The following is a 113,168-nucleotide window of genomic DNA, read 5'->3' as shown; positions in this document are numbered from 1 at the left end:
TCGCCTTCGTCGGGGCGCTCGTCCTGTTCGGCATCCTGCAGTTCGGGATCGTCGGCATCCACGACCAGGACCTCCGGTGGGCGTTCGTGCTGCGGTTGGCCCTGCTCTTCTTCGCGGTCCCCACCTTCGCCGCGTTCGCCGCGCCCGTCTCGTTGCTCCGCTCGGGAGGCCCGGCTCGTCTCGCGCAGGCAGCCTCCGCAGCGCTCGCATCGCGTCCGGCACGGGTCCTCGGCAACGCGGTCGTGTCGCCGCTGATCGCCCTCGCGCTGTTCTGCGTGCTGCTCACCCCGTTCTCGGCGACGATCCGCGAGTCCCCGGTCTGGGCGACGGCGATCACGGTGTTCATGCCGATGCTCGGGTTCGCCCTGCTGACCCCGCTGTCCGAGCCGGGGATCCTCCGCTCGTCGACGTTCGTCACGATGGAGTTCCTGCTCGCGTTCGTCGAGCTCATGGCGGACGCGATCCCGGGCATCGTGCTCCGGATCACGAACCACGTGCTCGACGGGTCGGTCACGGCGGCGGTCGGGCAGCCGTGGTTCCCGTCGCCACTGCGCGACCAGCACCTCGCCGGGGACCTGCTGTGGTTCATCGCCGAGGTCGCGGACGTGCCGGTGCTCATCTCGCTGTTCATCCGGTGGCAGCGGTCCGATCGCCGCGAGGCCCGCACCGTCGACGCCCTCACCGACGAGGAGATGGCGGAGCTCACCCGGGCGCACCTGCAGCGCCGCGGGTGACGCGGTGTCGGTGTCGGTGTCCGTCGTGTGCACACGCAGTGGATGCACGCGCAGAGAACGACGTTCCACGAGTCGATCACGGCGCGTCTTGTCGCGAAGTCGCCCCGCACGCGACGGAGCCCCGCGCCGCACGAGTGCGACACGGGGCTCCGGGGCTCCGGGCTGGCTCGGACTAGGCGTCGGCGTGCCGCCCGTGGTGGTCGGTCGCGGCGAGCTCGGCCTCGGCGGTCTCCGGCGCGGGTGCCGCGGCGTGGACACCGTGACGCTGCTCGGCCCCCACCACGCTGCCGTCGGACGCAGACGCGGGCGACCCGTCGGACGTGCCGCCGGTCTGCTGCCACGCCACGGTCTGCTTCGGCTTCGCCAGGAACAGCGCGGCGACGATCCCGATGCCGAGCACCACGGCGGGCAGGACGAGCGACTGCCCCATGGCGGTGGCGAACGGCTGCTGCAGGAAGGCCGGGAGCGCCCCGACCTGCTGCTCCGCACCGCCGGCGCTCGTGCCGCCGGTGGACGCCGGGAAGTTGGCCGTGATCCGCGCCTCGATCAGCGCCGCGATGCCGGCCGAGCCGAGGACGGCGCCGATCTGCCGCGTGGTGTTGTAGACGCCCGAGCCGGCGCCGGCGAGCTTCGGCGGCAGGTTGCGCGTCGCGGAGACCGAGAGCGGCCCCCACATGCAGGCGTTCGCGAGGCCGAGGAGCGTCGACGGCAGGAGCACCCAGCCCCAGTCGGCACCCGAGGCCAGGAGCGCCCCGAACCAGAACAGCGCGCCGGAGAAGCAGGCGAGGCCGAACGCCGCGACCCAACGGAGGCTCCACCGGTTGAGGTTCTTGCCGACGAGCGGGGCGAGGCCGGCCGAGAGCACGGCCTGCGGGACGAGGAGCAGCGCCGCCTGGGTCGGGCTGAACGTCAGCACGTCCTGCGCCCAGAGCATGATCGGCAGGGCGAACGACGAGATGGCGACGCCGACCGCGGTGATGGCGATGTTCGCGAGCGTGAAGTTCCGGTCCTTGAAGAGGCCGAGCGGCAGGAGCGGCTCACCCTTCTGCACGCCCTGCCACACCACGAAGGCGATGAGCACGACGATACCGGCGATGATGAGCGACCAGACCGAGATCGGGCCGGTGATGGTCCCCCAGTCGTAGGTCTCGCCTTCCTGGATGCCGAAGACGAGCAGGAACATGCCGACGGCGCTCAGGACGATGCCGAGGGTGTCGAAGCGGTGCCCGTGCCGGTCGAACGACGGGACGAAGCGCTGCGCGAGCACGAACGCGACCACACCGACCGGGACGTTGACGAAGAAGATCCACTCCCAGCCGAAGCCGTCGACGAGCAGGCCGCCCACGATCGGACCGACGAGCGAGGCGACACCGGCGACGGCACCCCAGAGGCCCATCGCCGCGCCGCGGTTCTGCGGCGGGAAGATGCGCGTGATCACGGCCATCGTCTGCGGCGTCATCATCGCCGCACCGAGCCCCTGGACCACACGGGCCACGATGAGCACCTCGATCGAGCCGGCGAGCCCGCACCAGAGGCTCGAGAGCGTGAACACCACGAGCCCGATCTGGTACATGACCTTCGGGCCGAAGCGGTCACCGAGCCGGCCGGTGATGAGGAGCGGCACGGCGTAGGCGAGCAGGTAGGCGCTCGTCACCCAGATGACGGAGTTGATGCTGGCGTCGAGCTTCGCGGCGATGGTCGGCGTCGCGACGGACACGATCGTCGAGTCGACGAGGATCATGAAGAAGCCGACGACGAGGGCCCAGAGGGCCGGCCACGGCTTCTTCTCGGTGGTGGTCGAGACGGAGGTCATCGAGTGGGTTCCTTGCTGTTCGTGGTGGTGCCTGTGTCGGTGGGGACGGCCGGGCCGTCCCAGGGGATGTCGCCGCTCGCGATCCGGTCGGCCGCGGCGTCGAGCCACTCGATCTGCGCGGTGAGCATGGCACGGACGTACGACACGTCCAGCCAGAAGCGGTCCGCGAGACGCTTGGCCTGGAGGCCCGTGGCGGCTTCGTCGTACTGCTCGCGTTCCGCCCGGAGTGCGCGGGCGCGGGCGCGCAGAGCGGTCGCCGCGTCCTCGGCGCTCAGGTTGTCGACGTGCGAGACCGCGAGTTGGAACTCCGGGTACTCGTCGGCGGGCTCGGCGATCATCCGGCGGAGGCCGTCCTCGAGCGCGGTGCGCCCGTGGTCGGTGATCGCGTAGGTGGTGCGTTCCGGTCGGTTGCCCTCGCGCGCGGTGCCGAGCGCCTCGGCGTAGCCGAGGTCCACCAGGCGACCGATCTGGTGGTAGAGCGTGCCGGGTCGGACCTTGACGTTCTGGTCCTCGCGACGCTGCAGCATCGTCTGGAACATCTCGTAGGGATGCATGGGTGACTCCGCGAGGAGCCCGAGCGCGGCGAACGCGAGGGGTGTGAGCGACGCCATCCGTGCCTCCTGGACTGGTCCGTACCGATTATTCCAAGTGGAATGTACGCCTTCGAACAACCGAGTGCAAGCGCGTCCGACGCGCCGCGCGCGCCCCGTAGACTGTTCGCGTCCCACCCATCCCCGAAGTGCTGGAGTGAACACGTGCCAACGATCGTCGTCGAGGTCATGCCGAAGGCCGAGATCCTCGACCCCCAGGGCAAGGCGGTGGGCAACGCCCTCGCCCGTCTCGGCAAGGCAGACCTGACCAACGTCCGCATCGGCAAGCGCTTCGAGGTGGCCGTCGACGGCCCGGTCGACGACCAGAAGCTGGCCGAGGTCCGCGAGATCGCCGCCGACGTCTTCTCCAACGCCGTCATCGAGGACGTCGTGTCCGTGACGGTCGAAGGCGAGTGACACCGGTGCGCATCGGCGTCATCACGTTCCCGGGCTCGCTCGACGACCGCGACGCCCAGCGCGCGGTCCGCCTCGCCGGCGCCGACCCCGTCGCGCTCTGGCACGGCGACCACGACCTGCAGGGCGTCGACGCGATCGTCCTCCCCGGCGGGTTCTCCTACGGCGACTACCTGCGTGCCGGTGCGATCGCGGCGAAGGCCCCGATCATGGCCGAGGTCATCGACGCCGCCGGCAAGGGGATGCCCGTGCTCGGCATCTGCAACGGCTTCCAGATGCTCGCCGAAGCGCGACTCGTCCCGGGCGCGCACACCCGCAACGCGCACCAGCAGTTCATCCGGCGCGACCAGAAGCTCCGCGTCGAGACCACCGCCACGGCGTGGACGAGCGGCTTCACGGCCCAGCAGGAGATCACCATCCCGCTGAAGAACGCCGACGGCCGCTTCGTCGCGGACGCCGACGAGATCAAGCGCATCGAGGACAACGGCCAGGTCGTGTTCCGCTACGTCGGCGTGAACCCGAACGGGTCGATCGACGACATCGCGGGCGTCTCCAACGAGCGCGGCAACGTCGTCGGCCTGATGCCGCACCCCGAGCACGCGACGGAGCCCGGGTTCGGCCCGGACACCCCCGCGGCGATGGCCTCCGGCACGGACGGCCTCACCTTCTTCACCTCCGTGATCGAGTCGACGCTCGTCAAGTGACGACCACGCCGACGAACACGACTCCAGTGACAGGGAACGACACCACCGTGACGACACACGTCCGCCCGAAGCCCGACACCGTCCAGGACGCCGCAGCCACGCCCGACAAGGAGCAGCCGTACGAGGCGCTCGGGCTGAAGGCCGACGAGTACGCGAAGATCCGCGAGATCCTCGGCCGCCGCCCCACCTCGGGCGAGCTGGCGATGTACTCCGTGATGTGGTCCGAGCACTGCTCGTACAAGTCCTCGAAGAACTACCTCCGGCAGTTCGGCAAGAAGGTCACGCCGGAGATGACGAAGAACCTCATGGTGGGCATGGGCGAGAACGCCGGTGTCATCGACGTCGGCAACGGCTGGGCGGTGACCTTCAAGGTCGAGTCGCACAACCACCCGTCCTACGTCGAGCCGTACCAGGGCGCCGCGACCGGTGTCGGCGGCATCGTCCGCGACATCATCTCGATGGGTGCCCGCCCGGTCGCCGTGATGGACCAGCTCCGCTTCGGCGCGATCGACCACGAGGACACGCAGCGCGTCGTCCACGGTGTGGTCGGCGGCATCTCGTTCTACGGCAACTGCCTCGGTCTGCCGAACATCGGCGGCGAGACCTACTTCGACCCGGTGTACCAGGGCAACCCGCTGGTGAACGCCCTCGCGGTCGGGGTCCTCCGCCACGAGGACCTGCACCTCGCGAACGCCTCGGGTGCCGGCAACAAGGTCGTGCTCTTCGGTGCCCGCACCGGTGGCGACGGCATCGGCGGCGCGTCGATCCTGGCGTCCGACACCTTCACCGAGGGCGGTCCGACCAAGCGTCCCGCCGTCCAGGTCGGCGACCCCTTCGCCGAGAAGGTGCTCATCGAGTGCTGCCTCGAGCTGTTCCAGAAGGAACTCGTCGAGGGCATCCAGGACCTCGGTGCCGCCGGCATCTCGTGCGCCACGAGCGAGCTCGCGTCGAACGGCGACGGCGGCATGCACATCTCGCTCGACGACGTCCTGCTGCGCGACCCCACGCTCACCGCCGAGGAGATCCTCATGTCGGAGAGCCAGGAGCGCATGATGGCGGTCGTCCGCCCCGAGAAGCTCGACGAGTTCCTCAGCGTCGTCGGCAAGTGGGAGGTCGAGACCAGCGTCCTCGGCGAGGTCACCGGCACCGGCCGGCTCGTCATCGACTGGCAGGGCCAGGAGATCGTGAACGTCGACCCGCGCACGGTCGCCGTCGACGGCCCGGTCTACGACCGCCCTGTGGCCTACCCGACCTGGATCGACGCGCTGCAGGCCGACTCGGCTGCATCGCTCGACCGCCCGGCCGACGGCCCCGCCCTCAAGGCGCAGTTCCTGCAGCTGCTCGGCTCCCCGAACCTGGCGTCGAAGAACTGGGTGACGAACCAGTACGACACCTACGTGCTCGGCAACACGGCGCTCTCCTTCCCCGACGACGGCGGCATGATCCGCGTCGACGAGGAGACCGGGCTCGGCGTCACGATCGCCACCGACGCGAACGGCCGCTACTGCCAGCTCGACCCGAAGCAGGGCGCCCGGCTGGCCCTCGCCGAGGCGTACCGGAACGTCGCCGTCACCGGTGCCGTCCCGGCCGCCGTGACCGACTGCCTGAACTTCGGCTCCCCCGAGAACCCCGAGGTCATGTGGCAGTTCTCCGAAGCGGTCGAGGGCCTCGCCGACGGCTGCATGGAACTCGGGATCCCGGTCACGGGCGGCAACGTGTCGTTCTACAACCAGACCGGCACGACCCCGATCCACCCGACCCCGGTCGTCGGTGTCCTCGGCGTGATCGAGGACGTCGCGCTGCGCGTGCCCTCCGGCTGGCAGGACGACGGCCACAACATCTACCTGCTCGGCACCACGTCGCTCGAGCTCGACGGGTCGGCCTGGGCCGGCACCGTGCACGGGCACCTCGGTGGCCGTCCGCCGGCGGTCGACCTCGAGCGTGAGAAGGCCCTCGCGGACCTCCTGCACGCCGCGGCGAACGAGCAGCTGCTCACGAGCGCCCACGACCTGGCGGACGGCGGCCTCGGCCAGACACTCGCCGAGTCGGTGCTCCGGTTCGGGCTCGGCGCCCGCGTCGTGCTCGACGAGCTCGAGGCCCGCGACGGCGTCGACACCGCCACCGCACTGTTCTCCGAGTCGACCGGCCGCGTCATCGTGACCGTCCGGCGCGAGGACGACGTCCGCTTCCAGGGCCTCTGCGACGGCCGCGGCTTCCCGGTGCTCCGCATCGGTGTCACGGACGCCACGAGCGGGTCGCTCGAGGTCCAGGGTGCGTTCGAGGCGACGATCGACGAGCTGCGCGGCACCCACGGCGCCACGCTCCCGAGCCGCTTCGGGGACGTCATCGTCGAGGACGTGACCGAGGGCTACGTCGGTCGGGGTCCGCTCGACGACCACGGCTCGTTCTCGCCGCGGACCGACTCCTGAACGGGTCGGACCGGAGCGCCACGACGACGGGCACCGACTGATGCCCGTCGTCACCCTGCCGTTCCGTGGACTCGTCGATCGCTTCGGCCCCGTGCCGGAGGGCATCGAGCTCGACGTGTGGGACGTCGAGGCACCGTACGGACGCCCCGACGACGTGGCCATCGCGTTCCTGCCGTTCTACTTCGGTGGGCGGCACCGGTGGCAGTACGTGCACGACCTGCCGAACCTGCGGCTCCTGCAGCTGCCGAGCGCCGGGTACGAGCACGCGGTCCCGCACGTCCCCGGCCACGCGCAGCTCGCGAACGGCCGCGGCATCCACGACGACGAGACCGCCGAACTCGCGGTGGGGCTCGCGCTGACGTCGCTGCGCGAGCTCGGGGCGTTCCAGGCCGACCGTGCGAACGGCGTCTGGGACGCCCGGACCACCCGGTCCCTCGCCGACCGTCGCGTGACCGTGGTCGGCTACGGCGCGATCGGGTCCGCCATCGCGACCCGCTTCGAGGCGTTCCGCACCGAGGTCACCGTGGTGGCGCGGACCGCGCGTGAGCAGGACGGCCGGCAGGTCCACGCGTTCGGCGAGCTCCCGGAGCTCGCCGCGACCACCGACGTCCTGGTGCTCATCGCCCCGCTGACGGACGAGACCGAACGGCTGGTGGACGCCGACCTGCTCGCCGCGCTGCCCGACGGCGCCCTCGTGGTGAACGTCGCCCGCGGCAAGGTCGTCGACACCGATGCCCTCGTCGCCGAGCTGCGGTCCGGACGGCTCTCGGCAGCGCTCGACGTCACCGATCCCGAACCCCTGCCCGACGGGCACCCGCTCTGGACGACGCCGAACACGGTCCTGACGCCGCACGTCGGCGGCAACACGGACCTCAGCGTGCCGCGGTCGATCGAGCTGATGCGCCGTCAGGTGGCCGCGTTGGCCGAGGGCCGACCGTTCGAGAACGTCATCGAGTCCTGACCACCCGGCCGGCCGGTCAGTCGGTCAGCAGCGCCATCCCGAGGCTCGGTGCCACGTCGTCGAAGCCGAGCGATCGGTAGAGCCGCTGCCCGGGCGGGTCGCCGACGAGGGTGACGTACGCGCCACGGGGCGCCCGGGAGCGGATGTCCGCGACGAGCCAGGCGACCACCGCACGACCGATCCCCCGGCGTTGGTGCGCCGGGTCGGTCGCGATGTCGGCGATGTGGAAGTACCAGCCGCCGTCGCCGATCGTCCGGCCCATCGCGACGGGCCGCCCGTCGGGATCGAGGACGTGGCAGGCGGACCAGCTGCCGGCGATCGCTCCGGCGCCCTGGTCGGCGTTCTTCGGCGTCAGGCCGGAGTCACGGCGCAGCCGGAGGTAGTCGTCGAGGGGAGGCGGGCCGGGGACGAGGGTGTAGGACGCGTCCATGGGGTCGGACTCAGACCGGCACGACGACCGGGACGACGCACGCCGGCGTGCCGACCGCGATCTGCGCGACGGCCTCGCCCGGGACACCGTCCTCGCCGAGGGGCAGGACCGCGATGGCGTCGGACATCTGGTTCGCCACGAGGAGGAACCCGGGCACCCGTGCGAAGTGCCGGGGCCACACTCCACCGGAGGACGCCGATCCCACGAGCGACAGCCCGCCGTCGGATGCGTCGAGCACCACCACGAGGTCGCGCCCGCGCACCGCGACGTACACGCGCCCGGCGTCGTCGACCTCGATGTGGCTGAGGAGCGACTCGCCGACCTCGCCGGTGAAGGTCGCCGCGGAGGCCACCGACACGAACGACCCCGAGCCGTCGCGGCGGAGGCGGTGGACCCGGCCGTCGAGCTCACCGGCCACGATGAGGTCGCCCTCGTACCAGGCGAGGTGCCGCGGTCCGACACCAGGGGTGACGTGGTGGACGCGGACCTGCTCGATGCTCGGGGCGTCCGTGATCCGGAACTCGTGCAGGGCGTCGCCGCCGAGGTCCGCCACGAGCACGGTGCCGTCCGGCGTCGCGGTCGACTGGTGGGCGTGCGGGCCCTCTTGCCGGTCCTCGACGGGGCCGGTGGCGTCGGGGAGGACCTCGGTGACGAGCGCCGACGCGGGCACCGTCACCTGGTCGTCGCTGCCGTGCGCGCCGATCAGCCCGTCGCTGCCGAGGACCGACGCGGCGTGCGACTCCGCTGCGGCGAGCGAGACCGCCGTGACGGTACCGGAGACGTAGTTGGTGACGACGAGCGCACCGGACGGGTCGACGCGCACGTGGCACGGGGCGTCGCCGCCGGCCGGAGCGTCCCAGAGGTGCTCGAGCGACGAGCCTCCCAGGCGGAAGGCCGAGACACCGCCGTCGGCCGTCTCAGACACGGCGTAGACCCGGTCACCGGAGACGGCCAGGAACGACGGGTCGTCGATGACCGCGACTGTGCGAGCCGTCGGCGCGCCGCCGTCCGCACCCCCGACCGGTCCGCCGGGCACGATCGAGATGCCCGTCGCGTTCCCGCCGCCGGTGGCCGTGTACGAGCCGACGAGCAGCGTCGGGAGCGCGTCGCTCACTCGTCGCCGCCGGCGATCTGCTCGTGGTGGTGGATGACCTCGGCGACGATGAAGTTCAGGAACTTCTCCGCGAAGGCGGGGTCGAGGTGCGACTCGGCGGCGAGGGACCGGAGTCGTGCGACCTGGATCTGCTCGCGGCCCGGGTCGGCCGCCGGCATCCCCGCTGCTGCCTTGAGGTAACCGACCCGCTGGGTGTACTTGAAGCGCTCGGCGAGCATGTGGATGACCGCGGCGTCGATGTTGTCGATGCTCTGGCGGATGCTGGCCAGTTCGGCGACGGCCGCCGGGTCGTACTGGGGCGTGGTGTCGTCGTCGCTCATGCCCCGAGCCTAACGGCCGCGACCGCTCGGCAGGTGTCGGTTACGTGGGCGGCCGGCGACCGGAACCTGAGCGGGAACTGAGCACGCCTTCGGAACTGCGAGAATGGGGACCATGTCGGTCCTGCTCGTGATCTCGTGCGTGTTCGCGGTCCTCGCGGGCCTCGTGCACGTGTACATCTTCTTCCTCGAGTCCGTCGCGTGGACGAGTCCCCGTGTGCGGAAGATCTTCGGCCTGTCGTCCGAGACCGAGGTCCAGGCCACCCGCTCGATGGCGTTCAACCAGGGCTTCTACAACCTGTTCCTCGCGATCGGCGCGATCCTCGGTGTGGTGCTCGCCGTCACGGGCAACGGGGCCACCGGGTGGACGCTCGTGGTGTTCTCGACGGCGTCGATGCTCGGTGCCGCCGTGGTCCTGCTCGGGACGGGTCGCCGGTACCTCAACTCCGCGTTCGTGCAGGGGTCGTTCCCGCTGATCGCTCTGCTCTTCGCGTTCCTCGGTTCGACGTTCGGCGCCTGACCGCAGCGTCGCGACGGGCCGGACGCCGGCTCGGGACGCGACCGCAGGACGACGGGAGGCGCGGTGCCAGCTGGCACCGCGCCTCCCGTCGTTCCGCGTCGGCGTCAGCCGAGCTTCGCCTGGAACTCGTCCGGCAGCTTCTCGAGCGCCCACTCGATCGCGGCGGTGGTCCCCATCGAGAACGCCGACGACACGTCCGGGTCGTCGAACACGATGGCGTGCCCGGCCTCGACCGACGGCACCTTCTGGAAGAGCGGGTCGGACTCGGCCTTGGACGCCTCGACGTAGATCGGCAGGATCAGCGTGAGATCGGCGTCCAGCAGGTCGAGGTTCTCGTCCGACAGGTGCACCGAGAACGCCTTGCCGGCCTGCTCGTCGATCGCCTTCGGGATCGTGAAGCCGAGGTTCCGCATGAACGTCGAGCGGCTGTCCGTCGAGGCGTAGGCCCCGAAGCCCTCGGACGTGTAGGCGCCGACGACCGCCGACTTGCCCGTGAAGTCCGGGTGCGCCTTGCGGGCGGCGGCGTAGGCGTCGTCGAGGCCGGCGAGGAGCTTCTTGCCCGCGGCCTCCTTGCCGAGCGCCTTCGCGATCATCGTGGTCTGCTGCTCGGTCGAGGCGAGGTAGTTCTCGCCGCCCTTCGGGATCGCCACCGTCGGTGCGATCGCGGAGAGCTTCGCGTAGCGGTCCTTGTCACCCGACGACTTCACGTCGAGGATCACGTCGGGCTTGAGCTTGAGGATGTCCTCGTAGCTCGGCTCGAGCGTCTGGATGATCTTCGGCGACTTCGTGTACGCGCCCTTGAGCCACGGCCCGACGCCGTCGCCACCGAACGCGAGCCAGTCGCTCGCGCCGACGGGCTGCACGCCGAGTTCGAGCGCGGTCTCGGCGTCGCCCCAGCCGAGGGCGACGACGCGCTTCGGCTGCGAGTCGATCTTCGTGGTGCCGAGGGCGGTGGTGATGGACACCGGGAACTGGCCGTCGGCGGACGTGGTCGCGGCGTCGTCGGACGACGAACCGGAGCCGGAGGCGCACCCGGCGAGGACGAGGGACGCTGCGACGACGGCGCCGGCAGCGGCGAGCGCTCGGCGGAAGCGGGAGGGAGTTCGGATCACAAAGGTAAGCCTAACCTAAGCGCTCGGCGCGGAACACGCCTGGATAGGCTGACGGGGACATGTACTCCGACCCCTCCCGGACCCGCCTCGCGGTGCTCGGCTCCCCCATCGCCCACTCCCTCTCCCCCACGCTGCACGCAGCGGCCTACGACGTGCTCGGGGTGCCGTTCACGTACGGGAGGCACGAGGTCGCGTCCGGCGGACTGGACGCGTTCGTCGCGGGGCTGGGTCCCGACTGGCGCGGCCTGAGCCTGACCATGCCGCTCAAGCGCGAGGTCCTGCCGATGCTCGACCGGACGACCCCGCTCGTCGACGAGCTCGGCGTCGCGAACACCATCGCGTTCCGCACGGTCGGCGACACCGTCCTGCGGTCCGGCGCGAACACCGACGTCGAGGGGATCGTGCGCCCGGTCGAGGCGCTCGGACACCTCCCCGGCGAGGCGACCGTCCTCGGCGGCGGTGCGACCGCGGCGAGCGCCCTCACCGCGGCCGTGCGGCTCGGGGCGTCGCTCGTGCGGGTGTTCCTCCGCGACACCGCGAAGGCCGGACACCTCGTCGACCTGGCCGTGCGGCTCGGGGTCTCGCTCGAGGTGCTCCCGCTGACCGAGCTGCCGGGGAGCCGTCACGGGTTCGTCGTCTCGACGCTGCCCGGGGGTGCGGCGGACACGCTCGACCTCGTGCCGTCAGGGCCGGACGCGGTGCTCTTCGACGTGGCCTACGAGCCCTGGCCGACCGCCGTCGCCACCCGGTGGGCGGACGCCGGCGGGCGCGTGCTGAACGGGCTCGACATGCTCGCCGAGCAGGCCCTCGGGCAGATCCGGTTCTTCCTGAGCGGTGACCAGGACGAGCTCCTGCCGGCCGAGGCCGACGTGCGGAGGGCGATGCGCGCCTCCGTGGGCCTGCCGGAGACCATCGGGGCCTGAGCCTCGGTCAGCGCCGAGCTCGTGCCTCGGCGTCGAGCAACGCGACCGAGACGTCCCAGAGCCGCTCGGCGGCGGCCGGGTCGAGCGCCCACGGGAGCACCCCGTGCAGCCCGTCGGCGATGCGGTCGACGACGGCTGCCTCGTGGCAGTCCTCGAAGTACCGGCCGCTCACGCCGTCGAGCTCCGGAGCGGTGGCGAGGAGCACCGACGTCGCCGCGCCCTGCTCCGGGGACTTGACGACGTCCGCCGCGGAGACCTTCGTCGCCGCGAGCACCTTCGGGTCCCAGTGCTTCTGCAGCCCCGTCCAGATCCCTCCGGGCATGCACGCGTTCGCCGTGATCCCGTCGGCGGCCCATCGTCGACCGACCTCGACGGCGAAGAGCACGTTGGCGGTCTTGGACTGGGCGTAGGCGAGCCCGGGCTCGTACGGGCGACGCCGGAAGAACAGGTCGTCGAACACGACCGGCGAGCTGCCGTGCCCGCTCGACGACAGCGAGACGATCCGCGCACCGGACGCCGCGGCGAGCGCTTCGTGCAGCCCGAGGGCCAGCGCGAAGTGCCCGAGGTGGTTCGTGGCGAACTGCGTCTCCCACCCGGCCGAGGTGTACGACTCCGGGCTGTCCATCACCCCGGCGTTGGCGACCAGGACCTCGAGGGGGCCGGACCACGACGCCGCGAACGCTTCCACGGAGGCCGGGCGGTCGAGGTGGAGCTCGGCGACGTCGGGCGCGGTGCGTCCGGTGGTGCGGGCGATGTCCGCCGCGACCCGCTGTCCGGCCTCGACGTCGCGGACCGCCAGGGTCACGGTCGCACCGGCCCCGGCGAGCGCTCGGGCCGTCTCGACGCCGATGCCCGAGGCGGCCCCGGTCACGACGGCGGTCCGTCCCCGGAGGTCGAGCCCCGCCACGACCTCGGCGGCGGTGGTGTGGGCGCCGAAGGCGGCGAGGTCACGGTCCGGCACGGTGTGCTCCTGTCTGGGGACGGAGGCGCTCAGGACACCGTGCCGTCCACGTAGGACCACCGGCCGTGCTCGCGCACGAAGTCGCTCGTCTCCTCGAGTGTGCCCCGCTCGTCGTCGGTGCGCCACCACGCGCGGAAGGCGACGGTGCCGCGGGAGTCGAACGGGCCGCCGGACTCCGTCGACAGGACGTCCAGCCGCGTCCAGCGCTGGGCCGGGTCGAGCTCGAGACTCGCCGGGCGGGTGCGCGGGTGCCACGTCTGCAGCAGGTACTCGGGCAGGCCGAGGGCGAACGCGCTGAACCGCGACCGCATGAGCCGCTCGGCGGTCGGGGCCGCGGCGCCCGCGTGCAGCGGGCCGCAGCACTCGCCGTAGGGGTTGCCGCTCAGGCAGGGGCAGCGCGACTCGTCGGTGACCACGGGCGGCACGCTAGTCGACGATCGACAGCGCGACCGTGATGTTGCCGCGGGTGGCGTTCGAGTAGGGGCAGATCTCGTGCGCGCGCTCGGCGAGACGCTGGCGCTGCTCGGGTCGGGCGGCCGGCGCGTAGACGTCGAGCTCGACCGCGAGGCCGAAGCCCCCGTTGCCGGTGCCGCCGATGCCGACCTCGGCCGAGACCTCGGCGCCGGTCGTGTCGACGTCGAGCTCCCGGCCCGCGGCGTGGAGCGCCCCGAGGAAGCACGCGGCGTACCCGGCGGCGAAGAGCTGCTCGGGGTTCGTGCCCTCGCCGCTGCCGCCCATCTCCTTCGGCGGACGGGTGTCGAGGTCGAGGCGGTCGTCCTCGCTGCGCACGTGTCCGTCGCGGCCGCCTCCGGTGGCGTGGGCGGCGGCGGTGTAGACGATGTCGAGACTCATGGCACGAGCGCATCGTGCGTTCCTGGACGACCGCTGGAGCGGGGCGCAACGACGGGCGGCGGCGATCGGTCGATGAGGACGCGTCGGGCGTGTCCGGCCCCATCGCTGTCAGCTTCATGGAGTAGACGGAACCTCGTGTTCAGACTCGGGTGGCAGGTGCTGCGGGGGCGGATCGCCACGGTGGTCGATCCCGCACGCGCCCGTCGTGCCGTGTGGATCGCCGCCGCGTGCTCCGTGGTCGTGCTGGTCGGCTCCGTCGTGCTGCAGCTCGCGTTCGGCTGGGCCGGTACGGGTCCCGTCCGACCGGTCGTGGTCATCACGCTCGTGTCCCTGGGCCTCGGATCGATCGTGTTCTCCGCCTTCCGGACCGACCGTCCGCTCGACCCGGCAGCGACCATCAACGGGCGACAGGTCCGGCCGGACTGGCAGATGAGCGTGCGGTGGTCGGTGCAGCCCTACCTGGGCAGACGGCAACGGCCGGTGGCGCCCGAGGACCGCGCGGCCGTGCTGACCGACGTCGGACTCCTGCAGCGCGGGCTGGTCCGGCGGCTGACGCGGCTCACCCCGCTCCTCAGCGGGGTCGCACTGCTCGGGATCGCGGCCTTCGCGCGCAGCGACGTGCGGCCGATCGCGCTGCTGTGGGCAGCGGTGTACGTCTGCACGCTGCCCGACCTCGTGGTGCGGCTCGGCCGCTCGGAGCGCGCGCGGCTCGCAGCCCTCGCGGTCGACCCGCCGGCCGGAGACGCCGATACGGGGAAGCACGGGGTCGACGGTTCGAAGGTGCGGCTGCCCGGTGACTGAGGCCCGCGAGCAGGTACCCCGGACCGTCTTCCGCACCGGGTGGCAGGTGTACCGCGAGCGGCTCCCCGAGCTCGTCGACCGGCGACACCACCGCCGTGCCGTCCGCGTCGGGATCGTCGTCGCGGTCGTCGCGTTCGCCGGGCTGCTGCTCCTGGGGGCGTTCGTCGAGCGCCTCGACGGAGCCGTCCCGGTCGCTGCCGGGGTCGTCGTGGCGCTCCTGGTCGCCGCGGGCATCGGGTGCGTCGGTGCCGCCCTCACGCCGATCGGCCCCCGGGGATGGTCGCTCCCACCCGTGCCCGGCATCGGGTGGCGCACACAGGAGGCGATCGCCCGGTACTTCCGCCGCAACCCGCCGCCGGTCGCGCCGGAGCACCGCGACGCCGTGCTGCAGGGCATGCCGGCGACCCGCGACCTGCTCGTCCGCGCGGCCTACCGCTCGCTGTTCCTCACGGGCGGGTGGATCGGCATCGTCCTCGGCACCCTGGTGTTCGACGTGGCCTCGTCGGTGGGCAGCGACACCGTGATCCTGTTCCCGGGCGTCTGGCTCTTCTCGATCGTGATCACGAGCGGCACGGGGGTCATCGGCATCCGGACGCTCGGGCGCCAGGAGCAACTCCGCGTCGAGGCCGAGGCGTTGCCGCCCGTCCCGCCCGCGCCGCGCCGCGGACGCCCCGACAGCCCGAGCGGCAGCAAGCTGGCGCTCCCGGGCGAGTGAGCGCGTGAGCGCGTGTCGGTGGCACCGGGCACACTGGGCGCATGTGTGGAAGGTTCGTCGTCTCCGACACCACGGCCGATCTGCTGCCGGAACTGATCGGTGAGCTCGCCGACCGGACCGAGCACGTCGACGAGGACACCGGCGTGGTCGGCACCGGGCTGGTCCCGAGCTGGAACGTCGCACCGACCGACCCGGTCTTCGCGGTCCGGCAGCGGCACGGGCAGCGCGAACTCCCGCAGATCAGCTGGGGGTTCGTGCCGAGCTGGGCGAAGGACTTCCAGAAGCAGCGTCCGAAGCCGATCAACGCCCGCATCGAGACCGTCGCGACGAGCGGCATGTTCAAGCGGGCGTTCGCGACGAACCGCTGCATCGTCCCCGCCCAGGGCTACTACGAGTGGGTCGTGCGCGAGGACGGCAAGGAACCGCACTTCGTCCACGAACCCGGCGGCGCCCTCGCGATGGCCGGTGTCGTGAGCGCCTGGCCCGACCCCACGAAGCCCGACAGCGACCCGGACAAGTGGCGGCTGTCCCTGGCGATCATCACGCGGGACGCCCACGTGGCCCCGGGCGAGGTGCACGACCGCATGCCGGCGTTCCTCACCCCGGACGGCTACGACGCCTGGTTGGACACCGAGCAGGGCGGCCTCGGACAGGACGACCTGCTCGCCCTGCTCGATCACGAGTCGCTGACGGTCGCGGCGGGCCTCGAGCAGTACGAGGTCTCGCGTGCGGTGAACAGCGTCAAGAACGACGGGCGACAGCTCATCGAGCGGGTCGCGTAGCCACCCCGCTCAGCAGACGTCGGACCCCGGCGTGGTCATCCCCACGGTCACGTCCGACAGGTCCTGGGTCCGCAGGGTCCCCAGTGGCCCGGCCGTCGTCACCCGGAGCCCGGTCAGGTGTCCGCCGTGCGCCAGGCTCTTCGAGCGCATCTCGGCGACGACCCGGACGTCGTGGTGCGGCGCGATCACCGTACCGTCGGCGTCGAGGACCTGCGCGCCGTCGACGACGCTCGCGGTGTCGCCCATCAGTGCGCCCGTGCCGGATCCCCGGACCTTCTCCGCGAGGACGACGCGCACCGAGCGGAGCCCGGAGTTCCACGTCGCACGGACGCCCCGGAGCGTGACGGGCCGGTCGGACGGGTTCCGCAGGACGAACCCGGCGGACATCCGGGTCTCGTCACGTCCGGCCTCGTCGTCCGACCACCCGCCGCAGACGCCGCTCGCGCCCAGCGCGCGCAGCGGCGCGGGCGACGAGGTGACGACCACGAGCCCGGCGAGCAGGACGAGTGCCGCGACGACGCACGTCGCCAGCACCGCGCGTGCAGACGGGCCCGCTCGGTGCGGGATGGTCGCGTGCTCGTCCGACGTCATGGTCCCCCCGGTCCGGGCCGAGCGTCGACCCACGTCGAGAGCATGACAGACAGGAGGCCCGGATCGCGTCAGCCGATCGGCTGACGTGGTCCGGGCCCGCAGTCCAGAGCGTCAGGCGCCGTCGCGACGCACGTCCGGCAGGAGCACGTGGAGCCGCTCGGCGAGCCGCAGCTGGGCTTCCTCGAGCGACCGGAAGTCGCCGACGTACTGCCCGAAGGTGTCCGACACGAAGTAGTGCGCACCCTGGCGGTCGACGGTCCCGCCGTAGTAGCCGCCGTAGTTCGCCGCCCAGAGCCCCGTGTCGGGCCGCGACCAGAGGATGCGCGGGTGGACCGGCTCGTCGACGTCGGTGTCGACGACGAGGTCGACGTGGGCGTCCATGCCGGTGATCGCGACCATGGTGGCGGTGTCGACGGTCACCTCGGTGTGCTGGTGGTGGTCGACGGGCGTGCTCATGGTCGTGCTCCTCTTGGTGCGTGCTGCTGTGGTGCGGCGTTCCGTGGTGCGGGTGGTGCGGGGTGGTGCGGGGTGGTGCAGTGCTCCGGGGAGCGACGTGCTAGTCGACCGGGCGGATCACGGACGGCAGCATCACGTGCAGCTGGTCCGCGAGCTTCGCCTGTGCCTGCTCGAGCGACGCGAAGTCGCCGACGACGAGGCCGAACGTGTCCGAGGCGACGTAGCGGTCGTCCCGCTTGTCCACCGATCCGCCGAAGTACCCGCCGTAGTTGGCGACCCACTCGCCGTCGTCCTCCTGCGTCCAGGTGAGCTTGGCGCGGGCAGGGCGGGCGTGCGGTTCGGCCTGGGCTTCGAGGATGGCGATCGTGTCGACGGTCTCGGTGTCGAGCGTGACCTCGGCTCGGGTGTCGGTGCTGACGGTGGTGCTCATGTCGCTCTCCTTCGCGATCCGGGGTACATCGGCTGACATGAGAACGCTACGAGACCGACCCCTCCACCCGCCAGCGACGCCCGCCGATTCACGGGATCCGTCAATGCGCCCCATCGGCGAAGCCCGGGTTTCCGGGGTCGGGCGTCGCACTTCCGGGGTACAGGGGACAGATCGGGGTACTCGTTCTCCGGCCAATCCGATGGAGGACCGTCAGGCGCTCGTTCGGCCAGCAGCCCGGCGGTACGTCCCCGGTGTCATCCCGGCCAGCGGCGTGAACTGCTCGATGAACTGGCTCGTCGTCGCCCAGCCGCAGGCCGCCGCGACGTCGGTGACGCTGTGTCCTCCCGCGAGCAGCACGAGCGCACGGTGCACCCGGAGCTGCAGGCGCCACTGCCGGTACCCCGTGCCCGTCTCCTGCCGGAACAGCCGGGTCAGCGTCCGTTCCCCGAGCCCCGCCCAGGCCGCGAGCTCGGCGAGCGACAGCGGGGTCGACAGGTCGCGCTCGACCCGTCGCACCACCCGGCGCAGCCGGGGGTCGCGCGGCTCCGGCAGGTGCAGCGGCTGCTCCGGCGCGGACGCGACCTCGTCGACGACGACCGCACGGAGGTGGGACCTGGCCGTCTCGGAGCGCGGCGCCGGTGTCGTGAGGGCGAGCAGCGCCTCCCGTGCGAGCGGTGAGACGGACAGGACGGCGGGGCCGGACGGGAGGCGCGCGGCGGCCTCCGCGGACAGGTACACGATCCGCATGTCGGTCACCCCGTGGGCCCGGTGCCGGTGCTCGGCACCGGCCGGCACCCACGCGACCCGGTTCGACGGCGCGATCCACGCACCGTCGGCGGTGATGAGCGACAGCACGCCCGTCGCCGCGTGCACGAGGTGACCGAGCGGGTGCGCGTGGGGCGGGACCGTCTCGGCGTGCTCGAAGCGGTACGCCGCCTCGGTGCGGTCGTCGACGATCCGCTCGTGGGCGTGGCTGGAAACCGACATCGAGCGGCAGCATACGTGTTCCGGGCCGGTCCCGCCGGGTGGTGGGATCGGAGCATGACCACCGCTTCCACCACCGTGCCTGACACGAGACCCCGCCGGCGACTCCTGGCCGCCTGGTACGTCGGCGCCGGACTCCTGCTCGTCGCACTGAACCTGCGGATGGGCGTGGCGTCGGTGGGTCCGGTCCTCGGTGCCGTCGAACGCTCCCTGCACCTCGGGCCCTCGGCCGCGAGCCTGCTCACCACCATCCCGGTGTTCGCGTTCGGGGCGTTCGCGTTCCTGACGCCGCTGCTGACCCGGCGGATCGGGCTGCACCGGCTGCTCGGCCTGACGATGGCCGTGCTCGCGGTCGGCATCGCGCTGCGGATCGAGCCCCACGGCTGGGCGCTCTACGGCGGCACCGTGCTGGCCGGCGCCGCGATCGCGGTGGCGAACGTCCTCATGCCCGCGGCGATCAAGAGCGACTTCGCGCACCGTGTCGGGCTGATGATGGGGCTGTACTCGACGGCGCTGTTCCTCAGTGCCGCGATCGCCTCGGCGGCCGTCGTCCCGCTCGCGACGGCGTTCGGGTCGTGGCGACCGGCACTGGCGTTCTGGGCGGTGCCGGCGGTCGTCGCGTTCCTCGTCTGGTTGCCGCGGGCGCTGCGGAACCCGGGGCACACCGGGCGCTCGCGGACGGTGGACGACGCTCCGGTCCAGGCCGCCGACGAGCCGACGTTCGCCCGCCTGTTCCGCGACCCCGTGGCGATCGCGGTGACCGGGTTCATGGGGCTGCAGAGCCTGTCGTACTACGCGTTCCTCACCTGGGTGCCGACGGTGCTGCAGGACGCCGGGGTGACCGCGCACGAGGCCGGTCTGATGCTCGCGTACTCGAGCCTGCCCGGGATCGTCACCGGGGTGACCGGGCCCGCGATCGCGCGGCGACTGCGACCGACGTGGGTGCCGGTCGTCGTCGTGGTGGTGCTCTGCGCGGTGGGGTTCGTCGGGCTGCTCGTGGCTCCGGCCGCCGGGGCGTGGTTGTGGATGACGTTGCTCGGGCTCGGGCAGGGCGGCGCGATCAGCCTCTCGTTGAGCTACATCGTGTGGCGGTCACCCGACGCCCGGCACACCGCGCACGTGTCGACGATGGCGCAGGGGACGGGGTACCTGCTCGCGGGGCTCGGACCGCTCGGGATCGGGTTGCTGCACACGGCGACCGGGGGTTGGACGGTGCCGGTCGTGGTGCTGCTGGCGCTGCTGGGGGTGCAGCTCGTGGCGGGCGTCGCCGCGAGTCGCGAGCGGCAGGTGCTGGCGCGGCGCTGAGCGGCGGGCGGCCGCGCGGCGCGCCGCCGCGTGCACGCAGTGTGCGCCGACCCGCAGTGTGCCCGCGGGTTAGCGCACGGCGCGCAGTGTGCCCGCGCGTCAGCGCACGGTGCGCAGGTGCCCGCGCGTCAGCGCACGGCGCGCAACGCGTCCGCGACCACCACGAGCGCCGCGGCGATCTCGTCCGCCACCCGCTCGTGCGTCGCCGTCGACCGGCGGTACGGGTCGTCGACGTCGTCGTCCGCCGGGTCCGCGAGCGGCGGCACGGTCCCCCGCAGTCGGGCGACGAGTGCGACGAGCTCCTCGGGCGTGGACACGCCGGCGAGCTCGGCCGGTTCGAGCCCGTCGAGCACCCGGGCGAACTGCTTGACCGTGAACGCGCGCTTCGCCGTCCGGGGCGCGAGCGAGACCACGGCCGCACGGTGCGAGCGCTCGGCGGTGAGCACGAGGTCCGCCGACCCCGCGATCGAAGCGGTGAGGTACCGCGCACGGTGTCCGTCGGGCGAGCCGCCGAGCCGCACGGACTGCGCTGCAGCGGCATCGTCCATCGGGGCGCCGTCCTGCGCGATGGTGCCGGCGGACTCGACCACGAACGCGGGTGCGTCCGGGCCGAGTCGCGCCGTGAGGACCTGTGCGCCGAGCGGCGAACGGCAGATGTTGCCGCTGCAGACGAACAGGACGCGCATCGTCAGGCTGCGGTGTCGCCGAGCAGGTCGTGCCGCACGACGATGGCGTCACGCCCGGGGCCGACACCGATCGCGGAGATCCGCGCCCCGGACATCGCCTCGACCGCGAGCACGTAGTCCTGCGCGTTCTTCGGCAGGTCCTCGAACGAGCGGGCACCCGTGATGTCCTCGGTCCAGCCGGGGAACTCCTCGTAGACGGGCTTGGCGTGGTGGAAGTCCGACTGGTTGACCGGGACCTCGTCCACGCGGACGCCGTCGACCTCGTACGCCACGCAGACGGGGATCGTCGACAGCCCGGTGAGGACGTCGAGCTTCGTGAGCACGAAGTCCGTCACACCGTTGACGCGCGCCGTGTAGCGGGCGATCGGGGCGTCGTACCAGCCGCAGCGCCGCGGGCGACCCGTGGTGGTGCCGAACTCGAAGCCGTTGGCCCGGAGGAACTCCCCCGACTCGTCGAACAGCTCGGTCGGGAACGGACCGGCGCCGACGCGGGTCGTGTACGCCTTGACGATGCCGATGATGCGCTCGAGCTTGCCCGGGCCGATGCCCGAACCGGTCGCCGCGCCACCCGCCGTCGCCGACGAGGAGGTCACGAACGGGTAGGTGCCGTGGTCGACGTCGAGCATGGTGGCCTGGCCGGCCTCGAACAGGACGGTCTCCCCGCGCTCGAGCGCGCGGTGGATCTCGAGCCCGGTGTCGGCGACCATCGGACGCAGGCGGTCCGCGAAGGACAGCAGCGACTCGACGACCTCGTCGGCGTCGATCGCGCGACGGTTGAAGACCTTCACCAGCAGGTGGTTCTTCTGGTCGAGGGCCGCTTCGACCTTCTGGCGCAGGATGTTCTCGTCGAAGATGTCCTGGATGCGGATGCCGACGCGGTTGATCTTGTCGGCGTAGGTCGGGCCGATGCCGCGACCGGTGGTGCCGATCTGGCGCTTGCCGAGGAACCGCTCGGTCACCTTGTCGATCGTGCGGTGGTAGTGCGTGATGACGTGGGCGTTCGCCGACACGAGCAGCTTCGAGGTGTCGACGCCGCGGGCCTTCAGCGCGTCGAGCTCTTGGAAGAGGACCTCGAGGTCGACGACCACGCCGTTGCCGATGACGGGCGTGACGCCCGGCGTGAGGATGCCGGAGGGCAGCAGGTGCAGGGCGTACTTCTCGCCGCCGACGACGACCGTGTGCCCGGCGTTGTTGCCGCCGTTGAACTTCACGACGTAGTCGATGCGGGACCCGAGGAGGTCGGTGGCCTTCCCCTTGCCCTCGTCGCCCCACTGGGCTCCGATGATCACTGCAGCGGGCATCTGGTTCTCCTCACGTTGGCGGAGGACCTCACACGACCAGTCGGGCCGGTGGTCCACCCGAGTCTATCGGACGGCCACCGGCACGCTACCTGCCGGTCGCCCGGTCGGAGCGCTCGCGCACACCGGCGACGAGCGGCCACCCCACCGCCAGGACGGCGAGCAGGAGCAGTGCGACGAGCAGGACCCGGGCGTCCGCGCCGAAGCCCGAGGCGAGGAGCGCCCACACCGGGACGACGAGACAGACGCCCAGCCAGACCGCCGCGAGCAGCGCCAGCGCCGCCCGGTGCACCCGCAGGGCGATCGCGGCGACGACGGCGGCGAAGAGCCCCGACACGGCCCAGGTGCCGCCGGTGGCGACCGCCGTCCGGGCGTCGCTGGAACAAGACGCCGGGGCCGGGTACACGGCCGGGCACGCGACGGCTGCTCCCTCGGTGAGCCAGAGGGCTGCGAGCGCGCACACCACGACGACACACGCCCTCGCGACCGTCCGCCCCATCACCCGATGATGCCGGAGGTGCGGTCCGGACGCCACCCCGGGACGGACTGGAGGCGCGGTGCCAGCCGGCACCGCGCCTCCAGTCCCCGAGCGGGTCGCGCTCGCGCGCTCAGCTGCGGAAGAAGTCCTGGTACGACGGGTCGCCCACCGGGGCCGAGTGGCCCGGCTCGGCAAGGCGTTCCTCGATCATCGACTGGATGACGTCCGGCGGGGTGAGCCCACGGCGACGCCACTCCATCGGGTTGGCCCGGAGCTGCTTCAGGGTGGTCTGCGTCTGCATGCTGCAACCCTCCCACCGGATAACTAGTTTGTCTAACTACATGTCCTCTTGACGCACTGCGGGCCCCGCCGCTGGGGTGCGACGGGGCCCGCAGTGGTGGTGTCGGTGCCTAGCGGCGAGCGACCTTGGCGGTCGACTTCGAGGTCGACGTGCCGTCCTGGTAGCCCTTCGCCGTCGCGACGACCTTCACCGAGAAGGTGTGGCCGGCGTCGGACGTGCCGAGCTTGTAGGACGAGCTCGTCGCGCTCTTCACCGCCTTGCCGTCACGGAGCCACTGGTACGAGTACGTGACGCCCGAGCCGTTCCACGTGCCGTGGTTCGCCTTGAGCTTCGTGCCGACCGTCGGCTTGCCGCTGATGGAGACCGCACTGCCCTTGACGAGCGTCAGTGCCGGGGCCACCCAGGTCGCCGCGGCGCTCTGGGCCTGGCTGCCGACCGCGTTGCCGAGGTGCAGCAGCAGGATCCGGGCGCTGGCCACACCGGCGCCGCGGGTGACCTGGAGCGTGCCCTTGTCGGCGAACAGCGTGCCGCCCTGACCACCCTGCGCGAACGTGAGCGTCGGCTTGGCGAGGTTGAACTTCGCCGTCGAGGTCACGTCGACCACCGAGGACCCGCTGGTGGCCGCACCCGGCGCGTACGCCGACTCGGTCTCCACCCGGTACGAGATGGTCTTGCCCGCGGCACCGATCGCCGAGGCCGTCACCGGCAGCACCTTGACGGCGCTGTCGAACGTGTTGACGTCCTGGCCGGGGGCACCGCCGTTGAGCGGGAAGGCGTCGACCACGGCGTCGTCGTCGGACGTCGCGTTGAGGTCGATCGTCGTGACGAGCGTCGCGTCGACCACGGACGACTTCGCGTCGTAGACGAGGTAGTCGTCCTTGCCATCGCCGTTCGTGTCGATGAACACCTCGACGTTGGTCACGGCGCCCGGGTTGGCGTCGGGACCGGCCGTCTGCACACCGAACGCGAGGGTGTCCGACGCCTTGTCGTAGCTGACGCCGTAGGCACGGACGTCGGCGGCCTTGAGCGACTGCGACGCCGAACCCGTCGGGAACGACTCCACGCCGTCCGTCCCGCCGAGCACGAACGGTGCGACCGCGGCGTGGTAGCCCGAGGTCAGGCCGCCCTGGTCGACCGTGCGGCCGCTCAGCGCGAGGTTCGCGGTCTTCTGGGACCCGGTGAAGGACACACCCGATCCGCGCACCGCACTGACCGGCTTCGGCGCGACGTACGTGCCGAGGCGCAGCGGGTCGAGCGTCTTGTCGGTCGGGGTGAAGGTCACGAGACCCGTCGCGGCGGTGACGAACTCCCGCTGGTAGCCCTGCTGCACCGACTCCTGGGTGGGGTCGATGACGCGGCGGAGCTGCGTCGGGTCGGCGACCGTGAAGGTCAGGTCCACGACGGCACCGCGACCGGGGCCGACGGTGACGCGCTTCGTGCTGAGCGAGAACGCGACACCCGGCTGGGACACCTGCGGCTGGTAGGCCACGTCGTAGGTGTGGGCCGTGGAGTCGGTGTTCTCGATGAGGAGCGACCGGGTCTCGCTGGTCTTGCCCGAGACCTCGACGACACCGAACGAGGCGGTCACGAGCTGACCGTTCTCCACGCTCTTCACGGTGGTGTCGGCGGTGACGGCCTGCAGGGCGTCGACGCGACCGGTGCCCTGGCGCAGCAGGGTCGCCGTGCCGGAGCCGTCCTTGACGTCGTGCGTGGCCGTGTTCATGAGCGCGGCCTTGACGTCCGGGGCCGACCAGGTCGGGTGCGACTCGAACGTCAGCGCGGCGATGCCCGCCACGTCCGGCGTCGCCATCGACGTGCCGCTCATCGACATGCGGTCGTCACCGGTGCCGTTGGCCGCGGAGATCACGTTGACCCCGGGGCCGGCGATGTCCGGCTTGACGATGTCACCGAACGAACCGTGGACACCGCGGCTGGTGAACGACGCGAGCGTGTTCACGGCCTCGGGGTCGGTGGCGAGTTCGAAGCCCTTGAGCTCGTCGGCGAACTTCACGTGCAGGGTCCCGGCCTTGGCAGAGGCCAGGAGGCTCGTCACGCTGTCCTTGGTCAGCTCGGCACCCGGGATGGTCGCGTTCCCCGCGATGCCCGAGCTGAAGGTGTTGATCGTGCCCGCGAGGAGCACGCCGACGCCGCCGGCGGCCTGGACATTGTTGAACCGGACCCCGGACCCGCACTCGAGCGCGGCGTCGGTCCACTTGAGCCAGACGACCTTGCCTGCGACGGCCGCGGCGTCCGCACCCGTGAAGGGCGTGCAGCCGTCGACGTTCGTGGTCGGGACGACGACGTCGCCCTCGACCGGCAGCGTGCCCTGGAAGTTCTGGGAGTACTGCGCGCGGTAGGTCTTCGCGACGGCGGACGGGGCGGTCACCTGGACACCGTCGTAGAGCGACTGGCCGGTGGCGCTGGCGGCGACCGTCAGGGCACCCTCGGCGTTCCCGGGCGAGCCACCGATGTCGGTGAAGTCGTCGGCGTTGCCCGAAGCGATCACGGGCAGGACACCGCGGGCGGTGAGCGCGTCGATCTTCGCGTTGTCGGGGTCGTCCGGTGCGCCGTAGTCGGAACCGAGCGACAGGTTGAGGACGTTGATGTCCTTGCCCTCGGTCAGCGACTGGCCGACCCAGTCGAGCGCGGCACCGGTGAGGTCGGTCGAGCCGCCGCCGTCGCCGAACACCTTGAGGGCGTAGAGGCCGGCCTCGGGCGCGGTGCCCGGACCGATCCACATGTCCTGCACCTGCTGCGTGGTGAGCTTGGTGTAGTCGCCGTCGAAGGTCTGCTTGTCGGCGTCGAGGCCGTAGCCGGCGATCGTGCCGGACACGTGCGTGCCGTGGTCGCCGCCCTTGCCGTCGATCGGGTTGTCGTCCGGCGCGGGCACCGGCTGATAGGTGTCGGGGTCGGTCGGGTCCGCGTTGTAGGTCGGCCCGGCGAAGTCGTACCCGCCGAGGAACTTCTGCGGGTCGTACGAGCCCTGAGCAGGCGCACTCGTCGAGGCGAGGGCAGCGTCGTAGGCGGCCGTGGTGCCGGGGCCACCGAAGTCCGCCTGGGTGTAGTCGAGGCCGGTGTCCAGCACGGCGACGTTGACGCCCTTGCCGGTGTGGCCGGTCTGCTGCCACGCGTTGAGTGCCCGCGTGTACACGTCGCTCGCCGCGTTCTTCGGGCTGACGCCGTCCGCGCCCGGCTTCGCGAGGCTCGGGTCGACGCCGGACGGGGCCGCCGAGGCATCCTTGTTGACCGTCGGCTCGACGACCTTCTTCGGCGTGAGGGGGATGATGCTCGCGACGTCGGAGCGCGCCGCGACCTTCCGGAGCGCCTCGACGTCGGCGACGACGGCGATGCCCGGGACGGTGTACTCGGTCGAGTAGAGCTCGGTGGCGTCCGCGTCGGACTGCTTGACGGCAGCGCGGACCGCGTCGACGGTCGAGCCGATCGCCTTGACGCGCTGCTTCGCGGCCGAGGACTGCGTCTTCGACTTCGTCAGGTCGCCGCCCTTGGCCTTCGCGTCGACCTCGAGGGCGCCCTGGCCGGTCGTGCGCACGAACGCCGCGATCGTCTTCTGTGGCTTCGCGTCACGCAGCGGCTGCGCGATCTTCAGGTCGGCGGGCGAGAGGCCGGACGGGGCCGCGGAGGCCGCCCCACCGACGGCGAGCCCACCGCACGCGAGGGCCGCGGCGGCGATGCCGGCGGTCAGGACGCGTGCGATGCGATGGGGGTTCGGGTTCGGGTTGTCGTTCGGTGTTGCACGGTTCAAAAGGCGCACTCCTGGCTCCGTCCGTGTTCTTCATGGAATTGCTGTGAAGTTATGCGCTTGCTCTCAGGGAGCGCAGTCGGCACTTTGGGGGACCACCCTCGGTCGGGGGTGCCGGAACTGATAACTTGCACACGTGTGTGCACGTTATTACGATGGGGTGCGTGACCACTCCTGACCAGCCCGCACGCGCTCCCCGCCGGGACGCGACGGAGAACCGGGCTGCCCTGATCGAGGCGGCGAAGACCGCGCTCCAGGCGGACCCGGACGTCTCGCTCGAGACGATCGCGTCCGCCGCGGGACTCTCCCGGCGTGCGGTCTACGGACACTTCCCCTCCCGTGACGACCTCGTGCGCGAGGTCGTCACCGCCGGGGCCGCCCGTGTCGCCGGTGCGATGCCGACCGCGGCGGACCTCGGCGCACTCCCACCGGCCGCTCGGCTCGCCGCCATCGCGGTGACGCTGTGGTCCGAGGTGTCCCACGTCCGATCGATGGCCCGGGTCGCGATCCGCAGCCCGTTCAGCGAGTCCGTGGCCGCGGTGTTCGCACCCCTGCGCGCCCAGGTCCGCGACGCGTGCGCCCTCGGGATCGCCGACGGCACCATGCGCGACGACGTCGACCCCGCGACGCTCGGCCGGCTCGTCGAGGGCGCCTGCATCGCCGTGCTCGACGAAGCCACGCGCTCCGGCACCTCCGACGACGACGGACGCCGCATGGTCGTCCTCTCGGCGCTCGGGATGGCCGGCATCGACTGGCGCACCGCTTCGCTCTCCGAGCCGGCCGCCTCCACCACCACGAAGGTCTCCACAGAGAAGGACCGCGCATGACGCTCGAACTCGACCACGTCGGCATCGGCGACGAGCCCGGTGCCGCGCTGCCCGTCGTCTCCGCCGTCGCCGCCCCCGGCCGCCCCGGTGTCGTCGCCGTCGAGACGGAGCAGGCACCCGTGCTCGCCTCGCTCGTCGCCGGCGGGCGCATGCGGCCCGAGACCGGTCGCGTGCTGCTCGACGGGCACGACGACGCCGCGGCGGTCCGGAGGACGTTCGCCCTCGTGGACACGCCGGGCATCGCCGAGCCCTTCCCCGTGATGAGCCTCAAGCGCATCGTGCGCGAGGAGCTCGCCTTCGCCGGACAGCGGCCCTCCCGTGAGCACGTCGACACCGTGCTCGACGAGCTCGGGCTGCGGGACTACGCCGACACGCACGTGCAGCGGGTCCCGACCGACGTGCGGGTCCGGCTCCTCGTCGAACTCGCCCTGCTGCGGGACGGGGTGACCGGGCTCGTCATCACCTCGCCCGAACGGCACGGCGGCGCCGTGGAGGGGTGGTTCGCGGTCGTCCGCGACGTCGCCCGCCGCGGCGTGACCGTCGTGCTCGTGACCTCCAAGGCCGCAGCCGCGACCGTCGAACACCTGCTCGACACCATCCAGACCGAGGACCCCGAGGACGTGGCCCGACCTGACGGAGACGACCCGCGCCTCCAGTCCGACACCGACCACCTGCCCACGGAGGCGACCGCGTGACCACCACCTCGCTCGTCCGCGCCGAACTGGCGCGACTCACCGCGACCCCGCTCGCACGACTCGCGTTCATCGCGCTCATGGTCGTGCCGCTGCTGTACGGCGGCGCCTACCTCTGGGCGAACCGCGACCCGTACGCGAAGCTCGACCAGGTCCCCGCCGCCATCGTCGACCAGGATGCCGGGGCGACGCTCGACGGCGACCACGTCGACTACGGCAAGGACGTCACGAAGGAGGCCATCGACGGCGCCGACTTCAAGTGGACGAAGACGACCGCGGCCGACGCGCGCTCCGGCGTCCGGAACGGCACGTACGACTTCGTCGTGACGATCCCGCACGACTTCTCGGAGTCCCTCGTCTCCGCACAGTCCGACGACCCGAAGCGTGCCGAGCTCGTGATGACGACGGCGGACACGAACTCGTACCTCGCCTCGACCATCGCGGAGCAGGCGGGCAAGACGATGCGCACCGCAGTCGCCGAGCGGGTCGGCAAGCAGGCTGCGAAGACCCTGCTCGTGGGCCTCGCCGACGTGCGCGACAGCCTGGGCGACGCGGTCGACGGCGCGGGGCAGCTCGCCTCCGGTGCGAAGTCCGCTGCGTCGGGCGCGGCCACGCTCGCGGACGGCACCGGCAAGCTCGCGTCCGGGGCGGCGACGCTCGCGGACGGGACCGCCGCGTTGCCGTCGCAGACCGCTGCACTCGACCAGGGCGCCCAGCAGGTCGCCTCCGGGGCGGCGACGCTGTCCTCGGGGCTGCAGACGGCGAAGCAGCAGACCGCGTCGCTGCCCGCGCAGACCGCGCAGCTGAACGAGGGTGCCCAGAAGGTCGCCGCCGGCAACAAGGCACTGGCCGACCAGACCGATCCGGCGCTCGACGCGCTGAACGGCCTCTCCCCCGACACCGTGACGGCGGCGATCACGAAGGCCGCCGCGGACCGTGGCGTGGAACTGACGCCGGAGGTGCAGGCGGTCATCACCTCCACCGTCGAGGCGCAGCTCGGTGACGAGAAGACGAAGGCTGATCTCGCGAAGGCCAAGGCCGCGCTCGAAGGCGTCGACCAGCTGCGCGACGGGTCCGCCCAGGTCGCGGCCGGCACCTCCGCCCTGGCGACGGCGGCCCCCACCCTGGCCGGCGGGGTCTCCTCCGCTGCGGACGGTGCCGCGCAGTTGGCGTCGGGCTCGTCGCAGGTGGCTTCAGGTACCTCGCAGCTCGCGTCGGCCGCGCCCACGCTGTCGTCCGGTGCGGCTTCGTTGGCGTCCGGAGCGGCCTCGGCCGACGACGGCGCGAAGTCGTTGGCGTCCGGGCTGACCAAGCTGCAGAGCGGCTCGTCCGAGCTCGCCTCGAAGCTCGACGAGGGCCGCACGAAGATCCCGGCGTCGAACGCCTCGCAGCGTGAGGACCAGGCGTCGGTGATCTCGGACCCGGTCAAGGTCGGGGACGACAACGTCGCGGCGGCGGACAACTACGGGGCCGGTCTCGCGCCGTTCTTCATCTCCCTCGCGGCCTGGATCGGCATGTACGCGCTGTTCCTCATCCTCAAGCCGATCTCGAAGCGGGCGATCACCGCGGTGCGGAAGCCCCTCGCGGTGGTGTTCGGCGGATGGCTGACGCCGGCGCTGCTCGGACTCGTGCAGATGGTGGCGCTGTTCTTCATCGTCCGGTTCGCCCTCGACCTCAACGTCGTGCACGCCGGTGCGACGATCGGGGTCATGGTGCTGGCATCGGCGACGTTCGCGGCGATCATCATGGCGCTGAACGTGCTGCTCGGCTCGGTGGGGCAGTTCCTCGGCCTGGTGCTCATGCTCGTGCAGCTCGTCACCGCCGGCGGGACGTTCCCGTGGCAGACGCTGCCGGGGCCGTTGGCGGCACTGCACTTCGCGCTGCCGATGACGTACTCGGTCGACGCGATCCGGCAGACGATGTACGGCGGGGACCTCGGTGCGGCGTGGTCGGACGCGGGCGTGCTCGCGTGCTGGCTGCTCGGAGCGCTCCTGGTGTCGTTCGTCGTGACGGCGCGGCAGACCCGGTCGCGGACGCTGCGCGACCTGCGCCCGAGCCTGATCGGGTAGCGCGGCGGGCGCGCGCCGCCGCGCCGCTTCGTGAGCAGAAATGGTCGGGTGACTTCAGGGAACCCGACCATTTCTGCTCACGAAGTGCTCCGCCCGAGCGGCAGCTCGACCATGTCGCCACCGAGGTAGCGGAGGTCCTCGGCGGGCAGGGCCGCACGGGCGTCAGGGTCCAGCACGCCCGAGGCATCGTCGACCGGCACGAAGCCGATCCGCTCCCCCGCGGTGAGGTCGGCCGGGGACCCGGTGTTCCGGGACAGCGCCCACACGACGTGGTGCCCCGGGTCCCGGAGCGCGACCGTCGCCAGCACCAACCGCACCAGGTCGTCCGGCGAGCTCCACATCAGGAGCGCGCGACCGGACGACGGCTGCTCGCCGAACGCCCCGATGCGTGCCGAGACGATCGACATCCCGAACCGGTCGGCGAAGAGACTGCCGAGGAGTTCCATCCCGGCCTTCGTCACGCCGTAGTACGTGTCCGGACGGGGCAGCCGGTCCCCGGGCACGCTCCCCGGTTCGTCGAGCGGCTCGGGCACTCGGCCGACGGCGTGGATCGAGCTCGCCTGGACGACCCGGAGGACCCCGGCCGCGGTCGCTCGCTCGAGCACGTTCTTCGTCCCGGTGAGGTTCGCCGCGACGAGGTCGTCCCATGCGGCCTCGGTCGGGATGCCCGCCAGGTGGACGACGGTGTCGACGCCGATCAGCGCGTCGTCGAGGGCATCGGCGTCGTGCACCGACCCGGGCACGAAGCGCTCACCGCCGGTGGGTGGGTCGTCCGGGGTGCGCTCGTCGAGCAGCACGAGGTCGTGACCGGCCGCGAGGAGTCGGGGCCGGAGTGCAGCGCCGATGCGTCCTGCGGCCCCGGTGATGAGCAGCGTCGCCATTGCCCGGACGCTACCCCCGGCGTGTGAGCACCGACCGCAGGTGTCCGATGGCCTCGGCGAGGTACCGGGTGAGGTCCGAGCGCGACCACCGGACGACGACCCAGCCGAGGCGCTCGGCCTCACGGTAGCGACGGAGGTCGCTGGCCCACTGCGCGGCATCCGTGCGGTGGTGGTCGCCCTCGTACTCGATCAGGACGCGGTGCCGCGGGTAGGCCATGTCGACCCGACCGACGAAGGACCCTGCCTCGTCTCGGATCTCGACCTGCAGTTCCGGTTCGGGAAGGCCCGCGCGGACGATCGCGAGCCGCGCCCGCGTCTCCTGGGGCGAGCCGGCACCGACCCGGACCAGCTCGATCGCCGTCCGCAGCTTCCGGACGCCTGCTCGGGCTCCGGCCCGGACGAGTGCGGTCCGGAGGTCGTCGATCGTCGTGCGACACCGTGGCTCGGTCACGATCGCGTCGCCGAGCACGACGAGCTCGTCGGTCGTCAGCATCGCGCCGCAGTCGACCCACAGCGCTGCGGGAGTGCTCGCGGGCATGCCCCACCGCTCGGCGACGTCCGCTCGGTCGGGCGTGATCCGGTGTCCGACCACGCCCGTGCGACGCGGTTGGGCGGTCGGGATCGGACTCGTGACGTGCACCGGCGCCTCGTCGTCGACCGGGACGGGCAGCCCCCAGAGCACGGCGGCGGAGACGTGGCTGACGAACTGTCCGGGCAGCAGGACCGGCCGGAGGGCTCGGATCCGGTGCACGGCGTCGGGTGGGCGATCGCGGGCCCACCGGATCGAACGAGTGGGCCGGACGAGGTCGCTCCGACGGAGTCGCTGTCGGGAGACTCCTGCGCGGTCCGCGGCGTGGACGTCGAACGCGCGGTTGCGGAGCGCGGGCGGAAGCGGGCGTGGTCGCATGCGGTCACCCTCGCGCCCCGCGCTCCCGCACCGCCCGCGTACCGAAGCGCTCGTGCAGAACCCGCACCGCGCCTCCCGTGTGGAGGAGTGACCACGCGCAGATCGTGAGCAGACGATGTCGGGTCGGCACCACGCGCCCGACCATTTCTGCTCACGAAGCGGCCGGCGCCGCACGCGCGCGGCCCCCGCTACCATCGACGGGAGAGCCACGGAGGTCGATGCAGATCATGGGAGCCGGCAAACCCGCGACCATCTACGACGTCGCCGCGCGCGCCGGGGTCTCGAAGTCCCTCGTGTCGCTCGTCCTGCAGCGCTCCCCGCGGGTGAGCCAGCAGCGGCGTGACGCGGTGCTCAAGGCGATCCAGGAGCTCGACTACCGCCCCTCGACGGCCGCGGTGTCGCTCGCGGGTACGCGCTCCCGGACGATCGGCGTCGTCCTCGACGACTTCCGGAACCAGTGGTTCGTCGACCTGCTGACCGGCCTGCGCGAGTCGCTGCAGGACCAGGGCCACCGACTCGTCGTCGCGGACCGCTTCCTCAACACCGGGCTCGACGCCTCGCCGGTCGAGGGCTTCCTGTCCATGCGCGTCGAGGGGATCGTCATCGCCGGCGAGCCCGACACCGACCTCGCGATCCCCGCCTCGACCCCGCTCGTCATCGCCGGCGGCCGCGTCGCGGTCCCCCGCGCGGACACCGTGGCGAACGACGACCGCGCGGGCGGGGCGATGGCCGCGGAGCACCTGCTCGCCCTCGGCCACACGCGCCTCGGGTTCGTCGGCGCCTCGTCAGCCGCGTCCGACGAACGACGCACGGGGTTCAGCGCCGGTGTCGACGGCCGCGCCGAGGTCGCGACGGTCGTGCTCCCGGGCGAACCCACCGAGGAGGCCGGGTCGCGCGCCCTGGCGCAGCTCCTCGACGCACACCCCGAGGTGACGGCCGTCTTCGCCGCGAACGACGTGATGGCGCTCGGTGCACTGTCCGAGCTCGCCGAGCGTGGGCTGCGCGTCCCCGAGGACGTGTCGGTCATGGGCTACGACGACACCCCGCTCGCGGCGACGCGGTACGTGGGGCTCACGAGCATCGACGACCGCAGTGTCGAGATCGGGCGCGGCGCCGGCGAGCGGCTCCTCGCGCGGATCGCCGACCCGACGTCGGCGGCGACCGAGGTCCTGGTCGAGCCCCGGTTGGTCGCGCGGCGCACCACGGCGGCGCGCTGACGCAGACGCGGCAGCGGACTGGAGGCGCGGCTCACCCCCGCCCCGCCGGCTGCGGCCGACAGGTGCAGGGTTCAGAGCGCGGAGCCGTCGGCCCCGCTGGTGCAGTCGGTGGCGGCGTGCTGGACGACCCAGCTGTGCATGACGATCGCCGCGGCCGCCGAGGCGTTGATGCTCCGCGTCGACCCGAACTGCGTGATCTCGAGGTGTCCGTCCGCCCCGGCGACGGCCTCGTCGGTCAGCCCGGGGCCCTCCTGCCCGAACAGGAACACGCACCGTTCCGGGATCGGCGCCGTCTCGATGCGGGACGCCCCGGGGGTGTTGTCGATCGCGATCACCGGGCGGCCCTCGTCGCGCATGGCCTCGAGGAAGGCGGCGACGTCGGGGTGGTACCGGACGTGCTGGTACCGGTCGGTGACCATCGCGCCGCGCTTGTTCCACCGACGGCGCCCGACGATGTGCACGGTGCCGGCGAGGAACGCGTTGGCGCTCCGCACGATCGACCCGATGTTGAGGTCGTGCTGCCAGTTCTCGATCGCCACGTCGAACGCGTGGCGGTGGGTGTCGAGCTCGGCGACGATGGCGTCCATCGACCAGTAGCGGAACCGGTCGACGACGTTGCGGGTGTCCCCGGTCGCCAGGAGCTCCGGGTCGAGCCGCGGGTCGTCCGGCCAGGGCTCGGGGTGCGGCCCGACCCCGTTCGTCGTCCGCTCGTGGGACGGTTCGGGGACAGCGCTCACGCCCCCAAGCGTACGGCGGGGTCGCCGGTCACCGGATCCGGGACTCGATCCCCGCGATGAGGACGTCGAGCCCCAGCGCGAACCGGTCCTCGTACGAGTGCGAACCGAGGATCTCCGCCACGAGCTCGTGCCGCTCCGGACGACCGGCCGCGGCCGAGCCCCGGCCGACCTGCACGCCGGTGTGCCCGACCACGAAGTCGTACACGACGAAGAACGCGTACATCGCCTCGGCGTCGGGCAGGCCGGCCGACCGGAGCGCACCGACGACCTTCGCCACGACCGCGTCGGACTCCGTCGAGACCAGGGCCCCGCGGCGGCTGTGCGACTCGAGCACGAGGGGGTGGGTCAGCATGAGGTCGCGGAAGGTCGTGGCGAACGTCCGGACGACCGCATGCCACTCGTCCGGCCAGACGAACGTCGCCGTGAACTCGTCGACCGTGCGGCGGACGAGCTCGGCGTGCAGGTCGTCGAGGCCGCCGATCGTCCGGTGCACGGTCATCGGCGCGACGCCGAGCCGGACGCCGAGCGCGCGGAAGGACAGCCGGTCGAGGCCGTCCTCGTTCGCGATGGCCGTCGCGGCGTCGATCACCTGCTCGCGGCTGAGGACGTTGGGGCGGCCACGGCGCCGTCGCGGAGTCGCCTCGGCCTGCTCCGGCGCCGTGACGGGCCGGGGTGCGACGGGCGGGGTTCCGGGTTCGACGAGCACGGGGCGTCCTCCTTCTTCCAGTACGTGTCCCGAAAAGCCTAGGGCAAAGCCGAGCGGCGTTCGGTGTCTCGACCATCTCGGGTCCGCGACCGGCGCGCAAGAGCCGATCCGTGCCTCCCGGCCTTCTCCGAGCCGACGCCGAGCCGGGCCGTCACGGGCGCGCACTAGGGTGAGGGGCATGGCAACCCGCGACGAGGTCGAGTGCTGGCTGACCGACATGGACGGCGTGCTCGTGCACGAGAACCAGGCGCTCCCCGGGGCGCCGGAGCTGATCCAGCAGTGGCTCGACGAGGGCACGGAGTTCCTCGTCCTGACCAACAACTCGATCTTCACCCCGCGTGACCTCAGCGCCCGGCTCCGCTGGTCCGGCATCCACGTCCCCGAGGAGCGCATCTGGACGAGCGCCCTCGCCACCGCCGACTTCTGCAAGTCCCAGATGCCCGGCGGCTCCGCGTTCGTCATCGGCGAGGCCGGCATGACCACGGCCCTGCACGAGGCTGGCTTCATCATGACCGAGACCGCCCCCGACTACGTCGTCGTCGGTGAGACCCGCAACTACTCGTTCGAGGCGATCACCAAGGCCGTGCGCCTCATCCGCGACGGTGCCCGCTTCATCGTCACGAACCCCGACGCGACGGGCCCGTCGGCCGAGGGGGTCCTCCCGGCGACCGGCGCCATCGCCGCGATGATCGAGAAGGCCACCGGCAAGCAGCCGTACGTGGTCGGCAAGCCGAACCCGATGATGTTCCGCTCGGCGATGAACCGGATCGGCGCCCACTCCGAGAACACCGGCATGATCGGCGACCGGATGGACACCGACGTACAGGCCGGCATCGAAGCAGGACTCCACACCGTCCTCGTCATGACCGGCATCAGCGACCAGGCCGAGATCGACCGCTACCCCTTCCGCCCGAGCGAGGTCATCTCCGGCGTCCACGAGCTCGTCCGCACCGAACCCTTCGAGGTGGAGCTGTAGCGATGCGCTGGGACCCGTCGCGGTACGCCGCCTTCGCGGACGACCGCGCGCGGCCCTTCCACGACCTCGTCGCGCAGATCGCGTGGCCGGCGGGTGCGGGCCAGGAGGCGCCCCGTCGCGTCGTCGACCTCGGCTGCGGCCCCGGGACCCTCACCGCCACGTTGGCAGCGCGGTGGCCCTCCGCGTCGGTGGTCGGGATCGACAGCTCGGCGCAGATGCTGGCGTCGGCGCCGACCGGCCCCGGGTTGTCGTTCGAGCTGGGCTCGATCGAGGACTGGACACCCGGCCCCACGGACGACGTCGTCGTGACGAACGCGGCGCTCCAGTGGGTGCCGTCGCACGTGTCACTGCTGCCGCGGTGGCTCGACGCGATGCCGTCCGGGTCGTGGTTCGCGATGCAGGTGCCGGGCAACTTCGGGTCGCCGTCGCACGCGCTCATGCGGTCCGTCGCCGCCTCCGGGCCGTGGGCGCCGGCGTTGGCCGGTGTCCTCCGCGAGGACCCGGTGCTCGACCCGGCGGGCTACCTCGGCATCATGCTCGACGCCGGGTTCGAGGCCCGCGCGTGGGAGACCACCTACGCCCAGCTCCTGCCGGGCGTCGACCCGGTGCTCGACTGGGTGCGCGGGACCGGGCTCCGTCCGGCACTGCAGGCGCTCGACGCGGCGGACCCGTCCGGCGCGTCGACCGCGGCGTACGAGGCGGAGTACGCGGCGGCGCTGCGGTCGGCGTACCCGGCGGGGGCGCACGGCACGGTGTACCCGTTCCGGCGGGTCTTCGCCGTCGGCCGCAAGCCCTGATCCCCACCCCGTGATCGCCGCTGCCCATCGGGCGTGGCAACGCGTTGCCACCTGGTTGCTCGACCGTGTCGCCGCCACCAGACTCGGAACTCCTGAAACATCAGATTGGAGTTCCACGATGAAGCGAATCCTCTCGGTCGCCGCGGTCGGCACCCTGGCGCTCGGCCTCTCGGTCGCTGCACTGCCCACCGCCGCGTCTGCTTCGGCGCCCGGTCCTCGGGACCCGTCAGCCCCCGGCTGTTCGACGACGACGATGGTCGCCGACCACCTGAAGGGCTGGGTCCACTGGACGATCGAGTGCACCGAGGCCCGCACAGTCGTCGTCGACGCGACGGCGTTCTCGGGCACGCCCGACGACCACGTGATCGTGGACGAGCAGCAGGCCTCGCGGTTCGTCGCCGCGGGCGAGACGTGGACGGACTTCGTCAGGCTGCCGACGGCGGGCGTCGACCAGTTCCGCGCACAGGCGGTCACGTTCGTCACCGCGGATCCGTTCGAACGTCCGGCGATCATCGGCGGCGCCACCGGCTGATCGCCGCCGCTCGGCGCCCTACTCGACCGTGACGAGGGTGCCGAGCGGCAGGGCGTCCACCGCCGCCACCGCCTCGGCGTCGAGCCGCACGCAGCCGTGCGACACCGCACCCGAGGTCGTCGCGTTCCAGTGCAGCCCGATCAGCCCGCCGTCGTGCCCGCCGTACGGCTCGTCGGCCGCGCTCGAGTGCAGCGAGGTCAGCTGGATCGGGTGGTCGCCGGTCCCTTGCGCGGGGTCGACGTACCGCTGCTCGAGGTAGCCGGTGACCCCGGTCGGCGTCGGGGTGTCCGCCGTGCCGACCCCGGCGCGGAACCGCTGCACGGCCCCGCCGTCCGACGAGACGATCGACACGGACTGGTCCGTCGTCGAGATGACGACGCGGGAGGTCGGGGTCGACACCTCCCGGAGCGACGCCACCGGTACCCACGCCGAGGTCTGCGCCGCCGCCGATCCCCCGGCGGCCGAGGGCAGCTGCTGGCGCGCCGGGGTGAGGACACGCTCCCAGTCCCCGTCGCGCTCGACGCCGACGACCGTGGTGGGCTGCCGGAGGAAGTCGGAGGCGGCGAACCGCGCGACCGGTGTGGTCCGCGCCGCGCCGAACAGGGGTGCGTCGGCCCGGAGCTGGAACACGGTGTCCGAGGTGATGGTCCGGTCGAACGGCATGAGCCCGCCGATGACCGCCGAGTACTGCGCCTCCGGCAGTGCGGCGAGCGCGGCGGCCCCGACGTGCGGCACGGCCGGGGCGACGTGGGACCGCGTCGCCGACGCCGACGGAACGGGTGCCGAGGCGACCGAGGTGGACCCGAGCAACGGGACGGCGACCGCCCCGGCGAGGACGACCGCGGCAGCGATGCCGGTCGCGGTCCAGAGGGTGCGAGTGCGCATGGGGGGTGCTCCAGGGGTGACGGGAACGGGAAGGCGGCCGGCGCCGCCGCACGGGGCGGACGCCGGCCGGCCCGCGATCAGCCGGAGACGACCGGCAGGTGGATGCCCGTCCCCGGGTCGACGACGGTGCCGGTGCCGCCGGTCCCGGCTCCCGTGCCACCGGTGCCCGTGCCCGAACCGGCAGCGGCCGGGGTCACCGTGATCGCGAGCGGTGCGACGAGCGCCGAGGCGCCGGAGGCGTCGACCACGTCGATCGTGTGCGCTCCCGTGGCCGTGCCGGCCGGGATGGTGACGCTGCCGGACACCGTGCCGTCCGCCGCGACGGTGAGCGTGCCCACCGTGACCGGGGTGGAGTGCAGGACGACCCGGACCGAGGCCCCCGGGGTGAACCCGGTGCCGGCCAGCGCGAGCGACCCTCCGGCAGCGACCGAGGTGCCCTTCGGCGCCGTGAGGACGCCGGTCACGACGCGAGCGGTGCCGCCGGTCGAGAGGACCTTCGCGGTGCCGTCGGCCGACACCGCGACCGTGGCGCTCGTGGCGGCGGCGAGGTCGAGGCGCTCCCACGAGCCCGCGGCCGAGCCGGACTGGTCGAGCGGGTAGCCCGACGCGATCTCGGTCTGGGCGAGCACGGCGGTGCGCTGCGCGTCGGTCAGGGTCGGGAACGCGGTGAGGAGCAGGTTCGACGCACCGGTCGGCACCGAGGGGGCGAGCCCGGTGGTGCCGGTCGCCGCGAAGCCGTAGGTCATCCGCTCGCGGTAGACCGCCGCGGCCGAGGCGCGGTCGGTGACGACCTGGGCGGTGCCACCGGGGATCGCGGCCCCGCCGTACGGGTCGTCCGAGTACGCCGTCGAGTGGGCGATGCAGTTCGCGAGCGTGTCGCCGCACTGCTGCTCGAGGTACGAGACGAGTTCCTTCCGCGCCGGCTCGAGGACCTCGGTGCGGTACTGGGTGTCCGACCAGCGGGCCGCGAGTGCCGCTTCGCCGTCGATGCGCCCGCCCATGATGTCGAGCGGGTAGTGGACGCCGAGCACGATGCGGTCGTTGCCGGCCTCGGAAGCGCGGGCGAGAAGCTCCGGTGCCAGCTCCGGCACGAGCGTGGCGAGGGTGATGCCCGCCTGGTACGCCGTGGTGGTGTGGCCGCTCGGGTACGAGCCGCCCGTGCAGATGCCGGCGGTGCCGTACCCGGGGTCGAGCACGACGTCGTTCGGCGAGAACTCGTGCGACGTGTCCGTGGCGACCGGCACCCGCGTGATGTCGAGCGTCCCGTCCGCCGACGCCCAGGCCTTGCCGGCACGGTTCGCTGCGAGCGACGACGCGTTCACCTTCGCCGGGGCGCAGCCGGTCTGGTCGTCGGTCGCGGGCAGCGTCGCGGTGCTGCTCGCCGGCAGGTAGGGCCGCGGGTAGCTGTAGTGCGCCTTCGTGTCACCCGTGCTGACGTACGCGCCGCTCGTGCCGTTCGAGGAGTTCACCACCGCCGAGGTCAGCGGCAGCTTCCCGGCGTTCCGACCCTCGACGTAGATCTTCTCGAGTGCCGGACCGAGCCCCTGCGACACCGTCATCGACTGGTCGAAGGCGGTGTTCGTGGCGTTCTGGTACTCGGAGTCCTGCAGCGCCTTGAGCTGCTGCGCCTTCGTGGCGTGCTGGTTGATCCACGAGGTCAGCCGGTCGTTCTCCGCCAGCGTCCCGGCATCGAGCACGGTGCCGTGCAGGTCGTTCGTCCCGCTCGACTTCCAGTACTGGTCGTACCCGCTCAGCAGGGAGACGAGGTCGGGCTTGGCGGTGTCGCTCGGGTACCCCGCCGCGGTGGCGACGAGGGGCGAGCCGACGACGAGGGCGGTCGCGACGGCGGCGACGGTCGCCCCGCGGAGTGCTGATCTGTGCATGCGCCGAACGCTAAGGACGGGTGGTTGCCGAGCGGGGAACGGTGCACCAAGCCGAGGTGAACCGGACCGCAGCCTGTGCGCACTCGCAGCCCCGCGCCTCCCGTCCGTCCGTCGTCACCACACGGCGGACGGGAGGCGCGGCTCGTCGCCCAGCACCGCGTACGCCCCCATGGCGGGCACCGTCCGCCACCGGCGCCGCAGGCGGCGCGGCCGGTCGTCCCGCCACGCGATCACCCCGCCGGCGACGACCCCGAACGCGAGGACCGCGAAGGACAGCAGCCCGATCACGCCGACGACGGCGAGCTTCGACGGGTCCTGCACGTCCGTCGTCGCCGAGAGGCCGATCGACCCGAAGTCCCAGAACGCGTGCAGCAGCACCGGCAGGAGCAGGTTCCCGGTCAGCCGACGCGCGACGTAGAGCGTCGAACCGAACGACGCCGCGAACACGACCTGCACGAGCGTCACCCCGAGACCGGCCCCGGCGAGGGCGTTGAGCAGGTGCAGCACCCCGAACAGCGCGCACGACGCGATCCACACGCCGAACTCGGGCAGGCGCCGCCGGAGCCCCACGAGCAGGACGCCGCGGGTCATCAGCTCCTCGAAGACCCCGACGAGCAGCACCCCCACGGCGAGCAGCAGGAAGTAGCGGACCGGCAGCGCCGACCAGTCCACGAGCGGCAGCCGCACGATGCACACGACCACGATGAGGATCGGCGCCACCATCGTCCACCGCAGGCGCGTGCGCGTCGGGTCGACGGTCGCGATGCGCCACCAGCCGAGCCCGGTCACGACGAGGCAGAGTGCGACGGCGGCGATGCCCTCCGGGACGACGAGCGACCGGACGACGCTGTCCACCGTCTGTCCGAGGGTCGGGTAGTCGTCGCTCGGCCGGGCCCGCCAGGCGCTCACGGCCGCGAACACCACCAGCGGCGCGAGGCCGACGAGCAGCGACGGCGGAACGGGCCAGCGGCGGCGGCGGGAGGGGTCGGCGGCGGTCACCTGCCGTTTGTACCATTGGGGCATGCGCTTGCCCTCCCTGTCCACGATGGCGGAGGACTACGTGAAGCTCGTCTGGAAGGCGAGTGAGCGCGGCGGGACGGGCCTGGCCACCCGCGACATCGCCGCGGCGCTCAAGGTCTCCGCGTCGACGGTCTCGGGCAACCTCCGGAAGCTCGACCGCGACGGCCTCATCGAGCACACCCCGTACTACGGCGTCGTGCTCACCCCGCTCGGCCAGCAGGTCGCCGTGGCGATGGTCCGGCGGCACCGGCTGATCGAGACGTTCCTCGTGCAGCGGCTGGGGTACTCGTGGGACGAGGTCCACACCGAGGCCGAGGCGCTCGAGCACGCGGTGTCGGAGACCTTCCTCGACCGGGTCGACGCCGACCTCGGGCACCCGACGCACGACCCGCACGGCGACCCGATCCCCCGCGCGGACGGCACCGTGCCGGACTCCCCCGGGACCCTGCTCGGGGCCATCGAGCCCGGGGCGTGCGGCACCGTCGACCGGGTGTCCGACGACGACCCCTCGCTGCTGCGGTACTTCGACGAGCTCGGGGTCGGGCTCGGGACGCACCTGCGCGTGGAGCAGGTGCGGGACTACGCGGGCGTCATCGCGGTGTCCCGGCGGTCGTCGGACGGGTCGGAGTCCCTCGTGGACCTGCCCGCGGCGGCGGCCTCCGCGATCTGGCTCGCCCCCGACGCCGATTGACGCCCCGCGCCGGCCGCGCCGCTCGCGGCTGCGCCGCTCGCGGCTGCGCCGCACCGCGGTCGCACGACATGCCGCTCACGTCCGCCGAGATCGCACGAAGCGCCGCCCGCACGCCCGCCATCCGGCAGAAAACGCGACCTCACGAGGTCCAGAACGCACCCACCGGACCGACGGGAGGCGCGGTGCCAGCCCGCACCGCGCCTCCCGTCGGCGCCACGCCGCGGTCGCACGACATGCCGCTCACGTCCGCCGAGATCGCACGAAGCGCCGCCCGCACGCCCGCCATCCGGCAGAACACGCGACCTCGGCGCCGCGCGCCCCCGCCGCACGCGCCCACGCGCGCCGCGCGTCAGCCGCGCAACACGGGGGACGACGCCCGGCGGAACGGCGCCGTCACCGTCGGCAGGATCTCCCGCCGGTTGATCCAGAACACCACGGCCGCCGCCACGAGGTGCACGATGCTGAGCACCCACCGCCCGTTCGTGTCCGTCACGAAGAACTGCACCGCGAACAGCGCCGCGAGCCCGATCGCCGACCACCGGTGGAACCGCAGCGCGATGATGATCGCCACGCCGAGCACGGTCTGCGACGCGGTCAGCATGAACTCCTCGACCTGCCGACCGTCGAGCGGCAGCCCGCCCGAGGTGCCACCGCCGAGCACGTGCGCGATCGGCAGCGACCCGACGAGCAGCGACCACTGGTTGACCTTCGATGCGATGAGCGTGCCGATCGCCGCCCCGCCCATCCCCCGCAGCGCGAAGAGCGCGGCGACGATGAACTCCGGCGCCTCCGTGGCGAGCGGCGCGAGCCACTGCACGAGGAAGTAGCTGTCGATCCCGAGCGCGCTGCCGGACTGCACGAGCGCGTCCGCGAACGGCTCCGCCGAGGACAGGATCACGGCCGCGGCGACGACGAACAGCGCCACGATCGTCCAGCGACGCCCACGCTGCGGCATCGAGGCGATGTTGCCCGCCATGCCGACCATCTCCTCCTCGTCGTCGTCGCCGTCCTCGACCTTCGACGCCCGCCAGAGGTACCAGACGAACGCGGCGAGCAGCACGAACCCGAACCACATCGGGATCGAGCCCATCAGCGGGATGAGGAACGCGACGAGGGCCAGGAGCGCCAGGAACCCGATGTCGAGTCGCGAGGACCGCTCGAGCTCGAGCACCCGGGTGGCCGAGGCGGGGAGCGACCCGGTCCGGACGAACCGGCGCGCCACGAGCAGCGAGATGATCACCACGAGGGGCCACCCGAACCCGAGCAGCAGCCGGTTCGAGCCGGTCATGTTGGCCGCGGCGAACTGCTCGTACGAGGGGTCGTACCCGGAGCGGAACGCGTAGTACAGGTCGACCGCGTACTCGGGGAGCACGGCGATCAGGGCGAGGATCGCGATCGCGAGGGCGCCGGCGATGTCCTTCTGCGCGGCCTCGGCGGCCCAGGCGAGCAGGAACGAGGCGGCGACGACGGCACCGCCGAAGACGAGCAGGTCGACGACGGGGTTCGGCGCGAACCCGCCGATCCGGAAGACGACGGCGGGCAGGGCGATGGCGATGCAGATCGCGATGCGGCCCCAGGCGCTGGCGCCCATCCGGGACGCCACGACGCCGGGCGTCGGAGCAGGAGACAGGGTGTCGGTCATGGTGGTCCTCGTGGTCGAGCCATGACGCTGCACACGGGAGCGGCTTCGGCCATGGCGGAACGGCCGAAGGTCTCGCTCGCCTCGAGGGCCACGTGCACCGGGCCGATCGTCGTGATGGCCAGTGTGTCGATGCACGCGCTGGGAGCTACTCCCCTTCGCCACCCACCTTGGCGCGCTCCGATCCGCTCACGCAAGCCGATCCGGCCTGTTCGGCATCCCGAATCCCGGTGTTCCCCGACCCGCCCCGGAACGGCCTGGAGGCGCGGGGCGGCGGCGAATCGCGCCTCCCGTCCGTCGTCGGGTCGCGCCCACCGCGTTTCGTGCGCAGGAATGGTCGGGTCGCCTCCGCCGACTCGACCGTTTCTGCTCACGAAACGACGCGGCGCGGGACGCGCGGGGCGCGCGGCGCGACGCGACGCCCCGCGCGCGCTACCCCTTCGCGGAGCGGGTGCGGCCGAGGGCGACCTCGCGGCGGGCGCGCTCGACGGCGAGGGCACTCGCGGCGTCCGGGTCACGGAGGAGGCGGTCGACCTCGGCCACGTGCGCACGGACGTCGTCCGCACCGCGCGCCGAGGCGTCGTCGAGGACCGGTCGCACCGCGTCCTCGCCGAGTGCGACCAGGGCGCGGGACAGACTGAGCCGGGTCTCCTGGTCGCCACGGCCGAGGTGCTCCGCAAGCGTCCGGGCGAGGGCGTCCCGCTCGGCGTCGGGGACGAGTGCGGCAGCGGTTCGCCACGCCGCTCGGAGGACCCCGACGTCGGAGTCCCGCAGCAGGGGCCGCACCGACGGCCAGACCGCGGGGTCGCCGATCTTCGAGAGGATGTGCAGCGCCTGGCTCCGGGCCTGCGGCAGCGGTCGGTCGAGCTCGGGCAGCACCCGACGGACGACCGCGTCGGCGGGGAGCCGGATGAGCGCCCACGTGAGCATGTCGCGGACGAAGAAGTCCGGCTCGACGGCGCACTGCTCCACCAGCACGTCGAGGTCCGCCGGGTCCGGGTGCGTCCCCGCTGCCATGACGGCGCGGAGGCGGACGGACGAGCGCGGGTCGGCGAGTGCGGTGGTGAGCGCGGACATGGCCCCATGCAAGCGCACCGTCCTGCGTGACGTCCGGAGACCGCCCGCCAAGGGTCGAGGCATAGCGTGGGCGGGTTCGTTCGACACGACCACGAAAGGATCCCCATGCCCCGCATCGGTACCAGTGACCTCACGGTGTTCCCCCTCGCCCTCGGCGGCAACGTCTTCGGTTGGACGGCCGACGAGCAGACCTCCCACCAGGTGCTCGACGCCTACACCGCGGCCGGCGGCGACTTCGTCGACACCGCGGACGTCTACTCCGCCTGGGCGCCCGGGAACTCCGGCGGTGAGTCCGAGCAGGTCATCGGCTCGTGGTTCGCGACGTCCGGCAAGCGCGACGACGTCGTCATCGCCACGAAGGTCTCCCAGCACCCGCAGTTCCAGGGCCTTTCCGCCGCGAACGTCGCCGCGGCCGCACGCGCGAGCCTCGAGCGGCTCGGCACCGACCGGATCGACCTGTACTACGCGCACTTCGACGACGAGTCGACCCCGCTCGAGGAGACCGTGCGCGCGTTCGACCAGCTCGTGCGCGACGGCCTCGTCCGGTACACGGCCATCTCGAACTACTCGAAGGAGCGTGCGGCGGAGTGGATCCGCATCGCGCGGGAGAACGACCTCGCCCTGCCCGTCGCGATCCAGCCGCACTACAACCTGGTCACCCGCGAGCCGTACGAGTCGGACATCGCTCCCCTGGCCGCCACCGAGCACCTCGGGGTCGTGCCGTACTTCTCGCTCGCGGCGGGCTTCCTCACCGGGAAGTACCGCACGAAGGAGGACTTCGCCGGCAAGGACCGCGAGGGCCAGGTCTCCGGCTACTTCAACGAGGCGGGGCTCGCGGTGGTCGACGCGCTCGCCACGATCGCCCAGGACCGCGGCACCGAGGTCGCGACGGTCGCCCTCGCGTGGCTGCAGGCGCAGCCGGACGTCGTCGCGCCGATCGCCAGCGCACGCAACACCGAGCAGCTGCCGGCACTGCTGGCGTCGGCGGAGCTGGAGCTCAGCGCCGACGAGCTGCGGACCCTCTCCGACGTGTCGGGGAAGGTCTCGGCCGCGGCCTGACACCGGCGCGGCCGACCCGGGACGACATCATCGACGTCGTACGACCTCGGTGATGTCGTTCCGGGTCCGCCCGCCCCAACCGGCTAGGCGCTCGGCGCGACCGACCCCGTCATCGTGTCGCCCGACGACCGGGTGACGAAGCACGAGATGAACGTGTCCCCCTGGTCCCACGTCTCCTGGTCGGGCGCGTAGGACCCTTGCACCTGCACGTCGCCGTACGCCGCCGCGGCCGAGGCGTTCAACGCCGCCGAGGTCTGGCACTGCTCGGCCGCCTGGGCCGCGAGCGCGTCCGGCCCGGGCCACTGGTTCGCCGAGACGGGCAACCGCGCGGTGAGCTGGGCGACGTGCGGCGTCTGGCAGTCGACGACCGTGTAGGTCTGGGCCCATGCGTTCGTGAACGGCGACAGGCACTCCCCGCCGGCGAGGTCGGTCCACGCGTGCTCGCCCGGGGCCGCCGGCGTCGTCGCGAACTGCAGCGTCTGCAGGGTGTCCGACGCCGCGGGGGTCGACGCCGCCGCCGACGGGGTCGTCTTCGGGGTCGCCGCCGACGACGCCGAGGCCGCCGAGGTCGACGTCGGCGCTGGCGTGCGCTCCTCGATCGAGTTGCCGAGGATCCACCGCGTCAGCGCGAACACGGCGACGAGCAGCACGACGATGAGCGCGACCGAACCCCAGATGAGCAGCCGCTTCCCGCGCTGTCCCTCGTTCCGGAGCTTGGCGAAGCCCTCGTTGATGAAGTTGTCGCGGTCGCCCCCGCCCGCGGAGGCCGACGGCACCGGCGCCACGGGTGGCACGGGCGTGCGCTCGGGTGCGGGTGCGTGCGCCGGCGTGGCACCGACGGCCGGCATCATGCGCGTTCCGGTGTCGTGCGGGTCGTACCCGGTCCCACCGAGCTGCCCGACCGCCTCGGTCCCGAAGAGGTCCTTGATCGCACTCGTGTCGCTGGTCTCGCGACCGTCCCACTCGGACTGGTCGAGGTCGTCCGGCGCGGCGGCCGGGAGCGGTGCCGGCTCGTCGCGCTGCGGCTCCGGCTCGTGACCGCGGATGCCCATCACGGCGTCGAGGTCCTGCCCGACCGCCGGAGGCAGGTGCGCGGGGTACGCGCTCGGCTCCGCCTCGGAGGCGGCCGGTTCGACCAGCGGCGGGGCAGCCGTGGGCGGCACGGTGCCGTCCGGCTCGGCCCACCACGGGCCGCCGGCGACGGGCAGCGCCGTGGTCGGTTCGTCGGCCTGGAGGCGCGGCTCGTCCTCCGGCGCCGCCGTCGCGTCGTCGAGGTGCCCGGGCTCCACCGCCGCGGTCGGCTCGACGACGGGCGTCCCGCCGACCGGGGTCGGCGGCGCACCCGCGACGACGTCGTCGTCCGGGTCGTCCGAGTCGTCCGGGTCGTCCGAGTCGTCGGCCAGGCTCCACGAGCCGCCGGCGAGCGCCGTCGTGTCGAACGCGTTCGTGGTCAGGGTCGCCGGTACCTCGCCGGCCTCGTCGTCGCGGATCGCCCAGTCGAACGGGCGCTCCTGCCCGCCGGTGCCCTCGCCCTCGGCGATGCGGAGCAGCTCCGTGAAGCTCGGCGGTTCGTCGGTGGCCGGCAGGACGTTCTCCACGCCGACCGGCTGCGGCACGACGGGGAACGCGGGCGCAGCGGGCGCGTCGGCCGGCTGCGAGCCCGTGGCCCGACCGAGCCAGTCGACGTCCTCGCGTCCGGCGCCGAACGGGTCGGTGCGGCGCCGCTCCTCGTCGATCGCACGGTTCTCGGCCGCACGCTGGTCGCGGTGGGACTGGGCGGTCGGCAGGCTGATCGACGACGGGTGCGGTGCGGTCGACGACGGCGGGACCGGGGCCGCTGCGGGGATCCGGTCGGAGAGGGTGGCCCGCTCGGCCTCGGCGTCGGCCTGGGGGTTCTCGGACGGTGCCTCGAGCTGCTCGGGCATCGAGATCGCCTGCGTGGAGTCGTCCTCGGCGGACGACGCGGACGACGCGGACGACGCGGGCGAGGCGGGCGACCCGGACGACGCGGGGGTCACGGGCTCGTCGGACACCACCGGCTCGAACGGGTCCGGCAGGGGCGCGCCGGTCTCGCGCGCGGTCTTCTCTGCCTCGCGCCGCTCACGGCGCGAGGGCCAGTCGTCCGCGCCCCGCGGCGCACCGAAGATGTCGGCGGCACTGCGGAGACCGTGGAACGGAGCGTCCGGGGCGGAGTCGCGCCGTGCCTCCAGTCCGTCGTCCCCGTCTGCGGGACCGGCGGTCTGGTCGGGCTCGTGCGCGTCGTCCGGACGCTCCTCGGTCACGCGCTCAGCCCCAGATCAGCCAGCCCGATCGCCGCGAAGTACGGGTACCCGGCAGCCTCGATCTTCTCCTTCGCGCCGGTGTCGCGGTCGACGACGACGGCCACGGCGGCGATGATCGCGCCCTCGCGCTCGAGTGCCTCGGCGGCCTTGAGCGGCGAGCCGCCCGTCGTCGAGGTGTCCTCGAGCACGATCACGCGCTTGCCGGCGAGGTCCGGCCCCTCGACCTGCTTGCCGCGGCCGTGGTCCTTCGGCTCCTTGCGCACGACGAACGCGTCGTAGGCGAGTCCGCGGGCGGCGGCCTGGTGCAGCACGGCGCTCGCGATGGGGTCGGCGCCCATGGTCAGTCCGCCCACGGCGGCGACGCCCGGCACCTGGCCGATGAGGTCGGTCATCACCTGACCGATGAGCGGGGCGACACGGTGGTCCAGGCTCACCTTGCGGAGGTCGATGTAGTACGTCGCCTTCTTCCCGCTGGTGAGGGTGAAGTCTCCGTGGAACACCGCTTCGTCCGTGATGAACTGGATGAGCTGGTCGCGCGCGTCGGTCACAGCCCACAAGGGTAGCCGGTCGTCCCCGCAGCGCGCTGCCCCGTGTGGGTGGGGTGCGCTGCGAGCCACGCTCGGTACGCTCCGGTCATGTCCTCCGACGCGCGCCCGGTCAGCGAGGTCGTGCGTCCGACGGGCGGCTCGCGGTGGCGCGCGCGACGGCTCGCGGTCGGCCAGGAGGCGCTGGGCGCCCTGGTCGCCCTGGCCCTGGCCGTCATCGCCCTGCGCCACGTCGTCGCGACCTCCAGGGTCGCCCTGCTCTGGTACGACGGGGACTCGGTGCTGCTGCCGCTCGTCGAACGGTCGATGCAGCTCGGGCAGCCGTTCGAGTGGGCGATGTCCCCGGCGCTGTTCTTCTTCCCGGAGCTGCCGGTCTACCTCCTCTGCTCCCTCGTGACGGCCACGCCGCAGCAGGCGCTCGCGCTGAACGGCGTCCTCGTGCTGCTCGCCGTGTACGCGCTCGTCCGGGCCGCGGCGAACGAGCTCATGCCGGCGGCCCGGCGGTCGGCCCGGATCGCGGTGTCCGCGGTCGCCCTCGGGTTCGTGACGCTCCTGGTGCTCACCGAGTCGTCGGCCACCGCGACCTCGTTGGAGCTCGCGTCCCTGCTCCTCACGACGACGTACTACTACGGCGCGGTGCTGGCGATGCTCGGCACCGCGGTGCTCGTGCTCCGTGCGGTGCGGCTCGGGCGGGCGTCCGTCACGGTCCTCGTCGTGCTCGGCCTCGTCGCCGCGTGCACGACGGCGTCGAACCCGCTGTACGTCCCGTGGTCGGCCGCCCCGGTCGTCGTGACCCTCGTGCTCCTGGCACTCGCCCGCCGGCTCCCGTGGCGTCCGGTCGGGCTGCTCGCCGCGACGCTCACCCTCGGGTCCGTCGTCGGGTACCTGCTGCGGATCCCGCTGCGGCCGTTCGTGTCCCTCGACCCGTCGACCTACGTCCAGCCGTCGCGGGCCGGCGAGACGCTCGGGTTCTTCGCCGCGCTCACCGACGACCGCGCGGGGTCGGCGGCGGGCGACGCGGGGCTGCTCCTGCTGCTCGTGGGGGTGCTCCTGTCGGTCGGCGGCACCGTCTGGGCGTGGCGGGTCCGGACCTCGCGGACCGTCCTCGCCGCCGCAGCGCTCCCGCTCGTCACCGTCGTGGCGGTGTCGGTCGGGGTCGTCGTCGCGGGTTCGGAGACCCCGCGCTACCTCGAGCCGATCGTCACGGCGCCGCTGCTCGCCCTGGTCGCTGTCGCCGAGCTCGCCCGCACCGCCGTCCGCCGGACCCAGGTGCACCGGCCGCGACGCGGCATCCGGGCCGTGCTCGCCCTCGCGGCCGCCGGGGTGCTGCTCGCCGGGATCGCCACCGCACCGAGCACCGCCCGCGCGGTCGCACAGGCCCGCTACGACCCGGCGGCCTGCCTCGACCGCTGGGCCGACGGGCGGGACGTCGTCGGGGTCGGGCAGTTCTGGACGGTCCGCCCGCTCGCCACGTACGCGTCCACGAACGTGCAGCTGCTGCAGGTGCGGGACACGTTCGCGACCTACCCCTGGCTCGTCGACCTGGGGGCCTACCGCGACGCCGCGCCGACCTTCGTGGTGATCGGGTCCGGCGACGTCTGGACGACCGCCGTCGAGGACTCGCTCGGCCCGCCCGCGACGATCACCCACTGCACCGGGTTCGACGTGTACGACTACGCCGGGACGTCGGGCGCCGCCGTCCTGCAGCGGGACGTCGTCGACAGTGCCGATGCCGTCCGGCGGGAACGCGGCTTCTGAACGACCGCCCTGCGAAGTTGTCCACAGCCGCGCGGCGACGGCCGATCGTGCCTGAACGGATGTATAGGCTCGTGCCCGTGACTCGTCCCACCAGCCACTCCCGTCCCCGTGCCGCCGTCCGACTCCGTCTCGCCGCCACCGGCCTCGCGCTCGCGGGCCTCGTCGGCACGGTGGTGTTCGACGCGCCGGTGGCGAGCGCGGCGACCTACCCCTCGTGGGACGAGGTCATGGCCGCGCGCGGGCAGGAGTCCGACAAGCAGGACCAGATCACCGAGATCCGCGGCATCATCTCCGGGCTGTCGAGCAAGGTGAAGGCGGCCGAGGCCGAGGCCGAGCGCCTCGGCACCGAGTTCTTCGATGCGCAGAGCGAAGCGCAGGACGCCGCCGAGAAGGAACAGCGGCTCCGCGCCGACGCCGACGACCACGCCGAGGTCGCCGAGCAGAGCGCCGCCCAAGCGGGGCAGTTCGCCGCCCAGATGGCCCGGTCCGGGGGCGCCGACGTCACCGCGTCCGTGATCTCCGGCGGCCAGGACGCCAGCGACCTCCTCTACAACCTCGGTGCGCTCAGCAAGCTCTCCGAGCAGGCCGAACGCGTCGAGGCCGCAGCCACCGCCGACGCCGCCGTCGCCCGGTCCCTCACCGCCCAGGCCGACCGTGCGTCCGAGGCGCTCGACGACCTCGCTGCCGAGGCCGAGCGCCGCATGCAGGCCTCCCAGGCCGCGGCGGACAAGGTGCAGGCCGCCTACGACGAACAGCAGACCAACAAGGCCCGGCTCGACGCCCAGCTCGCGACGCTGACCTCCGGCCGGGTCCGGACCGAGGCCGAGTTCGCCAAGGGCGAGGCCGTGCGCAAGGCGGCGGAGGAGAAGGCCGCGCGCGAGGCGTACCTCCGGGCCATCGCCGCCCAGAACGCCGCGAACGCGGCCAACGCCGGCAGCGGCGGCGGGGGTGGCGGTACCGGCAGCAGCGGCTCGGGTTCCAGCGGTTCGCCGGGGTCCGGCTCGGGGACCGGGTGGGTCCGTCCGGCCAGCGGGTACGTGATCAGCCCCTACGGGTACCGCGTGCACCCGATCTACGGCACCGTGATCAAGCACGACGGCGCCGACCTCGCGAGCGGGTGCTCGACGCCCATCGTCGCGGCGGCGGCCGGCACGGTCGACTACGCCGGCTGGTACGGCGGGTACGGCAACTACGTGCGGATCAGCCACGGCGGCGGGGTCCAGACGGCCTACGGGCACATCGTGAACGGCGGGTTCCGGGTCAGCCCCGGCCAGCAGGTGTCGGCCGGGCAGCTGATCGCGCTCGTCGGCTCCACCGGCAACTCGACCGGCTGCCACACGCACTTCGAGGTCCACGTGAACGGCGCCACCGTCGACCCGGTGCCGTTCATGCAGGCACGGGGCGTGGCCTTCTAGCCGTCCCGTCCGGCATCCGGTCCGGCGCTCGTCCCGTGGGCGGTCTCAGTGCCGGACGCGGTCTCGATGCCGGACGCGGTCTCGATGCCGTCGTCGTCCAGGTTCCACAGCGCCCGGTACCAGGCCGTCCGCTCCTCGTCGACGGGCAGCCCGTACGCCTCGTGGAAGAGTCCGTCCCACCCGGGGCCGTAGTTCCACCCGAGCGCCATCGTCGCCACGCCCAGGTCCGCCCAGCGGTCGGCGATGCCGAGGGCGTCGAGGTCGACGTGCCCGGCGAACCGACCGTCCGCGCCGATCAGGGTGTTCGGCGTGCACGGGTCGCCGTGGCACACCACCACGCGGTCCACGGGCGGCTCCGGACCGAGCGCCTCGGGGTCGGCGCCGGCAGCGCGGGCCCGTCCGGCCCGCTGCACGGTGGACCACTCGAACGGGCAGTCGAGCACGGGCAGGGTGTCGTGCAGCGCCCGCAGTCCCTCACCGGCCGCGATCACGGCCGTGCGCGGTTCGTCGTGCCACCGGGGGTCGACCGCGCTCCACCCCGGCAGCGCGCGGGTGCGGAGCCAGGCCCCCTCGTCGTCGACCCCGTGGTCGAGGAGTTCCGGGACGCGCGCGTACCGGGAGGCCCAGGTCAGGCGTGCGGCCTCGCCGACGGTCCAGGGAGCGTAGGCGTGCGGGAGCACCTTGACGTACTCCTCGGCCAGGCCGTCCGCTCCGATGCGGAACGTCCGGCCACCGATCTCGTTGACCCACACGGCCTGCACCGGACGACCCCGTGCGACGCCACGGACGACCGCGGGCACCGCGACGGCACCCCGCGCGCGGGACAGTCCGTCGATCGAGCGCGGCATGCCGACCTCAGTGCACCCGGTCCGTGCGGCCGGAGCCCGCGCCACCCCGGGCGATCTCGAGCAGGACCGGCAGACGGTCCCCGAGCAGGGCGTCCAGGTCGGCGACGATGTCCTCCACCCCGGTCGTGATGTCGCGCGGCGAGGCTCCGCGACGGGGTCGGACGCGGATCCGGATCGCCCGGCCGCCCCGGACCCGGAACACGTCGACCGCGAGCGAGCCCACCTGCGGCATGGCACCGATCGCCGACGACAGCGCGTGCTGCACCGCGGCGGCGTCGATCCGGACCGAGCCAGCGACCCCGCCAGCGGACCCGTCGTCCTCGACCACGGTGCCGACCCGACCGCCACCGAGCGTCGACAGCACCACGATCGCCAGGACCCCGAGCACCACCGCGCCGCCGAGGACCCAGGTCCACGCCGTCACCGAGGTCTCGCGCGGGACATCCGCGCCGAGGGCGTCGAGCACGCCGGCACGCTCGTGCCACGCCGTGGCCGCCCACGGCAGCGTCTGGACGAGGATCGCCCCGACGCCGAGCACGAGCAGCGCGAGTCCGACCAGCACGAGCGCCGTCCGTCCGACGACGCGGTTCGTCGCGTTCATCCGTCCACCCGTCCGGTCGGCTGCACGCGGACCCGCGCGGTGACGCCGGGTTGCGCGTCGATCGCGGCGAACTCCGCGGTCACGGCGTCGGTCGCGGCGACCGCGGGGACGTCGGCACCCGCGGGCGGGCGGAGCACGACGTCGACCGTCCGACGGCCGACGGTGCCGACGGCCGCGTCAGGCCCGAGCCGGGTGGCCGACCGCGCGGCCCGCGCGGCGGCCGACGCGAGCACCTCGTCGTCGACGACCACGGCGAGCCGCGACGACGACATCGCGTGCCGGGGCCGACGCTGCGGCAGGAGGCCCTGCGCGAGGAACACGAGACCGACCAGCGCGACGATCGCCGCGATGCCGACCACGACGGTCGCGTCGAGTCCGCGGGGCGCCCGGGCGGCGGCGTCCACGACCGCGCGGGGGTCGACACCGAGCGCACGCTGGTCGAGGAACACGAGTGCGGCGGCGAACACGGCGGCCGCGGCGAGCACGAGGGTGACGAGCATCGCCACGACGACCGCTCCCGACCGCGAGGCGTTCGTCTCGCGGCGGACGATCCGGCGGTACACCCGGTCGTGGGTCGGGCCGGGCGGCAGGGAACGCTCGGTCACCGGACCCTCCTCGGGGTGTCGACGACGGACGACGAGAACGTCACGGTCACCCGTTCGACCTGTCGGCCGGTGATGGTGCGAAGCCGCTCGGCGATCGTGCCGCGGGCGCGGTGCGCCGAGGTGGTGACGGGTTCGTCGGGGACCGCGTGGCTCCCCAGCACGGGGACGGCGAGCGGGGCGGTGATCTCGACCGCCAGCCCACCGCGGCCGTCGTCGGCGACCCGGGCACGTGCCTCCTGGAACGGCACCCGGAGCGCTTCGGCAGCGACCGCCTGCGCGGTGTGCACGAGGGCTGCCGAACCGATCCGGTCGGAGCCGGGGACCCGTCCGCCGCTGCCGGGGCCGGCGACGGCGGGCGTGCTCACGACGAGCTCCGGCGTCCGCGCAGCACGTCGAGGAGTCGGCGCACGTCGACGTCGCCGGTGACGATGCGGGCGACGATCCCGCCCACGAGCATGCAGACGGCCACCACGACGAACGCCCAGGCGCCGAGCGTCACGGCGACGATCGCGAGCAGTGCGCCGACGCCCATGCCGACGACGGTGGCGTTCACCGGACGCGGCCCTCGGCGTCGTCGGCGACACCGTTGAGGGCGGGGATGTTCACGTCGTTGATGGCGATGTTGACCTCGGTGACCTCGAGCCCGACGAGCTCGGTGACCGCGGTCGTGACGGCCGCGCGCACCGCGGTGGCGACGTCCATCATCGGCGTCGGGTAGTCCACGACGATCGTCAGGTCGACCGCGACCTGCGTCTCGCCGACCTCGACGCGGACGCCCTGGCCGAGCGCGCTCGAGCCGATCGCGTCACGGATCGCGCCGAACGCCCGGGCCGCGTTGCCGCCGAGCGCGAAGACGCCGGGGACGTCCCGGGCGGCGATGCCGGCGACCTTCGCGACGACCGTGTCGTCGATGATCGTCCGGCCCTTGGTGGTGACCTGCGTCGTCGTGGTGCCGGTCGTCGCGGTCCCGTCGACGCGGTTCGTCGTCGATGCCATGAGTGCCTCCGATGCAGTCTCGTCCTGGTGTCCAGCGAACACCATCGTGCCGTGCTCCGCCCGGGAGCACGGCCCGGCGCGCGGAGCCCCGCCGGGCCGGCGCACGGTAGGTTCGGACCCATGCGCGTGGCGACCTGGAACGTGAACTCCGTCCGCACCCGAGTGGGTCGGATCGTCGACTGGCTGGTGCGCGAGGACGTCGACGTCCTCGGCATGCAGGAGATCAAGTGCAAGCCGGAGCAGTTCCCGGTCGAGGCGTTCGAGGCCGCCGGGTACCAGGTCGAGGCGCACGGCCTGAACCAGTGGAACGGGGTGGCCTTCGCCAGCCGACTCCCGCTCGAGGACGTCACCCGCGACTTCCCCGGCCAGCCCGGGTTCCTCAAGGGGCACGAGGGCCCTGACCTCCCGGTGGAGGCCCGCGCCCTCGGTGTCACGGTCGACGGCGTCCGCCTGTGGAGCCTCTACGTGCCGAACGGGCGCGAGGTCGGCGACCCGCACTACACGTACAAGCTCGACTGGCTCGGGCAGTTGGCCGACCGCACCTCGGAGTGGCTCACCGCGCACCCCGAGCAGCCGCTCGCGCTGATGGGCGACTGGAACGTGGCGCCGCTCGACTCCGACGTGTGGGACGTCTCGGTCTTCGAGGGGCACACGCACGTCACCGAACCCGAGCGCGCGGCCTTCCGGGAGTTCGAGGCGCGTGGCCTGCAGGACGTCGTCCGCCCGATCGTGCCGGACGGCTACACCTACTGGGACTACAAGTCCCTGCGCTTCCCCCGCAACGAGGGCATGCGCATCGACTTCATCATGGGCTCGCAGGCGTTCTCGGACGTCGTGACGGACGCCCGCATCCACCGCGACGAGCGGAAGGGCGACGCGCCGAGCGACCACGTCCCGGTGTCGGTCGACCTCGACCTCGAGACCTCGCTCGACGACGACCGGCCGATGATCTTCTGACGCCTTCTGTTACTCCCCGCGTCCGCCCTCGTTGAGCGGGGCGGACCCAGCGACGTACGTTGCCTGCACCGAACCCCTTCGAGAGCAGGTGAAGCCAATGTCCCGCACGACCCCGTCGACGATCCTTCCGATCCAGCGCGTCATGGCCGACGCCACGCCCCGCGCCTGGAGGGACGGCATCGTCGTCGAGACACGCCCCGCCGACGTGGTGGTCGCGTTCCTCGACGGCGGCGTGACGCAGCTGCGGGTGGCGGACGCCGACACGCTCGTGTCGGTCGGCGACCCGGTCGCCCACCACCCGGCCGCGGAGATCCTCAGCGCCGGCGGTCGGAAGACCACCGCGCGCACCGCGTGACGCGTCAGGCGGTCATCGAGGCCATCATCGCCTCGCACTTCGCGACCATCTCGTCGCACGCCATCGCGCAGTAGCGGCACGACTCGTCCATGTCCGCGTGGCTGCGGCACTCGGCGGCACACGCCGTGCCCATCGCGACGCAGGCCGTGAGCATCGCGCGCATGCTGTCGGCGTCCATGCCCATCGGACGCATCATCATCCGCATGCCGGTGTCGGCCATCATCGCCGTGTTCGAGCACATCGCGGCACAGGTGGCCATGTCGGCACCCATCTGCATGTCACTCGCGGAGCACATCGTCGCGGCCATCGACGCGGCGTTCATCGCCATCATCGTGTCCTGCATGAGTTCAGCGTCCATCGCCACGGGCATCTCGCTCGTGGACATGGTCTTCATCATCGCCATGGTGTCCATCGGGGACCTCCTCTTCCGTTCGGTGGCGCCCACGGTACGCGCCGCCCCGATGCGGCACGCGGCTACGGGTGCAGGAGCGCGGCGACCGCGACCAGCACCGGCACGGAACCGATCGTCGAGATGAGCACCACGTCCCGCGCGACCGGCACCGCCGCCCCGTACCGCTGCGCGTAGTTGAAGACGTTCTGCGCCGCCGGCAGCGCCCCGAGGGTCGTGAGCACGAAGACGTCCTGGTCCCCCAGCCCGAACACGAACCGGGCGAACACGAACGCCACGGCCGGCATCACGACGAGCTTGATCGCCGACGCCACGATGACGTCCGTCCGGATCGCCGGGTCGCGGAGCGGGGTCGCACCGTGCAGGCTCATCCCGAACGACAGCAGGACCACGGGCACGGCGGCCGCGCCGACCAGCGAGAACGGCTCGAGCACGGGCGTCGGCAGGTCGATGCCCGTCGCCGAGAAGACCAGGCCCACGAGCGAGGCGATGATGATCGGGTTCCGGAACGGCCCCGAGACCCGGCGCCACCAGCTCCCGCCCGCCGAGGTCGCGGTGTCCAGGATCGTCAGCGCGATCGGCGCGAGCACGATGAGCTGCAGCAGGATGACCGGCACGACCGCGGTGGCCTGGCCGAGGACGTACACGGCGACCGGCAACCCGATGTTGTTCGCGTTGACGTAGCTCGCGGCGAGCGCCCCGACCGTCGTGGTCGCGAGCGGCCGGCGCAGGACGACCCGGAAGACCACGCCGGCGCCGATGGCCACCACGACCGCGCTGAGCAGGGACACCCACAGCATCGGCGACAGCAGGACGTGGATGTCCGCCGTGGCGATCGTGTGGAAGAGCAGGCAGGGCATGAGCACGAAGAACGCGAGCCGGCTCATCACGAACTGGGCGTGCTGGCCGAGCAGTCCGATGCGTCCGACGACGTACCCGGCGGCGATGATCGCGCCGATGATCGCGAACCCGGTCAACACGCCACCCATCGGCTCCATCCTTGCACCATGTGACGTTGCTCAGGCCGGAAATGCGAACGCATCGAATACCGTTGTGCCCACCATGACCTCGACGAACTCCAGCACGCTCACGCGTTCGACCGACTCCAGCCAGCCCCTCGTCCCCCTGCTCGAGGAGCGGTGGAGCCCCCGTTCCTACGACGAGACCGCGACGATCGACGACGCGGCGTACGACGCGGTCCTCCAAGCCGCTCGCTGGGCCCCGTCGGCCATGAACTTCCAGCCGCGCCGCTTCATCGCCGGCCGCCGTGGCACGGAGACGTTCCGGAAGATCAACGAGAACCTGCTCGGCTTCAACGCCGCCTGGGCCTTCCGCGCCAGCGCCCTGGTCGTCGGCGTGCTCGAGACCGTGACCGAGGACGGCGACGAGCGTCCCTTCGCCCAGTACGACCTCGGCCAGTCCCTCGCGGCCCTGACCGTCCAGGCGCACGCCGAGGGCCTGCACGTGCACCAGATGGCGGGCATCGACGCCGAGGGCCTCCGTGCCGCGTTCGACCTGCCGGAGCGGTTCCTGCCCTACACGGTCACCGCGATCGGCACCGTGGCCGACCCGTCGCAGCTCGACGACAAGGCCGCCGAGCGCGAGGTCGCCCCGCGGACCCGTCTCCCCCTCGACGAGGTCGTCCTCGTCAAGGAGTAGTCCTGCACCACCGCACGCGGCCGCATCCCCATCGGGGTGCGGCCGCTGCCGTGTGCGGCGGGGCGTAGCATGTACTGACATGCAGCACGACGCGAACACCCCCGGCCCCGAGATGAACTTCTACACCCGCAAGTGGGTCCGTCCGGAGGACCTCAACGCCAACGGCACCCTGTTCGGCGGCAGCCTCCTCCGCTGGATCGACGAGGAAGCCGCCGTCTACGCGATCATCCAGCTCGGCAACGGCAAGGTCGTCACGAAGTACATGTCCGAGATCGTGTTCGTGTCGTCCGCGCGCGAGGGCGACATCGTCGAGATCGGTCTCGTCGCCACCCGCTTCGGCCGCACCTCGCTGACGATGCGGGCCGAGGCACGGAACCTCTTCACGCACCGCAGCATCCTCACCATCGACGAGGTCGTGTTCGTCAACCTCGACGAGGACGGGTCCCCGGCGCCGCACGGCTACACCGACATCACGTACGACCGCGACCGGGTGCCCGCCACGCACCGCGCGTGACACCGCAGACATCGCGCAGCGCCGTCCGGGCAGGGCATCGCACCCGGCATGTGATCGGGGGCCTCTGGCAGGATCGGGGCATGACCACGCCCCGCCTCGTCGCCTTCGACCTGGACGACACCCTCGCCCCCTCGAAGTCCGCGCTCGACCCCCGGATGCTCGAGACCTTCGCGTCCCTGCTCGAGGTCGTGCCGGTCGCGGTGATCTCCGGCGGCAACTTCCAGCAGTTCGAGCAGCAGCTCGTTGCACCCCTGCGGCGTCGCGACGGGCTCGTGCTCGACGACCTGCACCTCCTGCCGACCTGCGGCACCGCCTACTACCGGTGGACCGGCGACGACTGGGCGCTCCAGTACGCCGAGGACCTCACCGACGAGCAGAAGGCGCGCGCCCTGGCCGCGGTCGAAGCCGAGGCAAAGGCCGCCGGCTTCTGGGAGTCCGAGACGTGGGGCCCCATCCTCGAGGACCGCGGGTCCCAGATCACGTTCTCCGCGCTCGGCCAGTCCGCTCCGGTGGACGTGAAGAAGCAGTGGGACCCGACGGGCGCGAAGAAGGACGAGCTCCGTCGGCGCGTCCAGGCCGAGCTGCCCGACCTCGAGGTCCGTTCCGGTGGCTCGACGAGCGTCGACATCACCCGCAAGGGCATCGACAAGGCGTACGGCATGCAGCGCCTGGCCGAGATCACGAGCGTCGCGCTCGACGACATGCTGTTCGTCGGCGACCGCCTCGACCCCGAGGGCAACGACTACCCGGTGAAGGCCCTCGGCGTCCCCTGCCACGCGGTCGAGGGCTGGGAGGACACCGACGCGTTCCTCACGGAGCTGATCCCCACCCTGCGCTGACGCGCCGACGGACGGGAGGCGCGGCGAACCACTCAGGGGATGCTGCGGACCGCCTCGACGAACGCCCGGATCTTCGCCTCGTCCTTCACGCCGCGCTCGGACTCGACACCGCTCGACACGTCCACGCCGTCCGGGTCGAGCGACTCGATCGCCGCGACCACGTTGGCCGGCGTCAGCCCGCCCGCGAGGATCCACGCTTCGTCGACCTTCCCCGTGATCGAGGCGGGGTCGATGAGCCGCCCACTGCCCGGCACCGCGGCGTCGAGCAGGAGCAGGTCGTGGTCGTAGGACGCGCGCTGTTCCGGCGTCTCGGCCAGGTAGTCCTCGGCCGCGACCGCCCGGATCGTGAAGAACCCGGCGTCGCGGGCGCGCGCGAAGTCCGTGGCCGACTCGCCGCCGTGCAGCTGCAGCGTGGTGAGCCCCACGGCCGAGGCGATGCCGACGACCTCGTCGATCTCCTGGTCACGGAAGACCCCGACCGCGTCGATGCCGTCCGGCACCCGCTCGACGAGCTCCTTCGCGAGGTCCGCCGTCACGGTCCGGGGGCTGCCGGCGGCGAAGACGAACCCGACCGCGTCCGCACCCGCGTCGATGGCGGCGTCCACGGTCGCAGGGGTCGACAGTCCGCAGATCTTGATCCATCGCTGGTCGGTCATGCCGTCCATCCTGCCAGGGACCCCGGAGGTGCGGAGCGGCCGCCGGCACGGGGTGCGCGGCGGCCGTGCGACCGGCCTAGTGCAGGGTGCCGGCGACGTAGGACGCCCCGCAGGCGACCAGGACGCCGAAGGCCGCGAACGACCCGACGAGCACGTTGCGCCGCCGCCAGCGCCGCACGGTGACGAACGTCCCACGCTTGGCGTGCCGGTGCGCGGCGCGGTGCAGGCGGTGGTCGCGCTTGTGCTTCACACGCTGCGGTCCCAGCGGCACCGGACCGGTGATCTGGGCCGAACCACCGCGGAGGGCGTTCGCGATCGCCACCGCGGTCGGGCGGCGGTCGGGGTTGCGCGCGGTCATCTTCGCGAGGAGGTCCCGCCACTCCGGCGCGATGCCGTCCGGGATCTCGGGGTCGTGGCGGAGCCGTGCGAGTGCCGCCTCGATGAGGGTGCCGGAGTACTCCTGCTTGCCGGTGAGGGCCTCGAGCAGCACCAGTCCGAGCGAGTAGACGTCGGTGGCGAAGCCGATCGGTTCCCCGGCGACCTGCTCGGGGCTGAGGTACGCGGCCGTGCCGATGATGGTGCCGTCGTTCGTCAGGCGCGAGCCGTCGACGAAGTGGGCGACGCCGAAGTCGGTGAGCTTCACGGTGCGCGCGAAGCCCGACGAGCCCTCGTCGCTGATGAGGATGTTCGCCGGCTTGACGTCGCGGTGGACGATGCCGCGCGAGTGCACGTACGCCAGCGCGTCGGCCAGCTGGGCGCCGAGGTCGGCCACCTCGTAGTTGTGCAGGGCGCCCCCGGCGAGCCGGCGCAGGAGCGTCGTGTCCGCGATCAGCTCCATCACGATGTACCGGTGCGGACCGTCCTCGAAGTCGTGGGTGCCGGCGTCGTACAGCGGGATGAGCCCCGGGTGCGACAGCATGCTGAGCAGCCGGATCTCGCGCTCTTGGCGGACCCGGTCGGCCGTGGTCATCGACTCGGGCGTGGCGAAGAGCTTCACGGCGACGGCACGGTAGGTGTGCTCGTCACGTGCTTCGTAGACGGATCCCATGCCGCCCGTGCCGATGAGCTTCACGAGGCGGTAGCGGCCCGACAGGACCGTTTCCGACCGTGTGTCGTTCAGCAGGGTCATGGCTGATGTCGTTCCGTCCGGAGCCGGTGTTCCGTGGCAGTTGCCAACGTGGTGACTCACCCACTACGGTACGCGGCCGCCCCGTGATCCGCGCGGACGTTATGACATCGTGATCGGCCCACTTCCCTGTGTTCATGCGGATGCATCGGGGTACAGTCCGACGTCCGAACAGGTGAGCGATCACGCAAGGAGGACACCATGGCGCTGTCGAAGGGCGACACCGTGCACTGGAACACGTCGCAGGGGAAGACGACCGGCACGCTCGTGCAGAAGCGGGTCTCGGACTTCGAGTTCGACGGCCAGTCGTTCAAGCCGAGCGACGACGACCCGTACTGGATCGTCGAGTCGGAGAAGTCCGGCAAGCGCGCCGCCCACAAGGAGTCGGCGCTGACGAAGGCGTGAGCGCTCAGTCGCCGGCGGGCTCGGCGCGACGACGGCCTCGGGCAGCCACTGCGCCGTGCTCGGCGCGCTGGTTCCGCTCGGCCCGGATGCGTCGGACCCGTCGGACGACGAACGTCACCACGACGACGGCGATCGCCACGTAGAGGACCCGGTCGATCCACTCGGTGTACTGCTCGACCTTGTCGTACTGGGTCCCGAAGGCCGCTCCGAGCAGCACCAGGGCGCTGTTCCAGATCCCGCTCGCGATGATCGTGAACACCGAGAACGTCCCGAGGTGCATCCGGTCCGCTCCGGCCGGCAGCGAGATGAGGCTGCGGACGATCGGCACGAACCGGCCGAAGAAGACCGCGCTCTTGCCGTGCCGGTGGAACCAGTCCGCCGCCGTGCGGAAGTCGTCCTCGTCGACGAGGGGCAGCTTGCCGAGCCAGCGCGTCGTCCGCTCGAAGCCGATGACGGCGCCGAGCCAGTACAGCACCAGTGCGCCGAGGTAGGAGCCGAGGGTCGCGAGCAGCAGGACGAGCACGAGGTTCATCCGGCCGGCACCCGCCAGGAACCCGGCCAACGGCAGGATCACCTCGGACGGGATCGGCGGGAAGACCGTCTCGACGAAGAGCATCAACGCGACGCCCCACTCCCCCAGGGCGTCGATGAGCTGCAGCACGAGGCCGGAGAGCCCGCCCATCTCGGGGTCCGCGGCGGAGTCGCCGGCGGCGACGGTCATGGTGTGGGCAGGCGCAGCCACGGCAGTCGTCATCCCCCGATGGTGCCTGAGTGCCCTGTCAGGACCCGGCACGCAGCCTGGACGTCAGCCGAGTCCCATGTGCGTCGTCCGGACGTGGGTCAGGGAACGGGCGAGGGCGCCGCGGGCCACGGCGTCGCGGCCGACCGTCGACGGGACGATCTCGACGGGGTGCCGGAGCTGCGGCGTGACGATCTCGGTCAGGGCCTCGCAGAACACCGGGGCCGCCGGCAGGACCTCGCCCCCGACGACGACCACCTCGGGGTCGATCGTCGCGATGAGCTGCACGACCCCGGGCGCGACGTCCGCGGCGAGCGCCCGCACGGCCGCGGCGGCGTCCGGGTCGCCTTGCCCGGCCGACGCCATGACGGACTCGACGTCCGTACCGGGGGCGATCCGCGCCTCCAGTCGGGCGGGTGCGCCGGGCCAGCCGGTCGATGCCAGGCCGCCCATCTCGCCGGCCGCCCCGCGCGCACCGCGTGCGAGGGAGCCGTCGACCAGGTAGGCCGCGCCGATCTGGCGACCCATCACCAGGTACAGGCCGTCCTGCACGCCGCGGAAGCGTCCCCACATCGCCTCGGCGGTGGCGGCGAGCTTGGCGTCGTTGTCGAAGAACGTGGTGGCCGTGGGGAACAGGTCGCCGATCCGGCCGGGGACCCGTCGCTCGACCCACTGCGGGACCGCGACGGTGTAGTCGATCTCGCCGGAACGGTCCACGACGGCCGGGACCCCGAAGGTGGCGGCGAGGAGCCGTGACGGGTCGGTGCCCTCGACCAGACGACGGACGACGTCCTGCACGCTCTCCCACGCCTGCTCGGCGGAGGCGAGGTCGGTGTAGACCTCCTCGACCCGGGCGAGCTGCCGACCGCGGAGGTCCGAGCGGAGCCCCACGATGCCGTGCAGCCCGAGGTCGACCCCGAGCACCGACCCGGCCCCGGCGTCCGCGCGGAACCGCTTCGCGCGGCGACCCGCCTTGTTCGGCGTGGCGATCGCCTCGGCCTCGGTGACCCACCCCTCGTCGACGAGGTCGGCCAGCGCCGCCTCGACCGTGGGGCGTGACAGGCCCACGGTCTGCCCGAGCTCGGTGACGGTGTGCGAGCCGTCGTCACGGAAGAGCTCCGCGAGGAGCGCACGCGAGTTGATGAGTCGGAGCATCCCCGGTGTGCTGCCGACGACACCGTTCGGAAGCGTTGACACGGTCTCGTCCACGGCCATAGCCTCCATATTACGAAAGATCATTGAGGAATGGTGGACTCCGACATGCTCATCCCACGGCCGCGCCGCACCGAACCGGGTGCCGGCGCCTTCGCGATCACCCCGTCGACCCGCATCGCCGCAGACGCCGCGAGCGAGTCGGTCCGACTGTACCTGCAGCAGACCCTGCGGGGGTCGACCGGGCTGCCGGTGCGCGACGCCGACGACGCGGCCGGGGTCGACACCGCGCACACGGGCGTGATCGCACTCCGTGTCACCGACGACGACACGCTCCCCGCCGGACCGGCCGGTGACCGCTCCGAGTCGTTCCGGCTGCGGGCCACGGCCGACCGGGTCGAGATCACCGGCGGGGGCCCGGCGGGCGTCTTCTACGGCGTCCAGGCGCTCCTGCAGTCGCTGCCGGCTGACGTCTACCGCAAGGGCCGCGTCGGCACCGGCCCGTGGACGGTCCCGGCGGTCACCGTCGAGGACGCCCCCGCGTTCGCCTGGCGCGGCGTCATGCTCGACGTCGCCCGGCACTTCCGCACCAAGCACGAGGTCATGCGGGTGATCGACCAGCTCGCCGCGCACCGGCTCAACCGACTGCACTTCCACCTCACCGAGGACCAGGGGTGGCGCATCGAGATCCGGAAGTACCCGCGGCTGACCGAGGTCGGCTCGTGGCGGAAGGAGTCGCAGGTCGGGGCGCACGTGCCGGACGCCGACGGGGTGCTGCACCCGGCGGCGTTCGACGGTCGTCCGCACGGCGGCTACTACACGCAGGACGACATCCGCGAGATCGTCGCCTACGCGGCCGACCGGTTCGTCACCGTCGTCCCCGAGATCGAGACGCCCGGGCACGTCCGCGCCGCCCTCGCCGCCTACCCGTCGCTCGGCGTCTCGGGCGAGCCGATCGACGTCTGGACGGAGTGGGGCATCGCCGAGGACGTCCTCAACGCCGAGGAGTCCACGATCGCCTTCTTCCAGGACGTCCTCGACGAGGTCATCGCCCTGTTCCCCTCCGAGTACATCGGCGTCGGCGGCGACGAGTGCCCCAAGGTCCAGTGGGAGGACGACCCCCGCACGCAGGAACGCATCCGCGAGCTCGGCCTCGACGACGAGGAGCAGCTCCAGGCGTGGATCATCGGCCGGCTCGCCTCCCACGTCGAGTCGCACGGGCGGCGGGCGTTCGGGTGGGACGAGATCCTCGAGGGCGGCACGCTCTCGAAGTCCGCGACCGTGCTCTCGTGGCGCGGGCTCACCGGCGCCCGGACCGCGGCGAAGCGGGGCCACGACGTGATCTCCGCACCGGACGACCAGGTGTACCTCGACTACCGGCAGAGCGACCTCGAGACCGAGCCCATCCCGGTGTCGATCGTCCTGTCCGTCGACGACGTGTTCGCCTTCGACCCGGTGCCGGCGGACCTCACCGACGCCGAGCGCGCCCACGTGATCGGCGGCCAGGGCAACATGTGGACCGAGCACGTGGACACCGCCCGCAAGCTCGACTACCAGCTCTTCCCGCGGGTCGCCGCCCTCGCCGAGGCGCTCTGGTCGGCCGACGTCACCGGGCCGCGCGACGTCGCCGAGTTCCGGGGGCGGCTCGCCGAGCACCTCGCTCGGCTCGAGGCGATGGGGATCGAGTACCGGCACGACGCCGGGCCGTTCCCGTGGGAGCAGCGGCCGGGGGTGCCGGGGCGGCCGCACTCGCGCGAGGAGCGTGCGGCCTACATCGACGCCGTCACCGCGAACATCGCGGACTGAGGCCCGGCCGCCCGCGCAGGCGCGCTGGCGCGCGCTGGCGCGCGCTGCGTTTCGTGAGCAGAAACGGTCGGGTCCCGCCTGCCCACCCGACCATTCCTGCTCACGAAGTGCGGTGGTCGCGACCACGGATGGACGGGAGGCGCGGTGCCAGCCGGCCCCCCTCCCTCGCAGGCTCGGTCGGCGCGCCCCGCGCAACGCTTCGCGTTGCCGCTGAGCGGGGCGCGCCCGTCAATCAGGTGGTGACGACCACTACACGGCGACGGCCACGCGGTCGTCCGCCGTCTCGGACACGGCTGCGTCCGCCGCCGGCGCCCGCCGCACCCACTTCTTCAGCCCGACGAGCACGAGCGCCGACACCACGGTGCCCGCGAGGATCGCGACGATGAACATCGCCACGTCCCCGATCGCGAAGAACACGAAGATCCCACCGTGCGGCGCCCGCGAGGTCACGCCGGCAGCCATCGAGATCGCGCCCGTGACCGCGGCACCGACCATCGACGCCGGGATGACGCGCAGCGGGTCGGCGGCCGCGAACGGGATCGCACCCTCGGAGATGAACGAGGCACCGAGCAGCCACGCGGCCTTGCCGTTCTCGCGCTCGGGCTTCGTGAACCCCTTGCGGTAGAGCACGGTCGAGGCGAGCGCCAGGGCCAGCGGCGGGACCATGCCCGCGGCCATCACGGCCGCCATGATCTCGAACGGGACGACGTTCGTCGCGGATCCGGCGCCGAGGCCGGCGACCGCGAACGCGTACGCCACCTTGTTGACCGGGCCACCGAGGTCGAACGCCATCATCAGGCCGAGGATGATGCCGAGCAGGATCGCCGAGGCGCCGGACAGCGAGTTGAGGAACTCGGTCAGCTGGGTCATCAGCCAGGCGATGGGCCCGCCGAGCACGAGCAGCATGAGCCCCGAGGCGATGATCGACGCGAACAGCGGGATGATCACGACGGGCATCAGGCCACGCAGCCAACGCCAGGTCGGGATCCGGCCGATCCAGTAGGCGGCGGCACCGGCGATGAGACCACCGATCAGGCCACCGAGGAACCCGGCGTTCATGAAGACGGCGATCGAACCGGCGACGAAGCCGGGAGCGATGCCGGGTCGGTCGGCCATGGCGTAGGCGATGTACCCGGCGAGCGCTGCCACCAGGAACCCGAGCGACACGCCACCGATCTGGAACGCGGCGGCACCGAGGTAGTACGCCAGACCCTCCGGCGGCAGGTTCAGGAGCGTGTAGTTCGTCAGCGTGTAGACCGCGTTGTTCTGCCCCGAGTCACCGTGGGTCAGCGCGATGCCGTAGCCGGCGAGCAGGAAGCCGAGCGCGATGAGGAGCCCGCCGCCCGCGACGAACGGGATCATGTAGCTCACACCCGTGAGCAGCCAGCGCTTGAGCGCCTGCCCGAAGTGCTCGTCCTTGGCGGTGCTCGAGCCGGCCTCGGCCGCGTTGCCGTGCACGCGTGCGGCGTTGGGGTCGTCGGCGGCGCGGAGAGCCTCGGCGATCATCTTGTCCGGCTCGTCGACACCGCGCTTGACCGGGCCGGCCACGAGGGGCTTACCGGCGAAGCGGCCGCGGTCGCGGACGTCCACGTCGACCGCGAAGACGACGGCGTCGGCGCGGGCGATGAGGGCCGGGTCGAGCGGCTCGACCTGCGAGGACCCCTGCGTCTCGATGTGCATCTCGGCACCCGCGCGCTGGGCCGCGGCGACGAGGGCGTCGGCTGCCATGTAGGTGTGCGCGATGCCGGTCGGGCAGGCGGTGACGCCGACGAGCACCTTGCGTGCTCCGGCGGTGGACCCGGCCGCGTCGCCGTCCGCGGCGTGCGTGGCGGCGGCGGGTCGCGCCTCCTGGCCGGTGGCGGTCGTACTGGAGGCGCTGCTCGCGGTCCCGACGCCGGCCTGCGCGACCTCGCCGCTCACCTCGCGGTCGACGAGGTCCACGATCTCCTGCGGGGTGGCGGCGGCGCGGAGGGCGGCGGTGAAGTCCTCGCGGATGAGCGCACGGGCCAGGGTCGAGAGGACCGTGAGGTGGTCCTTGTCGGCCCCTTCGGGCACGGCGATCATGAAGACGATGTCGGCGTCGCCGTCCGGGGCGCCGAACGACACCGTCCGGGCGAGGCGGCTCATCGCCAGGGTCGGCTCGGAGACCGACGCGGACCGGGCGTGCGGGATCGCGATGCCACCGGGGACGCCGGTGCCGACGCTGGCCTCGCGCTTGATCGCGTCAGCGGCGAGGGACGCCCCGTCCGCCGCGCGGCCGGTCGCGGCGACGCGGTCGGCGAGGACGCGGATGACGTCGCTCGAGGTGGCGCCGAGGTCCTCGTCGAGACCGACGAGCTGGACGCTGATGAGGCGTGGACTCGTGTTGACGGACATGGGTTGCTCCTTTGCAATGGCGCTGGGGGCGCGGGTGCTGCGGGGTTGAGTGTGTGTGCGGGGGTGGGTCAGGCGGGTTCGGGCGCTCGCTCGAGCGCTCGGACCGCGATGCCCGACGGGTCGGTGTGGTCGAGGGCGGGGACGTCGCTGCCGGGGAGGGCGGCGGCTGCCGCTCCGGTGGCGACGGCCTGGGCGAGGCGCTGCTCGGGCGACTGCCCGGCGACCTCGGCGAGCAGGTAGCCGGCGAGGGAGGAGTCCCCCGCGCCGACGGTCGAGCGCGCCACGATCCGGGGTGCTGCGGCCGCGTAGCTCCCGTCCTCCGTCACGAGGACGGCTCCGGCGCTGCCGAGCGTGAGGAGCACGGTGCCGACGTTCTTCTCACGGAGGCGCTGCGCCGCGATCGCTGCCGCGTCGACGTCCCGCTCGAACTCGTCCGGGTCGCCGCCGACGACCTCGGCGAGCTCCTCGGCGTTCGGCTTCACGAGGTCGATCCGCTCGCCGGACTGCAGCAGCGCGGTGAAGGGCACGCCCGAGGAGTCGACCGCGATCCGGACGTCGTCGCCGTGGCGCTGCCGGACCGCTCGGACGAGGACCGCGAGGGCGTCGTCCGGCAGCCCCGGGGGCAGGGAGCCGGCGAGGACCACCCAGCGTGCGACGGGTCCGGTCGCGGTGGCACCGGCGGTGTCGGCGACGAGGGCCGCGAGGTCCTCGAGGCGACCCGCGAGCGACGGACCGGGCTCGTTGAGCTTCGTCGTCGTGCCGGTCGGCTCGGTCACCGTGACGTTCGAGCGGAGCGGTGCACCGATCGGGAGGGCCGCGGTCGGGATCCCGCGCGTCGCGAGGCCGAGCAGCACCGGGTCGAGCTCGTCGCCGGGCAGCACCGCCACGGTGTCGCCGCCGCTCGCGACGACGACCCTTGAGACGTTGACGCCCTTGCCGCCGGGCTCGGCCGTGGAGCGGGTGGCGCGCTGGACGGCGCCGCGCTGGAGTTCGCCGGCGAGCTCGATCGTGCGGTCGAGGCTCGGGTTCGGGGTGACCGTGACGATGCGGGTGCTCATGGCGCTGCGTGTCGTGTTCGTGTTCGTGTTCGTGGTCATGCGACGACCACCTCGACGTCGGCCTCGGCGAGCGCTCCGGCGAGGTCGGCCGGCGGCTCCTCGTCGGTGACGATCGTGTCGATCTCGTCGAGCCGGGCGAACCGCATGAGCGCCTCGACCCCGTGCTTCGCTGCGTCCGCGAGGACCACGCTGCGGCGGGCCGCGAGGACGTACGCCCCCTTCACCGCCGCCTCGTACTCGTCCGGTGTGCTCAGGCCGAAGCCCGCGGACAGGCCGTTCGTCCCGACGAAGGCGATGTCCGGACGCAGCGCGCCGATCTGCTCGACCGTGGCCGTCCCGACGGCGGCGCTCGTCACCCCGCGGACACGGCCGCCGAGCAGGTGCAGCTCGACGTGCTCGCTGTGCTGCAGGGTCGCGGCGATCGGGACCGAGTTCGTGATGACCGTGAGGGTCGCCCCGGCCGTCGCGGGCTCCCACCGGGCGAGCTCGGCGGCGACCGCGGCGCAGGTGGTGCCGGCGTCGAGGGCGATCGAGCCGGTGAAGGTCGGCGGGACGAGGCGCATCGCGGCCCGGGCGATGGCGGACTTGGCGGAGTTGTGCTGCCCCTCGCGCTCGGCGACGGAGAGTTCGACGACGCTCGATCGGCCGACCGGGACCGCTCCCCCGTGCACGCGGCGCAGGAGGCCGGCGGACTCGAGGGCGTCGAGGTCACGGCGGACGGTCTCGGTCGTGACGTCGAAGTGCTCGGCGAGGTCGGCCACGGACACGCGGCCGGCGTCCTGCAACGCTGCTGCGATCGCGTCGTGCCGCTCGGTTGCGTACATGCCCGAACTCCTTCGTTCCCGTGGGTTTCGAGAAGAGTACGTCCGGATGCCACACAAACGCAACCATGCTTGTCAGTATTTCAACATTTGATATGCTGTTATTATGCACGCACCTGCAGGCACCCATTGGCGGACGGACATCCAGGGCCTCCGCGCCGTCGCCGTGCTCGGCGTCGTGCTCTTCCACGCAGGTGTGCCGTGGCTGGACGGCGGCTACACCGGAGTCGACGTGTTCTTCGTCATCTCCGGGTTCCTCATCACCCAGAACCTCCTCCGGGAGCGCGCGGGCTCGGGCACCATCCGTCTCGGTCGGTTCTTCGTCGGGCGCCTGGTGCGCCTCGGCCCGGCGGCTGCGGCCACGGTGCTGTGCACGGTCCTCGCCGTCCACTTCCTCCTTCCGCCGCTCGACCGGACCGGCGCGCGGACGAGCGCCTGGGCCGCGCTGTTCGGGGCCGAGAACCTCAAGCTCGCCGCGACCGGCACGGACTACCTCGCCGCGCACGCACCGAGTCCGTTCCAGCAGTTCTGGTCGCTCGGCGTCGAGGAGCAGTTCTACGTCGGGTGGGCGCTCGTGCTCGCCCTCCTCTGCTCGGTCCCGGTGCTCCGCCGCGTCCTGCTGCCGATCGCCGTCCTCCTCTTCGTCCTGAGCTTCGTCACGATGATCGTGGTGAGCGACATCAGCGGCCCCTGGGCGTTCTTCGGCGTGCACACGCGGACGTGGGAACTCGGTGCGGGAGCGCTCACCGCGATCGTCGCTCGTTCCGGCCGCCGTCGGGCCAGCGGGGACGCACGACTCCCCCGCTGGGCGGGTCGTCTCGCCCGGCCCGTCGGGCTCCTCGCGATCGTGGTCTCGTACGTCGGGTTCGACGAAGCGACCCCCTTCCCCAGCGCTTGGACCCTACTCCCGGTCCTCGGAGCAGTCCTCGTGGTGGCACCGCTCCCGGCGGACCGCACGGCGGCGCTCCTCTCGACCGCCCCGCTGCGATGGCTCGGAGACCGCTCGTACTCCCTGTACCTGTGGCACTGGCCGGTCCTCCTGCTCCCGACCCTCGCCTGGGGGCGGCCGCTCCGTCCGTTCGAGGTGGTCGCGGCGTGCGCCGTCACCGTCGCGCTCGGCTGGAGCAGCCACCTGCTGCTCGAACGCTGGACCAGTCACTGGGCTCGGCGCACCCGACTCCGTCCGGTCGCGCTCGTTGCGGGAACCGTCGTCGTCGCTGCTGCAGTGGCGCCGCTCACCGCACTCCCGACGCTCCGCGGCGAAGTGGTGGCGAGTACGCCGTCACCCACCGACGTGCTCGGCGGGCCGCGATCACCCGCGGGCGTCCCAGCCAACCTGACGCCCGCCGTGGCATCCGCGGAGGACGACCTCCCGGCGCTCTACGCGGACGGCTGTCATGCAGAATCGACCGCCACCGCACCCACGTCCTGCACGTACGGCGACGACGACAGCAGCCGGACGATCGTGCTCTTGGGAGACTCCCACGCCGCACAGTGGTTCACGCCGGTCGTCGAAGCGGCCGATGCCTCGGGCGCACGTGTCGTACCGATGACGAAGTCCGCCTGCCCCGCGGCGAGCATCCCCGTGACCTCCGAAGCACTGGGCCGCGAGTACCGCGAGTGCGATCAGTGGCGAGCAGCCGCACTCGAGCGGATCGCCGAGCTGGAGCCGGACCTCGTCGTGCTGTCCAGTGCGGCCGCCGGCTACGAACCGACACGGATCGGCACCGGTTCGTTCGAGCGAGCATGGGAAGACGGACTCCGCCGGACGATGTCGACGATCACCGAGCGCACCGGCGCTCGGATCCTCCTCGTCCACGACACCCCTCGGTGGACGGAGAGCCCGAACCGATGTCTGTCCGGAGCGATCGACGACGTCGGCTCGTGCGCCCGCTCGCAGGTCGACCTGCACCGCCCGGAGATCGCCGAAGCCGAGCGTCGTGCCGTGAGCGCGGTGGGCGGCACCGCGGTCGACCCGTTCCCCTGGCTGTGCACAACGACGTGCTCCCCGGTGGTGTGGAACGTGCTCGCTTACCGTGACGCCGACCACATCACGGACACCGTCGCGACCGTGCTCACGCCGAGGGTCGCCGAGGCGATCGGCTCGGCGGGCTGAGCCTGCGTCAGCCCTTGACGGCCCCCGCGGTCATCCCGCTCACGAGCCGCCGCTGCACGATGAGGAAGAACATCACCACCGGGATCGAGAACAGCACACTCGCCGCCATGAGCCCGCCGAAGTCCGTCCCCTTGTTCGTCGAGAACCCCGCGAGCCACACCGGCAGCGTGTACATCCCCTGGTCCTTGAGCATCACGTAGGCCGTCAGGTAGTCGTTCCACGCAGCGATGAAGGCGAACACACTCGTGGCGATGACCCCCGGCATCACCAGCGGGAACAGCACGCTCCACAGGATCCGGAACGTCCCCGCACCGTCGACCTTCGCGGCTTCCTCGATCTCGACCGGCACCGCGACGAAGAACCCCCGCATGACCCAGATCGAGAACGGCAGCACGCTCGCGACGTAGGCGAGGATCAGCCCGATGTAGCTGTTGAGCAGCCCGAGCGACTGGAACGACAGGAACAGCGGGATGAGCAGAGCACCCGACGGGATCATCTGCACGAAGAGGATCGCCACGAGGATCGCCCGCCGGCCACGGAACCGGAAGCGCGACAGCGCCGCCGACGCCAGGAACCCGACGACGATCGACAGCAGCACGGCCGCCACGACCACGATCGCGGAGTTCCGCAGGTACACGAGGAACCCGTCCTGCGTCAGCGCCCGCGTGAAGTTCTCGAGCGTCGGCCGCAGCGGCAGCCAGATCGGCGTGAGGGTCGTCACTTCGTCCGACGGCTTGAACGCCGTGTTCACCATCCAGTAGATCGGGAACACCCAGACCAGGCAGAAGACCACCGCGATCGTGTTCGCCACGACCCGCGGCCTGCGTCGGCGCGCGCGCACCGGCGCGATCGGACCGGGCCTGGAGGCGCGACCCGCCCCCGTCACGTCCGGTTGCGTCTCGGAAGCGGTCGCCCCGGTGACACCGGGGGTGGTCGTCGTCGTCACAGGTCTTCCTCCCCGCTCCGGACGAGCCGGCGGATGTAGTAGCTGGTGAGCGCCCCGAGGATCAGCGTCGAGATGACGGCGATCGCCGCGCCCTGCCCGTACGCGTTCGACACGAAGGACTTCACGAACGTCCAGATGCCGAGGGTGAGCGTGGTGTCCTCGGGGCCACCCTTGGTGAGCAGCCAGATCTGGTTGAAGACGTTGAAGTCCCAGATCACCGAGAGGATCGTGACGAGCAGCAGCGTCGGCACGAGCGCCGGCAGGGTGATCGAGCGGTACATCGCCCACGCGGACGCCCCGTCGAGCGCCCCGGCCTCGTAGTACTCGGGCGCGATCTGGGACTGCGCGGCGTACAGCGTCAGCGCGACGAACGGCACCGCCTGCCAGATCACGAGCGAGAGCACGATCGTCAGCGCCTGCCCGGGGCTCGACGCCCAGTTGTCCTGCGTGTGGTCGCCGAACACCCCGAGTTGAGTGATGAGCCAGTTGAGCACGCCGTAGAAGGGCTGGAAGAGCCATTGCCAGACCAGGCTCGACGCGACGTTCGGCATCGCCCACGCCAGCACGAGCACGACACTCACGACCGTGCGCATGACGACACCGAGCCGGGTCAGCAGCTGGGACACCGCCATGCCGATGCCGATGGTCCCGATCACCATCGCGCCCGTGACGAGCACGGTGCGCAGCATGACCGGCCAGAAGCTGGCGTCGGTGAGGACGTTCGTGTAGTTCGTGAAGCCGGCGAACCCGGCCTGCCCGGTGAAGATCGCCCGCAGCCCGTAGTCCTGGAAGGAGATGACGACCAGGCGGACGAGCGGGTAGACGACGAGCGCGAGGAGCAGCAGCGCAGCCGGTGCGAGCAGGACCAGCGGCGCTCGTGACGAGGTGAGCGATCGACGTCCTGCGCGGCCGCCCGGCCCGGTGGGACCGCGACGCCCCGTCGACCCACGCCGGGTCCCCGGCTCGGCCTGCGCCGAACCGGGGACCCGCTCCGCAGTGGAGGTCATCGAACTACTGCTGCGCGTTGAGCGCGGTCGTGAGGTGCTCCGAGAAGCCCTCGGCTGCCTGCTTCGGCGTCTTCCGACCGGTGGCGACGTCCGCGAACATCGTCTGGAACGTCGAGTCGCCTTCGATCGTCGCCCAGCCCGGGGTCGCCGGCGTCGGACGGCTGGTGGAAGCGGCCGCGAAGTACGGCTTGTGGAGCTCGTCCACGTCACCGGCGACCGCGTCGAGCAGCTGCGTGGAGTTCGGCTCCCAGCCGTCGACCCCGAACACCTGGTCCTGCTGGAACTTCTTCGAGGTGAGGATCTTCGTGTAGTACAGCGCGAGGTCCTGGTTGGCGGACTTCGACGGGATGCCGAGGTCCGAGCCACCGAGGAACACCGGCTGCGTCTTGCCCGCGGTGCTCGACGGCATCGCGAAGGTGCCGATCTGGTCCTTGAGCTCGGGCTTCGCCGTGGTGATCGAACCGATCTCCCACGCGGACCCGAGGATCGCCGAGGTGTTGCCCTGTGCGAAGACGTCGGACTCGGCCGGCTTGTCGGTGTTGATGTCCTGCGTGGACTTCGCCGAGTACGAGTTCTGGAAGTCCTTCCACGCGGTGAGGCCCTTCACGGCGTCGGCGGAGTCGATCGCGCCCTTCCACTTGCCGTCCTTCTCGGTGGCGATCTGCCCACCGGCGTCCCACACCCACTGCAGCCCGCCGTACCAGTACTGCCCCGGCATGTAGAACGCCGAGAAGTCCGCTTGCGGGTTCTTCGCCTTGACCTTGTCGAGGTCGGCCGTGAGCTCGTCGTAGGACTTCGGGACGTCGGTCACCCCGGCGTCGGCCCACATCTTCTTGTTGTAGATCACCGCACGGTTGCCGGCGAAGAGCGGGGCGCCGTACAGCTTGCCGTCCACGGTCGCCGGGCCCTCGAGCCCGGAGAGCCACGTCTGCCCGTCGGCCAGCTCGTCCTTGTACGGCGAGAGGTCCATCAGGCCACCTGTCGCCGCGTACACCGGTACCTGCGTGTTGCCGAGGTCGACCACGTCCGGCGCGTCCTTCTGTGCGAGGGCCGTGGTGAGCTTCGTGGTGATGCCGTCCCACTGCTGGAGCTGCAGCTTCACCTTGGCGCCGGTGGCCTTGGTGAACTGCTTCTCGGCGACGTCGAGGATCTTCGGGCTGAGGTCGCCGTTCATGATCCAGACGGTGAGGGTCTTGCCCTTGCCATCGGGTGTGCCGATGGACTTCGTGCCGCCGTCGGAAGCTCCGTTGCTTCCGGCGGAGCACCCGGTGAGGGCGAGCGCGCCTGCGAGGGCGAGCGCACCGAGTGCGGCGAAACGCGTGCGTGTCACGTTGACTCCCTTGGTCCGACCTTTATGAAAGGACGTTGCGTAATGGTGAGTAAAGACCCATCACGCGGGGATGTCAACCACGAACCGGCAGGCTGTGGACAATCGCGATCCGCATGTTTCCGGGGGATCACGGATGTGGAACGGATGATCGACGGCGCTTGACGAACTGGTCATGACCAGGCATGATCAGCACCCGCGCTCAGGCGTCGAACGGCACCTCGCCGTGCTTGCTCACACCCGCACGCTGCCGGTGGGCCAGGTGCCCACCGAGGTACCCGCCGACGCCGACGACCGCGAGCCCCGCGAACCCGAGGAGCTTGCCTGCCCCGTGGTTCCCGGACTTCCGTTGCATCCACGACAGCCCGTACAGCGAGATGCCCACCCAGTTCACGGCCTGGTGCACCCAACCGGTGCGGAGTTGCTCACGATCGAGCTCCGACCAGTCGACGTAGCCGGCCACCGAGGCGCTGCCCGACGACACCAGCCCCACACCGACGAGGGTCTTCGCCGCCCGCGCGTTCCCCTTCCCGCCGATCAGGTCGAGCACCGCCGCCGAGATCCACGCACCCAGCGGTACCTGCACCATGAGCGGGTGCAGCGGGTGCCCGAACGGCACGCCGTGGAGCAGCTGGCGCAGTGCCTTCGGCTTCGCGAGGGCGTTCACCACGGAACGATCGATGTCGACAGCCTTGTCGAGCACGCTCGCGTGCTCGACGGCGTCGGTGAGGCGACGGAACGCTCGGATCCCAGGCATGCCCTGGACGGTAGGCCTGGAGGCGCGGTACCGGTCCCAGGAACCGGCACCGCACCTCCAGGCCGTCACGTCCAGTGCGCCGCCTACTCCTCGACGATCTCCGCGAGTTCGAACGGCTCCACCGTCAGCTCATCGCCGCCTGCGGCGACGTCGACGCGGACGGTGTCCCCGTCACGCACGTCACCGGCGAGGATCGCCCGCGCCAACCGGTCGTCGATCTGCCGCTGCATGAGCCGACGGAGCGGACGCGCTCCGTACACCGGGTCGTACCCGCGCTCGGCGAGCCAGGCCCGGGCGTCCGGGGTGACGGCCAGCTCCAGTCGGCGGTCGGTCAGCCGGCGTGCGAGCCGGTCGACGTAGAGCGACACGATCTGGCCGAGGTCCTCTTGCGTGAGCGCCTGGAACACCACGATGTCGTCGAGTCGGTTGATGAACTCGGGGCGGAAGGCCTGCTGGACGAGCTCGCGGACAGCCTCCTCGCGCTGCACGTCGGTGATCGACTGGTCGGTCATGAACTGCGACCCGAGGTTCGACGTCAGGATGAGGATCGTGTTCCGGAAGTCCACCGTCCGGCCCTGGCCGTCGGTCAGGCGGCCGTCGTCGAGGACCTGCAGGAGCACGTCGAAGACCTCGGGGTGGGCTTTCTCGATCTCGTCGAGCAGCACCACGGAGTACGGGCGACGCCGGACGGTCTCGGTGAGCTGCCCGCCGGCCTCGTAGCCGACGTACCCGGGCGGGGCGCCGATGAGCCGCGCGACCGAGTGCTTCTCGCCGTACTCGCTCATGTCGATCCGGACGAGTGCCTTCTCGTCGTCGAACAGGAACTCGGCGAGCGCCTTGGCCAGCTCGGTCTTGCCGACGCCGGTGGGGCCCAGGAACAGGAACGAGCCCGTCGGACGGTCCGGGTCGGAGATGCCCGCGCGGGTGCGACGGACCGCTTCCGACACGGTCGAGACGGCGGAGCGCTGCCCGATGATCCGGCGGCCGAGTTCGTTCTCGAGGTGCAGGAGCTTCTCGGTCTCGCCCTGCAGCAGGCGCCCGAGGGGAATGCCCGTCCACTGCGCGATTACGGCGGCGATGTCCTCGTCGGTGACGCTGTCGTTCACCATCCGGTCGGCCTGCTCAGCTTGTTCGGCGGCGGCGAGCTCGGCCTCGATCCGGGGCTTCTCGCTGTACTCGATGCGCGACACGAGTTCGTAGTCGGCCTCGCGCTGTGCCCGCTGCGAGCGCATGTTGAGGTCGTCGAGCTGCTGCTTCAGTTCACCGATGCGGTTGAGGCTGGCGCGTTCGGCCTGCCACCGCTGCTCGAGTTCGCCGAGCAGGGTCTCGCGGCTCGCGAGCTCGGCCCGCAGCGTCTCCAGCCGAGCCTTCGACGCGTCGTCCTTCTCCTGCTTCAGCGCGAACTCCTCGACGCGCAACCGGTCCACGGTGCGCTTGAGCTCGTCGATCTCGACCGGGCTCGAGTCGATCTCCATCCGGAGCCGGCTCGCGGCTTCGTCGATGAGGTCGATCGCCTTGTCGGGCAGCTGCCGCCCGGAGATGTACCGGTTCGACAGGCTCGACGCGGCCACGAGCGCGGAGTCGTTGATCGTGACCTTGTGGTGCGCCTCGTAGCGCTCCTTGAGGCCGCGGAGGATCGCCACGGTGTCCTCGACGCTGGGCTCCCCCACGAAGACCTGCTGGAAGCGCCGCTCAAGGGCGGCGTCCTTCTCGATGTACTCGCGGTACTCGTCGAGCGTCGTCGCGCCGATGAGCCGGAGTTCACCGCGCGCGAGCATCGGCTTGAGCATGTTCGACGCGGCCACGGACCCTTCGCCCCCACCGGCGCCCATGAGGGTGTGCAGCTCGTCGATGAACGTGATGACCTGCCCGTCAGAGTCGTTGATCTCCTTGAGCACGGCCTTGAGCCGCTCCTCGAACTCGCCGCGGTACTTCGCGCCGGCGATGAGGGCGGACATGTCGAGCGACACGAGCCGCTTGTCCTTGAGGGAGTCGGCGACGTCACCCGCGACGATCCGCTGGGCGAGTCCTTCGACGACGGCCGTCTTGCCGACGCCGGGTTCCCCGATGAGCACGGGGTTGTTCTTGGTGCGACGCGTCAGCACCTGGGAGACGCGCCGGATCTCGGCGTCCCGCCCGATCACCGGGTCGAGCTTGCCGTTGCGGGCGATCGCCGTGAGGTCGACGCCGTACTGCTCGAGGGCGGTCTTCTGTCGCTCTTGCGAGTCAGGAGCGCCCTGGAGGTTCGCCATGCGTTCCGTCCTTTCGTTGCGGTGGTCCTGTAGTTGAGTCTACTCCACTCAACTTGCGTTCGCAGCGGGAGATTCCCGCCGCGGGTTCCGGATGCCGACGGCACTCACGAGTGCGCCGGCGAGGAGCAGCAGCGCCATCACGACCATCGCGCGGTGCAGTCCCTCGACGCTCACGGCACCGCCGAGGACGATCCCGGCGAGCGCGACCATGACGAGCCCGGCGATCCGCGCGATCGCGTTGTTGACGGCCGAGCCCGCACCCGCCTCCGACTGCGGGACCGACCCGAGGACCGCACTCGTCAGCGGCGTCACCATCAACGCGATCCCCGCTCCGACGAGCACCAGACCGGGGAGCACCGACCACCAGTACCCGATCGGCTCGTCACCGGCGAAGAGCAGCAGGAGCGCCCCGACCGCGGCGATCGCGGGACCGGCGGCCATGAACCACCGCGGACCCCAGCGGCCGGCCAACGACCCGACCGTGGTGGAGAGGAGCAGGAGCATCACGGTCGGGGGCAGCGTCGCGAGGCCGGCGAGCCAGGCCGGGAACCGCCAGACCTCTTGCAGGAACAGCGTCACGACGAAGAACACCATCCCGAGGGCCCCGTAGATCGACAGCGTCGCGAGGTTGCCGACGGTGAAGTTCCGCGCACGGAAGAGCTCGAGCGGGACCAGGGGTGCACCGTGCCTGCGGGTGACGCGGAGCTCCCACGGCACGAACGCCACGAGCGCTGCCCCGCCGAGCACCAGCGCGGCGAGGACGACCGGCGCGCCCCACCCGAGACGCTCCTGCTCGATCAACCCGAGGACGACACCACCGACGCCCACGACCGCCAGCACGGCGCCGACCACGTCCACGTGCGCCCGCGGCCCCACCCGGACGTCCGCCGAGATCCGCGACACGAGCGGGATCGTCACCGCGATCGGCACGGCCGTCAGCACGAAGATCCACCGCCAGCCGATGCCGTCCACGACGAGGCCGCCGACGACCGGCCCGAGGATCGTCGCCGCGCTCGACCACGCCGTCCACGTGCCGATCGCCTTCGCCTGCGCCGCACCGCGGAACGCCGCCACGATGAGCGCGAGGGCACTCGGGGTCACGAGCGCACCACCGACGCCCTGCAGCGCCCGGGCGACGATGAGGACCTCGCCCGTGGGGGCGATCGCGCACACGATCGAGGCGATCCCGAAGACCACGAGGCCCCACGTGATGATGCGGACGCGGCCGAACAGGTCGGACAGACTGCCGGCCACGAGGATGAGCGAACCGAGCGTCACGAGGTACGCGTCCACCGTCCACTGCTGCACGACCAGTCCCCCGCCGAGTTCGTCGCGGATGGCGGGGAGCGCCACGTTCACGACGCTCGAGTCGAGTCCCACGACGAAGGACGACAGGATCGCGACGACGAGCACGACACGGCGGTCGTCGCGGAGCGGGGCCGTGGCCGCCGGGGCTGGGGTCGTCATGTGCCCATCCTCCGCCACCGCGCGCGGTCCCGCCTGCCCCCGGGAGGACCTGTGGACAACTCGCCGGACACGACGAAGCCCCCGCGACCGATGGGGTCGCGGGGGCTGCCGACAGGACGGGGCTGGGGTCCTAGTTCCTGGAGTCCGAGTTCGGCTGGACCGACGGGCCGGGGTTGACGACCGGCTGCGGAGCCGGCTCGGCCGCGGTGTTCGTCACGGTCGTGGTCTGCACGCCGGGGTCGGTGCCCTTGGCCTTCTTCTCGTCGTCGCCCATCTCCTTCTTGAAGATGTTGATCGACTGCCCGAGGCCCTTGGCGAGTGCCGGGAGCTTGGTCGCACCGAACAGCAGGATGACGATCCCGAGGATGATCAGCAGGTGTACGCCACCGAGGTTTCCGAGCATCATGACTCCTTGAATCTGGATCTGGTCGCCGTCTCCGAGTCACCGTCGACGCGTGCGGCGGAAGTCCGTCGTGCACCCATCGTAACTCGCACCGGTCGGGAAACCCAGGCCGGGCACCCGAACGGACACCGTTCGCACAGGCAGCACCCCCGGACTGCCGTTGCAGCCCGGGGGTGCGCGTGCCGGTCGCGGGTCAGGCGCGACCGGGTCAGTAGGCGCCTCGGGAGCGCAGCACGGACGGGATGGTCCGGGCGAGGATGACGACGTCGTGGACGAAGGACCAGTTCTCGACGTAGTGCAGGTCGAGTCGGACACCGTCGGCCCAGTCGAGGTCCGAGCGGCCGCTCACCTGCCAGAGCCCGGTGATGCCCGGGGTCACGAGCAGCCGACGGTCGGCGAAGTCCTCGTACAGGGCGACCTCGCGCGGGAGGGCGGGTCGGGGGCCCACCAGGCTCATCGAACCGGTCAGGACGTTCCACAGCTGCGGCAGCTCGTCGAGGGACGTCCGACGCAGGAACGCACCGGCCCGGGTGATGCGCGGGTCGTGCTTCATCTTGAAGAGCGGCCCCGCGCCCTCGTTCTCCTGCTCGAGCGCGGCCATCCGGGCTTCGGCGTCGACGCACATCGTACGGAACTTGAGGATCGGGAACTCCCGCCCGTCGCGCCCCACGCGGGTCTGGCGGAAGAACACGGGGCCACGGTCGTCCGCGCGGATGACCAGGGCGATGACGGCGAACACCGGCGCGAGGAGCAGCAGACCGATGCCGGCGCCGACGACGTCGAGCGTCCGCTTGCCGATCCGCCGCCGGTAGTCGGGCGTCTCGACGTGCATGAGCGGCAGGCCGTCGACGGGTCGTTCGTGCACCCGGCCGGCGGCGATGTCCGCCAGCGGCGAGGAGACCACGAGTTCGACGCCGTGCGCTTCCAGTTGCCATCCGAGCCGCCGGAGTCGCTCGTGCCCGCCCCGGATCGCGCCGGCGACCACCACGGCGGCCACCGGTTCGCTCTGGGCCCGGTCGAGGACGGCGTCGACCCCGTCGATCACCGGGACGCTCGTGTCCCCGAGCGGTACCCGGGACCCGGCCCGGACGCAGTCGGAGATGATCGCCCGGACGCGGTACCCCGCGGCGGGGGTGGCCGCGATGCGCCGTCCGACGTAGGTCACGTCGTCGAGGTCGCCGACGAGCAGGACGTCCTGCAGCCCCTCGCCCCGGCAGCGACGTCGAGCGAGCACGGTCCGGACGGCCTTCCGACCGATCGCGAGGAGGAGCAGCCCGAGCGGGAACGCGATGGCGACGTAGCCACGGGCGAGGTCGACCTGGACGGCGTACGCGACCCCGGCCACCGTCGCGACGGTGACGAGGCTCGCGGTGATGAGTCGCCGGAACTCGTCGCCGCCGACGCCGACGATGCGCGGGTCTCGGCTGCGGGACACCGTGAGCAGGACCATCCAGGCCACGATCATCACGGGGGCGACCACGAACTCGGTCCACCCGGCAGCGCTCGAACCCGCGGGGAGCTCACCGGGGAACCGGACCACGTGGGCGACGGCGAACGCGACGAGCAACAACCCCAGGTCGAGCCCCGCCAGGCCGAAGCCCGTCGCACGGCTGCGGCGGGTCCGGCTGCGGGTCGGACGCCCGACGACCTCGACGGAACGGGACACCGCGCTCAGCGGTCGCATCGCGAGTGACATCGGGAGCCCTCCAGTCGGCCACCGGCCGGGGGGACCGACCGGGTGCCGCCGTCATGCGAGAGGACGGAACGGCACTCCGATCAGAATATCACGCTGGAGTTCTGCATATCAATGGTCGAGCACGTCCGCGAGCGTCCACGCCACGGGAGCCGCAGTGAGCGCCGGGATGTCCGCCTCGGTCACGCCGCGCAGTCGGTAGGCGACCCGCTCCCCCGGCAGCAGGGTCATGAACCCGCGGTCGACCGTGCCCCCGGGTGCGACCCGGTCGGGCTGGAAGAGGAGGTCCCGCACGAGGCCCTCCGCCTCGACGACGAGGTCGAGGCCGTCGCCGTCGGGAGCCGCGGTGAAGGCGGTCCGGTAGCGTGCCGGCTCCCAGCGCATGTCCTTGTCGGGTCCCGGGGTCCACACCGCCCGTCGCCAGTCCATGTCCGCGACGACGAGCTCGTTCGTCGGGTCGTCCACCACGCCGACCGACTCCGGCAGTGCCACCACGGCGACACCGGCGGCGGACAGGCGGACGGGGAGCGACGCTTCCGCGAGGACCGTCCCCGCGAGGGTGACCCGCCGCACGCGGACGACGCTGTCGTGCCCCGTGCGGGTCGAGCGGACGGCGACCTCGATGGGCGCGTTGCCGAACGACCCGGGCGACACCCCGAGCGAGAGCGTGTCCGCCAGGTCGCCCAGATCGGCCGTCTCACCGACGGAGGCCGACGTGGTCGGGCGATCCGCGCCTCCTGGCTGCCCCGACGGCTCGCCCGCAGAACCGGACGCGCCCGCCGGACCGGACGCGCCCGCCGGACCCGACCCGACCACCGGACCGGACCCGCCCGCCGGACCGGACCCGACCGCAGTCGCGACCGAGGACACCGGACGGATCGTCAGCAGCACGTCGTCGTAGAGCCGCCGCAGCTCGTGCGCCAGCGGCTTCAGCCGCCCGGCCGAGTCGATCGCCGACCACGACGAGACCGGCCAGAGGTCGTTCAGCTGCCACACGACGACGCCGGTGTTCCGGGGCCAGTGCGTCCGCCAGTGCTCGACGCCCGTCGCGATGGCGCGCGCCTGCTGCAGCTGCGTCAGGTAGTGCCACCGGTCGAACTCGGCCGGCGCCACGGAGCCGAACCGCGGCTCGAGGCCCCGCGCGAGCTTCCCCATGCCGTCCGCGGCCTTCTGGTGGTGGACGACACCGGGCGAGTCCACCGCGAGCGGCGAGTCCCGCACCGCGTCGCGCAGCGTGCGCCACGCGGGCGGTGCCTGCCAGCCGAACTCCGAGACGAAGCGCGGCACCGAGTCGCGGTAGGCCGTGTCCGGGAGACGGTTCCAGACGTCCCACGAGTGGTGCGTCTCGTGGTCGACGTCGTTCGCGGGGAGCGACTCGGAGCCCGACCACGGCGAGGCGACCGTGTAGAAGCGGGAGGGGTCGACCGCGTCGACGATCGTCGGCAGCAGGTCGAGGTAGTAGTCCAGGCCCCAGCCGCGGCCCTCGAGCGAGGCCTCCCAGCCGTCGACCTCGTGCAGCCAGATGTTCTCGTTGTTGCCGTTCCAGAGCACGAGCGAGGGGTGCCGTGCGAGCCGGGCGACGTTGTCCCGGGCCTCGGCGATGACCTCGCTGCGGATCGGCTCGCCCTCGGGGTAGGCCGAGCAGGCGAACGGGAAGTCCTGCCAGACGAGCAGTCCGAGCTCGTCGCAGACCTCGTAGAAGTCGTTCGACTCGTAGACCCCGCCGCCCCAGACCCGCACGAGGTTGACGTTGAGGTCGGCTGCCGCGCGTAGACGGTCCTCGACCCGGTCGCGCGACACCCGCGAGACGATGACGTCGTCCGGGATCCAGTTCACGCCGCGGACGTCGATGAGCGTGCCGTTGACGTGGACGTTGAACGGCTTGCCGATGCTGTCGGACGTCGTCTCGATGCGCGTCGAGCGGAAACCGGTGCGGAACGTCGAGCGGTCGAGGACCTCGCCGTCGACCGTCTGCAGCTCGACCACGACGTCGTACAGGTCCTGCGCGCCGTAGCCACGCGGCCACCACCGCTGGACCTCCGGCACCCGCACGGTGACCACGGTCTCGTCGTCGCGCGGGGTCAGCTGTGCGCGGGAGCGCTGGCGGGTGGTGCCGCCCTCGGCCGTCGCTCCGCTGACCGTCACGACGAGCACGAGGTCGTCGTCCTCGCCATCCTGGTCGAGGTCGTTCAGCCCGGAGCGCTCGACGGTGATGTGCGCGTCCAGCACGCCCTCGCCCGCCTCGACGTCGACCAGGGGCCGGACGTCGCGCAGCCTGGCGGTCGACCAGCGCTCGATCGCGACCGGTCGCCACGGACCGCTCGTGACCGCCGTCAGCCCCCAGTCCCACCCGAAGTTCGACGCCATCTTGCGGATGTAGGGGAACGGTTCGTCGTAGGGCCCGGGCATGCTGCCGGCCTTCGCCGCGACGCGTCCCGCCTCGCGGTAGGGCGACTCGAACAGGAGCTCGAGCGTCTTCTCCCCGCGGCCGACGCCGCCGGTGCTGTCTCGAGCGTCGAACCGGTAGCGGCGGTGCATGTTCCGCGTCGTCCCCACCACGACGCCGTCCAGGCTGAGCTCGGCGACGGTGTCGAGCCCGTCGCACACGAGGTCCACGCGCTCGAAGCCCCGCGGGTCGACGTCGACGGAGCGCTGGTAGGACCAGTCGGCCCGGCCGACCCACTTGGCGCCGTCCTCGTTCCGGTCGAACGTGGGGTCCGCCAGCAGCCCCTCGCGCTCGAGGTCGGTGTGGACCTGCCCCGGCACGGTGGCGCCGATGGTCCGGCCCACGACGTCGGCCGGCGCGCCTGCTGGCGGCGCCTCACCCGCCATGGTCACGGTCCAGCCGTCGCGGAGTTCCTCGCGTTCGAGGGTCATGCGGGTCCTTCTCTTCGGCGGACGGGTTGGTGTCCGCTGCGGTCGGGACGCCGGCCGGGGGCCCGCCTCGTGGCCGGGTTCTCGGCCGGGAGGCGCGGCACCGGTTGCCCGGGCGTCGTCGCGTCGCGCGCGCGGAACGCTGGTGCGGTCGCGCGTCGGGGTGCTCGGCGATGCTAGTACGGCGACCTTGCAGGACTGCGAGTGGCAGGCTGGAAGACGTGATCAGTGTTGCACTCGCCACCGCCCTGCGCGACGCCGGCCTGCGGTGGCACCCGACGACCGGTGACCGGTTCGTGATCGACAAGCCGGGTGTCGACGACGACGTCTACACGGTGTCCGAGATGACCGTGGAGCGGCACGACTACCCCTCGGGGACGGTGCTCGGGTTCAACGGGACGACCGAGTGGGCGCTCGACTCGGTCGACGCCGCGGAGTCCCTCTGGCTCCCGCGCGAGGACCAGCTGCGTGGGCTGCTCGGGCCGGCGTTCGTGTCCCTGTCAGCGGGGTTCACGGTGGTCGCGACCGTCGACGGCGCTGATCGTTCCTTCACCTCCGACGACGCTGCGGAGGCGTACGGGCTGGCCCTGCAGGCGTACATCACGGCGGCGCTGGCGTAGCGGGGTACGCCGGGCGGCGACGGCTCGCCCGGGCTGAACGTTGCCGGAATGCCTGCTGGGTGGCCTTTGGTTGACTCGGACCATGACCGTTCCGAACATCACCCTGAACGACGGCAAGACCATCCCGCAGCTCGGCTTCGGCGTCTTCCAGATCGACCCCTCCGAGACGAAGGAAGCGACGCTCGCGGCGCTCGAGGTCGGCTACCGCCACATCGACACCGCCGAGATGTACGGCAACGAGAAGGAGGTCGGCGAGGCCATCGCTTCGTCGGGCATCCCGCGCGAGGAGATCTTCGTCACGTCGAAGCTCAACAACGGCTTCCACGACCCCGAGGCAGCGCTGGAGAACGGCAAGAAGTCGGCCGACCTGCTCGGCGGCTACACCGACCTCTTCCTCATCCACTGGCCGCTGCCCACCGTGTCGGACTTCGTGCCGACGTGGAAGGCGATGGAGGAGCTCTACCGCGGCGGCACCGCCCGCTCGATCGGCGTGAGCAACTTCCAGGCCCACCACCTCAACCGCCTCGCCGCCGAGACCACGATCACCCCGGCCGTGAACCAGATCGAGGTGCACCCGTACCTCACGCAGGACGAGCTCCGCGCCTACGACCGCGAGCACGGCATCGCGACCGAGGCCTGGTCGCCCATCGCGCAGGGCCTCGTGCTCGACGACGAGACGATCACCCGCATCGCCGGCAACGTCGGCAAGTCCGCGGCGCAGGTCGTCCTCCGCTGGCACATCCAGCGCGGCGACATCGTCTTCCCGAAGTCGGTCACCCGTGCCCGCGTCGACGAGAACTTCGCGATCTTCGACTTCGAGCTCTCCGACGAGGACATGACGGCGATCTCGTCGCTCGACAAGGGGCACCGGACGGGTCCGGACCCGGACACGTTCGACTACGTCCCGGCCTGATTCGGTCACCGCGTGAGGAAGGCCCCCGTCACCTGTTGGTGGCGGGGGCCTTCCTCGTCTTCAGTTGTGCTTGCTGGTGATCAGCGAAGGGTGAGTCGAACCGTCTCCGACTCGGCCGCGATGGCGCCCTGCTTGTGGTACACGACGAAGTCGTGCGTACCCGCGCCGATCGCAGTGGTCTGCAGCGTCCAGGTGCCGTTCTCGACCGTGGCGGTGCCACGGGACTTCCCGTTCACGAACACGGAAACCGTGGTGCCCTCCTTGCCGACGCCGGTGAACGTCACCGGCCCCGCGGCGACGGTGTCACCGTTCGCCGGGGACTCGATCGCGAAGTCGGCCGCCGGCGCCTGCACGATCAGGTTCAGGCGCACCTGCTGCGCCTGGGACCCACCGACCGGCTTGTGGAACACGGTGACCTCCTGCTCGCCGTAGTTCAGCGTGCCCGTCAGCGACCACTTGCCCTTGCTGTCGACCAGGCCCTCGGCGAGGGTCGCGTTGCCCTTCTTGATGACGACCTTGCCGCCACCGGCACCCTGGCCGGTGAACGTGACCGACTTGTCCGCGGTCTCGACCACCGAGTCGTTCGCCGGCGAGGTCACCTCGAACGGCAGCACGACCGAGCCGTCCGTGACCGTGACGGTCAGCGGGCTCGACACTGCCGACGAACCGGGCATCTTCTTGTAGTACGCGGTCAGGTTGTGCTTGTTGAAGCTCAGCTCACCGGTGAAGGCCCACTTGCCGTCAGCGCCGACCTCGGCCGTCCCGACGGTATTCGTGCCCTTCTTAATCGTCACGACACCGCCCGTAGTGCCCGTGCCCTCGAACGAGACCTGGTTGTCCGGTGCGGTCACGGTCGAGTTGTGCTTCGGGGCAGTGATCTCGAACGGAGCGTTCTGCTCGTTGTTGGTCACCGTGATGTGCAGCGGCACCTTGTTGGTCACCGCACCCGTTGGGATCTTCTTGTAGTAGACCTCGAGGTCGTACTCGGTGTACGCCATGAGCGACGTGAAGGACCACTTGCCGTCCGCGTCCACGATCGCAGAACCGATGGGCTTGTTGCCGTTCAGGACGGACACCTTGCCGCCCGGGTTCCCCAGACCGGTAAAGGTCACCGACTTGTCGGCGGTGCGGATCACGTCGTTGTTCTGCGGGCTCGTCAGCTCGAACCCGGTCGCAACGACGCGGATGTCCTTCGACACCGCGTCCACACGCTCACCGCCCACGTACTGCACGAACTCGACCGTGTTCGCGCCAGCCTTCAGGCCCGACACGCGCCCGCTCCACGAACCATCCGCGGCAGCGGTCGCGACGACCGTGCTCCCGACACGGATCTGCGCACCAGCAGTCGCCGTGCCCGACACCAGCGCCGTCCGCGCATCGTTGTCGACCGAGTCAACGTTCACCGAGAGGGCGTCGTTCGCCGACTCGCCCGGGTTGACCACGACCGTCGAAGTCGTCGTGTTCGCACCCTTCGACTTCTGCGTGGCCCCGATCGTGTTTTCACCCTTGCGGATGTTCACGGCCTTGGTCCACGTGCCGTTGTCCTTCACCGTCACGGGCGCGACGTCCGTACCGTTCACCACGACGGTGACCTCGGAACCAGCCTCACCCTTGCCCTCGACCGTGATCGGCGAGTCTGACACCTCGGACTGGTCCGCGGGCGAAGTGATCGAGACCTGCGAATACTGCAGTGCGGCGGATCCGACAGCTGAAACATTTCCGGCGACGTTCTGCGTAGCGGTGAAAGTCAGTCGCTCGCCGCTGTTGGGTGCCGCGACTTTGTACGTGAAGAGCCCCTTTGTATCGGCGTTACCGGAGGCGACAACTGCACCCTTATGCAAAACTTCGATTTTCGCATTCGCGCGGCCTCGCACCTCAATGCGAGCCAACTCCTCGCGATCGTCCAGAAAGACCCCAGTAACGGTGGGTGCAGACGGCACATCGAGCGCCGAAATGTAGATGCTACTCCCTGCAGTCGCGTGATAACCCGGGCCAGCTGCGCTTCCATTAGGGGCCAACCCGAGCGTACGACCACCCGAAATCAGGTATCCACCCGAAGTGCGCCACTCGTTCTTGACATCACACGTGCCCCAAACCCAGTGTCCGTGAGACCAAGTCGACAGGCACGAGTTGCCTGCTCGAACAGTTCCAACCTCACCTTCCGCAGGTACCGTCGCAAGGACTCCCGCATTCGGCGAGAGAGATGCCGTTGCATTAATCCACTGCGTGTTGTTGGACCACCAGGTGAAGTTTGTGCCGGTGATTGAGCCGTTTGGCCCCTGCAGCCGCACGGTCTTTGTTCGGGGCGTGACCTGACTCGTACCCTCTTGGGAATGTAGCTGGACGCCTTCTCCAGTAGATGCCGACGCCGCCGTTGCACCGAGGGGAGCGAAAGCGAGGCCGGAGGCGAGGGTCGCGACGGCGAGGGCACTGGCACCCAGGCCCTTCGCGATGCGCTTCTTCTTGCTTGACATGGTGTGGTCCCTTTCGAGGGATCGGGCCGCGCGCTCTCGTTCGGGACGATCGGGTCGCCCGCGGCTCGCGGTCATCGTGGTCGCGGGACACCCCGCTGCCATACCAAAATATCAAACACTGACGTGAAATACAACACTGTGCGATGAGATCACCTTGAGCCATTCGGACGCAACTTTCAGCTCCCGGAGTTGACGTGCCTCCAGTCCTGAGTAGAGTTGAGTCCATCGGACGCAAGTCCAACGACTTCGGCAGTACCCGCACCAACAGAAGGAGCACCCACACATGGGACGTGCAGTAGGCATCGACCTCGGAACCACCAACTCGGTCGTCAGCGTGCTCGAGGGTGGTGAGCCCACGGTCATCGCCAACGCCGAGGGCATGCGCACCACGCCGTCGATCGTCGCCTTCACGAAGGACGGCGAGGTGCTGGTCGGCGAGACCGCCAAGCGCCAGGCCGTGACGAACGTCGACCGGACGATCGCGAGTGTCAAGCGCCACATCGGCACCGACTGGACGACGGACATCGACGGCAAGAAGTACACGCCGCAGGAGATCTCGGCCCGCATCCTGGGCAAGCTCAAGCGCGACGCCGAGCAGTACCTCGGTGAAGACGTCACCGACGCGGTCATCACCGTGCCCGCGTACTTCAACGACGCCGAGCGCCAGGCCACCAAGGACGCCGGTGAGATCGCCGGGCTCAACGTCCTCCGCATCATCAACGAGCCGACCGCCGCTGCTCTGGCGTACGGCCTCGACAAGGGCAAGGAAGACGAGCTCATCCTGGTCTTCGACCTCGGTGGTGGCACGTTCGACGTCTCCCTGCTCGAGGTGGGCAAGGACGACGACTTCTCCACGATCCAGGTCCGTGCGACCTCCGGTGACAACCGCCTCGGTGGTGACGACTGGGACCAGCGCATCGTCGACTACCTCGTGAAGAAGTTCAAGGACGAGCACGGCGTCGACCTCTCGACGGACAAGATCGCCAAGCAGCGCCTCAAGGAAGCCGCCGAGCAGGCGAAGAAGGAACTGTCGTCGCAGATGTCGGCGAGCATCCAGCTCCCGTACCTGACGCTGACGGCCGACGGTCCGCTCAACCTCGACGAGACCATCTCGCGCGCCCAGTTCGAGCAGATGACCTCCGACCTGCTCGACCGCACGAAGAAGCCGTTCAACGACGTCATCAAGGAAGCCGGTGTCTCCGTCAACGACATCGCGCACGTGGTGCTCGTCGGTGGCTCGACCCGCATGCCCGCCGTGGCCGAGGTCGTCAAGTCGCTGACCGGCGGCAAGTCCCCGAACCAGGGCGTCAACCCGGACGAGGTCGTGGCCGTCGGTGCCGCGCTGCAGGCCGGTGTCCTGAAGGGCGAGCGCAAGGACGTCCTCCTCATCGACGTCACGCCGCTGTCGCTCGGCATCGAGACCAAGGGCGGCCTGATGACGAAGCTCATCGACCGCAACACCGCGATCCCGACCAAGCGCAGCGAGACCTTCACGACCGCTGACGACAACCAGCCGTCGGTCGCGATCCAGGTCTTCCAGGGCGAGCGCGAGTTCACCCGCGACAACAAGCCGCTCGGCACCTTCGAGCTCACCGGCATCGCGCCGGCTCCCCGTGGCGTCCCGCAGGTCGAGGTCACCTTCGACATCGACGCGAACGGCATCGTGCACGTTTCCGCGAAGGACAAGGGCACGGGCAAGGAGCAGTCGATGGTCATCTCCGGCGGCTCGTCGCTGCCGAAGGAGGACATCGAGCGCATGGTCCGCGAAGCTGAGGAGCACGCGGCGGAGGACAAGGCCCGCCGTGAGGCCAACGAGCGTCGCAACCAGGCCGAGCAGCTCGTCTACTCGATCGAGAAGCTCATCAAGGAGAACGACGAGAAGCTCCCCGCAGACGTCAAGTCCGAGGTGCAGGCCGACGTCGACGCCCTCAAGTCCGCGCTCGCCGGCGAGGACGACGAGGCCGTGAAGACCGCCTTCGACAAGCTCAACGAGTCGCAGGGCAAGCTCGGCCAGGCCATCTACGCCCAGCAGGACGCAGGCGCCCCGGCCGGTGAGCAGCCCACCGCCGACCAGGCAGCGCAGGACGACGAGGACATCGTCGACGCCGAGGTCGTGGACGACGAGGACGACAAGGACAAGAAGTAACGATGACGGATCCCAAGGACAACGTGCCGAACGAGGACGAGCCCCAGGTCGAGGGCGACGCCACGAACGCGGCCGAGCCCGAGGACCTCATCGAGGCGGAGGGGCCCGACGTCGAAGTACCGACCGACGGCCCCGCCGCCGGGGGCCCGGCGGCGGACGCGGCGAACGATCTCTCCCCGGAGGACGAGGCACTCCTCGCCGATGCCGCCCGTGGCATCGCGGAGGACAAGCTCAGCACGGAGGACCGCGACCTGGTCGCCGAGATGCGTGCGGACATGCTCCGTGCGCAGGCCGAGCTGGTGAACTTCCGGAAGCGCGTCGAGCGCGACCGTGAGGCCAACCGCGAGGTCGCCATCGCCGAGGTCGTCCGGGCACTCCTGCCGGCGCTCGACGACCTCACCCGCGCCGAGGCGCACGGTGACCTCGCCGAGGGCCCCATGCAGGTCATCGGGCAGAAGATCCGCGGCGGCTTCGAGAAGTTCAAGCTCGTGCAGATCGGCGAGAAGGGCGAGTCCTTCGACCCGAACATCCACGAGGCGATCGTGCAGCTCCCGACACCGGGCGCCACCGGCCAGACCGTGGCGGACGTCGTCGAGCCGGGCTACAAGCTCGGTGAGCGTGTCCTCCGTGCGGCCAAGGTCGCGGTGGCGGTCCCGGCCTGAGCGCGGGGAGGAGGTAGGGATTCATGGCCAGTCAGGACTGGTTCGACAAGGACTTCTACAAGGTCCTCGGCGTCGACAAGACGGCGAGCGATGCTGAGCTGAAGAAGACCTACCGGAAGCTCGCGCGGCAGTACCACCCGGACTCCAACCCGGGCGACGCCGCCGCCGAGAACCGCTTCAAGGAGATCAGCGAGGCGTACTCGGTGCTCTCCGACAAGGAGCAGCGCCAGGAGTACGACCAGGTCCGCGCCATGGGCTCCGGCGCCCGCTTCACCGCGGGTGGCCCGGGCCAGGGCGGCGGCTTCGAGGACGTCTTCGGCGGCATGTTCGGCCAGGGCGGGGGCGGACAGCGTGTCCGCTTCGGCCAGGGCGGAGCAGGTGGCGCCGGCGGCTTCGAGGACATCCTCGGCGGGATGTTCGGCGGTGGCGGCGGCTTCGGCCAGACCACCGGCGGCTACCGCGGCTTCGGTGGGCCGACGAAGGGCCGCGACGTCACCGCGACGACGACTCTCGACTTCACCACCGCGATCGCCGGCGACACCGTCAAGCTCTCGCAGGGCAACGGCCGTCCGGTGAACGTCCGCATCCCCGCGGGGGTCGCGGACGGGCAGAAGATCCGGCTGCGTGGGCGCGGCGAACCCTCGCCCGACGGCGGAGAGGCCGGTGACCTCGTGGTCACCGTCACCGTCCGCAAGCACCCGGTGTTCGAGCGCGACGGGCAGAACCTGCGGCTGGACGTCCCCGTGACGTTCGTCGAGGCGGCGCTCGGCGCGACGATCGAGGTCCCGACGCTCGGCGGCTCCACCGTCAAGCTGAAGGTCGCACCCGGCACGCCGTCGGGTCGCGTCCTCCGTGTCAAGGGCCGCGGCGTCGCCACCAAGAACGGGACGGGCGACCTGCTCGCGACCGTCCAGGTCGCGGTGCCGTCGCACCTGACGGACAAGCAGCGGGAAGCGGTCGAGGCCCTCGCCGAGGCCCTGCCCGACGAGGACCCCCGAGCGGACCTCCTCGCCAAGGCGCGCAGCTAGCGCTCCGCGACCACAGCAGTAGACCGGGTCTGGAGGCACGGCGCGGCTCCGTCAGGAATGCGCGCCGTGCCTCCAGTCTGGTTTCCGGACCATGCGAACGACGGAAAGGAACACGCCATGACCGACATGGACGAGAACTCGCCCGTCTTCGCGATCGCGATGGCGGCGGAGCTCGCCGAGATGCACCCACAGACGCTGCGGCAGTACGACCGGCTCGGCCTGGTCGTGCCCGGCCGCACGCGCGGCGGGTCGCGCCGGTACTCGATGCACGACGTCGCGCAGCTGCGCGAGATCGCACGCCTCGGGTCCGAGGGCGTCTCGCTCGAGGGGATCCGCCGCGTCCTCGAACTCGAGAACGAGAACCGCGCGCTCCGTGCGCGCGTCAGCGAGCTGGAGACGGCCCTCGCCGACCAGCTCATCAGCCGGCCGGGCGCCCGCGTGTTCGCGGCGACCACCACCGGCGGAGCAGTGCCGCTCCGTGCCGGCATGCGGCCGCAGCGGAACACGCAGATCGTGCTCTACCGCGGGCCGCGCTGACCCGTCCCCACCGGGACCATCGGTACGCTGGCGCCGTGCCACCGGACTTCGCCGACTTCTTCCGCCGCCGCGACGACGACGCGCCGGACCTCATCGCGATCGACGGTACGGACCGCTTCATCCTCGACGAGGCGCCGCACGTGCACGGCGACGCGCTCCGGCAGCCCGGCGAGGTCGCCGTCGTCGACGACCGGTACGGCGTGCTGACCCTCGGGGCGATCACGGTGCACGGTGCGTCGGACGTCCGGGTCGTGCAGGACTCCCTCGTCGGGGTGCGTGCGCTCGAGGCCAATGCCGGCACCTTCGGACGCCGGGGCTTCCACCACCCCTCGTCGCTCGAGCAGGCGTTCCGGGACGTCCGGCTCGTGCTGCTCCGGCTGTCGAAGTCGAACGACCGGCTCGACGAGCTCGCCCGCGCCGTCGCCCGGTTCGCCGCGCCCGACGTCGTGCTGCTGTGCGGCGGGGTGTCGAAGCACATGAACCTCTCGCAGAACGACGTCCTGCGCCGGTACTTCGGCGACGTGACGGCGTCCCGCGGCCGTGGGAAGTCGCGGCTGCTGATCGCGCAGGACCCGCTCCGCGCCCAGGCGACCCGGGCGGACGCGACGAACCCGTGGCCGCGGTCGGTGCACGTCGACGACCTCGGGATGACGCTCGTCGCGCACGGCGGGGTGTTCGCCGGGACCTCGCTCGACCAGGGCACCCGGGTGCTGCTCGACGCGATGGACGATGCGGTACCCGGCGCTCGGACCGCCGTCGACCTCGGCTGCGGGAACGGGGTGATCGCCACCGCTCTCGCGCGGCGTCGACCGGGCATCCGGGTGATCGCCACGGACGTGTCGCAGATCGCCGTGGCGTCGACGATCGCCACGGCCGAGGCGAACGGCGTGGCGGACCGGGTGCTCGTCGTCCGGAGTGACGCCGGCGACGAACTCGACGAGGGCTCCGCGCAGCTCGTGCTCTGCAACCCGCCGTTCCACGCGGACACGACCGTGACCACGGACGCGGCCGAGGCGATGTTCCGGAACGCGGCCACGATCCTCCAGTCCGGCGGGGAACTGTGGTGCGTCTGGAACTCGCACCTGCGGTACCGGCCGGTGCTGGAGCGGTTCGTGGGGGCGACGCGGCAGGTGGTGCGGACGCCGAAGTTCACGGTGACGGCGTCGCGGCGGGCGTGACCGCGAGCAGAATGCAACATGTTTAGCAGGCGGTTCCCGGCGTCCGTAGCGTCTCGACGTCCGCCGGGGTTCCTCCCTCACAGCGACGTCGATCCGCCAGCACTCCACACCTGACCACTGCGACGTAGCCACGACCCCGCGCGGGCTGTACACACAGTCCGAACCGTTGGAGTCGCCCCTTGGCACACCTCGCCAGCCCCACCCGCGCACGCCCCCAGCTCGACTTCCTCGACGGATTCCGCGGAGCCCTCGTCCTGCTCGTCGTCACCGGTCACGCGATCGGCTACAGCGGTCTCCGTGGAGAGATCGCCGGAGCCGATCCGGCCCTCGGTCAGTTCCTCGTCGCGGTCGAGCTGCGCGTCCCGATGTTCTTCGTGCTGTCCGGGTACGTCCTGATGATCGCCGTTGCGCGCGATCCCGAACTCAGACTGCGCGGCGGGATGGCCGGGCACGTCCGCCGCCGCGCCCGACGACTCCTCTTGCCCTACTTCGCAGCGCTCGCCCTCTCCCTCGGCCTGATCGCCACCGTTCCACTCCTGCAGATTCCGGCAGGTACCGCCTGGGACCCTCGGATCCCCGTGACGTGGGAGAGCGTCGTCACGCATGCGCTCCTGGTGCACAACTTCCTCCCCGAGGGGTTCTTCCGCATCAACGCACCGCTGTGGACGATGGCCGTGGAATGGCAGCTCGGCTTGCTCATGCCACTGCTCCTCGTGTTCTGGCGTCGGAGGTCTCCCCTGGTGGTCATCCTGCTCCTGCTCCTGCTCGCGGGCGCCTCCAGCGCCACGGGCGTGATGGACTGGTCCGCGCCGATCCTGCTGCCGCTCTTCGCCCTCGGCATGTACGCGGCGCACGTCACCCACCGCGACGACGTTGCCGATCCGGTGACCACGGCGATCCTCGGCCGTCGCTGGCTGGGGATGACGTGTTGCACGGTGCTGATCGTCGGCGCCGTGCTGGTCGGGATGCTCGAGGCGTCGATGCTGCGCGGCCTGCCGACGATCGCGTTGCGGTGGGCACTCGCCGGATCGGCCGCCGCGATCTTCCTCGCGCTCGTCACCCACCGGCAGTCGGTTTCGGCGCACTCACCGACCACGGCACTCGCCCACGACGTCCTTGCCTGGGCGCCGCTGCGGCACGTCGGGTTGATCTCCTACAGCGCGTACCTCATCCACAGCCCGATCCTCGCGATCGCGAACCTCGTGATGATCGGGACCGGTCTCCCGACTGCGTTGATCGTGGTGCTGCAGCTCCTCGTCACGACGCCCGTCGTGTTCGTCGTCGGCCTGCTGTTCGCCGTGTGCTTCGAACGGCCCGTGATGAGCGCACGGCAACGGGCAGCGCTCGACCGACTCCTGCCAGGTCGTCCCTACCGATCTGTCGACAGTATTTGATATACTGAAGGTGATGTCACGATCAACCCGAAGGGAACCACCATGAAGCGCCTCCTCCTCACCACGATGATCGCCGCCGCAGCGGTTTCGCTCGCAGGATGCACCTCCGGCGCGCCGGAGCCCCACGAGAAGGTCGCCGAGTCGACGCCGAAGGCAACGATCACATCGACCCCAGTCCCTGGGTACACACCGCCCACCGGAACCTGCGACGACGGCACCGCGACCATCATCGCCGACGTCGAGGAGATCGCACTGCCGGACGGCTGCGCGAACGTACGGATCGTCAGCAGCGCGTCGACGATCACGCTCGGACCGGTCGAGCACCTGCAGATCGAGGGCAACGACAACAGCGTCACCGTGGCGTCTGTGGACGAGATCGCAGTGTTCGGCGATCGGAACGACATCGGACACGGCGGCGAACCGACGGTGGACGACGAGGGCGCCGAGAACACGATTGCTGCGAAGTAGTCCCCAGTGACGACGAAGGGCCCCGCTCGACGAGCGGGGCCCTTCGCGTCTGCGCGCTACCCGACGGTCGTGCGGAGTGCTTCGAGGTACCCGAAGCCGTCCTGGGCGTTCGGGATCAGCCCCGGCCCGCCCTCTGCCCACTCGGAGACGTTGTACACGGTGATCATGCGTGGCAGCCCCTGCTGGTCGATCGCGCTGACTGTCTTCCGGAGGAGTCGGCGGAACGACTCCGGCGAAGCACCGGCGACGGCGTACGACGACGGATGGGGCTTGACGGTCTCGAGGGACGTGAAGACACCGGGGACGGTGTTCTGCCGGCCGAACGCAGTCGTCGTGTCCAACGAGTCGACGTAGGCGTCGTACCCGTCGTTCGTCGTCGCGCCGGCGTACTTGCCGTCGTACGACGAGAAGTACACGTTGACGTGGTCGTCTCGGAGCGAGTCGGCGTTCGCGGCGATCACACCGCCGTTGCGGGCGAGCACGGTCACACCGTCGTACCCGATCGATCGAAAACGATCGGCGAGATCTCGGAGGAACGCCGTCGACTTCGCACTTCCCTGGTAGTTGTCGAAGTTGCCGCGGAGCGCCTCGAGGTCCCAGACGTTGACCACGGCGTAGCGTCCGCCGTCCACTGCTTCGGTGTGAGCCCACGGATGGGCTGCCACGAACGCGACGAGCTCCTGCGCCCGCCGGCTGATCTCGGCGGCACCACCCTTGTTCGCGAGCGGGAGGACGTAGCCGAGAGCCTTCGCGTTCGGGGTCTCCTCGAAGTAGGCGTGCGACCAGGTGCCGTCCTTCGACCAGGACGAGGAGAAGCCGGCGGCGTTCGGGAAGCTGACCGCGTCGACGCCGCCCGATGCCAACCAGTAGGCGATCCAGCCCAGGACATCGGGGTCGTCACCACGGTAGTTGCCGATCAGCGGAGCCCGCGACGGGTCCCAGCCCGGCGCGGCCACGCCGTCGCCGGTGTTGTCGGGCTTGTTCCACCGCCAGTCGTACCAGCCGTTCCAGTCCGACGACGCCAACGAGGTCTCGTTGCCGAACCCCTGGTACCAGTGCGCGACGACGTCGATGCCGGAGTCGATCGTGGCTGCGGGCGGACTGTCGAGTCGCCCGAAGTCGAACGGCACGTCGCTGACCGCGCAGGCGGCGTTCTGGGGCGTCCCGAAGTCCGTGCGGTAGGGAACATCCGCCGCCGGAGTCGTCGGCCACGAACACCCCGGATGCTCGCTCGCCTGGGTGGGGCCGCCCGCGACGATGCGGTGGAGCACGAGAATCGAGGCGAGGACGACAGGGAGGGAACGAAGGGCGAGCCGGACCGGCTTGGTGAACTGCATGGCGAGAGGGTAGCTCCGGCCGGTATGTCGTCACGAGGAATATGTATGCATGCGATATCAGGCTCGCCGACGCGCCGCCCCCTGGACACTGACGGGCCCCGTGGCGACAGCCGGCGCGTCGCCGTAGTAGCCGCCGTAGACACCGTAGGAGAAGTCGCCACCACGGCGGGCCGGCAGCATGGTCAGGACCACGCCGAGGATGCGCGCCTCGATCTTCTCGAGACGGTCGAGGGCTGCGCGGAGATGTGCCTTGCGCCCTGACCGGGCGGACGCCGCGACGATGACACCGCTGCAGACCTTCGACAGGACCGCGGCATCGGTGACCGGCAGCAGTGGGGGCGCGTCGACGACGATGAGGTCGTACGTGCGGCCGAACTCCTCCATGAGGACTTGCATGCTCTGGGATCCGAGTAGCTCGCTCGGGTTCGGCGGGATCCGACCCGCGGGCAGGATGTGCAGGCCACCGTCGCCCCATTGCTGGACGACGTCACTCGGCTCAGCACGCCCGACCAGGACATCGGAGAGACCGGCGGCGCCCTCGAGGTCGAACACCTGGGCGACCCGCGGCCGGCGGAGGTCCGCGTCGATGAGCAGCACGCGGGCATCCGAGTCGGCCATCGCGATCGCGAGGTTGGTCGACGTGGTGGTCTTGCCCTCCGACTGCATGGCGGACGTCACCATGACCGTCTGCATCTCTGCGTGACCGGCGAGGTAGGCGATGTTGGTGCGCAGGTCGCGGATCGCCTCACCCAGCGCGCCGCGGGGTGCGTGCCGCATGAACAACGACTGGGTCTCGTGGTCGGGGTTGAAGCCGATCGCGCCGAGGACGGGCAGGTCGGCCACCGCCGCCACGTCCGAAGCGGTCCGGATCCTCGTGTCGAGCATCGAGCGGATGAAGAGCGCGGCGATGGCGAGTGCGAGGCCGAGGAGCGTCCCGAGCGCGAGGTTGAAGGACGGCCGCGGATCGATCGGGCCGGTCGGCTGCGTCGCCGGCTGGAGGGTGGTCACCTTGACCGGGCTGCTGCCGTCGGCGAGCGGCTGCTCGAGATCCTCGACGACGGCGCCGATGCTCGTACCGATCGTGTTCGCGATCCGGGTCACCTGCGCCGCATCGTGCCCCTGCACGGACACGTCGAGCAGCTGCGAACCCTTCGGCGTCGAGACCGACACGTCGGACGCCAGCGCCTTCGGCGTCCGATCGAGACCGAGTTCGCGCACGACCGGCTCGAGGACCGGAGCGCTCGTGACGACCGGGACGTAGCCGAGCACCTTCGCCTGGGCGGCACTCGAGCCCTGGTTGAGCTCGGACGCGCTCTGCGACTGGCCGGTCTGCACTGCGACGTAGAGGCGCGTGGTCGCCTGGTACGACGGCGTGCTTACCACAGTGAGGGCGACCCCACCCGCGGCACCGAGCAGGGCACCGAGGAGCAGGAGCCACCAGCCGGAGCGGAGCAGACGCATCGCGTTCGAGAAGTCCATGGGTACTCGTCTCGTTGAAGGAGGTGGTTGGCTCAATGATATATCACATGTGATTGTCATTCAAGGGTGCGACGCTTCGCGGTGCCGAGGATCATTCCGAGCGCCACGAAGTACGGCGCGGCCGAGTTCGGACTGAGGGCGACCTCGTTGAAGGTCGCGTTGGCGAGGAACCCGAGGATGAGCGCGAGCGCGCCGAGTCGCAGGCGCGCATCGGCGAGGTGGCGGGCATGCGCGATCACCGACCAGAAGAACACGGCGTAGAGGAGGATCCCGGGGATGCCGAGCTGTGCGATGATCACGCCGACGCCGGACTCCTGGACCTCGGATTCACTCCCGCCGTCGAAGAGCCCGGCGAGCACACCGACGTTCCCGACGCCGCGTCCGAGCGGATGCCCGGGCAGCTCGACGAAGGCCGCGGTGAACCCACCGACGTGTGCCGCCGTCGAGCCACTCGAGTTGTCCAGGGTGAAGAGGTAGAACCCGGCGCCGGCCCCCACGACGACGATGATCGACAGCACGCGCACGACCGGGTGCGCGTAGACCTGCGCCCAGAGCGCGACGAGGATCAACACCGACAGGAAGAAGCCCTTGCTCACCGTCATCACGGCACCGACGGCGGTCAACAGCATGACGAGCCGGCTCCGGACGAGCATGGCGGCGGTGAACGCGGCGAAGAGGAAGGTCCCGAAGTTCACGGGGTCGGCGAACGACGACACCATCCGACGGACGATCTCGCCGTCGAACTCCTCGGACGAGTAGAAGTTGGCGGGGAGCGGACGGACGTCGGCGATGCCGAGACCCTTCGCTTCCCACAGGTGGCGCAGACCTGCTCGCTCCCAGAACTGCGGCGCACTCAGCTCGAAGAAGCCGAACAGTACGGTGCACGCCCCCAGCACCGCCAGTGCCCCGAGGTAGCGGTTCACCCGCGTCTGGGTCGACGCCAACAATCCGATGAGCAGGAAGAGCATCGGCGTCACCAGGTTGCGGAACGAGGCGACGGCAGCGACGGGTTCCGCGCGGAAGAGCACGAGCCCGAGCGCGGTGAAGACGAGGAGCCCGGCGATCACCAGGACAGATCGGCGGACGAGCACCGTCCGGCTGTCGGCGACCGGGTCGGGGACCGCGGCCGTGGACGCGCGAGGGCGACACACGGCGAGGATCGCCACGAGCAGCACGGCATCGACGAAGTTGAGGATGATGATGACCTGGAGGGCGCTCGGCGCCACGTCGTCGGCGACGAGCAGGAGGTACAGGTTCTGGGTGGCAGAGATGACGGTGGGCACGAGCACGAAGCCCGACATGTCCGCTCCGCTCCGCACAGCGTGGATCGCCGGGACCACGAGCAGCGCGAGGAGGAAGGTGCCCACTGCTGCGAGCTGGAGCGCACCGTCGAGTGCGCTCGACGCGAGCACCCCGGCGACGAAGACCGCGAGCAACAGGATCGGGAAGAGCAGGCCGGGACGCGGGGCTCCGACCGACGACGCGATGCGCGCAGGCGACGACACGAGGGCACTCACGCGGCACCTCCGGGGAGACGTCGCACCACTGCGGCCCCGACGACGACGAGATCCGAGCGTCGCAGGCCGACGAGGCGCCGCGGGTCGTAGCCGAGTACGCGGTGCAGTGCGATCGCGTTCACGAGTGCGATCGCGACGCCGCCGCAGAGCGTCGAGACCGCCGCGGCCATGACCCCGATCGCCGGGGTCAGCACGAGCAGGACGGCGATGTTCACGAGGCAGCCGAGCACGAATGCCAGACTGCGCACACCGGGCCGTCCGCGCGCGATGAGCGCCGAACCTCCGATCGTGGACGCGCTTCCGATGCACGTCGCGACCAGCAGGACGAGCACGAGCGGGACGGCACCGACGAAGTCGTCGCCGAACGCGACGGGGACGAGCAGCGGTGCGGCGAACGCGAGGACGACGGACACGACGAGCACCGCGCTCGAGGCGATGCGCGCAGTCCGTGCCAGGCGCTCGTCGGACCGATCAGCGGCGTCGGCACTGAACGAGACGTCGCGCGCCGCGTCGCTGATCACTCGTGGGAGTTCGGCGACGGTGACCGCGACGACGTAGAGCCCGAGCGCCTCGACGCCGACCAACGGTGTCAGGAGGGCCTGGTCGAGCCGGAGCAGGAGCGCGCCCGAGACGCTCCCGATCCACACCCGCGCGCCGTACCCGAGCATCGATCCCATCGTCGGGCCGGTGCCCGGAGCAGCGGCTGCGCTCGGACGAATGGCCGTGCGCCGGAGGAGACCGAGGTAGGCGAAGCCGCCCAGGACGGGCGACAGCGCGAGCACCGCCACCGCCAGCTCGATCGAGAGCGAGCCCGCCATGGCCGCCCCGCCGATGCCGCAGAGCCGGACGGCGGCCGTGATGAACCGCTCCACGGCGACGAGTCGCCAGCGACCGGAGCCCCCTGCGGCCGCCTGCAGGACCAGGACGACGAGACTCGGCAGGACGGCGCACGCGGCGATCGAGACCAGACGTGCGAGCGGCGCGTCGCCGCCGGCGAACCAGTCGCTCAGCATGACGAGGGCGACCGTCACCAGCACGGCGACGACCGCGACGAGCAGCGCCCCCCGGAGGACCAGCCGCCCGAGTGGACCAGTCCGTCGGGCCGCGTGGAAGGTGACGGACGCCGGGACACCGATCGTCCCGATCGTCGTGGCCAGCAGCAGCGGCGCCGTGACGGATGCGACAGCCCCCCGACCGTCGAGTGACAGCCCGTGCGCGAGGATCGGTGCCGTCGCGAGCGCCGCGAGCGGAGCGAAGGCGCTCCCCGCGATCGTGATGAGCGTGTCCGAGCCGTGGCGGCGGGACGGTGTCGGGTCAGTGTTCACGCAACTAATATAACAAATGCTAGGTATTGAGCGCCAGACTTCCCCCGCACCCGCTAAGGTCGTCATCGTGCGATGGAGTCGAGTGGGCTGGCCCGCCGTCGGGTACGTCTCCCTCGAGGACGTCGACGGCTACCCCGAACACCTCGCACGCCTGGTGACCGACGCCCCGCCGTCCGTGGCCGCCCTCGCGTCCGTCACGTGGAGCGAGTCCCGCATCCAGAACTGGCGCATCGAGGAGGCCGGCCGCCACGGTGACGCCGGCGTCGACGCGACACCGACCCACACCGTCCACGCCGTGTTCGTCGTCCGCAACGACGAGGTGCTCGACACCCCGGACGGCCTCTGGCGCCGGTGGAACCACGCGCGGGTGTCCCTCCGCTTCGACCGTGCCGTGCTCGATCCGTCCGACACGGAGGCGCTCGACCTGCTGGCCGGTGACGTCCACGTCTCCCGCGGTGAGATCGCACACGTGGACGCCGACGTCTGGGAACTGCGCCTGCTCGTCTCCCCCACCGGCGAGCTCGCGATCCACTTCCGCGACGTCGTGATCGAGGTGCGGCCGGTCGACGAAGAGGACTGGGCAGCGCTCGAGTCACGCCCTGCCCACGGCTGGCACGGCCCGGTCCCGGACGGCTGGGTGGAGTGGGCGACCCCGGCGGTGCGGGCTGCGGCGCACGGAGACGTCGGCGGCCTCTCGCTGGCGCTCGACGGCATCGGTCAGGACCCCGCTGGCATCGACGAGGTCGACCCGCGGTGGGGCTTCGCGCCGCTGCACGCGTCCGTCTGGTTCGACAACCGCGGCACGACCGAGGCACTGCTCGAACGCGGTGCTGACGTCCGGGTCGAGGACGCCGAGGGGCGGACCGCGATGGACATCGCCCACGAGCGCGGCGCACGCCGGGCGGAGGAGATCCTCCTGGCCTGGTTCGACCGGCCGGCGCACGAGCCGACCCAAGCCGACTGACGACGGACGGGAGGCGCGGTGCCAGCTGGCACCGCGCCTCCCGTCCGCCCTCCGGCTGGGTCTCAGACCGTGAGCGCGTTGGCGGCGGCGACCCGCCCGTACCACCGCGCCGAGTCCTTCGGCGTCCGGGCGAACGTCACCGGGTCCCACGACACGAGCCCGAACGTCGGGCGGAAGCCCGACGCCCACTCGTAGTTGTCGAGCAGCGACCAGTGCTGGTAGCCGAGGACCTCGATGCCGTCCTCGATGCAGGCGTGGATGCCCTCGAGGGCGCCCTGCGTGTAGGCCACCCGGCGGGAGTCGTCGGCGGTGGCGATCCCGTTCTCGGTGATCATCAGCGGAACGTGCCCGGAGAGCTCCCACGCGCTGCGGAGCCCGTCGGCCGAGGCCTCGGGGTAGAACTCCCACCCGGTCAGGGTCGTCTCGACGTCGTCGGCCACCGGGAGCGGGCCCGACGGTCCGATGAAGGTGCGGGTGTAGGCCTGCACCCCCAGGAAGTCGTCGCCGGCGGCGTTCTCGAGGTACCAGTCGTCGCGCGGGTACCCGTACTCGCGGAGCATCTCGTCGGCACCGGGTTCGCCGGTGGACTTGAAAGCCTGCGTCGCGATGGTCCAGCCGGACTGCAGGCCGGACACCTGCGACAGGACCTCCCGCGAGCGCTTGTGCGAGGCGAGCAGGGCGTCGGCGACCCCGAGGTCCGGGTTCGGCAGGCCGTAGGCGACCAGGTTCGCCGCGTCCTCACCGCCGGCCAGCATCGCCGCGATGTTCGGCTCGTTGATCGTGCAGACGTAGCGGACGCCGTCCTGTACGACGGGGAGCGCGGCCTCGGTGTAGCGGGCGAACAGGTCGGCGGCGTCGGGGGCGCGCCAGAAGCCGTCGCGTTCGAACCAGCGCGGCACGGTGAAGTGCATGAGCGTGACGATCGGTTCGATGCCGAACTCGTGGCAGGTCTCGACCATGCGGCGGTAGTGGTCGATCTCGGCGCGGCTGACGAACCCGCGCTCGGGTTCGATCCGTGCCCACTCGATGCTGAACCGGTAGGAGTTCAGCCCGAGGTCGGCCGCGATGCGGATGTCCTCGCGGTACCGGTGGTAGCTGTCGGCGGCGTCACCCGAGGGCTCGACGATGGTGGTGTCGGGCTCGTGCTCGTGCACCCACCAGTTGCTGTTGACGTTGTTGCCCTCGATCTGGTGCGCGGCGGTGGCGGCGCCCCAGAGGAAGCCCTTCGGGAACTGCAGCGTGGTGATGATCGTGCCTTTCAGTGCTGTGACAGGAAGCGGTCGAAGGTGTGGAGCGTCGCCGACGGGTTCTCGACCTGCGGGCCGTGGTAGCTCTCGGGGATGACCTCGTAGACGGCGCCGGTGTCCTCCGCCATCTGCCGCTGCCAGGGGATCGGCCAGGCGCCGTCCCACTCGCCGTGGGTCACGAGCACCGGGAGCCCGGTGGCGCGGAGTGCGGCGGAGGAGTCGGTGTGGTCCTCGAGGATGTGCCCGCCGGCGACGACGCTCGCGGGGTCGTGCGCGTCGAAGCGGTCACGGACGAACCGGGCGTCGTCGGGGAGTTCCTCGTCGGGCCGGTACGCCCAGAGCGGGTTGGTGGAGTCGAACAGCTGGCGGAGGTTGCCGGCGGTGTCGTGCAGGATCGTCAGCTCGGCGACCTTGCGGTAGGGCCAGCCGTACGGTCCGGAGCAGAACTGCACCACGTCGCGGAAGGCGCTCGGGTCGGCGATGGCCGCCTCGCGGACGATCACGCCGCCGAGCGAGTGGCCGATGAGGTGCACGGGAGCGCCGTCGTCGAGCAGCCGTGCGACCCGGACGACGTCGGCGGCCTCTTCCTCGAGTCGGTAGCCGTTCGGCCCCGATGCGCGCGCCGAGTCGGCCTGGCCGCGACGGCTGATCGCCACCGCGGTCCAGCCGGCGTCCCGGAGGAGCGGCATGAACGTGCGCCAGTCCTCCTTCGAGCCGGTGTACCCGGGCACGACGAGGACGGTGCCCTTCGACGGCCCGGGAGGCACGACGCGGTACGCGGTGAGTCGGCCGACGGGGAGGTCGATGCCGACGACGTCGACCCCCTCGGGGGTGGGCAGGTGGCCGAACGGCGGAACGGACGGGAAGTCGCGGAGCGTGCTCATGCCAGCAGCGCCCGTCGTGGGTTCGGCACCGCGTCGAGCAGCGCCACCGTGTAGTCGTCCTGCGGGTGCTGCAGCACCTCGGCCGTGCGGCCCCGTTCGACCACGGCGCCGTCGTGCAGCACCATGATGTCGTCCGTGATGAGCCGCGCACTGAGCAGGTCGTGCGTGATGTAGAGGAGCGAGACGCCCCACTGCTCGCGGAGGTCCTCGAGCAGTGCGAGCACCCCGGCGCGGAGCGTCACGTCGAGCATCGAGACCGGCTCGTCGGCGATGATCACCTGCGGGTCGGACGCGAGCGCCCGGGCGATGACCACGCGCTGGCGCTGGCCACCCGAGAGCTGGTGCGGGAGCTTCTGCGCGAACTGCTCCACCGGCGTCAGGCCCACGGTCTCGAGCAGCTCGAGCACGCGCTTCCGGGCATCGCGCCCGCGCAGGTTCGTGTAGTTCGCGACGGGGCGGGACAGCGTGTACTCGACCGTGTGCAGCGGGTTGAGCGCGGCGTACGGGTCCTGGAACACCATCTGCACCTCGGAGCGGAGGTCCTTCAGCCCCCGTCGCCCGAGCTTCGCCACGTCCGTGTCGCCGAACCGGACCGTGCCGGTCGTCGGCTTCTCGACGCCGGTCAGCATCTTCGCGATCGTCGACTTGCCCGAACCGGACTGGCCGACGAGGGCGAGCGACTGCCCGGGTTCGAGGGTGAACGACACGTCGCGCACCGCCTGCACCGGCTGCTCGCCGCGACGGGGTGCCGGGTAGGTCTTGACGAGGTGGTCGACCACGATCGGGTTGCGGGCGGCGCTGCGCTCGCGGGAGCCGACCGTGCTGAACGACGTCGTGGTCTCCTGGCGGGTCGCCGACGGGTCGCGCTGCGACCGGTCCGGGAAGCCCGGCAGGCTCACGACCTCGGCACGCGGGTCGGCGTAGTGCGACAGCAGCATCTGCGTGTACTCGTCCTGCGGGTCGCGGAGGATCTCCTTCGAGCCGCCGTCCTCGACGATGCGGCCCTCGTGCATGACGAGCACGCGCTCGGTCGCCTCGAGGACGATGCCGAGGTCGTGGCTGATCAGGATGGCCGTGAAGCCCTCGGACTGCTGCAGCTCGATGATGGTGTCCATCACGGCGTGCTGCACGAGCACGTCGAGCGCGGTGGTCGGCTCGTCGAACACCATGAGCTGCGGCTCGAGCGAGAGCGCCAGCGCGATCGACACGCGCTGCCGCATGCCGCCGGACAGCTCTCCCGGGTACCGGGCGAGCATGGCGGTGGGGAGCTTCACCTTCTCGATGAGCTCCTTCATCCGGGCGTCCCAGCGATCACGCGACACGTGGCCGTGGGCTTTGAAGATGTCGATGAAGTGGTTGCGGATGGTCCGCACCGGGTTGAGCGCGTTCATGCCGGACTGCAGCACCATCGCGAACCCGCCCTGGCGCTGCTGCCGGAGGGCTTCCTCGTCGAGGTCGCGGATGTCGTGGCCGCCGAAGAAGATGTTGCCGCCGTTGGTCCGCGCCGGCGGCTTCTGCAGCCGGGTCAGCGCGTAGCCGAGGGTCGACTTGCCGGAACCCGACTCCCCGACCAGGCCGACGAACTCGCCCTTCCGCAGCTGGAAGGACACATGGTCGACCGCCTGGACGGCCTCCTGGCCGGCCGATTCGTACACGACCGACAGGTCGCGGACGTCGAGCAGCACGTCCTGCGCGGCGCTCGTGGCGTCGGACGGGAGGCGCGTGGCGGCGCCGTCCCGCGCCTCCAGGCCGTCGATCGGTTCGGAACGCGAGCCGCTCATGCGGTGGCCTCCTTGCGCTTGCGACGCGCGCCTTCGCGCAGTCGCGGGTTGGACACGGCGTCGACGCCGAAGTTGATCAGGGTCAGGCTCATCGCGAGGAGTGCGATGCAGAGACCCGGGGCGAACAGCAGGATCCACTGACCGGTCAGCAGGGCGTTCGAGTTCTGCGCCCAGTAGAGGATCGTGCCCCAGCTCACGATGGACGAGTCGCCGAGTCCGAGGAACTCGAGGCCCGCCTCGGCGAGGATCGCGCTCGTGGCCGCGCCGAAGAACGAGCCGACGATGAGGCTCGTCATGTTCGGCAGGATCTCGCGGAACACGATGCGCGTCGCACCGTCGCCGGAGAACTGGGCCGCGGTCACGAAGTCACGACCGCGGAGGGACTGCGTCTGGCTGCGCAGGACGCGCGCGCCCCAGGCCCAGCCGGTGACCACGATCACCGCGATGATGACCGTGATGCCGCCGTTCTGCAGGTACGCGGCGATGACGATCATGAGCGGCAGGCCGGGGATGACGAGGAAGAGGTTCACGATGAACCCGATGACCTCGGCGATCCAGCCGCGGACGTAGCCCCAGCTCAGGCCGATCGCGACGGCGACGAGCGTGGACAGCAGCCCCGCGACGGCACCCACGAGCACGGAGATCCGGGCGCCGTAGATGATCTGCGACAGGACGTCCTCGCCGGCGGCGGTCGTGCCCATCCAGTGCGCACCGGTGGCGTCGGCGCTCCGGGCGAACCCGTTCTGGCTCGCGCCGTACGGGGCGAGGAGCGGGGCGAAGATCGCCACGATCACGAAGACGGCGAGGATGATGATGCCGATCCGGGCCTTGGTGTTGCTCCAGACGACGCCGAACTGGCGGGCGGCGGCTCGGAGTTTGCTCGGGGCGGTGGGTTCTTCTGCTTGCGTGCGAACTGCGATCGTGGTCATCGGCGCGTCCTCGGGTCCAGGACGCCGTAGAGGACGTCCACGATGAAGTTGGCGATGAGCACCGACACGGTGATCATCAGGAAGAGGGCCTGCATGAGCGGGTAGTCCTGCCCGATCACGGCGTTGAACAGCAGGTAGCCGATGCCCGGGTAGCCGAACACCTGCTCGACCAGGACCGAACCGCCGACCACACCACCGAGGGCCAGACCGAAGCCGGTCAGGTTCGGCAGGATCGCGTTGCGGGCCGCGTACCGGATCGCCACGGTGCGACCGCGGAGACCGTTCGCCTCGGCGAAGGTCACGTAGTCGTCACCGAGGGTGTTGATCATGGCGTTGCGCATGCCGATGATCCAGCCGCCGAGGCTCGTCACGAGGATCGTGATCGCCGGCAGCACCGCGTGCTGCAGGGCGTCCCCGAGGAACGCACCGTTCAGGCCCGGGGTCGTCGTCGCGGAGTAGGCGCCCGTGGTCGGGAACCAGTGCAGGACGTAGCCGAGGAAGAACAGCAGCAGGAGCGCCGTCCAGAAGTACGGGAACGTCGACATGAACGAGCCCGACAGGGTCGGCAGCGAGTCCAGCCAGGTGCCGCGCTTCCAGGCCGCGCCGACACCGATCAGGGTGCCGAGCACGAACGCGAGGATCGTCACGACGCCGACGAGGATCAGCGTGTACGGCAGGGCCTGGGCGACGAGGTCCCCGACGGGCTGCGGGTAGAACGTGTAGCTCGTGCCGAAGTCGAGGGTGATGACCTGGTGCAGGTAGCTGACGTACTGGTCCCAGAGGTTGCCGCTCGGGACGCCGAGCTGGGCCTCGATGGCCTTCTTGGTGGCGTCGGTCACCGGGCCGTTCTGGCTGAGCTTCGCGAGAGCGGCGTCGGTCGGGCTGCCGGGCATGAGTCGCGGGAGCACGAAGTTCAGCGTGACCGCGGCCCAGAGGGTCAGGACGAAGAGGACGAGTTTCTGGAGGATGTACTTCACTTCTGGTCCTCTTCGGCCTTGATGATCGCGCGGCCGGCTGCGCTGTCGCGGAGCCGCAGCTTCGAGAAGATGAGCAGCGGTGCCGAGTCGTAGTTCTGCGGCGCCATGTAGGGATCCTCGGCGCTGGGCCAGCCGACGAACTTGCCGGTGTTGAACAGGCCCCAGAGCCCGCCGTAGTACATGCCGATCACGGGCAGGTCGTCGTACACGATCTCCTGCAGCTGGTTCAGGATCTCCTGCTGCTTCGCGGTGTCCGTCGTCGCCTTGTACTCGTCGAGGAGCTTCTGCGTGTCGGCGTTCTGGTACCGCTCGTAGTTGTTCACCGTCGACTTGCCGACCGGCTGGTAGAAGTCGCTCGAGAGCAGGGAGTTGAACGCCTGGTAGACGTCACCGTTGCCCATGCCGCCCATCGCCATGTCGAACTGTCCGTTGTTGAGGTTCGACTGGTAGCCGGCGGGCTGCGGTGCCTGGATGGACACCTTGATGCCGATGGCCGTGAGGTTGCGCTGCACGGTCTGCGCGGCGCGGAGCCAGTCCGAGTAGCCGTTCGCGGTCATGATCGTGATGGACAGCTGCTTGCCGTCCTTCATGATCTTGCCGTCCTGCTCGGTCCAGCCGGACTTCGCGAACGCTTGCTTCGCGGCGTCGACGTCCTGCGCGACCATGCCCTGGTCGGGGATGTCCGGGTTGAGGTACTTCTCCTGGTTCGGCAGGATCAGGCCGGTCTGGCCCGCCGCCGCCAGGTTGCCCTCGGACGCGGTCTCGGCGATGTCGTCGCGGTCCAGGGCGAGGGAGATGCCCTTCCGGACGTTGACGTCGTTGTACGGCGCCTTCGTCAGGTTCGGGATGAGACCGATGACGCCGCCTGCCGGGAACCACCACGTGTTCGTCTTCGACGCCGCTCCCCAGGTGCCCTTCACGTCGGAGATGAAGGAGTACGCCCAGTCGTAGCCGCGCGTGACGGTGTCGAGCTGCGTGTTCGTCGCCGGGAGGATCAGGTGCTTGATGGCGATCTTGTCGGCCTGCCAGTACTTCGGGTTCTTGTCCATCGAGTACTGCTGGTCGGTGTAGTTGCCGAGCACGAACGGACCGGTCCCCACGGGGTTCGGGTCACGCCACGTCGTCGGGTCCTTCACGCCGCCGTAGTGCTTCTCACCGAGGATGTACGTCGCACCGATGATGTTGAGGCTCGGCACGTCGTCGCCCTTGAGGTGGAAGACGACGTGGCCGTCCGTGCTCTCGATGCTGTCGATGTGCTGCCAGGCGCCCTTGACGTCCATCGCCGGGAACTTCTTGAGCAGGTCGAACGTGAAGACGACGTCCTTCGCGCTGAACGGCGAGCCGTCCGACCACTCGACGCCCTTGCGGATCGTCATGTCGATCGTGCGCGCGTCCGGCTGGTCCCAGCTGCTCGCGAGCCACGGGGTGCCCTTGCCGTCGAGGGGGTTGATCTCGATGAGCGGCTCGTACATCCACTTGCTCGCCGTGCGGGCGTTCGCGATGTACGGGTTGAAGTTGCGGTCGAACAGCGGGTTGCCGTGGTCCGCGTTGATGAGCATCGTGTCCTTGCCGATGCTCGGGTCCGGCTGGGACCGGACCTGGATGCTGCAGCCGGTGGCCGCGAGGGCCACGACCGCGATGCCGGCGATGGCCGCGATGAGGCGGCCTCTCCGTCCCCGGCGGGTGCCCGGGGTGCGCGCTGGGACGCGCTGTGGGGGAAGCGTCATTGCTCGGTCGACCTCCGTGTCGAGTCGGTACGGAGACAATGTATGCGCTTACATCGCGTCGCGCAACCGGGCGGGTTGTTTCGCGGGGCGGCACGTGTGCGCGCAGTCCGGACCGCAGTGTGCGAGGTTCCGACCAGCGTGCGGGGGCGCGAGCGTCCCACGGTGCGCAGAACCTCGCACACTGCGGCGACGCGGCGACGCGGGACCTCGCACACCGGCGCAGGCGCAGCCGACACCTACAGCGCCGGCGGGCAGCTCTCGCGCAGGAGCACCTCGACCGGCAGACGCATCGCCCGCGGCGGCCCCTCGCGGCGCTCCAGCCGGTCCACGATCGCCCGCACCGCCGCACGCCCGAGCTCCCCCATCGGCTGGTGCACGGTGGTCAGCCGCGGCGACGAGAACCGACCCGCGTCGATGCCGTCGAAGCCCGTCACGACGAGGTCCTCCGGCACCCGCACACCACGCGCCCCCGCGGCGTCGAGCACCCCGAGCGCCGACTGGTCGTTCGAGCAGACGATCGCCCGCGGGACGGCGTCCCCGTCGAGCAGCTGTGCCGCGAGCTCCCGGGCCCGCGCCCGCCCGAAGTCGCCGTGCACGACACGCACCGACGCCGCCGGCACCCCGTGGTCCTCGAGCGCCTGACGGAACCCCGCGGAGCGTTCGATGTCGTCCGGCGAGTCGATCGGCCCCGCCAGGTACACGAGCGACGACCGGATGCCGAGCCGCCCGATCACGTGCGCGCCGAGTGTCCGCATGCCCGCGGCGTTGTCCACGCTCACCGAGTCGAACCCGTGCGAGCGCCGGTCGTCGGCGAGCACCACGACCGGGATCCGTCGGGCGACGTGTTCGAGCAGGTCGTCCGGCACCGTCTGGGCGAGCACCGCGAGACCGTCGACCCGGCCGGCGACGTCGTTCACGATGACGTCCCGCGAGGACCCCCGCCCCGCGGCCACCATCAGCGCCAGACCCCGCTGCCAGGCCTCGGTCTCGGCGCCGCGCAGGACCTCGTCGAAGTACAGGTTGGACGAGAACGGCTGCGTCACGTGCCGCCGGTCGTCGACGACCCGCACGCCGCCGTCCGTGACGAGGTCGGGGCGTTCGTCCGGCACGACGTCGAACCCGGGCAGCAGCAGTCCGACCACGCCGGTGCGCTTGCCCGCGAGGGCCCGTGCGTTCCCGGAGGGCACGTACCCGAGCGTCCGGATCGCCGCCTGGACCCGGTCGCGCGTGCCCTCGCGGACGGCATCCGGCGTGCGGAGCACGCGGGAGACGGTGGCGATGGAGACGCCCGCCGCGGAGGCCACGTCGTAGACCGTGGGAGGTGCGGTGCGCTGCTCGGCCAAGCCCGTCCCTCCTGTCCGACGTCCGCTGGTGTCGTGCCGCGAGCCGCGCGGCCGGACCATCCTAGGCATGGTGCCGGCCGGGACTTTCCCACATGTGACGGAAACCCCTTGCGCGATCCGGACAGCGCGCGCGACACTGTCACGACCTCAGCACGTCCCGTGAGGAAGCGCACCAACGACGGTGCCCACACACACAGGAGAAGACGCGATGTCCCAATCGACACGGTCCGGCAGCAAGAGCGCGATCCGGCTCACCACCGACGAGGCCGAGGTGCGCGACGCACTGCTCGACCACTCCGACGGCGGCAACGCCTGGATCTTCGACCAGATCGACGCGGCCGAGGACGCGGCGACGAAACCGTAGCGGCCTTCCCGGAGGCGCGGTGCGGGTCCGCCCCGCACCGCGCCCTCTGCAGGTGGGCGCGTCCACGGCACGGCCGTCGCGTCAGCGCTCGGTGCTGCCCACGATCGCCATGCCGGCGCCCCGCAGACGCCGGCGCTCCTGCGCGATCCACGCCAGCAGCCGGTCGTTCGTGCCGGCGACGTGCGCCGCGAGCAGCTCGGCCGCGCGGTCCGCATCCCCGGAGCGCACGGCGTCGATGATGGCGCTGTGCTCCTCCCACGCGGCGTCGCGGGCCTCGGGCGTGCGCACCTCGATCCAGCGCGTGCGCTCCAGTCGGGTGAGTGCGTCGGCGATGGCGTCGGTGATGAACCGGTTGCCGCCGAGCGCGGCGAGGTCGAGGTGGAACGTCGAGCCCATCCGGATGCCGGCCTGCTGGTCGGGCGTCGGCCGGAGGGTGTCGAGGTGGCCGCGGACCTCGGCGAGCTGCTCCTCGGACGCGCGCGCCACCGCGAGCCGGGCGGCGGCGGGTTCGAGGACGCCGCGGAGTTCCGCGAGCGAGGCGATCTCGTCGAGGTCGATCGGGGTGACCGTCCACGAACGACCCTCGTGCAGGATGAGCCCTTCGCGCTCGAGCCGCGACAGGGCTGCGCGCACGGGGGTTCGTGAGGCGTGGAACCGCGCCTCGAGCCCCCGCTCGGAGATGCGCTCCCCCGGGGCGATCTCGAGCGTGAGGATCGCGGCTCGGAGGTTGTCGTAGAGCTGGCTCGTCTGCGACACGGGCGCTGCATCGGTCGTCTCGGTCACGGCGATCCAGCCTAGCGGCGATCGGGACCGGATGGTATACCGTAATGGTATACCAATCCGTTCCACACTGAAACGATCCCGTGACCACCACCTCCCGCGCCTGGACGATGCTCGGCCTCGGCGTCGCCGCCCAGGCCACCGGCACCCTCGTGGTGTCCGCCCCCGCGCTGCTCATCCCGTACCTGCACGCCCACGGCACGACGCTGACCCTCGCCGGACTCCTGGCCGCCGCACCGACGTTCGGCATGGTCCTGACGCTCATCGCCTGGGGTGCGATCACCGACCGCGTCGGCGAGCGCGTCGTCATCGCGGGCGGGCTCGTCCTCACGACCCTCGCGGTCGTCGGGGCCTGGCTGGCAGCGGGCGACCCGGTGCTGCTCGGCCTGGCGTTCCTCGCCGCCGGCATGACGAGCGCCTCGACGAACGCCGCGAGCGGCCGAGTCGTGGTGGGGTGGTTCCCGAAGGAGCGGCGCGGCCTCGCGATGGGCATCCGGCAGATGTCGCAGCCGCTCGGGGTGACGCTCGCGGCCGTCACGGTCCCGCAGCTCGCCGAGGCGGACGGCATCCGCGCGGCCCTCGTCCTGCCCGTCGTCCTGTGCGCCGTGCTCGCCGTGCTGTGCGCGATCGGCATCGCGAACCCGCCCCGCCCCGCGCGTGCGGACGCCCCGGTGGAGCACGTCGCGAACCCGTACCGAGCGAACGGGTTCCTGTGGCGGATCCACGCGGTGTCGGTCCTGCTCGTCGTGCCGCAGTTCACGCTGTCCACGTACGGCCTGGTGTGGCTCGTCGGCCTCGGCTGGTCGACCCCGGCCGCGGGACTGCTCGTCGGGGCGTCGCAGTTCGTCGGCGCCGTCGGGAGGATCCTCGTCGGCGCCTGGAGCGACCGCGCCGCCTCGCGCGTCGGTCCGCTGCGGATCGTCGCGGTGAGCGCCGCCGGGGTGATGGGGCTGCTGGCGGTGGTGGACGCCACGCACCTCGCCGCCGCCGCGGTGTTCCTCGTCGTCGCCACGAGCGTCACCGTCGCGGACAACGGGCTCGCGTACACGTCGGTGGCCGAGGCCGCGGGGCCGTTCTGGTCCGGGCGGGCGCTCGGGGCGCAGAACACCGGGCAGTTCATCGCGGCGAGCGCCGTTGGTCCCGGGGTCGGCGCGCTCGTCGGGGCGCTCGGGTTCGCGGCGTCGTTCTCGATCGTGGGGGTGTTGCCGCTGTTGGCGCTGCCCCTGGTGCCCCGGCGCGATCGTTCCCACGACTGACCGCGGGACGGACGGGAG

108 protein-coding genes (1 of these 108 running past the window's edge) are annotated in these 113,168 nt (G+C 71.5%); 42 read left to right on the top strand and 66 right to left on the bottom strand.

Annotated elements, in window-relative coordinates; translation table 11 throughout:
• On the top strand, positions 1-734 hold the 3' portion of the coding sequence (locus BIV03_RS02140) for a cytochrome c oxidase assembly protein (RefSeq protein ID WP_083403150.1). 76 nt of this gene lie to the left of the window's left edge; the window shows 734 of its 810 coding nt (coding positions 77-810); its start codon lies off the left edge, out of view; it ends in the stop codon at positions 732-734.
• A gap of 172 nt (positions 735-906) precedes the next feature.
• Here the strand turns inward: BIV03_RS02140 and BIV03_RS02135 are convergent, their stop codons facing one another.
• The gene (locus BIV03_RS02135; protein WP_254790689.1) at positions 907-2,547 is read right to left on the bottom strand and encodes a DHA2 family efflux MFS transporter permease subunit; all 1,641 of its coding nucleotides are present in this window, start codon (positions 2,545-2,547) and stop codon (positions 907-909) included.
• Complete coding sequence (locus BIV03_RS02130) at positions 2,544-3,158, bottom strand: PadR family transcriptional regulator (protein WP_071294463.1); 615 nt, start codon at positions 3,156-3,158, stop codon at positions 2,544-2,546. Before BIV03_RS02130 ends, BIV03_RS02135 begins: the two co-directional genes overlap by 4 nt.
• Before the next feature lie 144 nt (positions 3,159-3,302).
• Here BIV03_RS02130 and purS point away from each other — a divergent pair, with 144 nt between their 5' ends.
• The 4 genes from purS to BIV03_RS02110 are packed head-to-tail and all read left to right on the top strand — an operon-like array spanning position 3,303 to position 7,645.
• Positions 3,303-3,554, top strand: a complete 252-nt coding sequence (gene purS, locus BIV03_RS02125; protein WP_070417019.1) for a phosphoribosylformylglycinamidine synthase subunit PurS — start codon at positions 3,303-3,305, stop codon at positions 3,552-3,554.
• Positions 3,555-3,559: 5 nt separating this feature from the next.
• Entirely contained in the window at positions 3,560-4,255 is a 696-nt protein-coding gene (gene purQ, locus BIV03_RS02120) for a phosphoribosylformylglycinamidine synthase subunit PurQ (RefSeq protein ID WP_031263015.1), read from the top strand.
• A gap of 47 nt (positions 4,256-4,302) precedes the next feature.
• Complete coding sequence (gene purL, locus BIV03_RS02115; protein ID WP_229085404.1) at positions 4,303-6,684, top strand: phosphoribosylformylglycinamidine synthase subunit PurL; 2,382 nt, start codon at positions 4,303-4,305, stop codon at positions 6,682-6,684.
• Positions 6,685-6,724: 40 nt separating this feature from the next.
• Positions 6,725-7,645 carry a 2-hydroxyacid dehydrogenase gene (locus BIV03_RS02110; RefSeq protein WP_071294462.1) on the top strand — a complete coding sequence of 307 codons (921 nt, stop codon included), beginning with the start codon at positions 6,725-6,727 and terminating at the stop codon, positions 7,643-7,645.
• A gap of 16 nt (positions 7,646-7,661) precedes the next feature.
• Here BIV03_RS02110 and BIV03_RS02105 read toward each other — a convergent pair whose 3' ends face one another.
• Genes BIV03_RS02105 through BIV03_RS02095 form a run of 3 tightly spaced genes read right to left on the bottom strand, consistent with a single transcriptional unit; the run spans position 7,662 to position 9,509 of the window.
• On the bottom strand, positions 7,662-8,075 hold the full coding sequence (locus BIV03_RS02105; RefSeq protein WP_071294461.1) for a GNAT family N-acetyltransferase: 414 nt from the start codon (positions 8,073-8,075) through the stop codon (positions 7,662-7,664).
• A 10-nt stretch (positions 8,076-8,085) separates the two neighbouring features.
• The gene (locus BIV03_RS02100; protein ID WP_071294460.1) at positions 8,086-9,189 is read right to left on the bottom strand and encodes a beta-propeller fold lactonase family protein; all 1,104 of its coding nucleotides are present in this window, start codon (positions 9,187-9,189) and stop codon (positions 8,086-8,088) included.
• Complete coding sequence (locus BIV03_RS02095; RefSeq protein WP_070417024.1) at positions 9,186-9,509, bottom strand: chorismate mutase; 324 nt, start codon at positions 9,507-9,509, stop codon at positions 9,186-9,188. The genes BIV03_RS02100 and BIV03_RS02095 overlap by 4 nt, the downstream gene beginning before the upstream one ends.
• A 112-nt stretch (positions 9,510-9,621) precedes the next feature.
• Between BIV03_RS02095 and BIV03_RS02090 the strand changes: the two genes are divergently transcribed.
• Positions 9,622-10,026, top strand: coding sequence for a DUF1304 domain-containing protein (locus tag BIV03_RS02090; protein WP_083295407.1), 405 nt, complete (start codon positions 9,622-9,624; stop codon positions 10,024-10,026).
• A gap of 104 nt (positions 10,027-10,130) precedes the next feature.
• Here BIV03_RS02090 and BIV03_RS02085 read toward each other — a convergent pair whose 3' ends face one another.
• Positions 10,131-11,138 (bottom strand): iron-siderophore ABC transporter substrate-binding protein, encoded by a 1,008-nt coding sequence (locus BIV03_RS02085; RefSeq protein ID WP_071294459.1) that lies wholly within the window; start codon positions 11,136-11,138, stop codon positions 10,131-10,133.
• Positions 11,139-11,197: 59 nt separating this feature from the next.
• Here BIV03_RS02085 and BIV03_RS02080 point away from each other — a divergent pair, with 59 nt between their 5' ends.
• A complete protein-coding gene (locus tag BIV03_RS02080; protein WP_070417026.1) occupies positions 11,198-12,061 on the top strand; it encodes a shikimate dehydrogenase in 864 nt (287 codons plus the stop codon).
• A 7-nt stretch (positions 12,062-12,068) separates the two neighbouring features.
• Here the strand turns inward: BIV03_RS02080 and BIV03_RS02075 are convergent, their stop codons facing one another.
• The 3 genes from BIV03_RS02075 to BIV03_RS02065 are packed head-to-tail and all read right to left on the bottom strand — an operon-like array spanning position 12,069 to position 13,874.
• Entirely contained in the window at positions 12,069-13,022 is a 954-nt protein-coding gene (locus tag BIV03_RS02075; RefSeq protein WP_071294458.1) for an SDR family NAD(P)-dependent oxidoreductase, read from the bottom strand.
• Positions 13,023-13,051: 29 nt separating this feature from the next.
• Positions 13,052-13,438 carry a YchJ family protein gene (locus tag BIV03_RS02070; protein ID WP_071294503.1) on the bottom strand — a complete coding sequence of 129 codons (387 nt, stop codon included), beginning with the start codon at positions 13,436-13,438 and terminating at the stop codon, positions 13,052-13,054.
• Between the two features lie 10 nt (positions 13,439-13,448).
• Positions 13,449-13,874 carry an organic hydroperoxide resistance protein gene (locus BIV03_RS02065; RefSeq protein WP_071294457.1) on the bottom strand — a complete coding sequence of 142 codons (426 nt, stop codon included), beginning with the start codon at positions 13,872-13,874 and terminating at the stop codon, positions 13,449-13,451.
• Between the two features lie 135 nt (positions 13,875-14,009).
• Here BIV03_RS02065 and BIV03_RS02060 point away from each other — a divergent pair, with 135 nt between their 5' ends.
• Genes BIV03_RS02060 through BIV03_RS02050 form a run of 3 tightly spaced genes read left to right on the top strand, consistent with a single transcriptional unit; the run spans position 14,010 to position 16,172 of the window.
• Positions 14,010-14,675 (top strand): hypothetical protein, encoded by a 666-nt coding sequence (locus BIV03_RS02060; protein WP_071294456.1) that lies wholly within the window; start codon positions 14,010-14,012, stop codon positions 14,673-14,675.
• Complete coding sequence (locus BIV03_RS02055) at positions 14,668-15,390, top strand: hypothetical protein (RefSeq protein ID WP_071294455.1); 723 nt, start codon at positions 14,668-14,670, stop codon at positions 15,388-15,390. Before BIV03_RS02060 ends, BIV03_RS02055 begins: the two co-directional genes overlap by 8 nt.
• A gap of 41 nt (positions 15,391-15,431) precedes the next feature.
• Entirely contained in the window at positions 15,432-16,172 is a 741-nt protein-coding gene (locus BIV03_RS02050; protein WP_071294454.1) for an SOS response-associated peptidase, read from the top strand.
• 9 nt (positions 16,173-16,181) lie between these two features.
• Here BIV03_RS02050 and BIV03_RS02045 read toward each other — a convergent pair whose 3' ends face one another.
• From BIV03_RS02045 to BIV03_RS02030, 4 genes are all read right to left on the bottom strand, one after another.
• The gene (locus BIV03_RS02045) at positions 16,182-16,763 is read right to left on the bottom strand and encodes a hypothetical protein (protein ID WP_071294453.1); all 582 of its coding nucleotides are present in this window, start codon (positions 16,761-16,763) and stop codon (positions 16,182-16,184) included.
• A 111-nt stretch (positions 16,764-16,874) separates the two neighbouring features.
• Positions 16,875-17,219, bottom strand: coding sequence for a hypothetical protein (locus BIV03_RS02040; protein WP_071294452.1), 345 nt, complete (start codon positions 17,217-17,219; stop codon positions 16,875-16,877).
• Positions 17,220-17,319: 100 nt separating this feature from the next.
• On the bottom strand, positions 17,320-17,649 hold the full coding sequence (locus BIV03_RS02035; protein ID WP_070417032.1) for a hypothetical protein: 330 nt from the start codon (positions 17,647-17,649) through the stop codon (positions 17,320-17,322).
• Between the two features lie 210 nt (positions 17,650-17,859).
• Positions 17,860-18,636, bottom strand: coding sequence for a helix-turn-helix transcriptional regulator (locus BIV03_RS02030; protein ID WP_083403142.1), 777 nt, complete (start codon positions 18,634-18,636; stop codon positions 17,860-17,862).
• Between the two features lie 54 nt (positions 18,637-18,690).
• Here BIV03_RS02030 and BIV03_RS02025 point away from each other — a divergent pair, with 54 nt between their 5' ends.
• On the top strand, positions 18,691-19,938 hold the full coding sequence (locus BIV03_RS02025; RefSeq protein ID WP_071294502.1) for an MFS transporter: 1,248 nt from the start codon (positions 18,691-18,693) through the stop codon (positions 19,936-19,938).
• A gap of 128 nt (positions 19,939-20,066) precedes the next feature.
• On the opposite strand, the gene BIV03_RS02020 is transcribed toward BIV03_RS02025, so the two are convergent.
• The 5 genes from BIV03_RS02020 to BIV03_RS02005 all read right to left on the bottom strand — a co-directional run bounded on the left by BIV03_RS02020 (position 20,067) and on the right by BIV03_RS02005 (position 26,464).
• A complete protein-coding gene (locus BIV03_RS02020) occupies positions 20,067-20,624 on the bottom strand; it encodes a hypothetical protein (protein ID WP_071294451.1) in 558 nt (185 codons plus the stop codon).
• Between the two features lie 2 nt (positions 20,625-20,626).
• Positions 20,627-21,925, bottom strand: a complete 1,299-nt coding sequence (locus BIV03_RS02015) for an adenylosuccinate synthase (RefSeq protein ID WP_070417034.1) — start codon at positions 21,923-21,925, stop codon at positions 20,627-20,629.
• Positions 21,926-22,010: 85 nt separating this feature from the next.
• Complete coding sequence (locus BIV03_RS02010; RefSeq protein WP_139201830.1) at positions 22,011-22,421, bottom strand: hypothetical protein; 411 nt, start codon at positions 22,419-22,421, stop codon at positions 22,011-22,013.
• A gap of 109 nt (positions 22,422-22,530) precedes the next feature.
• A complete protein-coding gene (locus tag BIV03_RS19395; protein ID WP_156794772.1) occupies positions 22,531-22,701 on the bottom strand; it encodes a hypothetical protein in 171 nt (56 codons plus the stop codon).
• A 109-nt stretch (positions 22,702-22,810) separates the two neighbouring features.
• Entirely contained in the window at positions 22,811-26,464 is a 3,654-nt protein-coding gene (locus BIV03_RS02005) for a S8 family serine peptidase (protein ID WP_071294449.1), read from the bottom strand.
• Between the two features lie 161 nt (positions 26,465-26,625).
• On the opposite strand from BIV03_RS02005, the gene BIV03_RS02000 reads away from it, so the two are divergent.
• From BIV03_RS02000 to BIV03_RS01990, 3 genes are read left to right on the top strand one after another with little or no spacing between them, the layout of a single operon-like run.
• Complete coding sequence (locus BIV03_RS02000) at positions 26,626-27,288, top strand: TetR/AcrR family transcriptional regulator (protein ID WP_083403140.1); 663 nt, start codon at positions 26,626-26,628, stop codon at positions 27,286-27,288.
• Positions 27,285-27,983 carry a hypothetical protein gene (locus tag BIV03_RS01995; protein WP_070417037.1) on the top strand — a complete coding sequence of 233 codons (699 nt, stop codon included), beginning with the start codon at positions 27,285-27,287 and terminating at the stop codon, positions 27,981-27,983. The genes BIV03_RS02000 and BIV03_RS01995 overlap by 4 nt, the downstream gene beginning before the upstream one ends.
• Positions 27,980-30,049, top strand: a complete 2,070-nt coding sequence (locus BIV03_RS01990; protein WP_071294447.1) for a YhgE/Pip family protein — start codon at positions 27,980-27,982, stop codon at positions 30,047-30,049. The genes BIV03_RS01995 and BIV03_RS01990 overlap by 4 nt, the downstream gene beginning before the upstream one ends.
• A 77-nt stretch (positions 30,050-30,126) precedes the next feature.
• Here the strand turns inward: BIV03_RS01990 and BIV03_RS01985 are convergent, their stop codons facing one another.
• Together BIV03_RS01985 and BIV03_RS19390 are read right to left on the bottom strand one after the other, a co-directional pair.
• Positions 30,127-30,930 carry an NAD(P)-dependent oxidoreductase gene (locus tag BIV03_RS01985; RefSeq protein ID WP_071294446.1) on the bottom strand — a complete coding sequence of 268 codons (804 nt, stop codon included), beginning with the start codon at positions 30,928-30,930 and terminating at the stop codon, positions 30,127-30,129.
• Between the two features lie 10 nt (positions 30,931-30,940).
• Complete coding sequence (locus BIV03_RS19390) at positions 30,941-31,681, bottom strand: endonuclease domain-containing protein (RefSeq protein ID WP_071294445.1); 741 nt, start codon at positions 31,679-31,681, stop codon at positions 30,941-30,943.
• Positions 31,682-32,055: 374 nt separating this feature from the next.
• On the opposite strand from BIV03_RS19390, the gene BIV03_RS01975 reads away from it, so the two are divergent.
• Entirely contained in the window at positions 32,056-33,054 is a 999-nt protein-coding gene (locus BIV03_RS01975) for a LacI family DNA-binding transcriptional regulator (protein ID WP_071294444.1), read from the top strand.
• A gap of 71 nt (positions 33,055-33,125) precedes the next feature.
• On the opposite strand, the gene BIV03_RS01970 is transcribed toward BIV03_RS01975, so the two are convergent.
• Positions 33,126-33,791, bottom strand: a complete 666-nt coding sequence (locus BIV03_RS01970) for a TrmH family RNA methyltransferase (RefSeq protein WP_071294443.1) — start codon at positions 33,789-33,791, stop codon at positions 33,126-33,128.
• A 28-nt stretch (positions 33,792-33,819) separates the two neighbouring features.
• A complete protein-coding gene (locus BIV03_RS18970; RefSeq protein ID WP_070417041.1) occupies positions 33,820-34,497 on the bottom strand; it encodes a TetR/AcrR family transcriptional regulator C-terminal domain-containing protein in 678 nt (225 codons plus the stop codon).
• A gap of 178 nt (positions 34,498-34,675) precedes the next feature.
• Between BIV03_RS18970 and BIV03_RS01960 the strand changes: the two genes are divergently transcribed.
• The 3 genes from BIV03_RS01960 (at position 34,676) to BIV03_RS01950 (ending at position 36,802) form a co-directional block, all read left to right on the top strand.
• Positions 34,676-35,473, top strand: coding sequence for an HAD-IIA family hydrolase (locus tag BIV03_RS01960; protein WP_070417042.1), 798 nt, complete (start codon positions 34,676-34,678; stop codon positions 35,471-35,473).
• Between the two features lie 2 nt (positions 35,474-35,475).
• Positions 35,476-36,270 (top strand): methyltransferase domain-containing protein, encoded by a 795-nt coding sequence (locus tag BIV03_RS01955; protein WP_071294442.1) that lies wholly within the window; start codon positions 35,476-35,478, stop codon positions 36,268-36,270.
• A 118-nt stretch (positions 36,271-36,388) separates the two neighbouring features.
• Positions 36,389-36,802, top strand: coding sequence for a hypothetical protein (locus BIV03_RS01950; protein ID WP_071294441.1), 414 nt, complete (start codon positions 36,389-36,391; stop codon positions 36,800-36,802).
• An 18-nt stretch (positions 36,803-36,820) separates the two neighbouring features.
• On the opposite strand, the gene BIV03_RS01945 is transcribed toward BIV03_RS01950, so the two are convergent.
• From BIV03_RS01945 to BIV03_RS01935, 3 genes are all read right to left on the bottom strand, one after another.
• A complete protein-coding gene (locus BIV03_RS01945; RefSeq protein WP_071294440.1) occupies positions 36,821-37,687 on the bottom strand; it encodes a L,D-transpeptidase in 867 nt (288 codons plus the stop codon).
• A gap of 77 nt (positions 37,688-37,764) precedes the next feature.
• Positions 37,765-39,570: a phosphatase PAP2 family protein gene (locus BIV03_RS01940; protein ID WP_071294439.1), complete on the bottom strand. Its 1,806-nt coding sequence runs from the start codon at positions 39,568-39,570 to the stop codon at positions 37,765-37,767.
• Positions 39,571-39,684: 114 nt separating this feature from the next.
• A complete protein-coding gene (locus BIV03_RS01935) occupies positions 39,685-40,569 on the bottom strand; it encodes a CPBP family intramembrane glutamic endopeptidase (RefSeq protein WP_071294438.1) in 885 nt (294 codons plus the stop codon).
• Between the two features lie 22 nt (positions 40,570-40,591).
• Between BIV03_RS01935 and BIV03_RS01930 the strand changes: the two genes are divergently transcribed.
• On the top strand, positions 40,592-41,281 hold the full coding sequence (locus tag BIV03_RS01930; protein ID WP_071294437.1) for a metal-dependent transcriptional regulator: 690 nt from the start codon (positions 40,592-40,594) through the stop codon (positions 41,279-41,281).
• A 349-nt stretch (positions 41,282-41,630) separates the two neighbouring features.
• On the opposite strand, the gene BIV03_RS01925 is transcribed toward BIV03_RS01930, so the two are convergent.
• Together BIV03_RS01925 and BIV03_RS01920 are read right to left on the bottom strand one after the other, a co-directional pair.
• Positions 41,631-42,923, bottom strand: coding sequence for a sodium:proton exchanger (locus BIV03_RS01925; protein WP_254790687.1), 1,293 nt, complete (start codon positions 42,921-42,923; stop codon positions 41,631-41,633).
• A 429-nt stretch (positions 42,924-43,352) separates the two neighbouring features.
• Entirely contained in the window at positions 43,353-43,997 is a 645-nt protein-coding gene (locus BIV03_RS01920; protein WP_071294435.1) for a HEAT repeat domain-containing protein, read from the bottom strand.
• A 105-nt stretch (positions 43,998-44,102) separates the two neighbouring features.
• On the opposite strand from BIV03_RS01920, the gene BIV03_RS01915 reads away from it, so the two are divergent.
• Positions 44,103-45,056 carry an aldo/keto reductase gene (locus BIV03_RS01915; RefSeq protein ID WP_071294434.1) on the top strand — a complete coding sequence of 318 codons (954 nt, stop codon included), beginning with the start codon at positions 44,103-44,105 and terminating at the stop codon, positions 45,054-45,056.
• A gap of 83 nt (positions 45,057-45,139) precedes the next feature.
• On the opposite strand, the gene BIV03_RS01910 is transcribed toward BIV03_RS01915, so the two are convergent.
• Positions 45,140-47,338: a septum formation family protein gene (locus tag BIV03_RS01910; RefSeq protein WP_071294433.1), complete on the bottom strand. Its 2,199-nt coding sequence runs from the start codon at positions 47,336-47,338 to the stop codon at positions 45,140-45,142.
• A complete protein-coding gene (pyrE, locus tag BIV03_RS01905; protein WP_071294432.1) occupies positions 47,335-47,886 on the bottom strand; it encodes an orotate phosphoribosyltransferase in 552 nt (183 codons plus the stop codon). Before pyrE ends, BIV03_RS01910 begins: the two co-directional genes overlap by 4 nt.
• Before the next feature lie 87 nt (positions 47,887-47,973).
• On the opposite strand from pyrE, the gene BIV03_RS01900 reads away from it, so the two are divergent.
• Together BIV03_RS01900 and BIV03_RS01895 are read left to right on the top strand one after the other, a co-directional pair.
• Entirely contained in the window at positions 47,974-49,641 is a 1,668-nt protein-coding gene (locus BIV03_RS01900; protein ID WP_071294431.1) for a hypothetical protein, read from the top strand.
• A 77-nt stretch (positions 49,642-49,718) separates the two neighbouring features.
• The gene (locus BIV03_RS01895) at positions 49,719-51,056 is read left to right on the top strand and encodes a M23 family metallopeptidase (protein WP_139201829.1); all 1,338 of its coding nucleotides are present in this window, start codon (positions 49,719-49,721) and stop codon (positions 51,054-51,056) included.
• Here BIV03_RS01895 and BIV03_RS01890 read toward each other — a convergent pair.
• Genes BIV03_RS01890 through BIV03_RS01865 form a run of 6 tightly spaced genes read right to left on the bottom strand, consistent with a single transcriptional unit; the run spans position 51,053 to position 54,106 of the window.
• Complete coding sequence (locus BIV03_RS01890) at positions 51,053-51,904, bottom strand: aminoglycoside 3'-phosphotransferase (protein WP_071294501.1); 852 nt, start codon at positions 51,902-51,904, stop codon at positions 51,053-51,055. The genes BIV03_RS01895 and BIV03_RS01890 overlap by 4 nt on opposite strands.
• A gap of 7 nt (positions 51,905-51,911) precedes the next feature.
• Positions 51,912-52,505 carry a hypothetical protein gene (locus BIV03_RS01885; protein ID WP_071294430.1) on the bottom strand — a complete coding sequence of 198 codons (594 nt, stop codon included), beginning with the start codon at positions 52,503-52,505 and terminating at the stop codon, positions 51,912-51,914.
• Positions 52,502-53,110 carry a hypothetical protein gene (locus BIV03_RS01880; RefSeq protein ID WP_071294429.1) on the bottom strand — a complete coding sequence of 203 codons (609 nt, stop codon included), beginning with the start codon at positions 53,108-53,110 and terminating at the stop codon, positions 52,502-52,504. Before BIV03_RS01880 ends, BIV03_RS01885 begins: the two co-directional genes overlap by 4 nt.
• Positions 53,107-53,475, bottom strand: a complete 369-nt coding sequence (locus BIV03_RS01875; protein WP_071294428.1) for a hypothetical protein — start codon at positions 53,473-53,475, stop codon at positions 53,107-53,109. Before BIV03_RS01875 ends, BIV03_RS01880 begins: the two co-directional genes overlap by 4 nt.
• Entirely contained in the window at positions 53,472-53,663 is a 192-nt protein-coding gene (locus tag BIV03_RS01870; protein WP_070417057.1) for a hypothetical protein, read from the bottom strand. The genes BIV03_RS01875 and BIV03_RS01870 overlap by 4 nt, the downstream gene beginning before the upstream one ends.
• The gene (locus BIV03_RS01865; protein ID WP_070419251.1) at positions 53,660-54,106 is read right to left on the bottom strand and encodes an Asp23/Gls24 family envelope stress response protein; all 447 of its coding nucleotides are present in this window, start codon (positions 54,104-54,106) and stop codon (positions 53,660-53,662) included. Before BIV03_RS01865 ends, BIV03_RS01870 begins: the two co-directional genes overlap by 4 nt.
• Before the next feature lie 120 nt (positions 54,107-54,226).
• Between BIV03_RS01865 and BIV03_RS01860 the strand changes: the two genes are divergently transcribed.
• Together BIV03_RS01860 and BIV03_RS01855 are read left to right on the top strand one after the other, a co-directional pair.
• Positions 54,227-55,063 (top strand): exodeoxyribonuclease III, encoded by an 837-nt coding sequence (locus BIV03_RS01860; RefSeq protein ID WP_070417058.1) that lies wholly within the window; start codon positions 54,227-54,229, stop codon positions 55,061-55,063.
• 97 nt (positions 55,064-55,160) lie between these two features.
• A complete protein-coding gene (locus tag BIV03_RS01855; protein ID WP_070417059.1) occupies positions 55,161-55,418 on the top strand; it encodes a hypothetical protein in 258 nt (85 codons plus the stop codon).
• 4 nt (positions 55,419-55,422) lie between these two features.
• Here the strand turns inward: BIV03_RS01855 and BIV03_RS01850 are convergent, their stop codons facing one another.
• A complete protein-coding gene (locus BIV03_RS01850) occupies positions 55,423-55,830 on the bottom strand; it encodes an aldehyde dehydrogenase (protein ID WP_071294427.1) in 408 nt (135 codons plus the stop codon).
• A 62-nt stretch (positions 55,831-55,892) separates the two neighbouring features.
• Entirely contained in the window at positions 55,893-56,816 is a 924-nt protein-coding gene (locus BIV03_RS01845; RefSeq protein ID WP_071294426.1) for an AEC family transporter, read from the bottom strand.
• Positions 56,817-56,889: 73 nt separating this feature from the next.
• Between BIV03_RS01845 and BIV03_RS01840 the strand changes: the two genes are divergently transcribed.
• The 3 genes from BIV03_RS01840 to BIV03_RS01830 all read left to right on the top strand — a co-directional run bounded on the left by BIV03_RS01840 (position 56,890) and on the right by BIV03_RS01830 (position 58,839).
• Entirely contained in the window at positions 56,890-57,486 is a 597-nt protein-coding gene (locus BIV03_RS01840) for a nitroreductase family protein (protein ID WP_071294425.1), read from the top strand.
• A 79-nt stretch (positions 57,487-57,565) separates the two neighbouring features.
• Positions 57,566-58,000 carry an acyl-CoA thioesterase gene (locus BIV03_RS01835; protein WP_083295084.1) on the top strand — a complete coding sequence of 145 codons (435 nt, stop codon included), beginning with the start codon at positions 57,566-57,568 and terminating at the stop codon, positions 57,998-58,000.
• An 80-nt stretch (positions 58,001-58,080) separates the two neighbouring features.
• Positions 58,081-58,839, top strand: a complete 759-nt coding sequence (locus tag BIV03_RS01830; RefSeq protein WP_071294424.1) for an HAD-IIB family hydrolase — start codon at positions 58,081-58,083, stop codon at positions 58,837-58,839.
• Between the two features lie 32 nt (positions 58,840-58,871).
• On the opposite strand, the gene BIV03_RS01825 is transcribed toward BIV03_RS01830, so the two are convergent.
• Positions 58,872-59,495 (bottom strand): phosphoribosylanthranilate isomerase, encoded by a 624-nt coding sequence (locus tag BIV03_RS01825; protein ID WP_070417063.1) that lies wholly within the window; start codon positions 59,493-59,495, stop codon positions 58,872-58,874.
• 76 nt (positions 59,496-59,571) lie between these two features.
• Positions 59,572-60,624, bottom strand: a complete 1,053-nt coding sequence (locus BIV03_RS01820; RefSeq protein WP_071294423.1) for a serine/threonine-protein kinase — start codon at positions 60,622-60,624, stop codon at positions 59,572-59,574.
• A 198-nt stretch (positions 60,625-60,822) separates the two neighbouring features.
• Here BIV03_RS01820 and BIV03_RS01815 point away from each other — a divergent pair, with 198 nt between their 5' ends.
• Entirely contained in the window at positions 60,823-61,026 is a 204-nt protein-coding gene (locus tag BIV03_RS01815) for a DUF2945 domain-containing protein (protein WP_070417065.1), read from the top strand.
• A gap of 4 nt (positions 61,027-61,030) precedes the next feature.
• On the opposite strand, the gene BIV03_RS01810 is transcribed toward BIV03_RS01815, so the two are convergent.
• A complete protein-coding gene (locus BIV03_RS01810) occupies positions 61,031-61,780 on the bottom strand; it encodes a DedA family protein (protein ID WP_254790685.1) in 750 nt (249 codons plus the stop codon).
• Between the two features lie 51 nt (positions 61,781-61,831).
• Complete coding sequence (locus tag BIV03_RS01805) at positions 61,832-62,974, bottom strand: ROK family transcriptional regulator (protein ID WP_217637336.1); 1,143 nt, start codon at positions 62,972-62,974, stop codon at positions 61,832-61,834.
• 36 nt (positions 62,975-63,010) lie between these two features.
• Between BIV03_RS01805 and BIV03_RS01800 the strand changes: the two genes are divergently transcribed.
• The gene (locus BIV03_RS01800) at positions 63,011-64,723 is read left to right on the top strand and encodes a beta-N-acetylhexosaminidase (protein ID WP_083403135.1); all 1,713 of its coding nucleotides are present in this window, start codon (positions 63,011-63,013) and stop codon (positions 64,721-64,723) included.
• Between the two features lie 249 nt (positions 64,724-64,972).
• Here the strand turns inward: BIV03_RS01800 and BIV03_RS01795 are convergent, their stop codons facing one another.
• From BIV03_RS01795 to BIV03_RS01785, 3 genes are all read right to left on the bottom strand, one after another.
• The gene (locus tag BIV03_RS01795; protein ID WP_071294420.1) at positions 64,973-67,099 is read right to left on the bottom strand and encodes a fructose-specific PTS transporter subunit EIIC; all 2,127 of its coding nucleotides are present in this window, start codon (positions 67,097-67,099) and stop codon (positions 64,973-64,975) included.
• A 68-nt stretch (positions 67,100-67,167) separates the two neighbouring features.
• On the bottom strand, positions 67,168-68,196 hold the full coding sequence (locus BIV03_RS01790; protein ID WP_254790683.1) for a 1-phosphofructokinase family hexose kinase: 1,029 nt from the start codon (positions 68,194-68,196) through the stop codon (positions 67,168-67,170).
• Entirely contained in the window at positions 68,193-68,981 is a 789-nt protein-coding gene (locus tag BIV03_RS01785; protein ID WP_071294419.1) for a DeoR/GlpR family DNA-binding transcription regulator, read from the bottom strand. The genes BIV03_RS01790 and BIV03_RS01785 overlap by 4 nt, the downstream gene beginning before the upstream one ends.
• Positions 68,982-69,084: 103 nt before the next feature.
• Here BIV03_RS01785 and BIV03_RS01780 point away from each other — a divergent pair, with 103 nt between their 5' ends.
• On the top strand, positions 69,085-71,094 hold the full coding sequence (locus tag BIV03_RS01780; RefSeq protein ID WP_071294418.1) for an acyltransferase family protein: 2,010 nt from the start codon (positions 69,085-69,087) through the stop codon (positions 71,092-71,094).
• 7 nt (positions 71,095-71,101) lie between these two features.
• Here BIV03_RS01780 and BIV03_RS01775 read toward each other — a convergent pair whose 3' ends face one another.
• The 9 genes from BIV03_RS01775 to BIV03_RS01735 form a co-directional block, all read right to left on the bottom strand.
• On the bottom strand, positions 71,102-71,905 hold the full coding sequence (locus BIV03_RS01775) for a carbohydrate ABC transporter permease (protein ID WP_254790681.1): 804 nt from the start codon (positions 71,903-71,905) through the stop codon (positions 71,102-71,104).
• Positions 71,906-72,036: 131 nt separating this feature from the next.
• Positions 72,037-73,047 carry a carbohydrate ABC transporter permease gene (locus BIV03_RS01770; protein ID WP_083295087.1) on the bottom strand — a complete coding sequence of 337 codons (1,011 nt, stop codon included), beginning with the start codon at positions 73,045-73,047 and terminating at the stop codon, positions 72,037-72,039.
• A gap of 4 nt (positions 73,048-73,051) precedes the next feature.
• A complete protein-coding gene (locus BIV03_RS01765) occupies positions 73,052-74,377 on the bottom strand; it encodes a sugar ABC transporter substrate-binding protein (protein WP_071294417.1) in 1,326 nt (441 codons plus the stop codon).
• A gap of 199 nt (positions 74,378-74,576) precedes the next feature.
• A complete protein-coding gene (locus BIV03_RS01760; RefSeq protein WP_071294416.1) occupies positions 74,577-75,131 on the bottom strand; it encodes a DUF2231 domain-containing protein in 555 nt (184 codons plus the stop codon).
• Between the two features lie 83 nt (positions 75,132-75,214).
• Complete coding sequence (locus BIV03_RS01755; RefSeq protein ID WP_083403134.1) at positions 75,215-77,383, bottom strand: ATP-dependent Clp protease ATP-binding subunit; 2,169 nt, start codon at positions 77,381-77,383, stop codon at positions 75,215-75,217.
• Positions 77,384-77,431: 48 nt separating this feature from the next.
• A complete protein-coding gene (locus BIV03_RS01750; RefSeq protein ID WP_071294415.1) occupies positions 77,432-78,850 on the bottom strand; it encodes an MFS transporter in 1,419 nt (472 codons plus the stop codon).
• Between the two features lie 130 nt (positions 78,851-78,980).
• On the bottom strand, positions 78,981-79,256 hold the full coding sequence (gene tatA, locus BIV03_RS01745) for a twin-arginine translocase TatA/TatE family subunit (protein ID WP_306577014.1): 276 nt from the start codon (positions 79,254-79,256) through the stop codon (positions 78,981-78,983).
• A 205-nt stretch (positions 79,257-79,461) separates the two neighbouring features.
• Positions 79,462-80,949: a sugar transferase gene (locus BIV03_RS01740; RefSeq protein ID WP_071294414.1), complete on the bottom strand. Its 1,488-nt coding sequence runs from the start codon at positions 80,947-80,949 to the stop codon at positions 79,462-79,464.
• Positions 80,950-81,057: 108 nt separating this feature from the next.
• Positions 81,058-83,823 carry a glycoside hydrolase family 2 protein gene (locus tag BIV03_RS01735; protein WP_071294413.1) on the bottom strand — a complete coding sequence of 922 codons (2,766 nt, stop codon included), beginning with the start codon at positions 83,821-83,823 and terminating at the stop codon, positions 81,058-81,060.
• Between the two features lie 218 nt (positions 83,824-84,041).
• Here BIV03_RS01735 and BIV03_RS01730 point away from each other — a divergent pair, with 218 nt between their 5' ends.
• Together BIV03_RS01730 and BIV03_RS01725 are read left to right on the top strand one after the other, a co-directional pair.
• Complete coding sequence (locus BIV03_RS01730) at positions 84,042-84,440, top strand: pilus assembly protein CpaE (RefSeq protein WP_070417075.1); 399 nt, start codon at positions 84,042-84,044, stop codon at positions 84,438-84,440.
• 82 nt (positions 84,441-84,522) lie between these two features.
• Positions 84,523-85,353, top strand: coding sequence for an aldo/keto reductase (locus tag BIV03_RS01725; RefSeq protein ID WP_071294412.1), 831 nt, complete (start codon positions 84,523-84,525; stop codon positions 85,351-85,353).
• Between the two features lie 80 nt (positions 85,354-85,433).
• Here the strand turns inward: BIV03_RS01725 and BIV03_RS01720 are convergent, their stop codons facing one another.
• Entirely contained in the window at positions 85,434-87,827 is a 2,394-nt protein-coding gene (locus BIV03_RS01720; protein WP_139199456.1) for a hypothetical protein, read from the bottom strand.
• A 283-nt stretch (positions 87,828-88,110) separates the two neighbouring features.
• On the opposite strand from BIV03_RS01720, the gene dnaK reads away from it, so the two are divergent.
• From dnaK to BIV03_RS01685, 7 genes are all read left to right on the top strand, one after another.
• Positions 88,111-89,973, top strand: a complete 1,863-nt coding sequence (dnaK, locus tag BIV03_RS01715; protein WP_070417079.1) for a molecular chaperone DnaK — start codon at positions 88,111-88,113, stop codon at positions 89,971-89,973.
• A 2-nt stretch (positions 89,974-89,975) separates the two neighbouring features.
• A complete protein-coding gene (locus BIV03_RS01710; RefSeq protein WP_083295090.1) occupies positions 89,976-90,635 on the top strand; it encodes a nucleotide exchange factor GrpE in 660 nt (219 codons plus the stop codon).
• A gap of 23 nt (positions 90,636-90,658) precedes the next feature.
• Entirely contained in the window at positions 90,659-91,663 is a 1,005-nt protein-coding gene (locus BIV03_RS01705; protein ID WP_071294410.1) for a DnaJ C-terminal domain-containing protein, read from the top strand.
• A 126-nt stretch (positions 91,664-91,789) separates the two neighbouring features.
• Positions 91,790-92,200: a heat shock protein transcriptional repressor HspR gene (locus tag BIV03_RS01700; RefSeq protein WP_070419260.1), complete on the top strand. Its 411-nt coding sequence runs from the start codon at positions 91,790-91,792 to the stop codon at positions 92,198-92,200.
• A gap of 35 nt (positions 92,201-92,235) precedes the next feature.
• Positions 92,236-93,378, top strand: a complete 1,143-nt coding sequence (locus tag BIV03_RS01695; protein WP_071294409.1) for a class I SAM-dependent methyltransferase — start codon at positions 92,236-92,238, stop codon at positions 93,376-93,378.
• A gap of 179 nt (positions 93,379-93,557) precedes the next feature.
• Positions 93,558-94,772, top strand: a complete 1,215-nt coding sequence (locus tag BIV03_RS01690; protein ID WP_071294408.1) for an acyltransferase — start codon at positions 93,558-93,560, stop codon at positions 94,770-94,772.
• 66 nt (positions 94,773-94,838) lie between these two features.
• A complete protein-coding gene (locus BIV03_RS01685; RefSeq protein WP_175473753.1) occupies positions 94,839-95,240 on the top strand; it encodes a DUF3060 domain-containing protein in 402 nt (133 codons plus the stop codon).
• A 56-nt stretch (positions 95,241-95,296) separates the two neighbouring features.
• Here BIV03_RS01685 and BIV03_RS01680 read toward each other — a convergent pair whose 3' ends face one another.
• From BIV03_RS01680 to BIV03_RS01665, 4 genes are read right to left on the bottom strand one after another with little or no spacing between them, the layout of a single operon-like run.
• Positions 95,297-96,577, bottom strand: a complete 1,281-nt coding sequence (locus BIV03_RS01680) for a hypothetical protein (RefSeq protein WP_071294406.1) — start codon at positions 96,575-96,577, stop codon at positions 95,297-95,299.
• A gap of 57 nt (positions 96,578-96,634) precedes the next feature.
• Positions 96,635-98,056 carry a polysaccharide biosynthesis tyrosine autokinase gene (locus BIV03_RS01675; RefSeq protein WP_071294405.1) on the bottom strand — a complete coding sequence of 474 codons (1,422 nt, stop codon included), beginning with the start codon at positions 98,054-98,056 and terminating at the stop codon, positions 96,635-96,637.
• Positions 98,057-98,112: 56 nt separating this feature from the next.
• Positions 98,113-99,573 carry a hypothetical protein gene (locus BIV03_RS01670; RefSeq protein WP_071294404.1) on the bottom strand — a complete coding sequence of 487 codons (1,461 nt, stop codon included), beginning with the start codon at positions 99,571-99,573 and terminating at the stop codon, positions 98,113-98,115.
• Positions 99,570-100,898 carry a lipopolysaccharide biosynthesis protein gene (locus BIV03_RS01665; RefSeq protein WP_071294403.1) on the bottom strand — a complete coding sequence of 443 codons (1,329 nt, stop codon included), beginning with the start codon at positions 100,896-100,898 and terminating at the stop codon, positions 99,570-99,572. Before BIV03_RS01665 ends, BIV03_RS01670 begins: the two co-directional genes overlap by 4 nt.
• Before the next feature lie 67 nt (positions 100,899-100,965).
• On the opposite strand from BIV03_RS01665, the gene BIV03_RS01660 reads away from it, so the two are divergent.
• Complete coding sequence (locus tag BIV03_RS01660; protein ID WP_139201828.1) at positions 100,966-101,862, top strand: hypothetical protein; 897 nt, start codon at positions 100,966-100,968, stop codon at positions 101,860-101,862.
• 62 nt (positions 101,863-101,924) lie between these two features.
• On the opposite strand, the gene BIV03_RS01655 is transcribed toward BIV03_RS01660, so the two are convergent.
• The 7 genes from BIV03_RS01655 to BIV03_RS01625 form a co-directional block, all read right to left on the bottom strand.
• Positions 101,925-103,100 (bottom strand): glycoside hydrolase family 1 protein, encoded by a 1,176-nt coding sequence (locus tag BIV03_RS01655; RefSeq protein WP_217637338.1) that lies wholly within the window; start codon positions 103,098-103,100, stop codon positions 101,925-101,927.
• Between the two features lie 20 nt (positions 103,101-103,120).
• Complete coding sequence (locus BIV03_RS01650) at positions 103,121-103,993, bottom strand: alpha/beta fold hydrolase (RefSeq protein WP_071294401.1); 873 nt, start codon at positions 103,991-103,993, stop codon at positions 103,121-103,123.
• On the bottom strand, positions 103,990-105,774 hold the full coding sequence (locus tag BIV03_RS01645) for an ABC transporter ATP-binding protein (protein ID WP_083403131.1): 1,785 nt from the start codon (positions 105,772-105,774) through the stop codon (positions 103,990-103,992). The genes BIV03_RS01650 and BIV03_RS01645 overlap by 4 nt, the downstream gene beginning before the upstream one ends.
• Positions 105,771-106,703 (bottom strand): ABC transporter permease, encoded by a 933-nt coding sequence (locus tag BIV03_RS01640; RefSeq protein WP_071294400.1) that lies wholly within the window; start codon positions 106,701-106,703, stop codon positions 105,771-105,773. Before BIV03_RS01640 ends, BIV03_RS01645 begins: the two co-directional genes overlap by 4 nt.
• On the bottom strand, positions 106,700-107,680 hold the full coding sequence (locus BIV03_RS01635) for an ABC transporter permease (RefSeq protein WP_070417091.1): 981 nt from the start codon (positions 107,678-107,680) through the stop codon (positions 106,700-106,702). The genes BIV03_RS01640 and BIV03_RS01635 overlap by 4 nt, the downstream gene beginning before the upstream one ends.
• Positions 107,677-109,407 carry an ABC transporter substrate-binding protein gene (locus tag BIV03_RS01630; protein WP_254789384.1) on the bottom strand — a complete coding sequence of 577 codons (1,731 nt, stop codon included), beginning with the start codon at positions 109,405-109,407 and terminating at the stop codon, positions 107,677-107,679. Before BIV03_RS01630 ends, BIV03_RS01635 begins: the two co-directional genes overlap by 4 nt.
• Positions 109,408-109,643: 236 nt before the next feature.
• Positions 109,644-110,750 (bottom strand): LacI family DNA-binding transcriptional regulator, encoded by a 1,107-nt coding sequence (locus tag BIV03_RS01625; RefSeq protein WP_071294399.1) that lies wholly within the window; start codon positions 110,748-110,750, stop codon positions 109,644-109,646.
• Between the two features lie 208 nt (positions 110,751-110,958).
• Between BIV03_RS01625 and BIV03_RS19385 the strand changes: the two genes are divergently transcribed.
• Positions 110,959-111,114 carry a hypothetical protein gene (locus BIV03_RS19385; RefSeq protein WP_156794780.1) on the top strand — a complete coding sequence of 52 codons (156 nt, stop codon included), beginning with the start codon at positions 110,959-110,961 and terminating at the stop codon, positions 111,112-111,114.
• Positions 111,115-111,195: 81 nt separating this feature from the next.
• Here BIV03_RS19385 and BIV03_RS01620 read toward each other — a convergent pair whose 3' ends face one another.
• Entirely contained in the window at positions 111,196-111,897 is a 702-nt protein-coding gene (locus tag BIV03_RS01620) for a GntR family transcriptional regulator (RefSeq protein WP_254790679.1), read from the bottom strand.
• Between the two features lie 107 nt (positions 111,898-112,004).
• Between BIV03_RS01620 and BIV03_RS01615 the strand changes: the two genes are divergently transcribed.
• The gene (locus BIV03_RS01615; RefSeq protein WP_071294494.1) at positions 112,005-113,150 is read left to right on the top strand and encodes an MFS transporter; all 1,146 of its coding nucleotides are present in this window, start codon (positions 112,005-112,007) and stop codon (positions 113,148-113,150) included.
• The last annotated feature ends 18 nt before the right edge of the window (positions 113,151-113,168 follow it).

Source organism: Curtobacterium sp. MCBA15_016 (genome assembly GCF_001865105.1).
GTDB lineage: Bacteria > Actinomycetota > Actinomycetes > Actinomycetales > Microbacteriaceae > Curtobacterium.
This window is presented reverse-complemented; position numbering and strand designations above follow the sequence as displayed.

Excerpts from the sequence above, each read along its gene's own strand:
- BIV03_RS02135 (WP_254790689.1), bottom strand. The coding sequence starts at position 2,547 with ATGACCTCCGTCTCGACCACCACCGAGAAGAAGCCGTGGCCGGCCCTC.
- BIV03_RS02130 (WP_071294463.1), bottom strand. The coding sequence starts at position 3,158 with ATGGCGTCGCTCACACCCCTCGCGTTCGCCGCGCTCGGGCTCCTCGCG.
- BIV03_RS02110 (WP_071294462.1), top strand. The coding sequence starts at position 6,725 with ATGCCCGTCGTCACCCTGCCGTTCCGTGGACTCGTCGATCGCTTCGGC.
- BIV03_RS02105 (WP_071294461.1), bottom strand. The coding sequence starts at position 8,075 with ATGGACGCGTCCTACACCCTCGTCCCCGGCCCGCCTCCCCTCGACGAC.
- BIV03_RS02095 (WP_070417024.1), bottom strand. The coding sequence starts at position 9,509 with ATGAGCGACGACGACACCACGCCCCAGTACGACCCGGCGGCCGTCGCC.
- BIV03_RS02090 (WP_083295407.1), top strand. The coding sequence starts at position 9,622 with ATGTCGGTCCTGCTCGTGATCTCGTGCGTGTTCGCGGTCCTCGCGGGC.
- BIV03_RS02080 (WP_070417026.1), top strand. The coding sequence starts at position 11,198 with ATGTACTCCGACCCCTCCCGGACCCGCCTCGCGGTGCTCGGCTCCCCC.
- BIV03_RS02065 (WP_071294457.1), bottom strand. The coding sequence starts at position 13,874 with ATGAGTCTCGACATCGTCTACACCGCCGCCGCCCACGCCACCGGAGGC.
- BIV03_RS02050 (WP_071294454.1), top strand. The coding sequence starts at position 15,432 with ATGTGTGGAAGGTTCGTCGTCTCCGACACCACGGCCGATCTGCTGCCG.
- BIV03_RS02045 (WP_071294453.1), bottom strand. The coding sequence starts at position 16,763 with ATGACGTCGGACGAGCACGCGACCATCCCGCACCGAGCGGGCCCGTCT.
- BIV03_RS02040 (WP_071294452.1), bottom strand. The coding sequence starts at position 17,219 with ATGAGCACGCCCGTCGACCACCACCAGCACACCGAGGTGACCGTCGAC.
- BIV03_RS02035 (WP_070417032.1), bottom strand. The coding sequence starts at position 17,649 with ATGAGCACCACCGTCAGCACCGACACCCGAGCCGAGGTCACGCTCGAC.
- BIV03_RS02030 (WP_083403142.1), bottom strand. The coding sequence starts at position 18,636 with ATGTCGGTTTCCAGCCACGCCCACGAGCGGATCGTCGACGACCGCACC.
- BIV03_RS02025 (WP_071294502.1), top strand. The coding sequence starts at position 18,691 with ATGACCACCGCTTCCACCACCGTGCCTGACACGAGACCCCGCCGGCGA.
- BIV03_RS02020 (WP_071294451.1), bottom strand. The coding sequence starts at position 20,624 with ATGCGCGTCCTGTTCGTCTGCAGCGGCAACATCTGCCGTTCGCCGCTC.
- BIV03_RS02015 (WP_070417034.1), bottom strand. The coding sequence starts at position 21,925 with ATGCCCGCTGCAGTGATCATCGGAGCCCAGTGGGGCGACGAGGGCAAG.
- BIV03_RS02010 (WP_139201830.1), bottom strand. The coding sequence starts at position 22,421 with ATGGGGCGGACGGTCGCGAGGGCGTGTGTCGTCGTGGTGTGCGCGCTC.
- BIV03_RS19395 (WP_156794772.1), bottom strand. The coding sequence starts at position 22,701 with ATGCAGACGCAGACCACCCTGAAGCAGCTCCGGGCCAACCCGATGGAG.
- BIV03_RS01995 (WP_070417037.1), top strand. The coding sequence starts at position 27,285 with ATGACGCTCGAACTCGACCACGTCGGCATCGGCGACGAGCCCGGTGCC.
- BIV03_RS01985 (WP_071294446.1), bottom strand. The coding sequence starts at position 30,930 with ATGGCGACGCTGCTCATCACCGGGGCCGCAGGACGCATCGGCGCTGCA.
- BIV03_RS01975 (WP_071294444.1), top strand. The coding sequence starts at position 32,056 with ATGCAGATCATGGGAGCCGGCAAACCCGCGACCATCTACGACGTCGCC.
- BIV03_RS01960 (WP_070417042.1), top strand. The coding sequence starts at position 34,676 with ATGGCAACCCGCGACGAGGTCGAGTGCTGGCTGACCGACATGGACGGC.
- BIV03_RS01955 (WP_071294442.1), top strand. The coding sequence starts at position 35,476 with ATGCGCTGGGACCCGTCGCGGTACGCCGCCTTCGCGGACGACCGCGCG.
- BIV03_RS01950 (WP_071294441.1), top strand. The coding sequence starts at position 36,389 with ATGAAGCGAATCCTCTCGGTCGCCGCGGTCGGCACCCTGGCGCTCGGC.
- BIV03_RS01945 (WP_071294440.1), bottom strand. The coding sequence starts at position 37,687 with ATGCGCACTCGCACCCTCTGGACCGCGACCGGCATCGCTGCCGCGGTC.
- BIV03_RS01940 (WP_071294439.1), bottom strand. The coding sequence starts at position 39,570 with ATGCACAGATCAGCACTCCGCGGGGCGACCGTCGCCGCCGTCGCGACC.
- BIV03_RS01930 (WP_071294437.1), top strand. The coding sequence starts at position 40,592 with ATGCGCTTGCCCTCCCTGTCCACGATGGCGGAGGACTACGTGAAGCTC.
- BIV03_RS01925 (WP_254790687.1), bottom strand. The coding sequence starts at position 42,923 with ATGACCGACACCCTGTCTCCTGCTCCGACGCCCGGCGTCGTGGCGTCC.
- BIV03_RS01920 (WP_071294435.1), bottom strand. The coding sequence starts at position 43,997 with ATGTCCGCGCTCACCACCGCACTCGCCGACCCGCGCTCGTCCGTCCGC.
- BIV03_RS01915 (WP_071294434.1), top strand. The coding sequence starts at position 44,103 with ATGCCCCGCATCGGTACCAGTGACCTCACGGTGTTCCCCCTCGCCCTC.
- BIV03_RS01900 (WP_071294431.1), top strand. The coding sequence starts at position 47,974 with ATGTCCTCCGACGCGCGCCCGGTCAGCGAGGTCGTGCGTCCGACGGGC.
- BIV03_RS01890 (WP_071294501.1), bottom strand. The coding sequence starts at position 51,904 with ATGCCGCGCTCGATCGACGGACTGTCCCGCGCGCGGGGTGCCGTCGCG.
- BIV03_RS01885 (WP_071294430.1), bottom strand. The coding sequence starts at position 52,505 with ATGAACGCGACGAACCGCGTCGTCGGACGGACGGCGCTCGTGCTGGTC.
- BIV03_RS01865 (WP_070419251.1), bottom strand. The coding sequence starts at position 54,106 with ATGGCATCGACGACGAACCGCGTCGACGGGACCGCGACGACCGGCACC.
- BIV03_RS01860 (WP_070417058.1), top strand. The coding sequence starts at position 54,227 with ATGCGCGTGGCGACCTGGAACGTGAACTCCGTCCGCACCCGAGTGGGT.
- BIV03_RS01855 (WP_070417059.1), top strand. The coding sequence starts at position 55,161 with ATGTCCCGCACGACCCCGTCGACGATCCTTCCGATCCAGCGCGTCATG.
- BIV03_RS01850 (WP_071294427.1), bottom strand. The coding sequence starts at position 55,830 with ATGGACACCATGGCGATGATGAAGACCATGTCCACGAGCGAGATGCCC.
- BIV03_RS01845 (WP_071294426.1), bottom strand. The coding sequence starts at position 56,816 with ATGGGTGGCGTGTTGACCGGGTTCGCGATCATCGGCGCGATCATCGCC.
- BIV03_RS01840 (WP_071294425.1), top strand. The coding sequence starts at position 56,890 with ATGACCTCGACGAACTCCAGCACGCTCACGCGTTCGACCGACTCCAGC.
- BIV03_RS01835 (WP_083295084.1), top strand. The coding sequence starts at position 57,566 with ATGCAGCACGACGCGAACACCCCCGGCCCCGAGATGAACTTCTACACC.
- BIV03_RS01830 (WP_071294424.1), top strand. The coding sequence starts at position 58,081 with ATGACCACGCCCCGCCTCGTCGCCTTCGACCTGGACGACACCCTCGCC.
- BIV03_RS01825 (WP_070417063.1), bottom strand. The coding sequence starts at position 59,495 with ATGACCGACCAGCGATGGATCAAGATCTGCGGACTGTCGACCCCTGCG.
- BIV03_RS01820 (WP_071294423.1), bottom strand. The coding sequence starts at position 60,624 with ATGACCCTGCTGAACGACACACGGTCGGAAACGGTCCTGTCGGGCCGC.
- BIV03_RS01815 (WP_070417065.1), top strand. The coding sequence starts at position 60,823 with ATGGCGCTGTCGAAGGGCGACACCGTGCACTGGAACACGTCGCAGGGG.
- BIV03_RS01810 (WP_254790685.1), bottom strand. The coding sequence starts at position 61,780 with ATGACGACTGCCGTGGCTGCGCCTGCCCACACCATGACCGTCGCCGCC.
- BIV03_RS01800 (WP_083403135.1), top strand. The coding sequence starts at position 63,011 with ATGGTGGACTCCGACATGCTCATCCCACGGCCGCGCCGCACCGAACCG.
- BIV03_RS01795 (WP_071294420.1), bottom strand. The coding sequence starts at position 67,099 with ATGTCCGTCAACACGAGTCCACGCCTCATCAGCGTCCAGCTCGTCGGT.
- BIV03_RS01790 (WP_254790683.1), bottom strand. The coding sequence starts at position 68,196 with ATGACCACGAACACGAACACGAACACGACACGCAGCGCCATGAGCACC.
- BIV03_RS01785 (WP_071294419.1), bottom strand. The coding sequence starts at position 68,981 with ATGTACGCAACCGAGCGGCACGACGCGATCGCAGCAGCGTTGCAGGAC.
- BIV03_RS01780 (WP_071294418.1), top strand. The coding sequence starts at position 69,085 with ATGCACGCACCTGCAGGCACCCATTGGCGGACGGACATCCAGGGCCTC.
- BIV03_RS01770 (WP_083295087.1), bottom strand. The coding sequence starts at position 73,047 with ATGACCTCCACTGCGGAGCGGGTCCCCGGTTCGGCGCAGGCCGAGCCG.
- BIV03_RS01760 (WP_071294416.1), bottom strand. The coding sequence starts at position 75,131 with ATGCCTGGGATCCGAGCGTTCCGTCGCCTCACCGACGCCGTCGAGCAC.
- BIV03_RS01755 (WP_083403134.1), bottom strand. The coding sequence starts at position 77,383 with ATGGCGAACCTCCAGGGCGCTCCTGACTCGCAAGAGCGACAGAAGACC.
- BIV03_RS01750 (WP_071294415.1), bottom strand. The coding sequence starts at position 78,850 with ATGACGACCCCAGCCCCGGCGGCCACGGCCCCGCTCCGCGACGACCGC.
- tatA (WP_306577014.1), bottom strand. The coding sequence starts at position 79,256 with ATGATGCTCGGAAACCTCGGTGGCGTACACCTGCTGATCATCCTCGGG.
- BIV03_RS01740 (WP_071294414.1), bottom strand. The coding sequence starts at position 80,949 with ATGTCACTCGCGATGCGACCGCTGAGCGCGGTGTCCCGTTCCGTCGAG.
- BIV03_RS01735 (WP_071294413.1), bottom strand. The coding sequence starts at position 83,823 with ATGACCCTCGAACGCGAGGAACTCCGCGACGGCTGGACCGTGACCATG.
- BIV03_RS01725 (WP_071294412.1), top strand. The coding sequence starts at position 84,523 with ATGACCGTTCCGAACATCACCCTGAACGACGGCAAGACCATCCCGCAG.
- BIV03_RS01720 (WP_139199456.1), bottom strand. The coding sequence starts at position 87,827 with ATGTCAAGCAAGAAGAAGCGCATCGCGAAGGGCCTGGGTGCCAGTGCC.
- dnaK (WP_070417079.1), top strand. The coding sequence starts at position 88,111 with ATGGGACGTGCAGTAGGCATCGACCTCGGAACCACCAACTCGGTCGTC.
- BIV03_RS01710 (WP_083295090.1), top strand. The coding sequence starts at position 89,976 with ATGACGGATCCCAAGGACAACGTGCCGAACGAGGACGAGCCCCAGGTC.
- BIV03_RS01705 (WP_071294410.1), top strand. The coding sequence starts at position 90,659 with ATGGCCAGTCAGGACTGGTTCGACAAGGACTTCTACAAGGTCCTCGGC.
- BIV03_RS01700 (WP_070419260.1), top strand. The coding sequence starts at position 91,790 with ATGGACGAGAACTCGCCCGTCTTCGCGATCGCGATGGCGGCGGAGCTC.
- BIV03_RS01685 (WP_175473753.1), top strand. The coding sequence starts at position 94,839 with ATGATCGCCGCCGCAGCGGTTTCGCTCGCAGGATGCACCTCCGGCGCG.
- BIV03_RS01680 (WP_071294406.1), bottom strand. The coding sequence starts at position 96,577 with ATGCAGTTCACCAAGCCGGTCCGGCTCGCCCTTCGTTCCCTCCCTGTC.
- BIV03_RS01675 (WP_071294405.1), bottom strand. The coding sequence starts at position 98,056 with ATGGACTTCTCGAACGCGATGCGTCTGCTCCGCTCCGGCTGGTGGCTC.
- BIV03_RS01650 (WP_071294401.1), bottom strand. The coding sequence starts at position 103,993 with ATGAGCACGCTCCGCGACTTCCCGTCCGTTCCGCCGTTCGGCCACCTG.
- BIV03_RS01645 (WP_083403131.1), bottom strand. The coding sequence starts at position 105,774 with ATGAGCGGCTCGCGTTCCGAACCGATCGACGGCCTGGAGGCGCGGGAC.
- BIV03_RS01640 (WP_071294400.1), bottom strand. The coding sequence starts at position 106,703 with ATGACCACGATCGCAGTTCGCACGCAAGCAGAAGAACCCACCGCCCCG.
- BIV03_RS01630 (WP_254789384.1), bottom strand. The coding sequence starts at position 109,407 with ATGACGCTTCCCCCACAGCGCGTCCCAGCGCGCACCCCGGGCACCCGC.
- BIV03_RS19385 (WP_156794780.1), top strand. The coding sequence starts at position 110,959 with ATGTCCCAATCGACACGGTCCGGCAGCAAGAGCGCGATCCGGCTCACC.
- BIV03_RS01615 (WP_071294494.1), top strand. The coding sequence starts at position 112,005 with ATGCTCGGCCTCGGCGTCGCCGCCCAGGCCACCGGCACCCTCGTGGTG.